Origin of the sequence: Streptomyces sp. NPDC058464 (assembly GCF_042721035.1) — a bacterium.
Classification (GTDB): Bacteria; Actinomycetota; Actinomycetes; order Streptomycetales; family Streptomycetaceae; genus Streptomyces.
Window position 1 is genome coordinate 131,933 of record NZ_JBHXMA010000016.1, and the last position, 90,105, is coordinate 222,037.

A 90,105-nucleotide genomic window follows, 5' to 3' on the forward strand; every position below is an offset into this window, starting at 1 on the left:
TGGGGGGGGGGCCCGCGGGGGGGGCGGGCCTCTTCCCTGGTGGGGGGGGGGGGGGGGGGGGGGGGGGGGGGGGGGGGGGGGGGGGGGGGGGGGCCCCCCCGCCCCCCCCCACCACCCCGAGTCCGTAGTCGGAGGCGATCACGGTGAAACGGCGATGGGACTGTTCCGGGTTGAAGTCGGTATGCGCCTTGAACAGCAGTTCCGCGGATTCGAGGGCTCCCGAGACAAGGGGAAGCAGTTTGGCGGCGAGTGGGGTCAGTTCGAACTGGTTACCCCTGCGGACGAGTAGATCGTCACCGAAGTGTTTGCGCAGCCGGGCGAGAGAGGCGGACAGGGTCGGCTGGGTCAGGTTCAGTCGCTCCGCCGCTCGCGTCACGTTCGCTTCGCGCAGCAATGCGTCGAGCGCCGTCATGAGATTCAGGTCCAGGTTTGCCAGGCTCATGTTCTGATTCTTGGCATCGGCGGCAGGCTTGGCCAGCCGCCGGAAATTGCGTGCTGACGAGGATCGTGCAGCTCAGCGATCCGCGCGGGTCGTATTCGGCTCCCGATCGGAGTGCAGCACCCGTGGCCGGAGCTGTACGGTTCCGGCCACCGGTACGAGCTGCCCGTGGAGTCAGCCGGTGGCGGTGGCGGGATACGGCGTCAACGCCGCGACGCCGTGGCCGTCAGGAGTGAAGGCGACGAGGGTGCGCCAGCCGTTGTGCACACGGTTGTCGCTCCACAGGGCCTCGCGGGGGTCGATACGGAAGAAGGCGTTGCGTCTCTCGATGCCCGCGTTCCGGAACATGCTGAAGATCCTTTCATCGGCGAGCCAGTGAAACTGTTCCCGGCTGAGAGCGATCGCGTGTTCGACCTCGTCCGTATCGGTGACGGCGGTGGCCACTCCGGTCACCTGCACCACGCGCTGATTCGCCAGCGCCTCCAGTCCGCCTTCGGGAATGTGATCGACCGTGTAACCGACTCGCGGATTTCGCTGAACCGCGAAATAGGTCCGCGTATATGTGAACACATGCATATAGAGCGTGAGTCCGTCCGCGGCGAAATGCATCGTCGGGGCCGCAGGGAAGCCGTCCGGGGAGATGACTGCCAGAGAGCCGGTTTCCCGCGCCTTGAGGAGTTCAGAAATGGCGGCCCCCACTTCCGCGGCGTCCGGTACGACAGTGCCCTGTGGGGTGGGTATGATCAACGCTTCTCCTTGCGAGTCCCGTTTTTTCACCGCCCCGGGGAGGAACCCGCCGGGATGGTCCCGTGCAGAAGGAGTCCCTGCTCCCGGTGGTGCCGGCCTTCTGCCTGTGGGGCTGCGACTTGGTCGGCTCGCGTCGCGGCCGTTCTCCTCCGGACGATTCACGAAGACGTCCGATACGGATGTCGGGTGCCGAAGGATTGGCTGTGGGCCTGCAGGCTGTCCTGGACTGCCGGCCCACGGCGGCACTGCTCTGAAAGTCTCACCCCCGTACACCGTGCCCGACAAATTGAGCCGATCGATACCCGGAATTGACGGCGTCTATCGGAATGGGGAGTGGGTGGTTACTGCTCGATTCCGCTTGCGATGGATATGGCTGCTGGTAGCCGAGGCGAGTAAGCGGTGGTCCACCGCTTTGCGGCTGCCAGGAAGCGGCCGAGTTTCTGGTGGAGCGGTGTCGGATGGTGGACCTGAGCTGGGACGGCCGACTACGTTCCGACAGCCACCCGCTGCGCGCTGTCTGACCCTTCGTCGCCTTCGTGGGCCTTGCGGGTAATTCCGGAGCCGCAGGTCGGGGGCTTGGCTCAGTCGGGCCGGGGAACGCTCCTCTTTCGTTCTGGGAACGGGCAGCGTGTCTTCGCAGTCAACGACCACCCTCACCGGCGGTCCCACCCTTGCGTCAACGGGGGTGACTGCTCACCCAGAGTATTCGCCCACGCTCCACGCAAACCCCGCCTTCGACGCCTAGCGGATCAGCGTATGGCGGTGGGCTGAGGTGGGGACCTCGCTGGGCCGTGGTTGTGGTTGTGAGGGCTTGCTTGCGGCCGAGGTGGGGCCTGTGCGTCCGTGCCGGTGGCGGCGGGGTGGAGCTGTCGGGAGGGTCACGGGAGCAGGAACGTGGGGGGCGGTGGCAGGGCGGGGGTGCTGTTCGGGGTGGTTGTGCGGTGTCGTGGGGCGGCGAGCTGTACGTCGATGGGTGAGTCTGGCGCGGCTGTCCCGCCTGCCGCGATGCTCTGGGCGACGACGGAACCCGCTGGGGAAGTGCTGGTGACCTTCGTCGTGCTGCCCAGTTTCAGGTTGTTCTCGGTCAGGAGCTTTCTGGCCTCGCTCAGTGTTCGGCCCCTGAGGTCCGGGACCGTGACACGCTCGGGGGCCTTCGCCACCGTGAGCGTGATCTCCGTAGACCTGGCCGCCTGTTGGCCGGCCTGCGGGTTCTGGTCCAGGACGGTTCCGGGAGTCCGTGACGAGGTGATGCGGCGGGTGCGTACTTCGAAGCCCTTGGCCTCCAGGATCCGGGACGCGTCGGCCTGGTCCTTGCCCGTGACGTCCGGTACCTCGGTCTTCGGTGCGCCGGTGGAGACGACGACCGTGATGGGTCGGCCCCTCGCGAGTTGTCCGCCCGTCGGGGTCTGGTGGCAGACGAGGCCTTCGGTCTGGTCGGCGCAGGGCTCCTGCTCGTCCACGGTGAGGGTCAGGCCGACTGCGCCGGCCTCCCGGCGGGCGGTTTCGACGGTCTGGCCGACCAGGTTCGGGACGTCTGGCCTGGTCGCTCCGGTCGCTCCGGTCGCTCTGGCCGTCCCGTGGCTGAAGGCGAACCATCCGAGGGTCGCTGCCGTGACGGTGATCGCGAGGGCGGCGGCTATGACCAGGACTTTGGGCAGTCGGGCTCCATCTCCGCCTTCAGTCACGTCTTCGCCCCGGACTCCGTCTTCCCCTCGGCGGTGCGTGGGCAGCGGGTGGGGGATGGTCGGTGCCGTGCGGAGGCCGAGGCAGGTCTCGACGTCGGCGAGCATGTCCTCGGCCGACTGGTGTCGTCGGCCGGGGTCCTTCTCCAGGGCGCGGAGGACCAGGGCGTCCAGTCGTGGGTCGATGGAAGGGTTGTGCAGGCTCGGGGGCTGTGGAGCGTCCTGGATGTGCTGGCAGATCACGCCTATCGGCGTCTCGTCGTCGAACGGCGGTCGGTGCGTGAGGAGTTCGTACAGCAGGCAGCCGACGGAGTAGAGGTCGGAGCGGTCGTCGGCCTCCCGTCCCAGGGCCTGTTCCGGTGACAGGTAGCGGGCCGTGCCGGTCACCACGGAGGTCTGTGTCAGGCGGACGTCCGCCACGCTGCGGGCGATGCCGAAGTCCATGACCTTGATCCGGCCGGTGCCGGTCAGCATCACGTTGGCCGGCTTGATGTCCCGGTGCACGATGCCGTGGCGGTGCGAGTGTGCGAGGGCCTTGAGGATGTCGGCCGTGAACTCCAGCGCCCTGCCTGGTGCCAGGAACGGCTCCGAGTCCAGTACCTCGCGCAGGGTCGCCCCGTCGACGTACTCCATCACCAGGTACGGACGGTCGGTGTCGTCGCCGGTGTCGTACACCGCGACGATGGCCGGGTGGTTCAGCGACGCCGTGGACCGGGCCTCGCGGTGGAACCTCGCCTGGAGGAGCGGGTCCTGGGCGAGCTCCGCCCGCAGGGTCTTCACGGCGACTGGGCGGTCCAGCCGGGTGTCGTGGGCGAGGTGCACCTCCGCCATGCCGCCGCGGCCCAGCAGCCGCCGCAACGCGTAACGATCGGTCGCACCGGCGGAATCGTCGGATGCCCCGTTATCGGTTTCGGTGGGCCGCAGGAGTGCGGCGGGGGAGGAGAAGAGGGTCGGAAGGTCGTCTGGTCCGCAGTGGTTCACGGTGTTTCTCCGCGGGGTCGGAGGGCCGGTCCGGTCCGGGCCGTATCGGAGCGGAGGGATGGGGTGGGTACGTTCGTCCGCCGTCCGCTTGCGTAGGTCCCCCTCCAGGAAATAGTTGCACGTTAGTGGGTAATAATCATCCCGTGCGGGCCATGTGTGAGTGAGACGCTTCTCGCGGTGCCGCTCGGGGTGTCGTGAACCTCTCCGCCGCGGCCGGGGCCGTCAGGTACGACGAACTGTCCTGCGCTGTCGAGCCCTGGGTGGCGCCGTCGGCGTGGAACGTGACCGACGTGCCCGAGAAGCGGGCGGCGAGGCCGCTCTCCGTGGCGGTGACCGAGCGCAGGTGCAGGCCGTCGGGGATGTTCCGGAGCTGGATGGGCTGCTCGAAGGCCTTGTCCAGGACGGATTCCGCCGGCCCGGACGGCAGGCCGCCCGTGACCTTGAAGTCCTTGAACGCGATGCGGTTGCCGGCGACTGCCGAGACGGTGGTCGTCGCGGTCACGCTGTTGCCGAGGGGGAGGGCGACGGTCGCCCTGAGCTGGTCGGGGCGGCTGCCCCGGGAGACCTCCAGGCCGAGGGTGTCGGACACGTCCGCGTAGGTGAGGAGGGCGGTCGCCTCGGCCGATCGGGCCCGCGCCTCCGCGTCGTCGTCCGACTTCGTCAACCCCGCCAGGTGCAGGGAGAGTTCGCTCACCGGCAGGGGGCCGGTCGAGTCGGCGGCGGGTATGTCGTGGGCGGTGATGTCCACGTCCCGCAGGCTGCCGGCGACGATCTGGGTCAGGACCGGGAAACCGTGCACCTGGACCTTGGGTGGCAGCGGGGTGTCCATCCCCTGCTGGAACGCCTTCGCCGTGCGCGCCTCCACCTGCACGGCCGTGAACCGGTCGACCGCCACCGGGACGAGGGCCATCAGGAGCAGGACGGAGACGGCGGCGACGGCCGGCCTTCGGCTCCTCCGCGGCGCGGGCGGCGCTGGCGGCGCTGGCGGCTCGTAGGCGCCGTAGGGGCCGTGCGTGTCGTACGGGTCGTACGGGTCGTGCGTGTCATGCGGGTCGTAGGGGTCGTACTGGTTGTACGGGGGCTGCGGCTGGGGCTGGGGCTGGGGCTGGTTCACGGGGCTCCTTCAGTGGGGGAGTGGGTCGGTCCGAGGTCGTCGTGCAGGCGGCGGACCGTGGTCGTGGCGAGGTTCCTGTCGACGCCGGCGACGATCAGGGCGGCGGTGGCGGCGGTGGCGGCGGCCGTGTCGTCGTCGGTCCAGGCGCCCGCGTTGGCGGTGTCCAGGAGGGACAGCAGGTAGGCCTCCAGGGCTCTGTTGAGCGGGCCGGGCGGGAGGGTGGTGTGGAAGAGGCCCTGCCGCTGGCCCTGGGTGAGGATCCCGGCGACCGCGGTGCGGGCCGGTGCGAGCACCTCGTCCACGCGGTGGGCGTCCAGGTCCTGGTGGGCGAGGTTCACGAGCACGCGGTAACGGTCGGCCGCCGGCCACAGCGTGAGGACGAAACGGGCCAGGGCGGTCGCCGCGTCCGGGGCCGTGACGTGGGCGACCTCGCTCGCGAGCCGGACCGCCTCGGCGGCCTCCGCGGCGAGCCCCTCGACGAGTGCCGCCCGGCCGGCGAAGTGGACGTAGACGGTCCGCCGTGCCACCCCGGCGGCCTCGGCGATGTCGGCGAGGGCGCAGTCGGGGTTGCGGCCGAGTTCGCGCCGGGCCGCTTCCAGGATGCGGGCGCGGGTGTCGGCGGCGCCGGTGCGGTCACGGGTGTGGGCGTGCGTGCGGGTGCGGGTGCGGGCGCCGGTGGGGTGCGGATCCTGGCCGCGGGGCGGGAGTCGGGCGGGTCGGCTGGTCACGTCGGTACCTCGGGGCGGGGGCGGGGGCGGGGGCCGGGGCTGGGGGGGCGGGCACCCGATAGTTGCACACCGGTGAGTAATAAACTAGTGTGCACATCGATGGGCAATTAAGAGGTCCCTCGTGCCACCCGTACCCCCCGCGTCCCCTGGGAGACTCCCGTGCCGTTTCTTGCCAACACCCCCGTCGAGAAGATGAGCGAGCCGTACCCGCGGCGCTGGTGGGCCCTGATCGTGCTGTGCCTGAGCCTGCTGATCGTCGTCATGGCGAACACGTCGCTGATCGTGGCGGCGCCGGACATGACCACGGATCTGGGACTGAGCAGCAGTGATCTGCAGTGGGTGATCGACGGCTACACCGTCCCCTACGCCGCGCTGATGCTCGTGCTCGGCTCGATCGGCGACAAGTACAGCCGCCGCGGCGCCCTCGTCCTGGGCCTGCTGATCTTCGCCGGCGGCTCGGTCATGGGCAGCCAGGTCCACCACACCGACCTGGTGATCACCGCCCGCGCGATCATGGGCGTCGGTGCGGCCGTGGTGATGCCGGCGACGCTGTCACTGCTCGTCGCGATCTTCCCGAGGAACGAGCGCGCCCGGGCCATCACCGCCTGGACCGCCACGTCCGGCCTGGCCATCGCGGTCGGCCCGCTGGTCGCCGGCTGGCTGCTGGAGGACCACGCCTGGGGCTCCACCTTCCTCATCAACGTCCCGATCGCCGTCGTCGCCGTCTTCGGCGCCCTCGCGCTCGTACCGCCGTCCAAGGCGGAGAAGCCCGGCCGGATCGACTACGTCGGCGGACTGCTGTCGATCGTCTCCGTGGGCAGCCTGGTCTACGCGACCATCGAGGGCCCGCACTTCGGCTGGGGCCGGGGCCCGGTCGCCGCGGCCGTCGTCGCCGGCGTGGGCCTGGTGGCGTTCGTGGTCTGGGAGCTGCGGCACCCGCACCCCATGCTGAACGTCCGCAAGTTCGCCCACCGCCCGTTCTCCGGGTCGATGCTCGCGGTGCTGTTCTTCTTCTTCGGCACGTTCGGCGCGATCTACTACGCCACCCAGTTCCTGCAGTTCGTCCTCGGCTACAGCGCGCTGGAGACCGGCGTACGGCTGCTGCCGCTGGCCGGGGCCGTCTTCGTGGGCGCCGCGATCACCGGGCGGCTGACCCCGAAGCTGGGCATGAAGCCGATGGTGGTGACCGGCATGGCGATCGGTACCGCGGCCGTCTTCCTGCTCACCCGGATCGACAAGGGCTCGGCCTACACCGACTTCCTGCCGACGATGATGATGCTCGGCTTCGCGATCGGCCTCAGCGTCTCCCCGGCGACCGACACGATCATGGGCTCCTTCCCCGAGTCGGAACTGGGCGTCGGCGGCGGCGCCAACGACACCGCCCTGGAACTCGGCGGCTCCCTGGGCATCGCGATCCTCGGCTCGCTGCTCGGCACCGCCTACCGCGACAAGCTGACCGACCTGGTGGGCAGCCACCTTCCGGCCGCCGCACTGGACACCGCCAAGGACTCGGTGGGCGGCGGGATCGCCGTCGCTGAACAGGTCGCGAAGAACCCGACCGCCGGAGGGCCGCAGCAGGCCCAGGCGCTGCTCGACGCCGTGCACGAGTCCTTCGCCCACGGAGTCGCCCAGACCAGCCTGGTCGGCGGGATCATCATGGCCGCCGGGACGATGATCGTCCTCGCGGTGCTGCCCGGACTCCGCGGCGAGAGCCGCTCGGAGGAGGCGGCCGAGGAGGCGGCCGAGGAGTCGCGGAAGGAGGAGTCGCGGAAGGAAGAGGAGGAGAAGGGCGAGCGGGCGAGCATCGCCTGAGCGGCGGCGGCACTCGCGACTGCGAGCACAACCGCGACCGCGACCGCGACAACAACCACAGCCACATCCACGGCTACAGCCAGAGACGCAACCACAGCCAGAGACGCAACCACAACTGACCTACAGGAAGCCGGGCTTGGCCCCAGCGCCGCGCCCGGCTTCCCATGCCCCAAGACGGACCGTGCCTGAGCGGCGCACGGTCCGGGACGGTGCCGGGAGGGACGCCCGGCGCCGTCCCTTTTTCGTTTCCCGTCCTCGGACGGACCCCCTGCTTTCCGCCCCGAGTGCTTGACCCCCTTTGACGTCCGTCTTACCGTAGCGTCTGCTCCAATTGGAGTAAGCGCTACAGCAAGAGCTGTGAGCGCAGCAAGAGCCGCAGAGCCGCAAGAGCCGCAAGAGCCGCAGGCAAACGAGGACGACAGTGAGGTGGCCTGGTGAGCGAAGTCAGTGCCAGGGGTGGAGTCGGTGGAATCGACGACGGCGCGTACGACGTGGCGGTGATCGGCTACGGGCCCACGGGGGTGACCGCGGCGAACCTGCTCGGCGGCATGGGCCTCAGGGTCGTCGTGGTGGAGCGGGACGCGGAGATCTACTCCCGTGCGCGGGCGATCTCCACGGACGAGGAGGTCATCCGGATCTGGCAGCGGATCGGCCTGGCCGAGCGGCTGAAGCTGGACATGCTCGCCGAGCGGCCGCTCGACTTCGTCGACGCACAGGGCCGTACCTTTCTCAGCGCCTCCCCCGCCCCGCGCGGCCACGGCCATCCGCCCCAGATGTTCCTCTACCAGCCGGCGCTGGAGCAGGTCCTGCGCGACGGCGTCGGCCGCTACCCGAACGTGGAGGTGCTGCTGCGCCACGAGTGCCTGCGGCTGCGCCAGGACGCGGAGGGCGTGGAGCTGACGGTCGTGGGCGTCGGCGGGCCGACCGACGACTCGGCCGGCGGGTCGGGCGACGGCTCGGGCGGCGACTCCGTACGACGGCTGCGCGCGCGGTACGTGATCGCGGCCGACGGCGGGTCCAGTCTCACCCGTGCCCAGCTCAACGTGGGGTACGAGGGGCGGACGTACGAGGACCGCTGGGTCGTCGTCGACACCGAGATGCTGAAGCCCTGGCCGGACCACGACCGGCTGCGGTTCCGCTGCGACCCGGCCCGCCCGGCCGTGGACTGCCCGACGCCGCTGGGGCATCACCGCTGGGAGTTCCCGATCCTGCCCGGCGACGACGAGAAGCAGCTGACCACCGACGACGCGATCCACGCGATGGTGTCCCGGTACGGCATCGGCCGGGACCGGATCAGGATCCTGCGGGCGACCGTGTACAGCCACCATGTGCGGTTCGCCGACCGGTTCCGGGTCGGCAGGGTCTTCCTCGCCGGGGACGCGGCGCACGCGATGCCGCCGTGGATCGGGCAGGGGATGGCGGCGGGGGTGCGCGACGCGGCCAACCTGTGCTGGAAGCTCGCCGCCGTGCTGCGCGGCGAACTGCCCGAGACACTTCTCGACTCCTACGAGGCCGAACGCAAACCGCACGTCAAGGAGGTGACCCGGCGGGCGGTGCTCGTCGGCCGGATCATCACCGAACGCAGACACCCCGTGGCCCGGGTCCGGAACACCGCGCTGCGCGCGATCCGCCCGGTGTCGGGCCTCACCTCCCGGCTGGTCGACGCCAACTGGATACCGGTCGCCTCCTACGCCGGCGGCTTCCAGGCCCGGCCGCGCACCAAGGCCTCCGGGCGCCAGATCCCGCAGCCCTGGGTCACCGGCCCCGACGGGGAGCGGGTCCGGCTGGACGACGTGCTCGCCGGCCGCTGGCTGCTGCTCCACCTCGGCCTCCCCCGACCGCAGCAGGCCCAGGCCTGGGAGCGGGCCGGTGTGCCCTCGCTGGCCGTGCTGCCGGCGGGTTCGCGTCCGGCCGCGAACGCGGTCGTGGACAGCGACGGCGTGCTGCTGCCCTGGCTCGCCGAGCGCGCCGTGACCACGCTCGCCCTGCGCCCCGACGCCTACGTCTACGCCGCCGCCCGTGCCGGCGCCCAACTCCCCCCGCCGCCTGCCGGGTTCGCGCCCACATCGCGACCGGCCCCCGTCTCCGCCCAGTGAGGACCACTCCCGTGACCACGTACATTCAGCCGCCGTCGATGCACGAGTCCCTCGTCGATGTCGCGGGCAAGAAGATCTTCGTCGCCGAGACGGGTGACGGCCCGGCCGTCCTGCTCCTGCACGGCGGCGGCCCCGGCGCCTCCGGCGTCTCCAACTACAGCCGCAACATCGCCGAACTGGCCAAGGAGTACCGGGTCATCGTGCCCGACCTGCCCGGCTACGGCCGCAGCACCAAGGGCGTCGACAGGAGCGACCCGTTCGGCTACCTCGCCGACCACATCCGCGGCCTGCTGGACCGGCTCGGCCTGGACAGGGCCCACCTGGTCGGCAACTCCTACGGCGGCGCCTGCGCGCTGCGGCTCGCCCTCGACACCCCCGACCGGGTCGACCGCATGGTCCTGATGGGCCCCGGCGGCATCGGCACCACCCGCGCCCTGCCCACCCCCGGCCTCAACAGCCTTCTCGACTACTACACGGGGGACGGCCCTTCGCGGCCGAAGCTGGAGAGGTTCATCCGCACCTACCTCGTCTTCAACGCGGCGGAGGTGCCCGCGTCGGTCATCGACTCCCGCTACCAGGACAGCATCGACCCCGAGGTCGTCGCGAACCCGCCGCTGACCCGCCCGACATCCGTACGCACCGTGTGGAGGACGGACTTCACCCGCGACCGGCGCCTGGCACGGCTGCCGGTGCCGACCCTGGTGCTGTGGGGCGCCGCCGACAAGGTCAACCGGCCCTCCGGCGGCCGGCTGCTGGCCGACCGGATGCCCAACTGCGACCTGTACCTGGCCGCCAACACCGGGCACTGGGTGCAGTGGGAGCGTGCCGGACTCTTCAACAGCCTGTGCGCGGACTTCCTGGCGGGCCGGCGATGAACGCACATCCCGACACGCATCCTGACGCGCATCCAGACGCGCATCCCAAGGCTCATCCCGACGTCTTCGGTTCCGTCCACCTCGGTTACATCGTCATCGAGACGAACCGGTTCGCCGACTGGCGCCGCTTCGGCACCGACGCCATCGGCATGCACCACGACGAGCTCTCCCACGATCTGATGCGGTTCCGGCTCGACGACCACGAGTGCCGCTTCCTGCTGCGCCGCGGCCCCGCTGAGGACGTCGTCGCCCTCGGCTGGCACCTCGACGACCACACCACCTTCGAGCACATCGAAGCCCGGGTCCGCACCCACGGCGTCCCCGCCGTCCCGGGCAGCGCCGAGGAGGCGAGGCTGCGCGGGGTCGAACGCCTGCTCCGCTTCCCCGGACCCAAGGGCATCACCCAGGAGATCTACACCACCCCCGTCCTCGCCACGGACCCCCTCACGATGCTCGCGTCCGGGTGGGTCACCGGCGACTCCGGGATGGGCCATGTCGCCCTCACCTCGGCCAGACCCGCCCTGATGCGCGGCTACTTCAGCACCGTCTTCGACGCCCGCCTCACCGACTTCATCGACGAGACGATCAGCGGCGTCAAGCTGAAGATCCGCTTCCTGCGGGTCAACGAACGACACCACTCCATCGCGGTCGCCGCCCTCCGCGGGCTGCCCGTCGACCCGGTCCGCACCCGCGTCCAGCACCTCAACATCCAGGCGGCCTCCCTGGACGACCTGGCCCGCAGCTACGCACGCGTCCACGAACTCGGCTTCGACATGGCCCTGTCCGTCGGGCAGCACACCAACGACAGGGAACTCTCCTACTACGCCCGCACCCCCTCGGGCTTCGAGTGGGAGGTCGGCTGGAACCCCCTCGTCGTCGACGAGACGACCTGGGAACCCAGCACCCACCAGGGCATCAGCGTCTGGGGCCACACCCCGGTCGGCCAGACCATCGTCGACAGGCTCGGCCAGTTCCGGCACGGCACCCGCTCCCTGCTTCACCCGGAGCAGACCGTCCCCGCGCTGAGCGGAGGCGGCATCCCCGACGACTGACCATCAGGCCCTCTGGGCCCACTCGCTTCAGGACCCGTCGCCCGCCGTGGGGGACGCGCTCGTCGTCGTGCCGCCCGTCGTGCCGCCCGTCGTACCGTCCGTCGTGCCGTCGCCCGACGAGTCGTCGGCGGACTCGGTGACCAGGACCACGGTGCTGCCGGTCACCACCTCGCTCCCCGCCTCCGGGGTGCTGGAGGTGACCACGGCGTCGGACGCCTGCGGGTACCCGGAGGCGACGGTGGCCCGGAGGCCGAGGCCGGTCAGTTCGTCGCGGGCCTCGCCGAGGGTCTCGCCGACGATGCCGGCGGGGATCAGGACGGTCTGCTCCGCCTTGGCGAGGCCGACGTCGACGGCGGTGCCGGGCGCGACCTCCGTGCCGCCCCGGACGCTCTGCTCCACGACGGTGCCCGCCTCGGCACTGCTCTCGACCTCGGTGGTGTCGCCCAGCTTCAGGTCCTGGGTGGCCAGCAGCTTCCGGGCCTGTGCGAGCGTGCTCCCGGTGAGGTCCGGGACCTGCGACTGCTCCGCCGCCTTGGCCACCGTGAGGGTGATCTCGGTGCCCTTCTCCGCCCTGCCGCCGCCCTCCGGGTCCTGCCTGAGCACGGTCCCGGGGTCCTCCGAGGACTCGACGTGCGTGGTCTTCACCTTGAAGCCCTTGTCCGTCAGGATCCGGGACGCGTCGTCCTCGTCCTTGTCGGTGACGTCCGGCACCTCGACCTTCGGCGCCCCGGTGGAGACGGTGACCGACACGGCCTCGCCCTTGTCGATCCTGCCGTCCGCCGGACTCTGGGTGCAGACGCGGCCCTTCGGCTGGTCGGCGCAGGGTTCGCGGGCCGTGACGGTGAGCGTGAGGCCGACGTTGTCCGCGCTGCCGCGCGCGTCGGCGAGGGTCTTGCCGACCAGGTCCGGCACGTCGGACTTCCCGTCGTCGGCAGGGCCGCGGCCGAAGAGCAGCCAGCCGCAGACCACCGCGGCGACGGCCACGGCGACCCCGGCCGCGATCAGGGCGGTCGTGCTCCTGCGTCCGCCGCTGCCGCCGTCGCGCTCCTCCTCGTCGGTAGGCGGCTCGGCCCCCGCCGGTGCTCCCGTGCCGAGGCATGCCTCGACGTCGGCGAGCATCTCCGTGGCGGACTGGTAGCGGCGGGCGCGGTCCTTCTCCAGCGCGCGCAGGACGACCGCGTCCACCCGGGCGTCCACCTCGGGGTTGTACAGGCTCGCCGGCTGCGGCGGCTCCTGCAGGTGCCGGTACATCACCGCCATCGGGGAGTCGCCGTGGAACGGCGGCCGGCGGGTGAGCAGTTCGTACAGCAGGCACCCCACCGAGTACAGGTCGGAGCGGGCGTCGATCTCCTCGCCCAGCGCCTGCTCCGGCGAGAGGTACTGCGCGGTGCCGAGCACGGCGTCCGTCCGGGTCAGGCCGACGTCGTCGGTGTCGCGCGCGATCCCGAAGTCCATGACCTTGACCTGGCCGGAGGAGGTCGTCATGACGTTCGCCGGCTTGATGTCGCGGTGGACGATGCCGTGCTGGTGGGAGTGGGCGAGGGCGCGCAGCACACCGGCGGTCGCCTGCAGGGCGTGTGCGACGGTCAGGTGCGTCCCGGCGGAGTACAGGGCGTCGCGCAGGGTCATCCCGTCGACGTACTCCATCACCAGGTAGGGCAGCGCGAGACCGGTGCCGTACGGGAGGTACCGGTCCTCGCCCGTGTCGTACACCGCCACGATGGCCGGGTGGTTGAGCGACGCCGTCGACTGGGCCTCCTTGCGGAACCGCGCCTGGAAGCCGGGGTCGTGGGCGAGTTCGGCGCGGAGGGTCTTCAGGGCGACGTCGCGGTACAGCCGGAGGTCGTGGGCGAGGTGCACCTCGGCCATGCCGCCGGAACCGAGCAGCAGGCGCAGTTCGTACCGGCCGCCGACCAGGGCCGCGGGACCCGGCTGGGCCACGGGCGCCGGTTCCCAGGCCTGGGCGTGGCCGCCGTGGCCGCCGTGACTGCCGTGGCCGCCGTAGTGGGAGAAGGACGGGTCGTCCGGTCCGCCGAGGTTCACTGTGCTCACTCCACAAACAGTCGGAAGTCGGAGGCGAGGCAACGTGCCACCTCACGGGCCAGGAGCTCCGGGAGGATAATTGCACATCGGCGGGTAAATTTCATGGGGCGCAGGCCGGACCGGCCCGTGAGAGCCCGCTCACGCCTCCGCGCCGAGAAGCCAGCGGTGAGAAGGCGGCGGTGAAGTCCCCGGGCGTGAGGTGCGAGGCGTGAGGTGCGAGGCGTGAGGCGTGAGGCGTCAGGACAGCGGGACGTGGGTGAAGCGGGACGCGATGTGGAGGTCGTCCTGGACCCGGGCCGCCGTGGCGTGCAGGGCGGGCAGCACCTCGCTCACGCATTCCGCCAGGGTGCGGCGGGCCGCGTGGGTGGCCACGTTCAGGGCGGCGACCGGGCGGCCCGCCCGGTCCCGGACCGGTACCGCGATCGAGCGCAGGCCCGACTCCAGCTCCTCGTCCGCCAGGGCGTACCCGCCCGGTTCGGCGAGCCCGAGCAGCGCCCGGCCGAGCGCGGTACGGCTCGCCGGCAGGCGGGTGCCCACCGTGATGTCCACCGTCAGGACCCGGCTCGCGGCCGCCACCGCGACGTACTGGATCTCCGCCGGACCGGTCTCCGGGACGCTCGGCACCAGAACCGCCAGCGCCGTCGGCTCGTCGAGCCGGTCCGCGAGGGCGCGCAGCCGGGGGGCCGCGAGGCGGGCGAGGGTGGTGCGGGACAGCGGGGGGTAGCCCAGGGACAGCACCCGGGGGGTGAGGGTGAACTCGCGGCCGTCCGCGGTCACCAGGCCCAGGTGCTCGTACGTGATCAGGGCCCGCCGGGCCGTCGCCCGGGCCAGGCCCGTCGCCTTCGCCACGTCCGTCAGGGTCAGCGCCGAGCGGCCCTCGCCGAAGGCCGTCAGCACCGTCAGGCCCCGGGCCAGCGACTCCACGAAGTCGCGGCCGAGTTCGTGCTTGGAGGCCGTGGTCCACACGGCGAGGCCGGCGGGGGGCGGCCCCGGCTCCGCGGGCCGGGCCCCGGCCGCGCGCAGCTCCGCCTCCATCGCCGACACCGCCGTACGCAGCCGGGGGAGCAGGGCCGCGCGCAGGTCCGCCGCCGTGTGCCGGCTGGTGTGGCTGACGACGCTCGCCACGCACGCGACCCGTCCGGTGCCCGGGTCGCGCACCGGGACGGACACCGCGACCAGGCCGGGTTCGACCAGCTGGTCGTCCAGGGCCCAGCCGCTGCGCCGGGCCTGCGCGGTCCGCGCCTCGAAGTCGTCGGCGGCGGCCGGACTCCGGGGCGGTACGGCCGGGAAGCCCGCGTCCGTCGGGTCCGCCGCGCGCCTCGCCCGCCAGGCCGCCCACTCCCGCTCCGTCCACTCGGCCGCGAACAGCGGGCCGGGGGCGGTGCGTTCGGCCGGCAGCAGGTCGCCGATGCGGAAGCTGACGGACATCGCGCGGCGCCGGGTCGCCTGGTGGATGAACCGGATGCCGTCCCGGTCGGCGACCGCGAGGGAGACCGACTCGTCCAGTTCGTCGGCGAGGGCGTCGGCGTGCGTGTCGAGGAGGGCGGGCAGGCGGAGCGCGGCCAGGTAGGCGTTGCCCAGCTCCATGACCCCGGGGGTGAGCACCGCGTCCCGGCCGTCCGGGCGGACGTAACCCATGCGGGAGAGCGTCGCGGTGATCCGGTCCACCGTGGAACGCGCGAGGCCGGTACGCCGTTCCAGCGCGCTCGCGCTCAGCGTCCCGCCCGCCTCGGTCAGCGCCTCCAGCACCGCCACGCCCCGGATCAGCGGCGTCACCGCCTCGGCCGGCGGCTGGTGCGCCGCGGGGGAGGAGGACAGGGGGGCGGTCATCGACTCTCCGGCTCGGGTACGACGGTGTGCGCGGTCTCGGCGGTCTCAGCGATCTCGGCGGTCTCAGCGATCTCGGCGGCGCACGCCCTACCGTAAACCGTGGCCCACCTGGCCGGCGCCGGGTCCGGCAGCCCGCCCGGAGCCGCTTACCCCCGCGTCACCCGCACCCGGTAGTTCCCCTCCCCGTCCACCCCCTCCACCAGCACCTCGATCCCGTGCCGGGGATCCTTGAAGCTCTCGCCCGGGCCGAACGGGGCGTCGGAGAGCTCCGCCTGGACGTTGGGGCTGCGGGTGCAGCCGCCGCTGTCGCCGTGGGCGTCGTACACCTTGATCGGTCCGCGGCCGGTGTCGACGTTCGCGTCGACCTTGTAGACGAGGACGCCGGGCCGGCAGATCTCCTCGTCGTTGCCGCCCTTGGCGCGCACCTCCAGGGCGTAGCCGGTGCGGGCGTCGACGGGGACGAAGACGAGCTTGGGCCCGCCGGCCCGGGAGAGCGGGGTCAGTGTGTACGCGGTGCTGCCGCGGCCCGCCGCGCAGCTGACCTGGTCGGGGTCCAGCCAGCCCAGCTTCCACTTGTGCCAGCCGAGGAGGTCGTTGTCGGCGCCCCAGTCCTCGCTCATGATGTCCCAGTGCCCGACCGCGCCCCCGCCCTCCTGGGTGTAGAGGTCGGGCAGGCCGAAGACATGGCCGTTCTCGTGGGGGAGGACGCGGTAGCCGGTGCGGGCGTAGGAGCCGGAGCCGTCGTCCTGGCGGGAGTAGACGAAGGAGGCGTTGGCGACCGGCGTGCCGTCGGCGACCGGGGCGTCCCCGTTGCCGGCGAAGGTCACCGACAGCACGGTGTCCAGGGCGGAGGGACCGGCGTTCGGGGTGACCAGCACGTTCAGGAGGTCGTACGACCGGAAGTCCACGTCCGGGTCGGCGGCGGCCACGATGTCCTGGACCAGCTGCCGGTAGCCGGGGTCGAAGGGCGCGCCGCGCTCTATGCCGTACGCGCTGAACGGCTTCGGCATCCGCAGCCAGTGGTCGATCGGGGCGGCCGGCCGGTAGTCGAGCTTGCCGTAGGAGGCGGCGCGGAACCAGTCCTGGGTCTGCGGGAAGAACTCGTGGTACCGGTCGAGGGCCTTGCCCTGGCCGGGCGCGTCGGGGAAGTCGACCATCAGGGTGAGGGCGTGCACGGTGCCGGTGGAACGGGAGTAGCCGCCGGGGGTGGGGACGCCCTCGGTCATCTGGATGTCGTGGCCGCCGCTGATCATGCAGGGGCCGTAGACGGAGGAGCGGGCCAGCGCGATCGGTCCGGCGCCGGCCGGTGCGGGGGCCGCCGTGAGGTGCCCGGTGCCCGCCGAGGTGCCGACCGCGAGGATCAGCGCGGCCACGGCGGCGAGGCAGACCGCACGGCGGTGGCGTATGCGGCGGCCCGGCCGTATCGCGCGGACCGGCGCCGTCCGGCGAACCGGTGCCGTCCGGCGGGCCGACGGGGTACGGCGGCGCGGTGCGGTACGGCGGCTCCTGAGGCGGGTGAGACGGGTGAGACGGGTGAGGCGCGCGGGTGTGCGGCGGCTGGGCTGCGGCTGCATGCATGGACCTTTCGCTCCACGGCAGCCGCCGGTCTCCGGCTGCACCCTTTCGATCACCCTGTGTCGAGGGGGCGTTGGGCGCGCGCTGGAGGGGCCGATCGTGGGACTCCCCGGTCCGGACGGACACGTTCCGGGGCGCCCGCAGCGGAGTGACTCAGGTCACATGAAATTCGGGGAGGGGGCGGAAATAACCGGGGAGCCCTTCCCCGTTTAGACCTGTGTCCGCGCGAAACGGGGAACGCCTCCCCGGATCGCGGAAACCCAAGACCAGGAGTGCGCCGTGCAGACCGCGACCGCCGTCCCCACCCTGCGCAAGGCACCCCGGCCCCGCGCCGACGCCCTGCGCAACCGGGAGCGGATCGTCACCGCCGCCCGGGAGATGTTCACCGAGTACGGCCCCGACGTGCCGCTCGACGACATCGCCCGCCGGGCCGGCGTCGGCAACGCCACGGTGTACCGCAACTTCCCCGACCGCGACGCGCTCGTCCGTGAGGTCGTCTGCTCCGTGATGGACCGGACGTCGGAGGCGGCCGAGCTGGCGCTCGCGGAGTCCGGGGACGCCTTCGAGGCGCTGGAGCGCTTCGTGCACATCTCCGCCGACGAGCGGGTCAGCGCGCTGTGCCCGATGGTCTCCAGCACCTTCGACCAGAACCACCCCGACCTGGAAGCGGCGCGCGAGCGCATCGAGCAGCTCATCGAGCAGCTCATGGACCGTGCCAAGGCGGCCGGACAGCTCCGTTCGGACGTGGGCGTCGGCGATGTGATGATCGCCGTGGCCCAGCTCAGCAGGCCCCCGTTCGGCACCGACTGCCTGGTCGGCGACCGCTTCGTCCACCGTCATCTGCAGCTGTTCCTGGACGGGCTGCGGGCCCCGGCCCGCTCCGTCCTGCCGGGCACGGCCGTGACCATGGAGGACCTGCGCCAGGCCTGACCCAACTGCCTCAGCCGACCCAGCCGCGACCCAGCCGCGCATCGCCGATCAGTTCGGGACCGTACGCCGGTCTCTCACCTCAAGCATCCCTTTCCGTATCGCACGCATCACTTCCGTACCGCACGCATCACTTTTTCCGTCACGAAGTCACGAAGTGGGTACCCCCATGTCAGAAACAGCCGCCAAGGCTCCCGGCGCACCGGCACAGTCCGGTGATGCCAACCGCTGGAAAGCGCTCGTCTTCATCGCGCTCGCCCAGCTGATGGTCGTCCTCGACGCCACCATCGTGAACATCGCGCTGCCCTCCGCCCAGACCGACCTGGGCATCTCCGACGGCAACCGGCAGTGGGTCGTCACGGCCTACGCCCTCGCCTTCGGCGGTCTCCTCCTCTTCGGCGGCCGGATCGCCGACCTGTGGGGCCGCAAGCGGGCCTTCGTCATAGGCCTGACCGGCTTCGCCGCCGCCTCCGCCCTCGGCGGTGCGGCGACCAGCGGCGCGATGATGTTCGGCGCCCGTGCCCTGCAGGGCGTCTTCGGCGCCATGCTCGCCCCGGCCGCGCTCTCCCTGCTCGCCGTGATGTTCACGGACGCCAAGGAGCGCGCCAAGGCGTTCGGCATCTACGGCGCGATCGCCGGTGGCGGCGGCGCCGTCGGCTTCATCCTCGGCGGCGTGCTCACCGAGTACCTGGACTGGCGCTGGACGTTCTTCGTGAACATCCCGTTCGCCGTCGTCGCCGCGCTCGGCGCGTACTTCGTCATCCGTGAGCCGGAGGGCGGCCGCAACCGCAACCCGCTCGACATCCCCGGCGTGCTCCTGTCCACCCTGGGCCTGGTCTCGCTGGTGTACGGCTTCACCCGCGCCGAGTCCGACGGCTGGGGCGACGCCACCACCGTGGGCCTGTTCGTCGCCTCCGCGGTGCTGCTGATCGCGTTCGTCGTCACCGAGATGCGCGTCAAGGCCCCGCTGCTGCCGCTGCGCGTGGTCCTCGACCGCAACCGCGGCGGTATCTACCTCTCCCTCGGCGTCGCGATCATCGCGATGTTCGGCACGTTCCTCTTCCTGACCTACTACCTCCAGGTCATCAAGGGCTTCTCCCCGATCAAGACCGGCTTCGCCTTCCTGCCGATGATCGCGGGCATGATGGTCGGCTCGACCCAGATCGGCACCCGGCTGATGACCCGGGTTCCGGCCCGGGCCCTGATGGGTCCCGGCTTCCTGGTGGCCGCGGCCGGCATGCTGGTCATGACCCAGATGGAGATCGGCTCGTCGTACGCCTCGACGATCCTGCCGGCGATGCTGCTGCTCGGTCTCGGCATGGGTACGGCGTTCATGCCGGCCATGTCCCTGGCCACGCTCGGCGTCGAGCCCCGGGACGCCGGTGTCGCCTCCGCGATGGTCAACACCTCGCAGCAGGTGGGCGGCGCCATCGGTACGGCCCTGCTGAACACGATCGCCGCGTCCGCGACGACCTCGTACATCAAGGACCACATCGCGACCGCGACCTCCAAGTCGCAGCAGCAGCTGGTCCAGATGGAGGGCGCGGTGCACGGCTACGCCAACGCGATCTGGGTCGCCGTCGGCATGCTGGTGCTGGCCGCGGTCATCGTGGTGACCCTGGTCAACGCCGGCAAGCCGGACACCACGACGGTGGCCTCCGGCGAGGGCGCGGAGGACGAGGTGGCGATCCCGGTGGTCGCCCACTGAGCCTCTGAGCGACCACCCGGGTACCCGCAACGCGGACCTGTTCCTGCGCTCCTCAGCGGAGCCAGGGCAGGTCCGCGCCCGCTTCGTTGGGCTGCAGGCCCTCGGCGACGATCTGCATGATCTCGCCGAGGGCCTGCTGCTGTTCCGGGCTGAGCCGTTCGAACAACGCCTGCCGTACGGCGGCCACATGGCCCGGTGCGGTCTGCCGCAGCACCTCGGCGCCCTGGTCGGTCAGGACGGCGAACTGGCCCCGCTTGTCGGAGGGGCAGTCCTCCCGCCGTACCCAGCCGTTCTTCTCCAGGCGGGCGACGGCGTGCGAGAGCCGGGACCGGGTGATCTTCGCGTTCATGGCCAGCTCGGTCATCCGCAGCCGCCGCCCGGGTGCTTCGGCGAGCCCGACGAGCAGGCCGTAGTAGATGTGCGGCATCCCCGCGTCGCGCTGGAGCTGACGGTCCAGATGGTCCTCCAGCAGGGTCGTGGCGTGCAGATACGCGCGCCAGACGCGCTGTTCGTCGTCGGTGAGCCAGCGGCTCTGCGCGGGTGCGGAAGCGGATGCCGTATTCATGTATCCCACTGTACGAGGCCTCTCCTTGAAGATTAAACAAGTGGGGCGTAGGGTGGTGGAACGAAAAGCTTGAGAGTTAAAACAGTCGTGCTGAAACAGTCGTGCTGAAACAGTCAGCTCCACGGAGAGCTGGAACATGGGGGCCGGGAGGGTCCGGTACCCGGAGGGAGCCACCGCGATGTCCGCCGCCGCACAGGAGCGCATGCCCGCCCTCTATCTGAGCCACGGCGCGCCGCCGCTCGCCGACGACCCGGTCTGGCCCGGCGAACTCGCCGCCTGGAGCGCGGACCTCCCCCGTCCCAAGGCGATCCTGATGGTCTCCGCCCACTGGGAGGAGGCCCCCCTCGCCCTCGGTGCCGTCCAGACCGTCCCCCTCGTCTACGACTTCTGGGGCTTCCCGGAGCACTACTACCAGGTGCGATACGCGGCCCCCGGCGCGCCCGAGCTGGCCGAGTCCGTGCGCAAGCTGCTGCGCGCCCCCGGCACCCCCGTGCAGGACATCCCGGACCGCGGCCTCGACCACGGCGCCTACGTGCCCCTGGTGGAGATGTTCCCGGCCGCGGACATCCCTGTCCTGCAGATCTCCATGCCCACCCTCGACCCGGTCCGCCTGATGGAGATCGGCCGCCGCCTCGCCCCGCTGCGCGACGAGGGCGTGCTGATCGTCGGCTCCGGCTTCTTCACCCACAACCTGGCCGCCCTGCGCCATGTGGGCAACGGTGTGCCGTCCTGGTCCTCCGAGTTCGACGACTGGGGGCACCGGGCGCTGGAGAACCGGGACTGGGACGCCCTGCTCGACTTCCTCGACAAGGCCCCGGCCGGCCGCTACGCCCACCCGCGCACCGAGCACTTCGCCCCGCTCTTCGTCACCATGGGCGCGGCCGAGGCGGGCGGCGAACTGGACGCGCAGCACTCGGTGATCGACGGGTTCTGGATGGGGATGGCGAAGCGGTCGGTGCAGTTCGGCTGACGGAGCCGACGGAGCCGACGGAGCCGACGGGGCCGACGGGGCCGACAGGGCGGGCGGGGTTGGTGGGCCGGTGGGTCGCCTACAGCGGGCGCTCGTACCAGGCCACGTCCCAGTAGCGGCCGAACTTGCGGCCCACCTCGTGGTACGTGCCGACGTGCCGGAAGCCGAAGCGCTCGTGCAGCCGGGTGGACGCCTCGTTCGGCTGCGCGATGCCCGCGTAGGCGCGGTGCAGGTCCTCGCCGGCGAGCGCCTCGAAGAGGGCCTTGTAGAGGAGCGTGCCGACCCCGCGCCGGCCGGCGTCGGGGGCGACGTAGACCGTGGTCTCCACGGAGGTCGCGTAGGCCGGTTTTGCTCGGTAGGGGCTGGATGTGGCGTACCCGAGAATCTGCTGTGAGTCCGCTGACGTGGCAACCATCAGGCGGTACGGGCCGTCTTCCGGGTGGGAGAGCAGCCACGGACGACGCTCTTCCGGTGTGAAGGCCACCGTGTCGAATGTGATGGACGTCTCACGAACGTAGTGATTGTAGATCTCCGTGAGAGCTTCGAGGTCCCCCTCGACTCCCGGCCTGACCTGCACCTCTGTACGTTCCGACGGCACCGCGCCTCCTCACGTGGTCGCACAGGGTACTGCATGATCAGAAAAATCGGGGGGCGGCATGGGAATTCTGTCCGGATTCCAGTCGTTGTTTCCTTCGGATGCCGGGCACTCGGCGAGAGTCCCAGGAGTTCCAGATGTGGAGTTCCGGAGCACTGCCAGCCGAGCGCCGAGCATTCGCTGAAGGACCGAGAAGAACCGACAGGACCACCCCGCCCGCCCACCATCGCAAGGGAGCACGCATGGCAACCCGTGCCGTCGCCCGTCGTCAGTCCGCCGCCTCCGGCGAGACGGCCGACGCGGCAACCAGTGTTCGCGCCCGTGGCGTTCGCAGCCATGGCGGCGAGATCGCCGACCGCGATCTGGTCGGCATGTACCTCGACGAGATCGCACGCACGCCGCTGCTCGACGCCGCCAAGGAAGTCGAGCTGTCCCAGGCCGTGGAGGCGGGTGTGTTCGCGCGACAGGTCCTCGACGGCGAGGAGGAGTCCGCGTCGGACGCCACCCGCGAGGAGCTGGAGGCGCTCGTCGCCGCCGGTGAGTGGGCGAAGGACGTCTTCATCCGCTCCAACCTCCGCCTGGTCGTGGCCGTCGCCCGACGCTACCCGCGCAGCGGTCTGCCCCTCCTCGACCTGATCCAGGAGGGCAACGCGGGTCTGGTGCGCGCCGTCGAGAAGTTCGACTACCGCAAGGGCTTCAAGTTCTCCACGTACGCCACCTGGTGGATCCGCCAGGCGATCACCCGCTCCATCGCCGACCAGTCCCGGACCATCCGGCTCCCCGTCCACCTGGTGGAGGAGCTCGGCCGGATCCGTCGCGTCCAGCGCGAGTTCAACCGGGAGAACGGCCGCGAACCGGAGCCCGCCGAGATCGCCGCCGAGCTCGGCTCCACGCCCGAGCGTGTCATCGACGTCCTGGACTGGGCCCGTGACCCGGTCTCGCTGAACATGGCGGTGGACGACGACGGCGACACCCAGTTCGGCGACCTGCTGGAGGACACCTCGGCGGTCAGCCCCGAGCAGTCCGTCCTGACCCTCCTGCGCAGCGAGGAACTCGACGACCTGATCGGCCGCCTGGACCAGCGCACGGCCTCCATCATCAAGATGCGGTACGGCATCGAGGACGGCCGCGAGCGCACACTGACCGAGGTCGGCAAGGAGCACGGACTGACCCGTGAGCGCATCCGCCAGATCGAGAAGCACGCGCTGCTCGAGCTGAAGAAGCTGGCCCGCTCCACCGGGTTCGAGCCGGCGGCGTAAGGGGGTTGCGGGGTGTGAGGGGGCACGGGGTTCGCACGAGTGGGGCTCGCGTGACAGACGCGCGCGAGACCCCGCTCGCGCCGGGTGCGTGCGCCGGGTGGCGAAAGACGGCGCAAACATGGCGCGGTACCGCCGCTTCAAGGCTCCACGTGTAGGGAACAACCATCCAGGGCCGGGGAGTCGAGGTCCACGGTCGCACCGCCGCCCTCAACCCTCTTACCGCACCTCACCCCTGACGCCCCGTCGACAAGCCACGTCCCGACGCACCATCCCCCCGGCGCCGGGACTCTCCCAGAGCCGGACTCCGGCGCCCATCCCCCCCCGGGCGCCGGAGTCCGGCTCCACTCTTTCCACGCCCTCGGCGCCGGCCACGCCGTCCGCGCCCTCGGCGCCGGCCACGCTCTTCCCGCTCTCCACGGGGAACGGCGGGGGCGGGCCGCGTTTGCCGGGCTCCCGCGCCCCCGGGCATGCTGAGACGGTGGTTCACCCCGTACCTGAACCACGGGGTGAACCACCGGATGGCAGATTCTGCCACAGAGGCATAACCTGCCGAGGTGAGCACCCCCAGCACCACCGGCAACACCCCCGCGCAGGACCCCGCCCCCCTCTCCCTCATGGAACGGCGCAAGGCGGAGACCCGCATGGAGATAGCCCGGGCCGCCGCGGGCCTCTTCGTACGGCATGGCCTGCGGGCCACACGCGCCGAGGACATCGCGCAGGCCGCGGGCATCGCCCCCCGCACGTTCTACCGCTACTTCGCCACGAAGGAAGAGGCGGTCGCCCCGCTCTACGCGGCGGGCGCCCGGCGCTGGGCGGAGGCGGTACGGGCGGCCCCCGCGGCGCTCTCCGTCCCCGAGGCCCTGGAACACGCCGTCCGCCACACACTGACGCCCGGCGAAGGGGTCTCCGCCGCCTCCTGGGAATGGGTCCGCACCCTGATCCACCTGGCCGACACGAGCCCGGCCCTGCGCAAGGTGTGGGCGGAGGTCTGCCAGTCCTCCGACCGCCTCCTGACCTCGATCCTCGCGGAGCGTACGGCCACCACCATCGACAACGTTGCCCCACCTGCCCATCTCCGCTTCACGGCGGCGGTGGCCGGCGCGGCGGTGCGCGTGGCCGTCGAGTCCTGGGCGGCGGGCACGGCCACCCCCACGGGTCCGGAAGGCCCGGCGGCCTTGGCCCTGCAGAACCTGGCGGCGCTGCGGGGGTTCGCGTGGGAGCTCCCGAGCCCGTAGCCACTCGGCGGTGGCCGGTCGCTCGGCTGCGGGCCGGTGGGGGCTGAGCGCGCAGTTCCCCGCGCCCCTGACGGGGCGCTGCAGTCGCGTCAGCTACATAGCTGCGGGCAGGCGTGCCGCAGGGCGGCACGGGTGGGCGCTGGGGGTCCCCCCGGCCGAAGGCTGGGGGAGGCACCCGGCCAGCGCCGGTAAGCGTCCCGCCCCCCCAGCCCCCACTCACCCGCACCCCTCACCCACCCCCGGCCCGGCTCAACCGGCCCCCCAACTCCCGCACGCACGCCACCAGTTCCGCAGGCTCCCGCACCACGAACTCACGCCCCACCATCACCAGCCGCACCGCCAGCCACTCCACCGGATCCCCGGTCTCCCCCCGGACGACACACCACCCGCCTCCACCCCCTCCCCCCTCCCCTTCCCCTTCCTCCTCCACCGGCGTCCCCAACCACCCCGGCAGCCGAGCCCCCACCTCCGCCGCCGTCCCGGCGAACGCGACAGCGAACGCGTATGTCTCCTGCTGCCGTTGGATGGACCGCCGCAGGTACTCCGCCGCACTCCCCGTCGGCATCTCCCGCGGAGCGAACCGCGCCCCGGTGGCGAACGGCTCGCTCACCCGGTCGACCCGGAACGTCCGCCAGTCGTCGCGATCGAGGTCGTACGCCACGAGGTACCACCGCCGCCCCGTCGACACCAGCCGGTACGGCTCCGCCTGACGCCGCGTCTCGCTCCCGTCCGCCGCCCGGTACGCGAATCGCAACCGCTCCCGCCCCGCGACCGCCGACGCCATCACGGTCAGCGTCTCGGGCGCGATACTCGCCCCGTCCCCACTGGCCAGCGGCGTGGTCGCGGCCTGCAAGGTGGTCACCCGGTGCCGCAGCCGGGCCGGCAGCACCTGCTCCAGCTTCGCCAGCGCCCGCACCGACGCCTCGTCCACCCCCGCCAGGGCATGCCCCGCCCCGGCCCGCAGCCCGACCGCGATGGCGACGGCCTCCTCGTCGTCGAGCAGCAGCGGCGGCATCGCCTTCCCGGCGACCAGCCGGTACCCCCCGTCGGAGCCCTTGCTGGCCTCCACGGGATACCCCAGCTCCCGCAGCCGGTCGATATCGCGCCGCACGGTACGCCGGGACACCTGGAGCCGGTCGGCGAGCTCACCACCGGGCCATTCGCGGGGCGTCTGAAGAAGAGACAGAAGCTGAAGCAGCCGAGCCGGAGTGTCTGTCGTCATGCGTCCGAGGATGCCGTACCTCTAGGACAGGATCTGGCCTAATGCTTCCTTAGGTTAGCCCTATGACCTCCAGCGAGATGAGCGCCCCTCAGGGGCGCGGGGAACTGCGCGACCAGCCACGGACCACCGCCACCCGGCACACCACCTCCACCCCCACGCCGCTCCCCGCCTCCCCGCCCGACCGAACCCGATGGCTGGCCCTGGCCATCGTCATGACCGCGGCCTTCATGGACCTGGTCGACGTAACGATCGTCAACATCGCCATCCCCTCCATCCAGCGGGACGCCGGCGCCTCCTTCAGTCAGATCCAGTGGATAACCGCCGGCTACGCCCTGGCATTCGCCGCCGGCCTGATCACCGGCGGCCGCCTCGGTGATATTCACGGTCGCAAGCGACTGTTCCTGATCGGTGTCGCGGGCTTCACCCTCGCCTCGGCCCTGTGCGGCTTCGCAGCCAACCCGGAGATGCTGGTCGCCTCCCGCATCCTGCAGGGCGGCATGGCCGCGATGATGGTCCCGCAGGTCCTTTCGATCGTGCACGCCACCTTCCCGGCGCACGAACGCGGCAAGGTCTTCGGCATGTTCGGCGCGATCGTCGGCCTGGGCGCGGTCTCCGGCCCGCTGCTCGGCGCCCTCCTCACCGAGTGGAACCTCCTCGGCCTCGAATGGCGCCCGATCTTCCTGATCAACCTCCCGGTCGGCATCGCCGCCCTCCTCCTCGGCCGCCGTTACATCAGCGAATCCAAGGCCCCGCACGCGCTGCGGCTCGACCTCGTCGGCGTCACCCTGGTCACCCTCGGCCTGCTGATGCTGCTCTACCCGCTGACCCGCGGCCGCGAGCTGGGCTGGCCGCTGTGGGGGTACGCGTCGATGGCCGGCTCCCTCGTCGTCCTCGCCGTACTCGTCGCCTACGAACGCCGCAAGGCCGCCCGCGACGGCTCACCCCTCATCGAGCCCTCCCTCTTCGCCGTGAAGAGCTTCGCCGCCGGTATCGCCGTGCAGACCGTCTTCGGCGTGGCGCTCGGCATCTTCTTCCTGGTCTGGACGCTGTACATGCAGGTCGGCCTCGGCTGGACCCCGCTGCACGCCGGCCTGACCGGGGTGCCGTTCTCGATCTCCGTCTCCGTCGCGGCCGGTATGTCCGTGCAGAAGCTGGTCCCGCGCTTCGGCCGCAAGGTGCTCCAGGCCGGTGCCCTGCTGATGGGCCTCGGCGTCCTGATCTACATCTGGGAGTCGGACCGCTACGGCCTCGCCATCGCCTCCTGGCAGATGGCCCTGCCGCTGGTCGTGATGGGTGCGGGCATGGGCCTGATCGTCGCCCCGCTGACGGACGCGGTGCTCTCGGAGGTGCCGCGCGAGCACGCCGGTTCCGCCTCCGGTCTGATCAACACCGTGCAGCAGATGGGCAACGCGCTCGGCCTCGGCCTGGTCTCGGTGGTCTTCTACGGTGTCGTCGACGACCGGACGACCGCGTCCCGGATCGGCCCGGCCTTCGTGAACGGCTTCCAGCACGCCCTGCTCTGGGTGGCCGCGGTGATGGCCGTGATCTTCCTCCTGATGTCGGCCCTGCCGAAGCGCCCGGCGCAGCACCTGGAGGCGGGCGGCGCGGAGGCGGGCGGCGCGGAGGCACCGCTGTCCGTGCCGGAGGAGGAGCCCGCACTCGTCCACTGACCGTCAGCGGTCGAAGGGCCCGGCGCCGGAAGGCGCCGGGCCCTTCCGCATGGGCCGCACGGGCACCGCGGAGGTGCCCCGAACAGGCCGAAAGCCCGATCATGTCCGTTTGTGGCCCGAACCTGTTTACTTTCCGGAAATCCCGGCGTAGCCTCCTCGCGAAACCACAAGTTCGGGCATCAGTCAGACGCAGTCGGACATGGGTCGGACAGGAACCGGACATCAGCCGGACGTATCTTGGAGCGGAGGCACAGGGGCATGTACGCACCGGAGCGGCAGCAGGAGATCCTCCGGCTCGCCCGTGACGGCGGCCGGGTGGACGTCGTGTCGCTCGCCGAGGAGTTCCAGGTCACGCAGGAGACGATCCGCCGCGACCTGAAGGCCCTCGACCGGGCCGGCCTCGTCCGTCGGGTGCACGGCGGCGCGATCCCGGCCGGGCGCCTCGACTTCGAACCGGACCTCGCCGAACGCGAGTCCACCTCGGCCGACGAGAAGGACCGCATCGCCAAGGCCGCCGTCCCGGAACTGCCGACCGAGGGCACCCTGATCCTCGACGCCGGTTCCACGGTCGCCCGCCTCGCCGCGGCCATCCCGCTGGAGGCGTCCCTCACCGTCGTCACCCACAGCCTGCCCATCGCGGCCCGCCTCGCCGACCACCCGGGCATCCAGCTCCACCTGGTCGGGGGGCGCGTACGGCACCGTACCCGCGCCGCCGTGGACGCCTGGGCGCTGCGCGCGTACAGCGAGATCCGGGCCGACGTCCTCTTCGTCGCCGCCAACGGCTTCTCCGCCGACCAGGGCCTGACCACCCCCGACCTCGCCGAGGCCGCGGTCAAACGGGCGGCCGTCGCCGCGGCCCGCCGGGTGGTCCTGCTCGCCGACTCCGCCAAGCACGGCCAGGAGCACTTCGCCCGCTTCGGCGACATGGGCGACGTGGACCTGCTGATCACCGACAGCGGGCTGAGCCCCGAGGACGCCGCCGCCATCGAGCGCGGCGGCACGGAAGTAGTACGAGCATGAGCAACACGAGCGCGACGAGCACGACGAGCGCGACGAGCACCGCGAGCGCCACGTTCGGTACGGGCATGATCCTCACCGTCACCCCCAACCCCTCCCTCGACCGGACCTACGAGGTCCCCGCCCTGGAGCGCGGCGAGGTCATCCGCGCCTCCGGCGAGCGCATGGACCCCGGCGGCAAGGGTGTCAACGTCTCGCGTGCCGTGGCGGCCGCCGGCCGTCGTACCGTCGCCGTCCTGCCCCTGGGCGGAGCGCCGGGCGCGCTCGTCGCCGACCTGCTCGACGCGCAGGGCATCGAGGTCGCGCCGGTCCCGGTCGCCGGAGCCACCCGTTCCAACATCGCGCTCGCGGAGTCCGACGGGGTGCTCACCAAGATCAACGCACCGGGCCCGGAACTCTCGGCGGAGGAGCAGGAACTCCTCCTGGAGACCGTGCGCGAGCAGTCGCGCGACGCCGACTGGATCGCCTGCTGCGGCAGCCTGCCGCGCGGGCTCGCACCCTCCTGGTACGCCGAGGTCGTCGCCCGGGCGCACGCCGGGGGCGCGCGCATCGCGCTGGACACCTCGGGGCGCGCGCTGCTCGAAGCGCTGCGCGAGCAGCCCGACGTGGTGAAGCCGAACGCCGAGGAGCTCGCGGAGGCCGTCGGGCGCCCCCTGACGACCGTGGGCGACGCGCTCAAGGCGGCCGAGGAGCTGCGCGGCATGGGCGCCCACGCCGTCCTCGCCAGCCTGGGCGCCGACGGCCAGCTGCTCGTGGACGACTCGGGCGCCTGGTTCGCGAGCGCCCGCGTGGACACCGTCCGCAGCAACGTCGGCGCCGGTGACTCCTCCCTCGCCGGTTTCCTCATCGCCGGCGGCAGCGGCCCGAAGGCCCTCGCCTCCGCCGTCGCCCACGGCGCCGCCGCCGTCCAGCTGCCCGGCAGCGTGATGCCCACCCCGGCCGACCTGGACCCGTCCGCGGTGACCGTCACCGACCGCGTCCCCGTCGACCGCGAACTGACGGAGCCGGTGTCATGAACGTTCGTACGACCGCTCACCGGGCCGCGCTCCTCCCCGGCGCCGCCCGCCGACAACCGGCCCAGGAGCGGCGAGGCGTCTCGTTACTCGCCGCGCCGACGGGCCGTCGGGGCACCCTGAGCCGCCCCGCCGTGCCCGGGAGGCGGGGCTTCCCCGGCCCCGCCTCCCACCCCGCCCCCCACGGCACCCCCGTCCCCGAAGAACCCGCCCACCCCACACCCCGGGCGATACGCGTGCATAGGAGCCCGCGATGAGCGACATGATCACCGCGGACCTGGTCGATCTCGACCTGTCCGCCGACTCCAAAGAAGCGGCGGCGCGCGCCCTCGCCGAGCGCATGGTGAGCCTGGGCCGGGTGACCGACCTGCAGGGCTTCCTCGCCGACGTGGCCGCCCGCGAGGCCCAGATGCCCACCGGCCTCGACGGCGGCATCGGCATCCCGCACTGCCGCAGCGCCCACGTCACCGAGCCGACGCTCGCCTTCGGGCGCAGCGCCGCCGGCATCGACTTCGGCGCCGCCGACGGACCCGCAGACCTGATCTTCCTGATCGCGGCCCCCGCGGGCGCCGACGACGCCCACCTCACGATCCTCTCCTCGCTGGCCCGCCAGCTGATGAACAGCGAGTTCACGGACGCGCTGCGGTCGGTGGGCGACGCGGCGACCGCGGCGGCCCTGATCCGCGGCGACGAGACGCCCGCGCCCGCGCCGGGCACGGAGGCGGCGGGCGCCGCCCAGAACACCGCTGCGGCGCCGGCGGCGGCCTCCGCCGGCACCGCAGCGGTCAGCACGAGCACGGGTACGAGCACGGGTAGCGGTACGGGCACGGCTTCGGACGCGGGTGAGCGTCCCTTCCGTATCGTCGCCGTCACCTCCTGCCCCACCGGCATCGCCCACACCTACATGGCGGCCGAGTCCCTGGAGAACGCGGGCCGTGAGGCGGGCGTCGAGCTCGTCGTCGAGACGCAGGGCTCGGCCGGCTTCACCCGGCTCGACCCGGACGTCATCGCGGCGGCGGACGGCGTGATCTTCGCCCACGACGTGCCCGTCCGTGAAAAGGACCGCTTCGCCGGCAAGCCCACCGTCGACGTCGGCGTGAAGGCGGGCATCAACCGCCCCGCCGAACTGATCGGCGAGGTCCGGGCGAAGGCGGCCCGCGGTGAGGTCACCTCCGGCTCCGCGCCCTCCACGCCGGTCGAACGCGCCGGGGAGGCGGGCGAGGGCTACGGCACCAAGCTGCGCAAGTGGCTGATGTCCGGCGTGAGCTACATGGTCCCGTTCGTCGCGGCCGGCGGTCTGCTGATCGCCCTCGGCTTCGCGATCGGCGGCTACACGATCAACAAGGCGCCGTCGGTCATGGACCACTTCGTGTGGACCCAGGGCGACAGCTGGGCCGCGCTGCTCTTCCAGATCGGTGTCGTCTCCTTCGGCTTCCTCGTCCCCGTCCTGGCCGGCTACATCGCCTACGGCATGGCCGACCGGCCGGGCCTGGTCCCCGGTTTCGTCGGCGGCATGATCGCCTCCACCATCAACGCCGGCTTCCTCGGCGGTCTGGCCGCCGGTCTGATCGCCGGTGGCGTGGTGATGGCGATCCAGAAGGTCAAGATCCCCGCGGCGGTGCGCGGCATCATGCCGGTCGTGGTGATCCCGCTGATCTCCTCGGCGATCGTCGGGTTCCTGATGTTCGTCGTGATCGGCAAGCCCATCGCCTCCGCCCAGAAGGGCATGACCGACTGGCTGAACGGCCTCTCCGGCTCCAACGCCGTCCTGCTCGGCGCCCTGCTCGGCCTGATGATGTGCTTCGACCTCGGCGGCCCCGTCAACAAGGTCGCGTACACCTTCGCCACCGCCGGTATCGCGGTCTCCAACCCCAGTGACTCCGCGATGAAGATCATGGCGGCGGTCATGGCGGCCGGCATGGTCCCGCCGCTGGCGATGGCCCTGGCCACCACCGTGCGCGGCAAGCTCTTCACCGAGACCGAGCGCGAGAACGGCAAGGCCGCCTGGGTGCTGGGCGCCTCCTTCATCTCCGAGGGCGCGATCCCGTTCGCGGCCGCCGACCCGCTGCGCGTCATCCCGTCCTCGATGGTCGGCGGTGCCATCACCGGCGCCCTGTCGATGGCCTTCGGCGCCACCCTGCGCGCCCCGCACGGCGGCATCTTCGTGGTCCCGCTGATCGGCAACCCGTTCCTCTACCTGATCGCCATCGCCGCCGGTGTCTGTGTCACCACGGCCCTGGTCGTCCTCCTGAAGGGCCTGCGCAAGCCGGCCCCGCAGACCCCCGCGAACGGCTCCGCCGCCGGCCCGGCCGCCACCGCGAAGGAGGCCAAGCAGCCGGTCGCGGCCTGAGCCCCGACGCCCCTCTTGTCCCTTTGATTCGCTGTGAGTTGTTCACGGCACCTGCGAGATACGTCACGGTCCGGGACCAAAGTCCCGGACCGTGGTGTGTACTGGGGCCTATGCCCGCGCACGTCTCGACCCTCCAGCTGATCGGCATGGCCGCGCTCACCCTGGCGACCGTCGCCTGGGCGGTCGTCGTGACGCGCCTGCTGCGCCGCAACCGCCGCGAGGCCCTCGCCTGGCACGCGGCACGCGCCGCCCTCCCCGCCTTCCCGCACCAGCTGAAACCCGCTCCGTCACGCGAGACCGTCGAACTGACCCCCGCCGAACAGGACGCCTTCGCCGGCCTGGTCCGCAGACTCGGCGGCCGCTCGGGCCGCCGCGGTCACTGAGGACGGCGCACCGCGGGCCCTGCAGCCGGCCCTAGCGCGCCGCCCGCCGCTCCATCGCGTCCCTGGCCGCGTGCTCCGACGGGTACACCTCGCACATGTGCCGGCCGTCCGGCGTCGCCGTGTGCTCGACCTCCCACAGGGACAGCTCCCGGCCGTCCCGCAGCAGGAACGCGTGCTCGTAGAGCGAGAAACCCAGTCCCGACCGCCCCACCCGTGCCGGCCGCCCGAACGCCTGGGTGATCTGGTGCGCGAACGCCGCCGTCAGCATCCGGGCCGTCTCCGCGCCCGGCCGGTCGGGGTTCTCCGCGCGGCGCAGCAGCCGGCGCGCGTGGTCCGCCGAGTCGTCCGGCACGTAGACGTGCCGGGGCTCCGGGACCGGCGCCAGCGTCACCAGCACCGGCAGCTCGAAGTCCGGGGTGTCCGGCGGCAGCGGCAGCCGCGCGGTCGCGGCCCGCAGCTCCTCCTCGTCGACGTACACCTCGTGCTGCGGGTCGCTGCCCGGCACCGTGTTGTGCACGAGCTCCCACAGCGTGACCGCCGAACCGTCGGCCAGCAGCCAGGTGTGCCGGTACGTCTCGCGGTGCAGCCCCGCGCTGTGGTGCGCGGAGTGCAGCGAACTGTCGTGCGCCAGCGCGCAGTCGAGCTGCCTTATGGCCTCGTCGGGCAGCTCGAAGGAGTTCAGGGCACGGCCGAGGAGCCGCGCGAGGTGCTCCTCCGGAGACTCGGGCGACTCGGCTGGTTCGTACGCTGCCGTCTCGTACGGAACGCTCAAGGTTTCTCCCGGCGTTGCTGCATGTCACCTTGTGGGTGCATACCGTAGCCCCTCGGTCGGACATCATGTCCGGGAACCGAGAAAACGTACGCCGGGAAAACTCGCGGGCCGCGCGAAAAGTTCCCGCGCGGCCCGACGATCCGTCAAAAGGTGCCGGTCAGACGGCGCTTCCGGCGGTCCAGTCGCTCCACGACAGGTTCCACCCGTTGAGCCCGTTGTCCGGCTGCACGGTCTTGTCGGGGGAGTTCTTCACGATCACGACGTCCCCGACGAGCGAGTTGTCGTAGAACCACTTGGCCGTCGTGTCGCCCTGCGCGCCCTGCACGTCCGCGAGCCCCACACAGCCGTGGCTGGTGCCCTGCTGCCCGAAGGGCGGGTTGGACTTGTTGTACCAGTAGTTGCCGTGGATGAACGTCCCCGACGTCGTCAGTCGCATGGCGTGCGGCACGTCCGGGATGTCGTACTCCCCGCCCAGGCCGACCGTCTGGCTGTTCATCCGGGTCTGGACGAACTTCTCGGAGATCACCATCTGCCCGTTGTACGTCGTGTGCTCAGGGCTGCCCGTCGACACCGGCACCGACTTGAGGACCTTGCCGTCCCGCACCACCGTCATGGTCTGCGTGTTCGCGTCCACCGTGGAGACCTGCGAACGTCCGACGGTGAAGGTCACCGTCTTCTTCTGCACCCCGTAGACGCCGTTCGCGCCCTCGACCCCGTCCAGGTCGATCTTCATCGTGACCTCGGAGCCGGCCTTCCAGTAGTCCTGCGGCCGGAAGTCCAGCCGCTGCGCCCCGAACCAGTGCCCCACCACCTGCTGGCCGCTGCTGGACGTGACCGTGATGTGGGACTGCACGGCCTTCTTGTCCGTGATGACCTTGTCGAAGTTGAACGACACCGGCATCCCCACGCCGACCGTCGTCCCGTTGTCCGGTGTGTACGTGCCGATGTAGCTGTTGGCCGAGTTGACGGTGGTGAAGATGGAGTTGGCCGCCGCCGTGAGCCCCTTGGAGTCCTTCGCGGTCGCCGATATCTCGTACTTCGTGCCCCGCTCCAGCTGTTCCTTCGGCTTCCACACGCTGGCGTCCGCCGAGAGGGTGCCGGCCACGGCCTGCCCCGACCCCGCCACGGTCATCTTGACGCCGGTCAGCTTCCCGCCGCTGACCTGCACGCCGGTCGTGTTGATGGACGCGCCGGTCGAACCGTCCTTCGCCGAGATCACTATCTTCGCGGTCGACGTCCTGGCGGCGCTGTCCTGCCCGCCCTTGGCGCCGCCGGTCTTGTCGTCGGCGTTGGCGTTGCCGCCGCAGGCGGTGAGGGTGAGGGCGCCGACCATCAGGGCGGCACAGGCCCCCAGTGCGCGCCGCGCTGCAATGTCCGGCGATGTCACGGGCTGCTCCAGGTTCGTGTGAGTTCTTGTGATGTGCGTGATCCGCTCCAGTGCGTGGAGAAAGAGGCCGGAGGCCCCCCTCGGGGTTCCCTCCGGCGCCCGCGAACGCCATCACGTGACAGAACCAGGACAATCGACAGGAACGCGCAAGGTTCCGGTCGGCCGCGAAGAACGCCCGGCCGCCCTCGCCGCCCCCGCTGCCCGCACCGCCGTCAGCGCGCCCCGTACAGCTCCTCGTACGAGGGCCACACCCCGCCAGGTCCGTCGACCGGCTCGGCGGCCCGCACGGCCCGCACGATCGCGCGGGTCACCAGATCCGCGCCGGCCGCGAGGATCTCGTTGAACGCGAACGGACTCGCGTCGAGCGGGCGGGCCCCCGTCGCCAGCGCGAACACGGTGTCCCCGTCGTGCAGCAGGTGCACCGGCCGCACGGCCCGCGCGATTCCGTCGTGAGCAGTCCCGGCGAGCTTCTGCGCCTGCGCCTTGGACAGTTCGGCATCGGTCGCGACCACCGCAAGCGTGGTGTTGAGCGGCGGCAGCCCGTTCCTGGCGGCGCTCTCGGCGAGCCGCCGGCGCGCGGCCTCGTGCACCCGCCCCTCGGGATACTCCACGCGCCCCTGGAACAACTCCCCGTACAGCACGCCCGTTTCGGGATCCAGCACCGCGCCGGCGGCGTTGGCCACGACCAGGGCGGCGACCGTGATCCCCGAGTCCAGCACGGTGCTCGCGCTGCCCACCCCGCCCTTCACCGCCCCGGCCACGGCGCCCGTACCGGCACCGACGCACCCCTCCGGCACCGGGGCGCCCGGCTCGCTCGCCGCGGCCGCCTCCACCGCCGCCCGCCCCGTCGCCGCGTCCGGCCGGGCCCGGAAGTCCCCGCCCCGCCCCAGGTCGAAGACGCAGGCGGCGGGCACCACCGGCACCACATGCGCCGGATCCGCCCCCACCCGCACCCCGCGCCCCTGCTCCTCCAGCCAGGCCATCACCCCGGACGCCGCGTCGAGCCCGTACGCGCTGCCACCGGTCAGCACGACCGCCTCCACCCGCTGCACCACGTTGCGCGGATCGAGCGCGTCGGTCTCCTTCGTCCCCGGACCGCCACCGCGCACATCCACGGCGGCGACCGCGCCGCCCTCGGGAGCGAGGACGACCGTGGTGCCGGTGAGCCGGCCGCCGCCGGTACAGGTGGCATGTCCCACCCGCAGCCCGGCCACGTCCGTCAATGCGTCAACTGTCATGACGGCCAGTCTGGCCCAGCCCAGCCCAGCGCGGCTCCGGACCCGTCAGGAAGTGGCCGCGGTGGCTTCCGCGGGGCGCTCGCGACCGGCCGTGCGCGCCGTCAGGGCCGTCCCGGCCGCCACCGCCAGCGCCGACACGATGCCCGCCGCCGGCACCGCCCAGTCGCCCAGGAACGTGCAGCAGACCACCAGCAGCGCCGTCACCGGCAGCACCAGCTGCTGGGCGAGGCCCACCTTGAAGTGCCGCGAGTGCAGCGCCCACACGGTCAGCAGGTACAGCGCGGTCGGCACGGTCACGGCCGCCGACGCGGCCGTCGTGGAGATGTGCGCCTTGCCGACCGCTTCCTCGACGGCCACCTCGATGCCCGCGCCGATCGAGGCCGCCGACGCGAAGATCAGATAGTGGCCGTAACCCCACAGGAACGACTCCCTGTTGGACCGCAGATGGCCGTGGATCGGCACCGGGAACCAACCGAAAAGGTAGTGCGCGCCTTATGGAGGTTCCGGGACCATGGGAGTTATGCACCAGGCAGAGGTAACCGAGTATGACGGGTGCGGTAAATGCCTGTTGGGTGTCCGACGTCTGTCACGCAAGTCCGACACCACGCACAGCCCGGAGAAGCAGGCCGAGCAGGTCATCAAGGCTTCCGCTGAAGTAGGGGCGCACATCATTGGTTGGGCCGACGACTGGGAAGTGTCCGGCGCAACGGATCCGTTTAAGCGGCCCAAGTTGGGCCCCTGGCTTCGAGGCGAGAACGGACCTTACGACGGCATTGCAGGAGCCGCAGTCGACCGGATCGGCCGTAACGTACGAGACGTCCTCAACACGGCGTACACGATCCACGAGAAGGGACAGACCCTTGTCACGGCGGACCATGCCGGCGTCTGGGACCTGAACGACCCGAACCAGGAGTCGGAGCTACTCATCAAAGCCCTTGGGGCCCAGCTTGAACACAGGTCTACGAAGAGGCGCGTTCAGGATGAGACGGCGCGCGCGAGGAACGCGGGAGAGCCAAGTAACAAGCTCACCTATGGCTACATGTACGCGCGTCTGCCGAATGGGAAGGTGGACAAGATCTGCCTTCACCCTGAGGCATCGAAGAACATACGTAACGTCGCTCGCCGAATCCTTGCCGACACAACAGGCAACGTCACGATCTCAACTGAGTGTTCCCGGCTCACAAGGGAAGGAGTTCTCACCCCGCATGATCTTCTAGCGGTTATGTCTGGTCGAGAGCCCAAGGGATCTCCCTGGACCTACATGACGCTCAGGGGGATTCTCTGGAGTGAGGCTGCTCTGGGTTATCTCATGCACAACGGAAAGCCGTTCCTGGGTAAGGACGGGGAGCCTGTTCGAGTTGCCCCGCCATTGTGGGATCGAGCTACTCGGGACGCCTTGATAAAGAAGGCGACGCCGAAGCAGGGAAAGAAGGCTGGTGCTCTCTATGGGCGCGCAGCGCAGGGAACCAAGATGCTTATCTCTGTCGCCTATTGCGGCAACTGTTCGGAGCGTCTCAAGATCGGCGGTGAGGGAAAATATATCTGTAAAGCCAGGGTGATGGGACTGCCAGGCTCTCAGAAGTGCAAGCCCGCCCCGAACATGAAGACGGAGACGCTGAATGGCATAGTGGCCGAATGGTTCCTGACCGAGTATGGATCAGGTCAGGTTCTGGAGAAGAAGTTCATTCCAGGAACCAACTATGCGGCGCAGATATCCGAGCTTGAGGCCAGTCGGGCAAGACTGCGAGAAGACCGAAAGGCGGGACTGTATGACGCACCGGACGATCAGGAGTGGTACCGCCAGGAGTACAAGCGCATGGGGGAGAAGCTTTCCGACCTGAAGAAGCGCAAGGAGACGCCGGGACGGATGACGTTCGTCCCTACAGGTGAAACCGTGGCCGACAAATGGAGGAAGGCCAAGGATGATGCAGAGCGGCGAGAGATCCTGCACGAATTTGAAGTGCATGTGAAATTGTTCCCGGGGAGATCCAGGGATCGGGTGAAGATAACCGGAAGGAATGTCTACGAGCTTGCGGGATAGGCAACGAAAAGAGCCCCTCCGGAGTTGATATCTCGGAGGGGCTCTTTTATTGGTTAAGTCTTTTGATGTGTGGCCTCATGAAGGTAATTGCTGATCCGTTGCTTGTCTCGACTTGAAGGGCGAGCAAATCGAGCGTATGGATGATCCCTGAGGGTAGGGTCCTGTATTCATTGCGGAGTGTTGATGTGAGAATTTGAGACTTGCAGACAAGTCTAAACACTCCGAGATTGCTATCGCTTGGAAGTCGAAATTCGATCTCGGCGTGATCTGTGGGCTCAATTATGATGGATACCCTTGAATCCGCAGTATCGAGTGACCATCGATTTTGATTGGATTCTTGTGATGCCGACCCTCCCAGGATTTTCGATACTCTATGGAGAGTGCCCCAATTGCTAGAGGTGACGTGCCAACCCGAAGAGAAAGGGGCGTGGGGTCCGTGCTCAAATCCAGGGGAGAAGTCTCCGATTATCTCGCTAATGGCCGCTCCTCCGTTCTTGCCTAATCTCTCTCCTTATCTCTCGGAGTGCAGCTAGATCTTCGGCGATACCTGCGGCGATTTCGAACTCCGCTTGAGAGTGACCGGAGCCGACATACCGCCAGGCTGAATCAGTGACCGCCGTTTCAATGTCGAGGGTGGAGTCACTGTCTTGGCGGTGTTCGACTCGCGCGGCGCGCAATTCTCCGTAAGTTGTTGAGTATTGGCGAGACTTGGTGAGTACGTGTCCGCGAAAGCCGAGGGTGTGAGTCCATGCCCGTAGGTTCAGGTCGCTCAGTTCGGGGAGGCCACCCAGGCGCCAGCAGACAGACATCAGTGCCCGGAAATGGGGCGTGACTGGTGCTAGTTCAATGCCGTCGTAGGTGGTTATCCGGTAGTCGAGGCCACCGGATTCGCCGACGCTCTTGGAAACGTATTTGGATACGTAGGCAGCAACGGCGTTGTCGGTGACGGCTGTTGAGCCCCCGAAAGCTTCGGACCGGATGGGGTGGACGTCGAGCTGTTCGCCCCAGCGGATGACGCGTTCCCCGGTTGCCGGGGAATAGGGAGTGTGCACTTCTACCGCAGTTGCGGCGGAGCGGACGGCGCCGGCCAGCATGTCAGACGTGGCCCAGATCGGCGGAGGCGAGGAGGGTCCGTCCGGTCCGTCGAGGCGAACGACGGCATGGAAGTGCACGGCCCCGCGCTTCTGATACTCAGCGACCTTGGCGAAGGACAGGGTCAGGTGTTCGCGGAGGCGTGTCTGTGTGATGCCTGCCGCCGTGGCCAGGTGTCGCCTGAGGGTGTGGCAGAACCGGTTCCACAGTGAGCCGGCACTTGCGTGCCACAGGGCATGCCCTACGTAGTCGTAGCAGTCCGGGCACAGGGGTTGGCCGATGGCAGGGTCGGTGTCCGCGTGCGTCAGGCCGCAACTGAGAGGCCGTCCGTGTTCGCAGGAGCCGCCGTCACGTCGAGGGCGGCACACGGCTCCCTCAGGGCCGCTTGCACGGTGTACTGCACCGAACGACGGAGCCGTGAGGGTGACGAACAGCCGGGGGTGGAGCTGGACGCGTTCAGAGACGCCTTTGCCGCCGAGGAGACCGGAGCGGACCAGGTGGAAGGTGTCGCCGGAGTGGAGTCGGGAGCACGGCTCACAGCGTGTCTCCCGGCGGTTGCGGCAGCGCAGGGGCATGCGTCCGCCGGGTTCCTCGCTGGTGTCGTAGTGCCTCAGCACCTCACCTGTGATGGCGTCGCGGGTTGTGGTGCGGCCGGCGAGGTAGATCGGGTGGGCGCAGCCGCCTATGGATTTGATTTGTTCGAGCCAGCGACGGAATCCGGGTTCGTTGGCGAGCCGGATTAGGTCCCGTTCGGTGGACGAGAGAAGGCGCAGACGCTCAGCCTGATGAAGGCCTGAGCGCTGCGCCTTTTCGGTGTCAGTGGACATCGGAGGCCCCCTTTCGCGAGGGATAGGCGCGGGATTCATCGGGTCAGCTCTCTTTCAGAAAATGGCGGGGAGTGGGCCCCGACTCACTTCGTCTTCGGAATGCGGGGGGTCGGCGCCGGGTTGGTCCCGTACGGGTTCGCACAGTTCCAGATGGCGTATCCGTAGATCTTGGCACCGTCGCTCTTGCGTGTGATCTTCCCGCGTGTGTACCACTGCTTTTCGCTCTTCTTGTAAGCCCACTGGTCGTAGAGCATCTTGTCGCCCTTGTAGGCGATGCCGACCACTGTGGACGTCTTCTTGGGCTGTTTGTGGACCTTGACCGCCTTGCAGGAAATCTTGGTCCAGTCCTTGTCGTAGGCGTTCGCGTGCGTGGCGTTGATCGTGGCGCCGGTGACCAGGGTCAGGCCGAGAGCGGCGACGGCAGCGGTACGGGCGAGGAGCTGAGACTTCATTTCTGTTTTCTCCTTTGTGGAATGTGGCGAGTGCGCCGGCTGGCAGGTCTCGCCGGGTTTTTGCGTTATCCGAAGAGGCCGTTTCCGATGACCAGGAACAGGGCCCACACCGGATAGCCGAGGGGGGTCATGGCCAGCAGGAATCCGGCCAGGCATATCAGGATCACCTGATGGATCGGGACTTCCCGGGACCGGGCGATCATGAATGCGTACAGGAACAGCATGCTGTCGATGACGTAGAGCGTTCCTCTGCTCACGCGGCAGTACCTCCTTTCGTGAATTCGACGGGATCCGACTGAATCAGGAAGGGATTAGCCGGAGGCTCAGTCCCGGAGATCTGCGCAGCGTCCGCCACCGTGATCAGGTGGGACCGGGCGCGGACCCATTGGCCGCTCATGGCGACCACGGCGACGCCCTGTTCGTCTTCGGTGATCGATTGCGCGGTGACCACGGCATCGGGGTTGATATCGCCGAGCGTCATTTCGGCCGAGGCTTCGTCGTGCGAGCGGTGGGCGACGCGTCCGCCGAGCTGCGCGCGCAGGGCAGTGACCCGTACGCCGATGTCAGAGCCGACGCGTTGGCCGGCGACGACCAGGTGAACGCCGAGCGCCGCACCGAGCTGGGCGACGCGCAGGAGCAGCGTTCCGCACTGCTCCGCCTCTTCCTTGGACTCCCGTGAACCGTCGGTCAGGTACAGCTCCGCCAGCTCATCCACGATCACGACCAGGGGGACCGGCCGGATGTCTTCCGGCAGGTGCCAGATGGACCGCTTGCCCGCCGCCCGGCAGACACCCATCCGGAACTGGATCTCTGCGACCACCCCGGCCAGCAGGCCGACCGCTTCTCTCCGGTCGACGGCCAGCGCCGACAGCCGGCCGCCGAACAGGCCCAGTTCCATCCCGCCCTTGCAGTCGATTCCGACCAGGGCCACCGGCTGAGGGGCGAGTTCCTTGACCAGCGCCGCCAGGAGGGACGACTTCCCGGATTGCGTGGCGCCCGTGATCAGCCAGTGCGGAATCTTTCGGAGGCTGATCACCCAGGGCTCACCCTCCTCAGTCCGGCCGACGAGGGCCGTGAGCAGCTCCGGGCGCAGTGGCTTGGGGACAGGCGCCCTACCCGTGAGCGGATCGGCCGCCGTGACCGTGATGAGGACCTGACCCCGGCGGGGGGAGCGGACCCGAACTCCGTGGACCCGCCAAGCGTGTTCCATCGCTTGCGCCGCCGCGAAGTACGGCGCCGGGGTCTGCCCGGGGTGAAGGATCACCCGCAGCGTCAGGCCTGTCCGGGTTGGCATGGGCCACGCCCGTCGAGGAGGTCTCGGTTTGAGCGCCGTTCCCTGCACCACCAGGTTGCGCCCGATGACCTGTCGGTCGGGGGTCATGCTCACCGACAGGCCGTTCAGGTAGGACAGGCGCCGCCAGGTCCACCAGACCCGCGCCACCGTCTGCGGGTAGCCGACCAGCCACCATCGCCACGGCCACGACCGAGGACGGACTCCCTGAGCGGCCAAACGCGGCTCCCACCAGTTCCGTGTCAGAGCCGCCACGACGATCAGCGCCGTCAGTACCCAGATGATCAAGGGACCGGGCATCAGCCGTCACCGTCCGCCGTGCGCTCCAGGAGCGACTTGGCCCGAGTCATGGCCGCTTCAGCGTGTCGGTAGGTCAGCCCCAGCAGGTAGCGGATGGACGGCATGTCGTCGGTGACCGCCAACAGCGCTTCCGCGCCGGACAGCGCCCGCAGGTCCCGCAGGAGATGACCGAAGTGACCGTCCGCCCCCAGATAGCCGTCATCGTCGTCCGAGTCGGCATCCCAACCCGACCCCACCTCTGCGGCAGCCTCCCGCATCTCACGGGCCATCTGATCGGCCGCCGCAGCGATCTTCTCCGCGCACGGGTCAGCGCAGGCGTAGACGGGTGCTTCCGTGTCGGGGACCTTGCCGACCTCAACCGAGGGAATCCGCATTTTCAGGTAGTTGGCGCCGCAGAGCACGCAGGCCAGGCCGTCAGCCTGTGGCCCGGACAGGTGCCAGAAGTAGCGTTCCATCCGATGGCGCTTCATCAGGCATCACCCGACTTGCCGCGCCCGCCGGCGCTCTGACCGCCACCCGCCGAAGGGGCGCCGGACGTCGAGGCCACAGGCATGATGCCGTCCGCGCGGTAGGACGTACCGGTACGGCCCTCCACCGCCCAGTCATTAGCCCACAGGTTCTCGATCCTGACTTCGGAGCCTTCCGTGATGCCCTGCGGCTGGTCGGAGGTGACCACCTCAATCACGTCGGCACGGCGCCCTTCCGCCTGCCGTACCGACAGACCCGTGATCCATTGCGCGTTGCCGTCACGGTCCTGACGCACCCGTCCGTCCGGACCGGTACGCAGCTCGGGCGGGACCACGCAGCGGATGGACCCCAGTCGGCCGACGTCTACAGGCTTGTTCTGCACAGGACTTCACCTCACCTCACAGTCAGCAACTCATCCACTCATTCGAATGAGTTGGGGGATCATCGTGACCCGCTATACGCGGAGGGGTCAACCACTTATTCTCATGAGTGGATGACTGCCTTTGACTGCCTACATTGCAACCCACTGACAACTATCACGGCCCACTGACAACCGACCCGGCACGACCGACCCGCCCCCCTGATACCCCCGATGACCTGCCCATCCCTCAGAGAGAGACGCCACCAGCTCATGTCAGCACGCGAGCACATCCAGCGCCGTCCGACCATGGCCACCCAGGTTGCTGAAAAGGTCGCCGCCGACATCAAACGGGGCCGGTACCAGGTTGGCGAGACTCTCCCGTCGGAAGCACAGATGGAACAGATGTACGGGGTCGGCAAGGCCACCATCCGCACGGCCATGGGCGAGCTGAAGCGCATGGGACTGATCGAGACCCGTCAGGGCAAAGGCTCCATGGTCATCAGCACCGGGGGCACCGTCCCGCCCGTCACCATCCCCCGCGCCATCCAGCAACGCGGCAAGGGCAGTTGGTTCCTGCCGGAGATGACGGAGGCCGAAGCGCCGGCCATCAGCCGCACGAGCCTTGACGGACCGCCCGCCGTCCATCTCGGCCAGCAGGACCAGGACGCCATCAGTGTAGACCGCATGGTGTACGACCCGAAGACGGGAACGCGGATGGCGCACCGCACCTTCATCCCCCTGTCCACCGCCGCCGAGGCGCCTAGCCTTGCCGAGGCCCCGGAAGTGCCCACGAGCGAGATCTACGAGCAGCTCACCCAGGCCGGGTTCTCTCTCTCGTTCACCGAGCACGTCACCGCGCGCGCTCCGTTCCCCGACGAGCGGATGTCACTCGGTCTGGACGAGGCCTCCCCGCTTCTGATCACCTACCGCATTACCGCCGACGCCGAGCAGGAGCGCCCGCTGTTGTGCGAGGAGCTTCGGGCGCCCGCCGCCACGTGCCAGCTCACGTTCTCTCTGACGCCGACCAAGGCACCCGCCAAGCGCACCCCGCGCCGACGTTCCGCATCGGAGTAACTTCTCTCTACTTGCTCAAGGGCGCGCCTCCGGCGCGCCGGGCGGCCCATGCCGCCCCGGCCGGGCATGCGGCCTGCGGCCGGTCCCGTCCGGTCGGCAACCGCCCGACACCCAGGAGCCGACCCCCGGGCACCAGAGAAGCCTCCGCGGATTTCATCGCGGGGGCTCTGTCATTGCAGTCCGGCACCGAGAACGCAGCCGCTGTTCCGGCCCGCCCGGCATACCGCACCCGAGACGCATGTCAGCGTCCGGGTGTGACTTCCACCGACAGCCGGCCAGCCCTCGCGGTATGAGCATGCGACGGCGCGCCGATCATCGGGAGCGGGCGTATCCAGCTGGAGCGGGCGTAGCCTAGAGACGCAGAGGTCACAGGAACAGTGATGTGGTCCGGGCCTCTGCCGGTGAGCCCGGCCAGCCGCGACCCGGCCGGGTTTACCTGCGTCGCGAGCGCCCCGGGATCGGTCAGGCGATCGTGGGCGGTTCGGTGAGTAGGTCGTCCGCCTGCTCACCGGTGACGAGGAAGACCACGCGTCGGGCTACCGCCACAGCGTGATCGCCGAAGCGTTCGTAGTAGCGGCCTATGAGCGTGGTATCCACGGCCGTCTCGACCCCGTGGTGCCATCGGTCGTCCATGAGGTGCTGGAAGAGCGCGCGGTGTAGTTCGTCCATGCGGTCGTCGTCCCGCTCCATCTGAAGTGCCGCGTCGACGTCGCGTGTGAGGAGTACCTCGGCGGTCTGGGCCATCAGACGCTGCGCGAGCTGGCCCATTTCCAGGATCGTGCGGCGCAAGTCCCGTGGAATCGCCCGTTCGGGATAGCGCAGCCGCGCCAGCTTGGCTACGTGCTGGGCGAGATCTCCCGACCGTTCGAGATCAGCACTCATACGCAGTGACGTGACCACGATCCGTAGGTCCGTGGCGACCGGCTGTTGCCGTGCCAACAGCGTGATCGCGCGGTCCTCCAAGTCGCGCTGTAGATCATCGACCTCCGCATCACCTGAGATCACGTTCTCGGCGACTTGTAGATCGGCATCGAGGAGTGCGGTGGTGGCACGGCCGATGGCCGAGCCGACGAGGTTCGCCATCTCTATGAGCCCGTCGGTGATCGAATCCAGTTCATCGTGGTACTGCTCACGCATCGCGCGCCTCCGGCGTAGTCACCTTTTCCCCAGCCTCTGCCGTCTGTCAGATTTGCACACCTTATGTACGGGCCGGTGGCCACTCACCCTCTGGCCGTCGCCAGCGCTCCGCACCGAGGACTACCAGGCCGTGACGATCGAACCCGAGGCCGGTGGTACCAGGGGCGCTATAGCGCACCCCTGGACCCCGCCCACGCGTGACAACCTCACGCGCGAATGCGGGTTTCGTCGTGGCCAAGATCCGTGCGCGCGTGAGGTCATCACGCACGCGACCAGCAACTTTCCCACCGTAGGGGTTGCCACACGCCCGAGCCGCCGTCAGCCGGCCATCCGAACAGACCCGCCCCGACCCGTCTACTTCCGGCAGGAGTTCGCGTGCCGACGAGCCGCAGCAGCAGAGGACCCGACGCCAGTAATCCTGATCGGCCGAGGGCAGCCGTCGCAGTGGATGAACTCACCGTCATGCTGACGCACGATCCGCACTTTCGAACCGGCTCGGGTCTGCCATCCCTTGCCTGCCAAAGTCCTTCCTCCTGTCTCCGTGTTTTGCGCTCCAGCGTCGCTCCGGGGCACCGACCGCATAAAGGCTGCGATCAGCCGAACCCCCTCAGGGCTGAACCACACCACGGGCGCCCCGTTCGCACCCGCGTGCGGCACAGCCCGCACAACCCGTACGTCAAGGCCTACAGCCTCAGCCGCAGTCAGCAGCTCTTGAACCGCAACGTTCGCTTCCCGCCAAGCGGACACGTAGTCAATTCCCCGAGTGAACACGGCTTCGTCGGCACTACCGTCACCCCCGACGCCCGAGGACGTACTCTCCGTCATCGCACAATTCACCCTCGCACTCGTTGGTTAGCGCGACCGGCCCCCGCCCCGTTCGAACGCATGTGCAGTTCCAGGAACAGACCATGCAGTTTACTTGTGCCCCCTGTGTTTACAAGGGGCTACAGAGTGTGCACGTGGGTGTGTCGCAGGCATGTGACAAAAGAAGCGGAAGGGTGACCTCCCCCGCCGGAGCGAAGAAGGCCACCCAAGTCAACTACTGAACAGTGAGTCAGTAGAGGTACATCTCCGTGACCCAGCCCACGTACCCCGCCGGCAGGCCCCCAGCCGAGCGCCGCGTGAGCTTCACGTGGTCCCATCGCTGCCCCTTGCCGTCGCGCGCGGAGCCGGTGACCTTGACCCGGTCTCCCTTGTAAATCAGGCCCAGAATGGTCCTGTTGATACCCGGCCCCCTGCGGACCCGGAGGCCGTTCACGGTCGGCGTCTTCGTCGTCGTTGACGCGTACGTACGGACCAGGGGCGACCCGCCGCCGGGGTCCGGCGGGATCATCGCCGAGGCCACCGACGAGCCCACCAGGCCGAAGCCCACCGTCAGAGCGCCCGCCATGGCCAGCGACCGCAGAGCCCTGCTCTTCATGATTAACTCCATCTTTGCCATACCGCACGGTTGGTTGGTTTCATTCAGTCACTCATTCGAATGAGTGACCAGGATTCGGTACCCGCGCCGAATGGTCAACCTCTTATTCGAATGAGTGCGAGCCTGCGCCGGCCGCTACGCAAAACGCTCGGCCGGGAAGTCCCAGCCGAGCGCGATAGCGGTAGACGGTTCGACCGGTTCAGACCCCGTCGAACCTCCCAGCCTTGACGCTCGTCACGAAGGAAGAGAACGCTGCGGCAGGGAACTCAAGCACTTGCCCTGTGGGGATCTTGGAGTCACGGACGGGAACCACGCCGCGAGAGGCGACGAGGTTTGCGGCGACCTCAACACATGCGCCGCCGTTGTCGCTGTACGAGGACGTAACCCAACGCGGGGATTCGGTCGTCACGGGGTGCCCCTTCGAAGATCGTCGATCATGGCCACGGAATCCGCCTGCGACGGTGCCTCAGCCTGTAATTGATGGTAGGCCGTCAGCATGGGCAGGACGAACGAGCTTTCGCGCTCCAGGTGACCGCGCTGCGCAGACTCGGCGTACGACATGAGAGAGCGGTCCGGCATCGTGAGGATATAGACAGGCAGATTGAACGGCCTACGCGCGCCCATGGCGAACGGGGCAACCTGTAGATGCGTGTGTGGCAGGTCGGCGAACTCCTGCAACCGCTCCAACTGCGCGCCCATGACGGCAGGTTCGCCGATCGGGCGACGAAGGCAGCTCTCATCAAGCACCGCGAAGATCAACGGCGGGGGTGTCCGGACCAACGCAGCTTGTCGCTCCGCAACGAGAGCCACGCGCTCTTCCGCCTGTTCGCCTGTGATGGCACCCCGCTTGACGGCACTCTGCGCAAGGGCCGCCGCATACTCCGGTGTCTGAAGAAGACCAGGCATGACGCCCACCTCGTACAGCCTGATCTCTGCTGCTTGCGCCTCCTGCTCGACGAACTGCGGGAAACCCTCCAGCAACCCCGCGTGCCGCATCGTGCGCCAGGCCCGCTCGAACGTGTCGCCCGTCCCTAACGCCTTGTCGGCACTTGTCGAGAAGGGAAGAGTTGAAAGTTTGCGGCCAGTTTCAACCGCCGAGATATGCGTACTGGAATATCCCATCTGCTCAGCCAAGGTCTCTTGCGTCCACCCGCGTGCCTCCCGTGAGCTGCGCAGACGTGCCCCGAACGCGGCTTGCGGTGAACTGTCTGGGTCTAACTCCCGGCGGTTCAACGGGTTCTGACCAACCTTTCGTCCCTGACTGACAAGTTGAATGGTTCCCGACTGTAAGCCACGCTGAGCCGCCCTGGTAGTGGAAGCACTACGGAGAGGAGCGGCCCCTTGTCTGACGAGAACAGCACTCCGAAGCAGCAGGAGCCCCCACGCCTCCCAGCTACCGGCACGCTCTTGGTAGACGCTCAGGATCGGGTCGGCGAGTTTCGCGGTGTGATGGGTTCCCGCTGGGCCCTGCGCCCCGTGCGCGGCGGAGTCGAGTGGGAGGTAGAGCCCGAAGAGGTACGGCCGGCCACCCCTGAACAGCGCTTGAGATACGCCACCGCCCGCAAGAACGCGCGAAGCCGGGGTGATGTGCTGTGACTGTCTCCGATTCTGGCTTACGGCTTGTTGACTTCACGCTGCGCCCCGATAGAGACCAAGACGCACCGCCGACCACGTACGCGCTCCGGTGTCTCACCCTCAACGACGACGACACCGAATGCGCCGCAACGTCAGAGGTGAACACAGACCCGGCCGAGCCTCAGAAGTGGGCGTTCGATCACCTTCGCCAGCACCCCGGACACACGAGCTTTGCCGAGATGATCGAGCGCCCTTGGGTGATGTGGCAGGGGATTGCAACGTAAAGACTCCTCTTCCCGCCCCGTTTCCCCCGTCGGGGCGGGAAGAGGGCACCACCGCTGCCGCGTCTCCGACGGTGGGCGATCCCCGGCCGCCGGGGACAACAGAGTGCGCGGCAGGGAGCCCGTGAAGACAGCCATGTCGTCACCCACTCCAACGGCCACGGTCAGGCTGCTTCGGTCCGATCCCGGTCACGGGCACAGCACCCCCTTGTGTCTCAGTGTCACGAAAGTAAACGGAGAAGGAAGGACCTGACGTTGACCTCACTCGCCGAACCGCCCGTAGCCACGGTCCCCGGAATCCAGTCCCTTGAACTGGAGATCACCGGGAAGTGCCAACTTCAGTGCACGCACTGTCTGTCGGAGTCCAGCCCGCAAGCCACGCACGGCACGATGAGCCCCGATGACTGGCGCGCAGTCATCACGGACGCAGCCGCACTCGGCATCCCAACCATTCAGCTGATCGGCGGGGAACCGACCGTTCACCCGAGCTGGCAGGAGTTCACGGATCTCGCGTTGTCGCTCGGTCAGCATGTGGAGGTGTACTCCAACCTGTTTCACGTCCGCGCCGAGTGGTGGGACGTGTTCGCCCGTGACGGCGTGACGCTCGGAACGAGCTACTACAGCGACGACCCCGACGAGCACGACAAGATCACGGGCCGCGCGGGCAGCTACACCCGCACCCGGTGCAACATCCGCGAGGCCGTCGTACGCGGGATTACCATCCGGGCCGGGATCGTGGACATCCTTCCGAACCAGCGCGTCGAGGAAGCCCGCGCGGAGCTGGAAACGATGGGCGTGACCAACATCAGCACGGACCGGGTACGCGCTGTAGGCCGTGCCATGCTGCCCGGCACGAAGCCGACTCTGCGTGAGATGTGCGGCCGGTGCACGCGAGGCCGGGCCGCCATCCTGCCGAACGGCGAGCTCGCCGGCTGTGTGCTCTCCCGCGACTTCCCGGCGGGCAACGTGCTCCATACTCCGCTCGCCGAGTTGCTCGCCGGGGAGGCATGGAGGGATCTTTCGGCACGGATCCCCGCTCCACGGGCCGCGTGCACTCCGGACGACTCGGGCGACTGCGACCCGGCCAACACCGAGGCGTGCAAGCCCGCGTATGACTGAACTGGAAGGCTCAGCATCATGAATTGGGAGAGCAAGGCAAGCACCCTTGCCAACCGGGTCACCGATCCGGACTCAAGATGGCTGGCCCCCGTAGCGCGAGTGCCACGTCATGAACTGATCCCCAAGTGGTGGGAGCTGGACGGTTCGGAGCAGTGGGTGTTGCGCGACGGCCCTAGCGACCCGGAAGCATGGGCAAAGGCCGCCTACGCAGACCGGTCACTGATCACCCGAGTGGGCACACTGCACGCCGACCACGCCGAAGCCGGGGACCACCCCGAAGGGGTGCCGACATCGTCAGCGACGCTGCCCAGCCTGATCGTGCGAATGCTCCGGCACGGGCGACTAGGGACCGGACTGCCCATTCTGGACCTAGGCACAGGAGCCGGCGGACTCACCGCGTACGCCTGTCACAGACTCGGGGACGCACACGTGACGAGCGTGGACGTAGACCCGTATCTGGTGAGCGCGGCGGGGGAACGGCTCGCGTCCATGGGCTACCACCCGAAGATGGTGACCGCGGATGCGACCGAACACGTACCGGGCAGCTATGACCGCATCGTGTCCACCGTCGCACTCGCCCCCGGACCAGGTCTCCGACCGATACTCGAAGCCCTTGCCACCGGCGGACGGATCGCAACCACTCTCGCGCGTACATCCCTGATCGTCACCGGCTGGAAGCACGCCAGCGGAGACGTAGTAGGCGTGATCGAACGGGATATGGCGGGTTTCATGCTCACCCGGTCCGGCGACAACTACCCACCCCCTCTCGTCGAGCTGTTCGCTCTCGCCAAGGAGGCAGAGGGGGAGTCCAGGACCACCGGCCGTTACCCAGTGCTGGACGTAGCCAACGCGTGGGAAATCCGTTCCATGCTGGAGGTCATGGCGCCGGGGGTAGAAGTCGGCTACGCGACCAGCGGACGCGAGCGCACAGCGGTCCTGGTCCACCCGGACGGTTCGTGGGCGAGGGCTTCCGCCGAGTGGATCAACCCGCCGGAAGTCCACCAGAGCGGCCCCCGAAAGCTCTGGGAAGTGCTGGAACGCATCCGCAACCGGCTCAATGCGGAAGGGGCGTTGCCGTTGCTCGGCGCCCAAGTACGGATCACGCCCGACGGGGCATGCCATCTGTCCCGAGGGCAGTGGGACGCATCCATGGGCGTGCAGTAACCCAAGTGCGCTGGACGTTCCTACCCCGCCCGTTCAGTGCGCTTACCGGTGATGCCCCACCATCGCAGCGCCCCGCCTGTGCGCTCCCCCCAGTGCACGGGCGGGGCGCCCCTAGTCACGCTGGTTCTCGTTCTGGCCCAGGTGACCGCCGGCTACGAACGAGCCTTTCCCCCAACGAGTCTCGATCAGCCCCCGCTCCCTCAGGATGCGCACCGCCCGCCGGGCAGTCTCCCGTGCCACGCCGTGACGTTCGCACAACTCTGCCTCAGACGGAATCGACTCACCCGGCGCCTTCCCTTTGATCTCTTGAAGGAGAGCATCCAGCACTTCCATGTAGGGAGCGCGTGGGGCGTGCGGACTCTCGGGATGCTCGGGCATGCGGCAGAGCGTAGACAACAGGTCATTCCCAAGCGACTTAGACGGGTAGACGAGTTAGACAGGTAGACGAGTTAGACGTGTTGGCTTAGCGTGATCCCCGAACAACAGAAGCGCCCCGAGAGACCGATTAGGCCCGGTCCGCTCGGGGCTAGCCGAGACAGCTAGTAGGAGCTGACCGACTTATGCGCGATCGTATCGCCCGTGCCCTTATCTGGGTGCTCGCAGTCTTAGCCCCCCAGCGCCCCGGACGTCACAGCGTGGAGTACCTCACTGCGCAGGCTGTCGAGGGAGAGACCACCCGCGTCTCCGCCTGGAAGACGCCATGGCGTGGTCTGTCCTCCCAGGAGGCCCAAGCGGTCTTCCGGGACGATCGGATGCAAGCGTTGCCGCCCCTTCAGCGTGAGCGCTCGTATGCTGCGGCATTCGCAAGCCTGGGAGTCGACTACGACTTTCCCACCATGGATCTCGGCAGCGTCATAGCCCGGGAGAAGGTCGCGTGACCGCCGAACGATACATAGAGGCACTGCGCGCCGCCCAGCCCGTCCCGGCGCCATCTGGCGCAGTGTGCTGCCGATGCAAGCGGTGGACCTACGCTCCCCTCCCCGTCCGGTACATCCCGCGCCCCACTGGCGCAGGAGTGACCCTCTACGCCTGCCCGGACCATGCCGTCGAGTTCGCGCCGTCCGCTCCCCCTGGTGAACTGGGCTAGGCCGCCAGGGGGAGCGGACGGCGTGCCCCTCATGGCCCGCGCACAACGGCCCCCGCACCCCCGCTGAGCAGCCAACTCACCAGCCCTGCCCCCTAGTTGGGGGTGGGGCTGTTGTAGTATCCTTTGAGTTGGTTCCCGACCACGAAGTAGATCCACCAGGCCGAGAAGACGATCAGCAGGCCGCCCGCCGCGATCGGCAGCAGCTCGCTCAGCGCGTCGTGCTCGGCCACGGCCGACTTCACGGCGGCCGTCGCCGCCGCGATCGTCTCGCCGAGCACGATGATCGTGAACAGCCCGTACCGCTCGGCGATGTGGTGCGGGTGCCAGGAGGTCGTGTAGGCCTTCTCCGCGTACAGCGGCACGCACATCTCGGCGATCGCCATCACCAGGAACACCCAGGCACGCGCGTGCACCGGCAGTACCACCAGCCCGAGCCAGCCGACCATGCACAGCAGCACCCCGCCCGCGTACCGGAGCGCCATGGTCTGCTCCGCGCCGTGGGCCCAGCGCGCGGCTCTCAGCCACTGCGCGGCCATCGCCAGCCGCATGATCACGTAGCCCAGCCAGACCACCAGGTAGTCGTGTTCGGTGAAGGCCTGCGAGATGCCGGCCGCCAGCACCAGGACACCGGCGATCTGGACCAGGGTGACGACCCGGTAGAGCACGTCGTCGTTGTCGTACGCCGAGGAGAACCAGGTGAAGTTCATCCACGCCCACCAGATGGCGAAGAACTGCATCGCGTAGTTCAGGACGCCCTCGCCCGCGTGCCCCGCCGCGACGGCGTGCACCAGCTCCACGCCCGCCTGCGCGATGGCCACCACGAAACACAGGTCGAAGAAGAGCTCGAGCGGTGTGGCCACCCGGTGGGCCTCGTCGCGCCCGCGCGCGGTGAGCCGGCGCAGGGGTCGCAGGGGCTTGGGTGGGTGCTGGGAGGCGGGAGCCGGGGGAGAACTCGACGTCATGCGTCCAGCAGAGCAGAAAAGGCCACGTCCAGCACAGTAGAAGAGGCCACCGAAAGTTCGCGAACGTACCTGCAGGGGGGCGGGCGGCAGGGCCGTACCCTTGGGCTATGAGTACCGCCCCCGAGCCCGCGCCGGCGCCGCGCGATCCGAAGCCCGCGCTGATCTTCGACGACCCGCTGGACCGGCAGTCGGCGGACGACACGGACCGCGGCTGGGGCGACCGCCCGGAGGGCGACTCGGCGGCCGACCTCAGGCGCTTCCTCGACGAGAAGCCGCCCCACCACCTCTGAGCCGCCCGCGCGGCCGCCCGGAGCGCCGCTAGCGCTGGTTGTGGCCGTTTCCGCGCTGCGCGACCAGGGCGTCGCGGATCTCCTTCAGCACCTCCAGCTCGGTCACCTCGATCACCTCGTGCGTGCCCTCCTTCGCCTTCCTGCGGGCCTCCACGCGGGACAGGTACTTCGCCATCGGCAGGACCATCAGGAAGTACACGACGACGGCGGTGATCACGAAGGAGAGCGTGGCACCCAGGACCGAGCCCCACATGATCTGGACGCCACTCGTGACCGTGCCGTCCGCGGCCGTCTTGCAGGGTTCCTTCAGACAGGTGCTGTAGCTGTCCAGGTTCTTCGTGCCGATCGCGCCGACCAGCGGGTTGATCAGCCCCTTCACCACCGAGTTGACGATGTTCGTGAAGGCGGCGCCGATGACCACCGCGACTGCCAGATCGACGACGTTTCCGCGCATCAGGAAGGCCTTGAAGCCCTGCCAGATGCCCGGTTCCTTCTTCGCGCTCACCTCGGGGACTCTCCTCACATGCGCAGGGTGTGGAACAAAGTGATCCGCAACCTACGTCACCGTGCGGCCATCGTGCCCAATCCGGTAGCTCGAATGAGCGACTTGACACAAAGCGTCCCGGAAATCGCCTCAGGTTGTTCAGCACAGGGTCACCGCCAGCCGTGCCGTGGCGCTCGCGCCGACCAGTCGGGCCGCGGTGTCGCGCGGTACCGCGAGCACGATCAGCGCCCCGCTCTCCGCGGCCGTGTCGGCCGGCTCCGGCAGCCTCGTCACGCGCACCCCGCGCGCGATCACCCGGGCCGCCCCGCCCGCCGCGGGATCCCCGGCGGCGATGACGTCCACCCGGTCACCGGGGCGCAGCAGCCGGACGGTGGCCGCGTCGGCGATCCGCACCGGCGCGGTCACCATGTCCACGGGCGGGGCGTGCCGTCGTACCGGCTGGGTGACGACCGGGTGTCCCCGGGGCCGCTCCGTGCGCAGGGGGTCCGTGGCGGCACCCGGTCCGGCCGCGACGAGCGCCGCCGCCGTGACCGCGAGGCCGGCCGCGAGGGCCCGCCCGCGGTGGCGCAGCAGCCGGTCCAGCTGATGGCGCCCGCCGCGTACCCGCACCGGTTCGAAGTGCGGGACCTCGCAGGTGGCGGGGGCGTCCGTGCCCAGCGGGCGCGGGAAGCGAAGGGGCGGAGGGACGGCAGGGTAGGGGGACGTGGGAACGGACACGGGGATCACCGCCTGCGACGAGGAATCGGCTTGCGAGACCACGATGAGGTCTCGCGCCGAAGCCCGTCGGAGCCGGTGGGCTACCCACAGGTTGTGGACAACCCGGCCACCCGAACGAGGAGTTCCGCCTCTGTCCGCCCCGGGGAAAGCCCCCGGGTCACGGCCGCGGCACGGCATGCGTCACGGCCGCGGCAGGGCATGCGTCACGGCCGCGGCACGGCGCGCGTCACGGCAGCTCGAACCCCGGGTCCATGCCGCCGAGCGCGTTCGTGCACAGGCAGTCCCGTGCCGTGTTCTCCGGCAGGGCCGCCACCGCGTCGAACAGCACGCCCCGCAGCCGGTCCACATTGGCCGCGAACACCTGCAGAACCTCGTCGTGCGAGACGCCCTCACCGGTCTCGGCGCCCGCGTCCAGGTCCGTGACCAGCGTCAACGACGTGTAGCAGAGCTCCAGTTCACGGGCGAGCGCCGCCTCGGGGTGGCCGGTCATGCCCACCACCGACCAGCCCTGCGCCTGGTGCCACAGCGATTCGGCGCGGGTCGAGAAGCGCGGCCCCTCGATCACCACCAGCGTGCCCCCGTCCACCGGCTCCCAGTCCCGGCCCCGGGCCGCCTTGAGCGCCGCCGCCCGTCCGGCGGGGCAGTAGGGGTCGGCCAGGGAGACGTGCACGACGTTCGGCACGGAGCCGTCGGGCAGCGGCAGCCCGTCGAAGTAGGACTGCGCCCGGGACTTCGTACGGTCCACCAGCTGGTCCGGTACGAGCAGCGTGCCCGGACCGTACTCGGGGCGCAGACCGCCCACCGCGCACGGGCCGAGCACCTGGCGCACGCCGACGGAGCGCAGCGCCCACAGGTTGGCCCGGTAGTTGATGCGGTGCGGCGGCAGATGGTGGCCGCGTCCGTGGCGGGGCAGGAAGGCGACCCGGCGGCCGGCGATCTCGCCGAGGAAGAGGGAGTCGCTGGGCGGCCCGTAGGGCGTCTCGACCTGGATCTCGGTCACGTCGTCGAGGAACGAGTAGAAGCCGGAACCGCCGATTACGCCGATCTCTGCGTTCACCATGCTCACCATGCGCAGCACACTAGCTGGCTGCCCGAGCGGGGCAGGAGCCGCGGTGCCCGGGAACGCCTCGGACCCCGCTGTCGTCCGACGGCGGGGTCCGAGGGGTGAGGTCTCAGGCGGCGGAGCTGCTGGCCGAGCCGGACGAGGAGGACGTCGAGGTCGAGGACGTCGAGGACGACGACTTCGACTCGGACGTCTTCGAGTCGGACGACGCGCTCGACGAGGCGGAGCCGGACGACTTCGACGCGGGGCTGCTGCTCGACGAGGAGCCGCGGCTGTCATTGCGGTAGAAGCCCGAGCCCTTGAAGACAATGCCGACCGCGGAGAACACCTTCTTCAGGCGGCCACCGCAGTTGGGGCACTCGGTCAGGGCGTCGTCGGTGAACTTCTGCACCGCCTCGAGGCCCTCGCCGCACTCGGTGCACTGGTACTGGTAGGTCGGCACTGTCTTCCTCCTGGCACTCTCACTCGATGAGTGCTAACGACGGTCCATAGTGACGTATTCCTGAGGATCAGTCCACCGTCACCGGCACGCGGTGACCGACGCCACGTGCGACGGTACGGTTCCGGGGCCGGGTGACCAGCCGTGAACGCAGTGCCAGAAGGGTCACCAGAGCCAGGACCGTGCCGGCCATCGGCACCAGGAACCCGGCGCCGCCCCACAGGCGGTCCTCCAGCTGTCCGGCGACCGTGACCGCGGCCGCCTGGCCGAGCGCCACCGCGCCGGTCAGCCAGGTGAACGCCTCGGTGCGGGCGCCGGCCGGGACCAGGGACTCGACCAGCGTGTAGCCGGTGATCAGGGCGGGTGCGATGCACATGCCGACCAGCAGGCCGAGCCCGGCCAGGACGAGCACCGAGTGGGACGTCCACAGGGCCGAGGCGGTCAGCGCGAGCGCCGCGTAGCCGACGAGCAGGCGCCGGTGCGGGGCGGCCTTCCAGGCGAGCGCGCCGCAGACGATGCCGGAGAGCATGTTCCCCGCGGCGAAGGTGCCGTACAGGACGCCGTTCAGGCCGGGCTCGCCGATCGACTCGGTGAAGGCCGCGAGGGAGACCTGCATGCCGCCGAAGACGGAGCCGATGCCCAGGAAGGCGACGACCAGCACGCGTACGCCCGGGACGCGGAGCGCGGAGGCGTGCCGCACGCGCGCGTGACCGGTGCCGGTCACCTGCGGCTGGGTGCTCTTCCGCGCGGCGAACAGCAGGCCGCCGGCCAGGGTGAGCGCGGCCTCCGTGACCAGGCCGGCGGCCGGGGCCACGGTGGTGCACAGGGCGGTCGCCAGCAGCGGGCCGAAGACGAAGGTGAGCTCGTCGGTGACGGACTCGAAGGCGGCCGCGGTGGACATCAGGGGGGAGTCCTGGAGCCTGGCGCCCCAGCGGGCGCGCACCATGGGGCCGATCTGCGGCACCGAGGCACCGGTCGGCACGGCTGCCGCGAACAGCGCCCACAGGGGCGCGTGCGCCAGCGCGAGCGCCGTCAGGGCGAGGCCCGACAGGGTGTGCACGAGGACGCCGGGGACCAGCACCGCCCGCTGCCCGTGGCGGTCGGCCAGGCGGCCGCTGTAGGGCGCGAACAGTGCCATGGAGACGCCGGTGACGGCCGCCGCGGCGCCTGCGGCGCCGTACGAGCCGGTGGTGTGCTGCACGAGCAGCACGATGGAGATGGTGAGCATGGCGAACGGCTGGCGCGCCGCGAAACCGGGGAGCAGGAACGTCCAGGCGCCGCGGGTGCGCAGCAGCTGTCCGTATCCCGGGCGGGGCGGCGCGGCCGGGTTCCGCGACGGCTCGGTGGTGACCGTGGATGCCACGGCCCGTGCCTTTCTGCCGCCTGGTAGCGCGCCCGTGCGGGGGCGCCGAGAGCTGTCCTCTTGCGCGGAACTGCGGTAGATACCGGCATCCACTGCGAGGAGCGTTCCGGCCGCCATACGGTCGCGCCAGCTCTGCGTCAGGCAGAGTTGGTTCGATCAGGTGCTTTCATCGTACAGGGGTGAAAGCCTGGTACGCCTGTGAAAACCAGCACCGTGAGGGTCGTTCACCTGCGATTACCTGAGGTGTGAACTATCTGAAACGTGTCTTTAACGCACGCCCGCCGTCCCGTTCGTGCCCAGCCAGCCCGCCAGCTTGCCCCCGTGGCCGACCGCGCGCAGCCGCCGTTCCGCGGCGTCCCGCACCGGGTCGGTGGCGACCACGAGGAGTTCGTCCCCGCGCCGCAGCACCGTCGCGGGCAACGGAACAAACGATTTTCCTTCGCGGACGACGAGGGTGACGGCGGCCCCGGCGGGCAGCCGCAGCTCGTTGATCTCCACGCCGTGCATCCGGGAGCCCTCGGGGATCGAGACGGACAGCAGGTGCCCGCGCAGCCGCTCCAGGGGTGCGGACTCGATGCCGAGGTCGGCGGCCTCCGGGCCCTCGCCGAGCCGCAGCTTGCGGGCCAGCCAGGGCAGCGTCGGCCCCTGGACGAGGGTGTAGACGACGACCAGGACGAAGACGATGTTGAAGATCCGGTGGCTGGTGTCCACGCCGTTCACCATGGGGATCGTGGCCAGGATGATGGGCACGGCGCCGCGCAGCCCGGCCCACGACATCAGGGTCTGCTCCGGCCAGGACACCCGGAACGGCGCCAGGCTGACGATCACGCTCACCGGCCGCGCCACCATGGTGAGCACCAGCCCGATGACCAGGGCGGGCACGATGTCGTCGCCGAGCTCGTGCGGGGTGACCAGCAGGCCGAGCAGGACGAACATGCCGATCTGGGCGATCCAGCCGAGCCCCTCGGCGAAACCTCGGGTGGCGGGCCAGTGCGGCAGCTTGGCGTTGCCGAGCACCATGGAGGCCAGGTAGACCGCGAGGAAGCCGCTGCCGTGCGCCAGTGCGCCGGCCGCGTACGCCGTGACCGCGATGGCCATCACGGCGATCGGGTAGAGGCCGGAGGCGGGCAGGGCGACGTGCCTGAGGCCCCAGGCGCCGAGCCAGCCGACCGCGAGGCCTATGCCCGCGCCGATGGCCAGCTCCATGGCTATCTCGCCCACCAGGACGTACCAGTGCTCCACCGGGCCGGCGGTGGACAGGGCGACGACCAGGATGACCACCGGGGCGTCGTTGAAGCCGGACTCCGCCTCCAGGGTCCCCGTCACCCGCGCGGGCAGCGGAATGCGCCGGAGCACCGAGAAGACCGCCGCCGCGTCCGTCGAGGACACCACCGCGCCGATGATGAGCGCCTGCCGCCACTCCAGCCCGACCAGGTAGTGCGCGCCCGCGGCGGTGACGCCGACGCTCACCCCGACCCCCACCAGGGCCAGCATGGAGGCGGAGGCCAGGACGGGTTCGACCTCCTTCCACTTCGTGCCGAGACCGCCCTCGGCCAGGATCACGACCAGGGCCGCGTATCCGATGACCTGGGTCAGTTCGGCGTTGTCGAAGTGGATGTCGCCGATGCCGTCCTGGCCCATGAGGACGCCGATCCCCAGGTACACGAGCAGGCTGGGGAGCCCGCTGCGCGAGGAGATCCGGACGGCCGCGACGGCGACCAGCAGGACCAGGGAGCAGACGAGCAGGAGCTGGTTGAGGTGGTGGACGGTCAGCGGCGGTTCCCTTCGTTGGCTCGCGCGCGGGCGGCGCGGAAGCTCACGTACACAGGACCGAGAGTGCGGTACTCCGCACCCAAGTACTTCGTTACCTTACCTAACTCTTGACGCTTTCTTGACGCTTCCCGAGGCAAGATCGAACGCCCGTGCCCGCCGGATCCCCACTCCGCGTCAAGTGGCGTGAGGCCCTGCGCCTATGGTTGCTCCAGCGCTCAGTCAAATGCACATGCCCGTCTGCCGCTCGCGTTAGGACAGCAAGGACAGCGATGCCCCCGAACACCACCGCCACAACGGGTGACAAGCCTGCCAAGTCCGGCAGGAAGAAGGGGCGCAGAGCCCGACTTTTCGTGCTCGTGCTCGTCCTGGCCGTCGTCGGTGGCGTCTTCTACGGGGCGTACTGGTCGGTCAGCACGGTCCGCGCGTCCTTCCCGCAGACCAAGGGTTCGATCACGCTCGAAGGCCTCTCCGGGCCCGTGACCGTGAAGCGCGACAGCTACGGGATCCCGCAGATCTACGCCTCGACCGACGAGGACCTGTTCATGGCGCAGGGCTACGTCCAGGCGCAGGACCGGTTCTACGAGATGGACGTGCGCCGGCACATGACCTCCGGGCGCCTGTCGGAGATGTTCGGCAAGAGCCAGGTGAAGAACGACGAGTTCCTGCGCACCATGGGCTGGGACCGGGTCGCGAAGGAGGAGTACGACACCAAGCTGTCGGACTCCACGAAGAAGTACCTCCAGGCCTACTCCAAGGGGGTCAACGCCTACCTCCAGGGCAAGGACGGCAAGGACATCTCCCTGGAGTACGCGGCCCTCGGGTTCGTCAACGACTACAAGCCCGAGCAGTGGACGCCCGTCGACTCGGTCTCCTGGCTGAAGGCGATGGCCTGGGACCTGCGCGGCAACATGGACGACGAGATCGATCGCGCCCTGATGACCAGCCGCCTCGGCCCGCAGCAGATCAAGGACCTCTACCCGGACTACCCGTACAGCCGCAACCAGACGATCGTCCAGGACGGCCAGTACGACGAGCTCACCAAGACGTTCGAACAGAGCGGCTCCACGAGCGGCTCCGGATCCTCGACGGGCACCAGCGGCTCCTCGACCTCGTCGTCCACCGGATCGGCGCTCACGAGCCAGCTGGCGAGCCTCTACAACGTCCTGGACGACGTCCCCACGGCCGTCGGCGTGAACGGCCAGGGCATCGGCTCCAACTCCTGGGTCGTCGGCGGCGAGCACACCATCACCGGCAAGCCGCTGCTCGCCAACGACCCGCACCTGTCGGCGTCCCTGCCGTCGGTCTGGTACCAGATGGGCCTGCACTGCACCACGGTCTCCAGCAAGTGCCAGTACGACGTCACCGGCTACACCTTCGCCGGCATGCCCGGCGTGATCATCGGCCACAACGCGGACATCGCCTGGGGCATGACCAACTCCGGGGTCGACGTCACCGACCTCTACCTGGAGAAGCTCTCCGGCGACGGCTACCTGTACAACGGGAAGACCAAGCCCTTCACGACCCGCACGGAGACCATCAAGGTCGCCGGCGGCGCGTCCAAGAAGATCGTCGTGCGCCAGACCGCCGACGGCATGCCCCTGCTGTCCGACCGTGACGACGAACTCGTCCAGGTCGGCAAGAAGGCCAGTGTCGACACCGCCGCACCCGACCGCGGCGACGGCTACGGCATCGCCCTGCGGTGGACCGCCCTCGACCCGGGCACCACCATGGACGCCGTCTTCGCCCTCGACAAGGCGTCCGACTGGAGCTCCTTCCGGGACGCGGCCGCACAGTTCGACGTGCCGTCGCAGAACCTGATCTACGCGGACACCAAGAACAACATCGGCTACACACTGCCCGGCAAGATCCCCACGCGCTCCTCGGGCGACGACGGGTCCATCCCGGCACCGGGCTGGGACTCCACGTACAAGTGGACCGGCTTCATCAAGCAGAACGAACTGCCCTACGAGTACAACCCGAAGCGCGGCTACATCGTCACCGCCAACCAGGCCGTGATCGACAAGGACAAGTACCCCTACACGCTCACCACGGACTGGGGCTACGGCACCCGCAGCCAGCGCATCACCGACCTGATCGAGTCCAAGATCAAGGACGGCGGGAAGATCTCCACCGACGACATGCGCCAGATGCAGACGGACAACAGCAGCGAGATCGCCAAGCTGCTGGTGCCCAAGCTGTTGAAGATCAACCTCGACGACAAGGACGTCCGCGAGGCGCAGAAGCTCCTGGAGGGCTGGGACTACACCCAGGACTCCGACTCCGCGGCCGCGGCCTACTTCAACGCGGTCTGGCGCAACATCCTCAAGCTCGCCTTCGGCAACAAGCTGCCCAAGGAACTGCGGGTCAAGGGCCAGTGCCTGTGGGTCGACAAGGTCGACAGCACCGGCCCGGTCGACGACGACACCAAGGTGCGCGAGTGCGGCGAGCGCGACGCCGACCAGGCCCAGCCGGACGGCGGCGACCGCTGGTTCGAGGTGGTCCGCAACCTCATGGACAAGCCGAACAGCGACTGGTGGAAGACGCCGGCCGGGGTGGGCGACCGCAACAAGGCCGACAACATGGACGAGCTGTTCAGGCGCGCCATGATCGACGCCCGCTGGGAGCTGACCGCCAAGCTCGGCAAGGACATCGACACCTGGAGCTGGGGCCGGCTGCACCGCCTGTTCCTGAAGAACCAGACCCTCGGCACCAGCGGCCCGGCCATCGTCCAGTACATCCTCAACCGCGGCCCCTGGAAGCTCAGCGGCGGCGAGGCCACGGTCAACGCGACCGGCTGGAACGCCGCGGGCGGCTACGGCGTCGTCTGGGTCCCCTCCATGCGGATGGTCGTCAACCTCGACGACCTCGACAAATCCAAGTGGATCAACCTCACCGGAGCCTCCGGTCACGCCTTCAGCGCCCACTACACCGACCAGACGAGCAAGTGGGCCGACGGCGAACTGCTCCCGTGGTCGTTCTCGGACAAGGCGGTCGACAAGAGCACCAGCGACACGCTCGTCCTCAAGCCCTGACACCGTCCCGCACCAGCCGCTGAGACGGCCCGCCACGCACGCGTGGCGGGCCGTTTCGCACGAGAGCGGCTCAGGGGCTCGCGAACCGGCGTACGCCCGACGGTGTCACCACCGCCTGCACCGGCCGGTCGTGCTCCTCCGCAGGCACCCGCTCGACGACCTCCGTGTCGTACAGCAGCACCACGAGCGCCGGGTGCACGCCCGCGCGCTCCAGGCGCGCCAGCACCCGGTCGTACGAGCCTCCGCCGCGCCCCAGGCGCATCCCGCGCGCGTCCACCGCGAGCCCCGGCAGCAGCACGACGTCCGCACCGAGCACCGCGTCCGGCCCGAGCCGTTCACCGGAGGGTTCGAACAGCGCCATCTTCCCGCCGTGTTGGACACGGGCGAGGGAACCCTCCCCGCCGTACGCGCCCCAGTCCAGGTCGTGGTCCGGCAGGAGCGCGGGAAGCAGGACGCGTACGCCCCGCGCGAGCAGCGCGTCCAGCAGCGTGAGCGTGCCGGGCTCGCTCTCGACCGAGACGTACGCCGCCACCGTGCGCGCATGCGCCAACTCGGGCAGTTCCAGCGCGTGCCCGGCCAGCGCGTCGGCCGCCTCCCTGACGACATCCGTCGTCAACCTGTTCCTCACCCCGAGGAATTCTCGGCGCAACGTTCGCTTGTCACCCTCGGCTCCAGGCCCACCGTGCTCCACAGGTCGTTCCCGCACCCTTCCCAATCCGCTCATATGAGTGCCAATTAACCGGAGCCTCAGATTCTCCGCAAAGGCACCGGATAAGGTTGCGGACATGACTCAGTCGCACCCCAGGATCAGCAAGGCTGTCATTCCCGCGGCCGGCCTCGGCACCCGGTTCCTGCCGGCCACCAAGGCCACTCCCAAGGAGATGCTGCCGGTCGTCGACAAGCCGGCGATCCAGTACGTGGTCGAGGAGGCCGTGTCGGCGGGGCTCGACGACGTCCTCATGATCACCGGACGCAACAAGCGTCCCCTGGAAGACCACTTCGACCGCAACTACGAGCTGGAATCGGCGCTCCAGAAAAAGGGCGACGCCGGCCGGCTCGCCAAGGTGCAGGAGTCCAGCGACCTGGCCACGATGCACTACGTGCGCCAGGGCGACCCCAGGGGCCTCGGCCATGCCGTGCTGTGCGCGGCCCCGCACGTGGGCCACGAGCCCTTCGCCGTCCTGCTCGGCGACGACCTGATCGACCCGCGCGACCCCCTGCTCCAGCGCATGATCGAGGTCCAGGAGCAGCACGGCGGCAGCGTGATCGCGCTCATGGAGGTCGACCCCGAGCAGATCCACCTCTACGGCTGCGCCGCCGTGGAGACCACCGCCGACGGCGACGTCGTCAAGGTGACCGGCCTGGTCGAGAAGCCGGACCCGGCGGATGCCCCGTCCAGCTACGCGGTCATCGGCCGCTACGTCCTCGACCCGCACGTCTTCGACATACTGCGGCGCACCGAGCCGGGCCGCGGCGGCGAGATCCAGCTCACCGACGCCCTCCAGCAGCTCGCCCAGGACGAAAAGGTCGGCGGCCCCGTGCACGGCGTCGTCTTCAAGGGCCGCCGCTATGACACCGGCGACCGCGGCGACTATCTGCGTGCCATTGTCCGGCTCGCGTGCGAACGTGAAGACCTGGGCCCGGACTTCCGGACCTGGCTTCGCAGTTACGTAGCCGAGGAGATGCAGCAGAGTTGAGCAGCGCCGCGACCCGCCCCGCCGGCCAGGACCGCCTGTGGTCGGTGGACGAGCACCTGGAGGACATCCTCACCACCGTCCGCCCCCTGGAGCCCATCGAGCTGCAACTCCTCGACGCCCAGGGCTGCGTGCTGGTCGACGACGTCATGGTGCCCGTCTCGCTGCCGCCGTTCGACAACAGCTCCATGGACGGGTACGCGGTACGGGTCGCGGATGTGGCGGGCGCGAGCGAGGAGTTCCCGGCCGTCCTCGAGGTCGTCGGGGACGTCGCGGCGGGCGCGGCCGAGCTGACCCCCGTGGGTCCCGGCCAGGCGGCCCGCATCATGACCGGCGCCCCGCTGCCGCCCGGCGCCGAGGCCGTCGTCCCCGTGGAGTGGACCGACGGCGGACTCGGCGAGGGGCCGGTCACCGGGATGCGGTCCCGCAGCCTCGCGCCCGAGGGCGCCGAGGGGCACGTGCGCGTGCACCGGCCCGCCGAGGCACGCGCGCACGTCCGCGCGCGGGGCAGCGACGTGAAGGCCGGCGACCTCGCCCTGGAGGCCGGTACCGTCCTCGGCCCGCCGCAGATCGCGCTGCTCGCCGCGATCGGCCGCGGCACGGCACGCGTACGCCCGCGCCCGCGCGTGGTCGTCGTGTCCACCGGCAGCGAACTCGTCCAGCCCGACGAGGCACTCGGCAGCGGCCAGATCTACGACTCCAACAGCTTCGCCCTCACCGCCGCCGCCCGGGACGCGGGCGCCATCGCCTACCGGGTGGGCGCCGTCGTCGACGACGCCGAGACGCTCCGCGCCACCATCGAGGACCAGCTCGTCCGTGCCGACCTGGTGGTCACCACCGGCGGGGTCAGCGTGGGGGCGTACGACGTCGTCAAGGAGGCGCTGGCGCACGTCGGTGACGAGGACGAGCCGGGCAGCGGCATCGACTTCCGCAAGCTCGCCATGCAGCCGGGCAAGCCCCAGGGCTTCGGCGCGATCGGCCCCGACCACACGCCCCTGCTGGCGCTTCCGGGCAACCCCGTGTCGTCGTACGTCTCCTTCGAGCTGTTCGTCCGCCCCGCCATCCGCACCCTGATGGGCCTCCAGGACGTGCACCGGCCCCGCACCACGGCGACCCTCAGGGCGGACAAGGCGCTCGGCTCGCCCAAGGGGCGCCGGCAGTTCCTGCGCGGGGCGTACGCTGACGGCGAGGTGACCGCCGTGGGCGGCGCCGGTTCGCACCTGGTCGCGGCCCTGGCACACGCCGACGCGCTGATCGTCGTACCCGAGGACGTCGAGTCCGTCGAGCCCGGCACGGACGTCGAGGTCGTCCTGCTCGGCTGACGGGCGTCTTGCTCGGCCGACGGTCTTGCTCGGCCGACGGTCGTCCTGTTCGGCCGACGGGGGTCCCGCCGCGCACACGTACCCGTCCGCCGGGCGGTCCTGCCCGCTGGTGCGTGCCGTCTTGGCGGTACCGTTGCGCGCACAGCAGGCCCGCGCGCCGCACCGCGACGGGCCAGGACCGGGAGCGCCACACAGCATGACTGAGCCCTTCCGGGGGGACACCCCCGGACCCTCCGTGCCAGACCGACTGACGCACCTCGACGACGCGGGCGCCGCCCGCATGGTCGACGTGTCGGGCAAGGACGTGACCGCGCGCACCGCCCGCGCGAGCGGACGCGTCCTCGTCTCGCCCCGCGTGGTCGAGCTGCTGCGCGGCGAAGGCGTTCCGAAGGGCGACGCCCTCGCCACCGCCCGCATCGCCGGGATCATGGGCGCCAAACGCACCCCGGACCTGATCCCGCTGTGTCACCCCTTGGCCCTGTCCGGTGTGAAACTGGATCTGTCGGTCGCGGACGACGCGGTGGAGATCCTCGCCACGGTGAGGACGACGGACCGCACGGGTGTCGAGATGGAGGCCCTCACAGCGGTCTCCGTCGCGGCGCTCACCGTGATCGACATGGTCAAGGCGGTCGACAAGGGAGCGGTCATCACGGACGTACGCGTGGAGGAGAAGACGGGCGGAAAGTCGGGCGACTGGAGCCGGGCATGAGCGCCGGGCCGGCCACGGAGGGCACCGCCGGCGATGCGCCGCGCGCGCCGTACCGCGCGCTGGTCGTGACCGCGTCCAACCGTGCCGCCGCCGGTGTCTACGAGGACAAGGGCGGCCCCCTGGTCGCGGCGGGCCTGGCGGGCCTCGGGTTCAGCGTGGACGGGCCGCGGGTCGTGCCCGACGGGGAACCCGTGGCGGCCGCGCTACGCGCGGGGGTCGAGGCCGGGTACGACGTGGTCGTCACCACCGGCGGCACCGGCGTCTCGCCCACCGACCGCACACCCGAGGCGACCCGCGCGGTGCTCGACTACGAGGTACCGGGCATCGCCGAGGCCGTCCGGGCGTTCGGACGGGAGAAGGTGCCCACCGCCGCGCTCTCCCGGGGCCTGGCCGGAGTGGCGGGCCGGACACTGATCGTCAACCTTCCGGGGTCCACCGGCGGGGTGCGGGACGGCCTCGCCGTCCTGGAACCGCTGCTTGCGCACGCCGTCGACCAGATCCGCGGCGGCGACCACCCCAGACCGAGCAGTGGGGGTGCGAGCTGAACAGCCTGTCCTGGCCTGTCGTGCTGGTGGACGGCGACGTCGTCCTCCGGCCCATAAAGGTGCGCGACCAGCGGGCCTGGCGCGAGGTCAACCGGCGCAACCGCGACTGGCTGCGCCCGTGGGAGGCGACCATCCCGCCGCCCACGCCGAGCGGTCCGATAGCGCACCGGCCGACCTACCGGCAGATGGTCCGGCATCTGCGCTCCGAGGCGAACGCGGGCCGGATGCTGCCGTTCGTCATCGAGTACCAGGGGCGCCTGGTGGGGCAGTTGACCGTCGCCGGGATCACCTGGGGGTCGATGTGCTCGGGCCACGTCGGGTACTGGGTGGACCAGTCGGTGGCCGGCCGCGGGGTGATGCCGACGGCCGTCGCGCTCGTGGTGGACCACTGTTTCCGCACCGTTGGTCTGCACCGCATCGAGGTCTGCATTCGCCCGGAGAACCGGCCCAGCCGCCGGGTCGTGGAGAAACTCGGATTCCGTGAGGAGGGGCTGCGGCCGCGTTATCTCCACATCGACGGCGCCTGGCGCGACCACCTCGTGTTCGCCCTCACCGCGGAAGAGGTGCCCGAGGGGTTGCTCGGCCGCTGGCAGCGGGCACGCTCCCAGAGCGCCCAGAACACACCAGGGAATCCCGGCTAGCCGAACAAATTGAATGCATGTTCGAAATTGATCGGTTGTTGACCATCTCGGGCCATTGAATTCGCGGCTCCGGTGGCCTGCTGATCGCATCGGTCACAAAAAAAGCTCGAAATATCAGCCAGATCGTGCGACACACCGGCGCAATTGGCAGATGGCCCCACGCAAACCCCTCTACCGTGTGAGGCGTGAGCAGCAGCGGCCTCATCTACGCAGTCATTGTCGGGGCCTGGGCCGCCTACTTGGTGCCGATGTGGCTCCGTAGGCAGGACGAGCTGAACGAGGCCCGTCCGACGGAACGCTTCAGCACCGCCATCCGGCTGCTGTCCGGACGGGCGGGGATGGAGCGTCGGTACGCCAGGGACCTGCGGGCGCGCTCCGCCTCGGAGGGGGAGCAGGACGCCGGCGATCCGGACGCCGCCACCGACTCGGTGGACGTCCGGGCCTTCGCCATGCCTCCGACCCGCCGTCAGGTCCGGGCGGACGTCCGGGCGGACGTCCGGACGGAGAGGGAACCGGAGGCGCCCGGGCGTCAGGAACCGGCGCGCGACCAGACGGCCGCGCCGGCGGCCAAGTCCCCGTCCGCGCCGCCCCGTCAGACAGGCGCCGCGCCGGCCCCGGCATCCGCCCCCGTGTCCACCTCCACTCCCGCGCCCAAGTCGGGCTCCGCGCCCGCCCGCAAACAGGTTCCGGCCGCACGGCGCGCGCCCTCCGCACAGGCGGCCGCGGAACGCGCCCGGCGCTCGAAGGCACTCGCGCGCCGCCGACGCACCACCGTCATGCTCTTCGCCGCCTTCACGCTGGGCGCGATCGTCGCCGCCGTCGGAGGGCTCGCGTTCCTGTGGGCACCCGGCGTGCCCGCCGTCATGCTCAGCGCCTACATCGCCTACCTGCGCGCACAGGAGCGCCGGCGCTTCGCCTACCAGATGGACCGGCGTCAGGCCGAGGCCGCCGCGCAGCGGTTGCGGGAGCGCCAGCCGCGCCGCCGCCCGCCCCTCGACCCCGGGGCAGGCGCGGACGAACCGGAGGAAGGACCAGAGCCCGCGACCGACCCCGGCCTGTCCGCCCTCGCCGCCGACCGGCGCGCCCTCGTCGAGCAGACCGACCACGCCGAGTGGGTCGACCAGCAGCGCGAGCGGCAGCGGCGGCCCGGGCACGGGGACAGCTGGGACCCGGTGCCGGTGCCCCTGCCGACGTACGTGACCGCGCCGGTCGCGCCGCGCGCCACCTCCGACGTGGACCTGGGGGCGCCGGACGCGTGGAGTTCCGCGCGGTCCAGCGCCGTCGCGCCGGAGCAGGAGACCAGGCCGGCGGCGCCGGAGGCCGAGGCCGAGGCGGAGGCGGAGGAGCAGGCGCCCGCCGCCGACGAGGACAGGACGGCCGACGGCCGGACCGACGCCCGCCGTGCGGCCTCCGCCCGCCGGGCCCGCGAGCGCGGCCGCACCCCCCTCTTCGACCAGTACGAGGACGGCGACCGCCCGCGCGCGGCCAACGAATGACCTGAGGGAGAGGGCGCGGGGCGCCTCCGCACCCCGCTCCTGACCAGTCAGGGAACGGATTTCCAAGCACCCCGACGGGGATGCTAGAGTTTCACTCGTTGCAAGGGCCTGTGGCGCAGTCCGGTAGCGCACCTCGTTCGCATCGAGGGGGCCAGGGGTTCAAATCCCCTCAGGTCCACTGCACGGCTGTTCTTGAGTTCGCTCAGGAGTAGTTGACGAGATCCCGTCCGATCTTCTTGATCGGGCGGGATTTCTGGTTTCCGGGGTTCGTTCGATGGCGTGTCCGAGCGTCGACGGAGCCGTGAGCGGCTTGTTCGCCTGGGCTTGCGGGTGGTCACGCTGCGGTAAGCGCGCTGGAGCCGTCGCTGGGCATGCGGACCTTCCCGGTGGCGTGCGGGGCGTCACGTGTAGATGCGGTCTGCGACAGCGCCGGGACTCTGCTCTGTCGTCCGGCCCCAGGTGAGCAGGGTGCCCAGGTTGATGGTGAGGATCATCAGGGCGAGGAGGGTTGCCTGGGCCGCGGTAATCGGCGGCCACTCGCCCATGCCCGGCCGCAGTCTCGTCGTACCTGACAGCACGTCATTCCACGCGTCGTACGAGGGGAGTCCCGATGTCGTCCTTGAAGACGACTTCTGTGAAGGCGTTGTCCGCCGAACTGGCCGCGCTGCGGCCCCGCATGGACGCCGTCAGCCTGTCCATCCACACGCACCCCGAGCTGAAGTTCGCCGAGTTCCATGCCCAGCAGGTGCTGACCCGCTGGCTGGCCGAGGCGGGCTTCACGGTGACCGCACCCGCGGGTGGCCTCGACACCGCCTTCGTGGCCGTGCACGAGGGCGGCCGCCCGGGGCCCCGCGTCGCCGTCCTCGCGGAATACGACGCACTGCCCGGCGTCGGGCACGGTTGCGGCCACAACCTCATCGCGGCCGGAGGGGTGGCCGCGGCCATCGCCGTCGTACGGGCGCTGCCCGCGCACCCGGGCACGGTGGCCGTGATCGGCACCCCCGGCGAGGAGATGGGCGGCGCGGGCAAGGTGCGGCTGGCCGACGCGCGGGTCTTCGACCGGGTCGACGCGGCGCTGATGTTCCACCCGGGGGACCGCTGGCTGAGCGGCCGGCCCGGACTCGCGGCGGCGCACCTGCGGGTCGCGTTCACCGGGGTCGGCGCGCACGCCTCGGTGTCGCCGTGGCAGGGGCGCAGCGCGCTGGCCGCCGCCCAGCTGTTTCTCAACGCCCTCGATTCGATGCGGCAGTTCGTCCCGCCGAGCGCCCGGCTGCACGGCATCGTCGTCGACGGCGGTCAAGCGCCCAACGTGGTCCCCGCGCAGGCCGCGGTCGACCTGTACGTACGGGACCGTACGGCCGCGTCGGCCGCGGCGCTGGTGGAGCGGGTACGGGCCGCCGCGGCGGGGGCTGCGCTCGCCACGCAGACGCAGGCGGAGGTCTCCGAGACCGGGCCGCTGTACGCGGAGCGACGCAACAACGCCGTTCTCGCGGAGCGGTTCGGGGAGACGGTGCGCGCGCTCGGCGCAGACATAGGGCCCTACGACCCCGACGGCCCCGCCGGGTCCTCCGACATCGGTAACCTCTCGCAGCTGATGCCGGTCATCCACCCCTACGTTCAGATCGCCGACGCCGGTACGCCCGCACACTCCGAGGCCATGCGGGAAGCCGCGGCGACGCCGCTGGCTCACGACCGCACGCAGGTCGCGGCGACCGGGCTCGCCGAGGTGGTCGCCGCACTGCTCACGGTGCCGGAGGTGCTGGCGGCTGCGCGGGCCGAGTTCGAGGGGGCGGCGGGGTGAGAGCGCCGTACACTCCCGCTCATGTCGGTCGTGATCGTCCTGGAAGGTGCCGCCTCCGACCGGTTCACGGTCACCGTGTACCCGCCCGCCGAGCTGGCCGCGAGCCTGCATGTGCTGACCGGACACGGCCATCACACCGAGCACGCAGCCTGGGCCGAGCGGACCGCCGCCGCCGGGCCGGCCGCCTTCCGGGCAGGCCTCGCACGGTTCGCCCCGCTGTGGACGGCGCTGCGCTGGCGGGGGTTCTACCCCGGGCTCCAGACGCCCCTGGCGGAACTCACGGTGGACCGGTTCGCCGAACTCACCGCGTACACCTGCGCCAGCGGCTACCGCGCCTTCGACTTCGGCCGGGTGCTCCACGACCCGGCGCAGGCGCGTGCGCTGCGCCAGACCGCGTCCGGACTGCCGGATCCGCACTCCGCCCTCGCCGAGGACCTGCTACGCGACCCGGAGTCCCTGCGCGCCGACGTGCTCGACTTCCTCGACCTGTGCCGCCGCGTCTACTTCGACGAGCTGTGGGCGCGCACCGAGCCCGTCCTGTCCCGGGTCGCCCACCGGGTGCGCCGACGACTCGCGGACGAGGGGCCCATGGCAGCGCTGCTCTCGCTCAGCCCGTCCAGCGCCCGTCTGGACGGCCCCGCGCGGGTCGTCTTCGACAAGGTGCACCACGCGGTGGTCAGCCCCGCCCGTACGCCCCTGCTGCTGATCCCCACCCGGTACGGCGCCCCGCACCTGCTGATGAAGGACGAGCCGGGACTTCCCCCCGTCGTGCACTTCCCCGTCGACGTCCCGGAGATCGGCGTCACCCTGGCGCGCAGCCGCATGCTGGCGCTCACCGATCCGCGTCGGGTACGCCTGTGCCGCCTCATCGCACGTCAGGCGATGACCACCGCCGACCTGGCGGACCGGCTGTCGATGACCCGCCCGCAGGTCGCGCGGCATCTGCGCACCCTGCGCGACCTGGGCCTGGTCCAGGTGGAGCGCCATGGCCGCCATGTGCACTACGGGCTCGACCTCACCGCCGTCGAACGCATCGGACGGGACGTGTCGACGGCCCTGCAGTACTGAGCAGGACAAGGAGGCGGGGCGCGTGCTCGGCAAGGTGTGTCCGGCCCACGTGGTACGTGGCCGATCCTTACGCCGATAGAGTCAGTCGGTGGACATGCTGGCGTTCGACGGGCCGATGGGGGTCGCGCCCACCGTGGCGGCAGGCAGCCCGCAGGAGCGCTTTGCGGCCGGGTTGTTTCTGCTGTCCTTCGCGGCGATCAGTGGGTATGGCCTGCTCCGGCTGATGGTCAGGCGTCGCGATGAGGCGCGGATCCGGGACTGGCTCGTGCAGTTGTGGGACACCCTCCAGCACAGTTCGCAGCCGGCCGAAGCGCACCTGCTGCAGGGCGTGCGCGGCGCGGTCGTCATCGCCGGTCGTACCACGGCCGGTACGGCCGGGACGTTGACCGCTCCGTTGTCGGGCTCCGCATGCGTCTGGTACCGGGTTCGCGTCACCCGCGACGATGAGGAGGGATCGAATGGCGGTACCCGTCACGTCGTCCTCTACGAGGACCGCTGCGACCCCGACCTGGTCGCGGTCGCGGTCGCGGACGCCACCTCGGTCGTGCTGGACCCGGGCCTGTGCACCCGCAGCCTGGTACCGGGCCGGAAGAACGACCTGGTCGAACGCATTGTTGAAGAGTGCACGCGGCCGCCGTCGGACCGGCAGTTCCTCACCCCCGGCCCGCACCTGGCGAGCCTGCGCGACACCGGCCGGGTCGACCGAACCGCACTCAAGCACATGTCCAACACCACAGGCTTCACGGTCACGGAGGATGTCGTCCGGCCCGACATCGACGTCTTGGTCGCCGGTTGCGTCGCCACCGTCGGCAAGACGCTCACGCTGACCGCCCGCGAAGGGCACCGCGACGGTGTGACCGCAATGACCTCCGCGCAGATCACCGGCCACATCGCCGCACGCCGCCGCTGGCAGAAGAGGCTGGCATTCGCACTCACCGCCGCAACGTTGTTGCTCAGCACGTCGGGGATGCTCCAGCTGTCCCGGTGACGTTCCGAGAGGGCGGTATGTGACACCCCTTGTCCGGTCCGCCGTTGTGTGTGGATGAGGCGCAGTGATCAGTTGCTCGGGGGTGGCCGATACCGGGTGCCGAGCGGCGGACTCAGTGGGCGGGAACCGGCTCGGACGACGGCTGGGCCGCCACCCGGCAGGTCTGTCGCGGTGGTTGCGGCGGTTGCGGCGGTTGCCGCCTACCGGGCCGCCGGTGCGTCCGCCCCCAGGGCCTTCGCGAAGCACCGGCTCGACTCGTAGTGCCGGTAGTAGCCGAACTTGGTGCACGGTTCGTAGCCGCTGGAGGTGTACAGGGCGATGGCCTCCGGCTGCTTGGTGCCGGTCTCCAGGACCATCCGGAGGCGGCCGGCCGTGCGGGCGTCGTCCTCCAGGGCCGCGAGCATGCGGCGGGCCAGACCGAGGCCGCGCATCCCCTCGACGACGAACATGCGCTTGAGCTCGGCGTCGCCGTCCTCGTTGCCCTCGCCGTTCGCGTCCTGGCTGCGCCAGCCGCCGGTGGCCACGGGGCGGTCGGACTCGTCGTACGCGATCAGGTAGACGCCGTTCGGCGGCTCGAAGTCGGCCGTGTCGAGGACGGTGGCGTCGCCGCCGTCGCCGTAGCGCAGCTGGTACTCGGCCTGGACCTCGTCGTTCAGCTTGACGGCGTCGGGGTGGTCGAAGGCGACTCGGCGTATATTCATGTAAGGCATCGTATATTCGTGCAGGCGGTGAACGCGGTGGACATCCGGACTCCGTCCAGTGTGCCGGTATCGTTCCCGCGTGCTGACTGTGACCACGGTGAATGTGAACGGGCTGCGGGCCGCCTCCAAGAAGGGCTTCGTGGAGTGGCTCGCGGAGACCTCCGCGGATGTGCTCTGCCTCCAGGAGGTGCGCGCGGAGCCGCAGCAGCTCCCGGAGGAGGTGCGCGCGCCCGGCGGCTGGCACGTGGTGCACGCCCCGGCGGCCGCCAAGGGGCGCGCGGGCGTCTCCCTGTACACCCGGCGTGAGCCGGATCGCGTGCGCATCGGCTTCGGTTCGGACGAGTTCGACGCGAGCGGGCGCTACGTCGAGGCCGACCTGCCCGGTGTGACCGTCGCCTCCCTCTATCTCCCCTCCGGGGAGGTGGGCACCGAGCGGCAGGACGAGAAGTACCGGTTCATGGGCGAGTTCCTGGCCCATCTCAAGGAGCTCCGCGAGCGGGCCGCCGCCGACGGGCGCGAGGTCGTCGTCTGCGGCGACTGGAACATCGCCCACCAGCAGGCCGACCTGAAGAACTGGCGCGGCAACACCAAGAACTCCGGCTTCCTCCCCGAGGAGCGGGAGTGGCTCGGCAACGTCCTGGACCCGGCCGACGGCGGGTACGTGGACGTGGTGCGCGCGCTGCACCCGGGCGCCGAGGGGCCGTACTCCTGGTGGTCGTACCGGGGGCGGGCTTTCGACAACGATTCAGGATGGCGCATCGACTACCAGCTGGCCACCGGCGGGCTCGCGGCCAAGGCGGTGAAGGGCTTCGTGGAGCGTGCGGCCACGCATGCCGAGCGGTGGTCCGACCATGCGCCGGTCACCGTCGTGTACGACCTCTGATCAGTTCTCGTCGGTCTCCGTCGGTCTCCGTCGGTCTCCGTCGGTCTTCATCGGTGTTCTGATCGTCACGGCCCCTTGCGCAGCCGTCGGTCCAGGGCCAGGGACACTTCCGCCTCCACCACGCTCCGGGCCAGCGGGCGCAGGCGTTCCATGTCCTCCTCGGGGCCGTGGCGCAGGACGAGTTCGGCGAAGAGTTCGGCGAGGGCGTCGGCGTGTTCGCGGACGGTGCGGCCGGCCGCCAGGACCTCGGCGAGCGGGAAGCCCTCGCGGACCAGGGCCGAGGAGGCGTCCAGCAGGCGGCGGCTGATGTGGACGATGTCGTCGCCGTCGGTGCCGAGGTAGCCGAGATCCATGGCGGCGGCGAGGTTCTCCGGGGTGACCTCGCCCTCGAAGCGGGCGGCGAGCTCCTCGGGGGTGAGGCGGACCGGCTCCTCCTCGGTGGGGGCGCCGACGCCGATCAGGTCGGCGACGTTGCGGCCCTGGTCGAGGGCTTCCGCGAGCTCGGCGATGCCGTTCAGGGTGTGGCCGCGTTCCAGCAGCGCCGAGATCGTGCGCAGCCGGGCCAGGTGGTGGTCGTCGTACCAGGCGATGCGGCCCTCGCGGCGGGGCGGCGGGATCAGCTTGCGTTCGCGGTAGAAGCGCAGGGTGCGCACGGTGATGCCGGCCAGTCCGGCCAGTTCCTCCATGCGGTACTCGCGCCCGCCGCCCAGGTCGGGCCGCTGGTCGGGGGCCGTGGAGGTCTTTCGCGCGCCGTGGTCTGCCACGTGCGCAGCCTATGTTGTACCGCCGGTACCCGCGGCGGAGCCGCTGATGTAAACGTCCTCCGTCCGGACCCTACCCATCGGTACGGAGCTGCTCTACAGTCCAACCGTGCCAGTGTTCACTGGCGTAATCACGGGCGAGGTGTGGAGGCTCCGGGATGGCCCAGCACGAGCATGTACGGGTGGCGGTGATCGGGTCCGGGTTCGGCGGGCTGGGTGCGGCCGTGCGGTTGCGCAGGGAGGGGATCACCGACTTCGTCGTCCTGGAACGGGCCGGCAGTGTCGGCGGTACCTGGCGGGACAACAGCTATCCGGGGTGCGCCTGCGACGTGCCCTCCCACCTGTACTCCTTCTCCTTCGCGCCGAACCCCGACTGGCCGCGCACCTTCTCCGGGCAGGAGCACATCCGCGCCTATCTGGAGCACGTCGCCGACGTGTTCGGGCTCCGGCCCCATCTCCGCTTCGACGCCGAGGTGAAGCGGATGACCTGGGACGCGGAGGCGCTGCGCTGGGAGATCGAGACCGCCGCCGGCGCCTTCTCCGCCGACGTCGTCGTCTCCGCCACCGGGCCGCTGTCCGACCCGAAGATCCCGGAGATCCCGGGGCTGGACTCGTTCCCGGGCAAGGTCTTCCACTCGGCCCGCTGGGACCACGACTACGACCTGCGCGGCAAGCGGGTCGCCATGGTCGGCACCGGCGCCTCCGCGATCCAGATCGTGCCCGCCGTCCAGCCCGAGGTCGCGCAGCTCACCCTGTTCCAGCGCACCCCGCCGTGGGTGATGCCCCGCGTCGACCGGGCCATCAGCGCCGCCGAACGCCGGCTGCACCGGGCGCTGCCCTTCACCACCCAGGCCAGGCGCGGGCTCCTGTGGGGCATCCGCGAACTCCAGGTCCAGGCGTTCACCAAGCGGCCCGACGAACTCGGCCTGGTGGAGAGCCTCGCCAAGCGCAACATGGCCCGTGCCGTCAAGGACCCGGCACTGCGCGCCAAGCTCACCCCGGACTACCGCATCGGCTGCAAGCGGATCCTGCTCTCCAGCGCCTACTATCCGGCGATCGCGCAGCCCAACGTGGACGTGGTGGCGAGCGGGCTCGCCGAAGTGCGTGGGTCGACGGTCGTCGCCGCCGACGGCAGCAGCGCCGAGGTCGACGCGATCATCTTCGGCACCGGCTTCCACGTCACCGACATGCCCATCGCGGAGCGGGTCGTCGGCGCCGACGGACGGACCCTCGCGGAGGCCTGGAAGGGCGGCATGGAGGCGCTGCGCGGTGCCTCGGCCGCCGGGTTCCCCAACTGGATGACGATCATCGGGCCCAACACCGGCCTCGGTAACTCCTCCATGATCCTCATGATCGAGTCCCAGCTGAACTACATGGCCGACTATCTGCGCCAGCTGCGCGTCCTCGGGGGGCGGGCGGCCCTGGACGCGCGCCCCGGTGCCGTGGCCGCCTGGAACGACAAGGTCCAGGAGCGCATGAAGCGCACCGTCTGGAACACCGGCGGCTGCACCAGCTGGTACCTGGACGCGAACGGCCGCAACACCACCATCTGGCCCGGTACGACCACGGAGTTCCGGCGGGCGACCCAGCGGGTGGATCTCGCGGAGTACGACGTGGTCCGCGCACCCCTGCCGATCGGCACCGGTGGCGAGAAGGCCGCGGACGCGGAGGTGGGCGCATGAGCCGGCTCACCCACGTGACCTCCGGGCCGTACGCCCCGCCCGCACCCGCCCGCGAACTCACCGTCGTCTCCGCCGACGGCGCCCGCCTGCACGTCGAGGTGCACGGTCCCGAGGACGCGCCCCCCGTCGTCCTCGCCCACGGCTGGACCTGCTCGACCGCCTTCTGGGCCGCGCAGATCCGGGAACTGGCCGTCGACCACCGGGTCGTCGCGTACGACCAGCGGGGGCACGGGCGCAGTCCCGCGAGCCCCGCGTGCAGCACCCAGGCGCTGGCGGACGACCTCGAAGCGGTGCTCGCGCAGACACTCGCGCGCGGGGAGCGTGCCCTGATCGTCGGCCACTCCATGGGCGGCATGACCGTCATGGCGGCCGCCGCGCGCCCCCGCTTCCGCGAGCACGCCGCCGCCGTCCTGCTGTGCAGCACCGGCAGTTCGCGGCTGGTCGCGGAGTCGCGCGTGCTGCCGTTGCGCGCCGGCGGTCTGCGTACCTGGCTCACGGCGCGGGTCCTTGCCACGCGCGCCCCGCTCGGACCGGTCACGCCCGTCGCCCGGCGCATCCTCAAGTACGCGACCATGGGCCCGGGTTCGGCCCCGCACATGGTGGAGGCGTGCGCACGGATCGTGCACGCCTGCCCGCGCGCCGTGCGCCACGCCTGGGCGCTCGTCCTCGCCCAGCTCGACCTGGACCACGGCGTACGGGAGTTGCGCGCCCCCACCGCGATCGTCACCGGCACGGCCGACCGGCTCACGCCCCCGGTGCACGCCCGCGCGCTGGTCGCCGCGCTGCCGCACCCCGTCGGCCTCACCGAACTGCCGGGCATGGGCCACATGACCCCGGTCGAGGCACCGGAGCTGGTCAACGGAAAGATCCGGGAACTGGTCACCGAGTACGTGACCGGCGCCCCTGAAGAAGCCGGCGCCGACGGGCCCGAGCGGATCAAGGAGGGCTCATGAGCAGGGTCGGTCTCGAAGGACAGGTCGCCGTCGTCACCGGAGCGGCGCGCGGTGTCGGCGAGTTGCTCGCCCGCAAGCTCTCCGCGCGCGGGGCGAAGGTCGCGCTGGTCGGGCTGGAGGAGGAGACCCTCAAGGAGGTCTCCGGGCGGCTGCACACCGACAGCGCCCACTGGTACGCCGACGTCACCGACCACGAGGCGATGAGCCGGGTCGCGCGGGAGGTCAAGGAGCGGTTCGGGAAGGTCGACATCGTGGTGGCCAACGCCGGGGTGGCGAACGGCGGTCCGTTCGCCGACTCCGACCCCGAGGCCTGGCGGCGGGTGATCGAGGTCAACCTGATCGGCTCGGCGGTGACGGGGCGGGCGTTCCTGCCCCTCCTCGCGGAGAGCCGCGGCTACCTGCTGCAGATCGCGTCGCTGGCCGCGATCACGCCGGCGCCGATGATGACGGCGTACTGCGCGTCCAAGGCGGGCGTGGAGGCGTACGCGCACAGTCTGCGCGCCGAGGTCGGCCACCAGGGGGTTCGGGTCGGGGTCGGGTACCTGTCCTGGACGGACACCGACATGGTGCGCGGCGCCGACCAGGACGACGTGATGCGGGAGTTGCGGCAGCGGCTGCCGTGGCCGGCGAACAAGACGTACCCGCTGGGGCCGGCCGTGGACCGGATCGTGGCCGGGATCGAGCGACGCTCCGCGCACGTGTACGGACAGTGGTGGCTGCGGGGGATGCAGGGCGTGCGCGGGTACCTGCCGGCGCTGATCGGCACGGTCGGGCAGCGGGAGATGGAGCGGTTCGCCCCCCGCTTGCAGGGCATCCGTACAGGGCTCGTCGGTGCAGGTGGGGCGGCCGACGAGGAGGCGCGCGCTACGCACCGTCATTGATCGAAATGCGAGCGTAGTCGGCCCGTGTGAGTCTGGTCGAGGCCCCACTGAGGGCCGATCCCCTCACCCTCCACGGGAGTGAACCCATATGGGTATGAAGGACAAGGCCGGCAAGATGCAGGGACAGGCCAAGCAGAAGATGCCCGAGGGCCAGCAGCAGGCGCAGCAGTCGCAGCAGCGCGGCCAGCAGGGCCAAGAGCGCGGCCAGCAGGGCCAGGAGCGTGGCCAGCAGGCCCAGCAGCGTGGCCAGCAGGCGCAGGAGCGCGGTCGGCAGGCGCAGGAGCGCGGCCGGCAGATTCCTGAGCGCGGTCGCCAGAACCTGGACGACGCCGAGCAGGAGATGCAGGACCGGTTCGACCAGGACTACGACGCGTAGTCGTTGCACTTGGCTTGGCCGACAGGCGTGGGGCGCCCTTCTTCTTGGAGGGCGCCCTGCGTTTTGTTTTGGGTGGTGGCGGTTGGGGACGGGTGCAGGCTGGTGGGGGCTTGTCGCGCAGTTCCCCGCGCCCCTTTGGTGGGGACGCTCCCCGGCGTCTCAGGGGGCCGTCGGCCTCGGTGGGAGCTTCGGACGGGAGCGGTCGGGGACCTCGGTGTAGTCCGGGGGGACCGCCGCCGGGTGGTCGGTGAGGAGGTCCAGGGCCAGCTGGATCGCGTCGTCCATCTCGACGTGGCGGCCCTCCGCCCAGTCCAGGGGGGTGCGCAGGACCTCCACGTCGGGGGCGACGCCATGGTTCTCCACGGACCAGCCGTAGTCCTCGAACCAGGCCGCGTTCATCGGCACCGTGATCACCGTGCCGTCGCCGAGGCGGTGCCGGCCGGTCATGCCGACCACTCCGCCCCAGGTGCGCTGGCCGACGACCGGGCCGAGCCGCAGCAGCCTGATCGCCGCCGTGATCATGTCGCCGTCGGAGGAGGTGGCCTCGTCGGCGAGTGCGACGATCGGGCCGCGCGGGGCGTTGGAGGCGTACGACACCGGCTGGGCGTTCCTCGTCAGGTCCCAGCCGAGGATGGTCCGGGTGAGCTTCTCCACGACGAGTTCGCTGATGTGGCCGCCCGCGTTGCCCCGCACGTCGACGATGAGCGCCGGCCGGGAGACCTCCATCCGCAGGTCGCGGTTGAACTGGGCCCAGCCCGAGCCGCCCATGTCCGGGATGTGCAGGTAGCCGCACTTGCCGCCGCTCATCTCCCGTACCACCTCACGGCGTTTGGCCACCCAGTCCTGGTAGCGCAGCGGCCGCTCGTCGATCAGCGGGAGGACGGCGACCCGGCGCGGCGGCCCCGACTCGCCCTCGCCCGGGGTGAACGTCAGCTCCACCGTCGTCGCCCCCGCCCCCGCGAGCAGCGGGAACGGTCCGGTCACCGGGTCCACCGGACGGCCGTCCACGTGGGTGAGCACCGCGCCCTCCCGGATGCCGGTGCCCGCGAGCGGGGACCGCGCCTTGGAGTCGGACGAGTCGCCGGGCAGGATCCGCTTGACCGTCCAGCCGCCGTCCCGGCGCACGAGGTTGGCGCCGAGCAGGCCCTGGAAGCGCTGGTAGTGCGGCGGGCCCTCGTTGCGGCGGGCCGGGGTGACATAGGCGTGCGAGGTGCCGAGCTCGCCGAGGACCTCGCGGAGCAGGTCGGCGAAGTCGTCGGGGGAGGCGACCCGTTCGACCAGCGGACGGTACTGGTCGAGCACGCCGTCCCAGTCGATGCCGCACATCCCGGGGTCCCAGAAGTAGTCCCGGATGAGGCGGCCTGCCTCGGCGTACGACTGGCGCCACTCGGCGGGCGGGTCGACCTCGTGCAGGATGCGGCGCAGGTCGATCCAGACGGTGGTGTCGCCGTCGCCGGACTCGGTCGACGGAACGGCCCGCAGCTCGCCCTCGTCTATCACGACCAGCCGGCTGCCGTCGCCGCTGACCGTGAACCAGTCGAGGTGGTCCACGAGTTCGGACTTCTTCGCCTTGCTGATGTTGAAGTACTCGAGGGTCGGCCGGCCGCTGGTGTCGGCCGGGTTGACGAAGGTCTCGCCCAGCGCGCCCGAGATCGGCCAGCGCAGCCAGACCAGGCCGCCGCCCGCGACCGGGTACAGCGCCGAGTACTTGGAGGCGGTGACCGGGAACGGGGTCACCCGGCTCTCCAGGCCCTCGACCTCGACCGTCACCGCGCTGCCGTCACCGGGCTCCTCCTCGTCCTCGACGGGGTCCAGGCCGCCGGCTGCCGGGCGTCCGTCCGGGTTGAGGGCGAAGGGGGAGGGGGTCGCGGAGGAGAGCGGGACCAGGTAGGGGCGGCAGCCGAGCGGGAACGACAGGTCGCCGGTGTGGACGTCGTACACCGGGTCGAAGCCGCGCCAGGAGAGGAACGCGAGGTAGCGGCCGTCGCGGGTGAAGACCGGGTTCTCGTCCTCGAAGCGGCCGTTGGTGACGTCGATGACGAGCCGGTCGCTGATGCGGGCCATCTTGATCTGCCGCAGGGACCGGCCGATGCCCGGATGCGACCAGGTCAACCATGACCCGTCCGGCGAGAAGGCCAGATCACGGACCGGTCCATTGATCGACTGGATCAACTCGGTGACCACGTCGTCGGAGCCCGCGCCGTCAACGGAGTCAATGTCGGAAGGCTCGGAGGAATCAACCTCGTCAATCTTGTCAACCTCGTCAATGTTGTCAGCGGAATCAACGGAATCAATGGAATCCGCGGAATCAACAGAACCCTCGACGACCTCGGCGCCCTCGACGACCTCGACCTCCTCGGTCACGTCGATGAGCAGCAGTCGGCCGTCGTGTGCCGCCACGGCCAGCCGTTCACCCAGGGGGTCCGAGACCAGTTCGAGCACCCGGCCCAGCTTCCCGGAGGCCAGCCGGCGCGGTGGGCGGGCGCCGGTCGCCCGGGGCAGGTGGGCGATCTCGACGGCGTCCTCGCCCCCGGCGTCCGTGACGTACGCGATCTGCCCGGTCGAGCCGAGCATCTCCGGGAGCCGCACCCGTACCCCCGGCGTGTCGGCGATGGTGCGGGCCGGGCCGTCGCGGTGGGTGAGCCAGTGCAGGCTGCCGCGGACGACGACGGCGCTGGCCCGTCCCGTCTCGTCGACGGAGACGCCGTCGACGTGCTGGGCGGCCGGCACCTGGTAGGGGCGGCGCCCGGCCCGGGGCCCGGAGAGGCGTACGTCGAGCCTCCGGGGTGTCGCGTCCGGGCCGAGGTCGTCGACCAGCCACAGGTCGCCCGCGCACTGGTAGACGACCCTGGTGCCGTCGCTGGCGGCGTGCCGGGCGTAGAAGGCGTCGTGGTCGGTGTGCCGGCGCAGGTCGGAGCCGTCGTGGGCGCAGGAGTAGAGGTTGCCGACGCCCTCGTGGTCGGAGAGGAAGGCGATCCGGCCGCCGACGAACATCGGGGAGCACAGGTGGCCGCCGATGCCTTCGAGCAGCCGTTGCCCGTGCAGCCACAGCCGGCCCATGGCGCCGCCCCGGTAGCGCTTCCAGCCGGCCGGTTCGTGCGGCGGGGTGCCGGTGAGCAGCAGGGTCCTGCGTTCGTCCGCGATGTCGGCGACCTGGATGTCGGCGACCGGGCCCCAGGGCAGTTTGCGGCCCGGGTCGCCGTCGGGGGAGACCTTGTAGGCCCAGGTGAAATAGGAGAAGGGCTGCCCGTGCGAGGCGACCGCCAGGATGTCGGCCCTGCCGTCCGCGTCGGGCGGGGTCCAGCCGCAGACCTGGGTGTCGGCGCTGCCCCAGTAGGTCAGCTGCCGGCCGGGTCCGCCGTCGACGTCGACCAGGTGGATCTCGGGGACCAGGCTGCGCCAGCTGGTGTACGCGATCCGGCGGCCGTCAGGCGAGAAGCGGGGGTGGCCGACCTTGGTGCGGTCGACGGTGAGCCGCCAGGCGCGGCCCGGGGTGTCGAGCGAGGTCAGCCAGAGGTCGTCCTCGGCCACGAAGCACAACAGGTCTCCGCTGAGATGCGGCAGGCGCAGATAGCTCACCTCCCCATGCTTTTCCGGTGGCGGGGGGCCAGCAACTCGTGGGAACTCACGGATTTCTCAGCCACGTGAGACAGCACACGTACGAAACGGTTTCGTTTCTGTAGATCGCAGGGTATCTTCGAGGTGTAAGCACGAAGGTGCCCATGGAGCAGTGAAGGGTGAGTGGCATGACTGAGGTCGCAACGGCGCGTCGCAGTCGCATCACGCCCGAGCGTGAGGCCGAGTTGTACGAGGCCGTGCTCGACCTGCTCCGTGAGGTCGGTTACGACGCCCTCACCATGGACTCCGTCGCCGCCCGCACCAAGTCCAGCAAGGCCACCCTCTACCGCCAGTGGGGCGGCAAGGCCGAGCTGGTGGCCAGGGCGGTGCGGTACCAGAAGCCGGGCGCCGCGATCGACGAGACCGACACCGGGTCGCTCCGCGGCGACCTGCACGCTCTCACGATGCGCTCGGACGACTGCGAGATGGAGCAGAGCTCCGCGTTGATGCGGGGGCTCGCCATGGCGATCCACGGCAACCCGGATCTCCTGCAGGCGTTCAAGGAGCACCTGATCGAGCCCGAGATGGCCGGGTTCCGCCAGGTGCTGCAACGGGCGATCGACCGGGGTGAGATCCGTGCCGACAACCCGGCGATCGACTTCGTGATGCACATGATGATCGGTGGATTCGCCGCTCGCTCCCTGATCGACGAGCAGCCGCCCACCCAGACCTTCCTGCTGTCGTACATCGACGCCGTCGTGCTCCCCGCCCTCGGCGCACCCGTCACCTGCTGACGACTCCCCGCAGCAAGCCCACCTGACGTCTCCGCTCACGTCGTCGGGCCGATCAGCCCTGCCCCCACCGGGTTGATCACCCCTGCCCTGAAAACCCCACGACCTGACCGGGAGTACGCCCTCGTGGCCACGTTCCTCTACAAACTCGGCCGGCTCGCCTTTCGGCGACGGCACTACGTCGCCCTCATATGGGTGGCGCTGCTGACCCTCGCCGGCGTCGCCGCCGCCTCGGCCCCCGCCGCCGGCTCCAGCTCGTTCTCGATCCCCGGCACCGAGGCCCAGAAGGCCTTCGACCTGCTGGACCAGCGCTTCCCCGGCTCCAGCTCCGACGGTGCCACCGCGCGGGTCGTCTTCAAGGCGCCGGCCGGCGAGAAGATGACGGACAAGCTCAACAAGGCGACCGTCAAGAAGACCGTGAAGGAACTGGCCGGCGGCTCGGAGGTCACCTCCGTCGCCGACCCCTACAAGCAGCACGCCGTCAGCAAGGACGGCATGGTCGCCTACGCCTCGGTGCGCTACGACGTCTCCGGCACGGAGCTCAAGGACTCCTCCCGCGACGCGCTGGAGGCGGCCGCGCACGACGCCCAGAAGGCCGGGCTGACCGTCGAGGTCGGCGGTGACGCGCTCCAGGCCGGGGCCGAGGCGGGAGGCGCCGGTGAGGCCATCGGTCTCGCCATCGCCGCCGTCGTCCTCGTCATCACCCTCGGCTCACTGGTCGCGGCCGGACTGCCACTGCTCACGGCGATCATCGGCGTCGGCATCGGCGTCTCCACCATCACCGCCCTCGCCAAGACACTCGACCTCGGCGACACCACGTCCACACTGGCGCTGATGATCGGTCTCGCGGTCGGCATCGACTACGCGCTGTTCATCGTCTCCCGCTACCGCGGCGAACTGGCCGAGGGCCGCGACCGCGAGGAGGCGGTCGGCCGCGCGGCCGGTACGGCGGGCTCGGCGGTGGTCTTCGCGGGCCTCACCGTCGTGATCGCGCTCGCGGGCCTCTCGGTCGTCGGCGTGCCGATGCTGACGAAGATGGGCCTCGCGGCGGCGGGCACGGTCGTGGTCTCCGTCCTCATCGCGCTGACCATGATCCCGGCGATGCTCGGCTACGCGGGCCGGCGGGTCAGGGCCGCGGGCGAGAAGCGCCGGACGCACGCCCATGCCACCCGCCAGGACAAGCCCGGCCTGGGCGCCCGCTGGGCGAGCTTTGTGGTCCGCCGCCCGGCGGTCGTGCTGCTGCTCGGCGTGGTCGGACTGGGCGCGATCGCCCTCCCGGCCACCCAGCTCGAACTGGGCCTGCCCGACGACGGCTCGCAGCCCACGTCCACGACCCAGCGCCGCGCGTACGACCTACTGTCGGAGGGCTTCGGCCCCGGCTTCAACGGGCCCCTGATGATCGTGGTCGACGCCAAGGGCAGTGACACCCCCAAGGTCGCGGCCACCAGGGTGGCCGACGACATCAAGGGCCTCAAGGACGTCGTGACGGTGACCCCGGCGGCGTTCAACAAGGCCGGCGACACCGCGACGATCACGGTGATCCCGGACTCCAAGCCGTCCTCGGTGCAGACCGAGGACCTGGTGCACGCCATCCGCGACCAGGGTGCCGACGTCAAGGCCGACACCGGCGCCCGGGTCCTGGTCACCGGCACCACCGCGATGAACATCGACTTCTCGCAGAAGCTCAACGACGCGCTGGTCCCGTACCTGGCGCTGGTGGTCGGCCTCGCCTTCCTCCTCCTCATCGCGGTCTTCCGTTCGATCCTGGTCCCGCTGAAGGCGGCCCTCGGCTTCCTGCTCAGCGTGCTCGCCGCGCTCGGCGCCGTCGTCGCGGTCTTCCAGTGGGGCTGGCTCGGCGGCCTGCTCGGCGTCGAGCAGACCGGCCCGATCATGTCGATGATGCCGATCTTCATGGTGGGCGTGGTCTTCGGTCTCGCCATGGACTACGAGGTGTTCCTCGTGACCCGGATGCGGGAGGCGTACGTCCACGGCGAGACGCCGGGCCAGGCCGTGGTGACCGGCTTCCGGCACAGCGCGCGGGTCGTGGCCGCCGCCGCGATCATCATGATGTCCGTCTTCAGCGGCTTCATCACGTCCAGCGAGTCCATGATCAAGATGATCGGCTTCGGCCTCGCCATCGCCGTCTTCTTCGACGCGTTCGTCGTCCGCATGGCGATCGTCCCGGCGGTGCTCGCCCTGCTCGGCAAGCGCGCGTGGTGGCTGCCGAAGTGGCTGGACCGGGCGCTGCCCAACGTCGACGTCGAGGGCGAGGGCCTGCGCGCCCTGTCCGACGAGAACGCCGGCAAGGACTCCGGCGAGGACTCCGGCGAGGACTCCGGCAGGGACGACGAGGACCGGGAGCTGGTACGCGCCTGACGAAGGGCGCACGACAGACCGCCGGTGAGGGTCCGTGGGGACGGGGCACCCTCACCGGCTTCCTCGTGCCGTGACCGCCCCGGCACCCCGCCCCGCGTTAACCACTCGCCGTCACTTCCCCCGCTTGGCTAGCGTGCCCCCATGACGACGACAGCCGCCACTGACGCCGACGCCGGGGACTCCGGTGCCCATCCCCGTTTCGCCGCCGCCCTGGAGGACCTCGGCCTCGGGGAGCTGACCTCGCGAATCCGGCGGTTCCCGGACGCGACCCGTACCGCGGCCGAGGCCGCCGCGGCGGTCGGGTGCGAGCTCAGCGAGATCTGCAAGTCGCTGATCTTCGCGGCCGACGGGGTGCCGGTGCTGGTGCTGATGGACGGGGCCTCCCGGGTCGACGTGGAACTGGTCCGCAAGGAACTCGGCGCCGAGAAGGTGACCCGGGCCAGGGCGGACGTCGTACGCGAGACGACCGGGTACGCCATCGGCGGCGTGCCGCCCTTCGGACACCGGACACGCACGCGCGTGCTCGCCGACCGGGCGCTGCTGCGGCACGACGTCGTGTGGGCCGCGGCCGGCAACCCGCACGCCGTCTTCCCGATCGCGCCCGCAGCCCTGGTGGAGCACGCCGGGGCCACCGTCGTGGACGTGCGCGAGCCCACCGCGTGACCCCACTGGTCACCGCGGCCGTCCTGCTCGCCGCGGTCACGCACGCGAGCTGGAACGCCATCGCCCACCGGATCACCGACAAACTCGTCGGCTCCTCGCTGATCGCCGGCGGAGGCGTGCTGATCGGCCTGCTGCTGATGCCGTTCTCCGCCGCACCGGCGGCCGGCGCCTGGCCGTACCTGATCGCCTCCGCGGTCGTCCATGTCGCCTACTTCGCGCTGCTGATGCTCTCCTTCCGGCTCGGGGACTTCGGGCAGGCGTACCCGATCGCGCGCGGGACCGCGCCGCTCCTGGTCACGCTGTTCGCCGCCGTGTTCGCGCACGAGGTGCCGGACGCCCCGGCGGCCGCGGGCATCGCCGTGTCCTGCGCCGGGCTCACCGGGGTCGCCCTGTGGGGGCTGCGCGGCCGCCGCCCCGACTGGACGGCGATCGGGGCCGCCCTCGCCACCGGCCTGACGATCGCCGCGTACACCGTCCTCGACGGCCTCGGGGTCCGGGCCTCGGGATCCTCCGTGGGCTACATCGCCTGGCTGATGGCCCTGCAGGGGCTCGCCATCCCGGCGTACGCCCTGTACCGCAGACGCGGCGAACTGCTCACCGCGGCCCGCCCGTTCGCGGCCCTCGGGCTCTTCGGCGCCCTGCTCTCCGTCCTCGCCTACGGACTGGTCCTGTGGGCACAGACCCGCGCCGAGCTGGCACCGGTGGCCGCGCTGCGCGAGTCGTCGATCATCGTCGGCGCGGCCATCGGGGCGGTCTTCTTCAAGGAGCGCTTCGGGGCGCCCAGGATCGCGGCGGCGGGCCTGCTGGTCGTCGGGATCGGGCTGCTGCTGCACGCCGGTTGAGCGGCGGGGGAACCGTCGTCGGCCGGGTGCGGGCGGGATGTGCCCGGAGTTCCTTGCCCGTTGCGGGCACGTGGTTCCGCCGGCGTCCCGTCGGCCGATGTCCGCGTACGACCAACGACGTCATGTTCTGATCAAGGCGGCCGCCGGTTAGCCTGCGGTACGACACATCGGGGAGCGCGATGCGATGACAGCCGACGTGCGTCCGTTCACCGAGGCAGCCGAGGGCACGGGACCATCGGTACTCGACTACCGGGGACCGCAGGGCTGGGCCACCGTGGTCCACCGTGCCCACGCGGGCAGGTTCACGCTGGTCGGCGCCAGCGGCACCCCACTGGTCCGGAACTCGGAGCCCGAGCACAGCCGTACGGAGGAGCCGCGGACCTGGGAGTACAAGGTGGGCCTCGCGGGGCCGCAGCGGTTGCGCATCGACGGGACCGGGCGGTGGTCGATCTCCGTCACCCCGCTGGAGCAGGACGAGGCCGAGGACGGTGGAGTCTTCTGCCGCCGGGGGATCGGGAACCAGACGGTCGAGATCGTCAAGCCGGACCCGCAGGGACCGGCGATCCTCGAGTTCACCAAACTCGTCTGCGTTCGCCCCGCTCGCCCGTACCTCAGGCTGCGCACGGACTTCGACGACCAGATCCCCTGGTCTGTGGGCGGCGTCGACCGTGCCAGGTTCCTGTTCGACCACGACACGCCGCCCATCTGGTCGGCGGCCGGCCGGGTCGAGGTCAGCAATGCCGACGACTGCGAGTGGCTGCTGCGTGTACTGCCGCTGTCCGCGGCCTGCCCGGTGGAGACCACCACGACCCGGGGGATCGGTGCGGAAGCCCTCGTCTACACGGGGGTGCCGGCCGCGCTGTGGGTGTGGTGCCTGACAGACGTGGGGAGCGGCTCCGAGCTGGATGTCCGCGTCGAGTCACGCGACTACGAGGCGACCCTGTCCGCCGATTTCGACCACCCCGAGGGCGGTGCGATCGTCGGACTCGGCCCCGGGCCGACGCTGCTCCAGACCGAGGGTGACGGAGGCTGGGACCTGCGCGTCACCCCGCTCGACGTACTGCCCACCTTCGACCAGGCGATCTGCGGCAGTGGCGGGGAGGTACTCCGCTACACGGGTCCGCCCGCCGTCGCGCGGATCGTCACCCGGTCGTGGCACAAGTGGTCCGGCATGGTCTCGGTCCGCACTCTGACCCCCGAACTCCGCTGGCAGGACTGTGTCTACACCAACGGCGGCCTGGCGGGCCGACTCCGACGCAAGAGGCTGAAACTGCTCCCCGGAATGCTGGTGGTGATCAACGGGCCCCGTGACGGGTCCGCCTGGCGGATCCGTATCGGAACCGGCCGCGGGCTCGGAACCCGCAGAGGCGACCATCGCATCGGACCTTGAACACCGACGACTTCGGGTGACCGCTGCCGGAGGCCTTGGATGCCTTGGAGGCCCTGGGGACCCTGGACGCGCGGGCGGTGTCATTCGCGGTAGCGCGGCGCGGGTGGGTAGAAATCCCCGTAGGCGCCCAACCACCGTTCGTGCAGGGCGCGGAGTCTGCCGGAGGCGCGCAGGCGGGCGAGCACGCCGTTGACGAAACGGACGAGCTCCGGCGACTTCTTCGAGACGGCGATGCCGTGCGGCTCGTAGGTGAACCGTGGGCCGGTGATGCGGGTGGTGGGGTCCTGGGCGCTGAGTCCGGCGAGGACGTTGTCGGTGGTCGACACGGCGGCCACGTTGCCCAGCTGCAGCTGTACGAGGCAGTCGGTCCAGTCGGCGACGGTCACGGGCCGCACTTTCGGGCGGGCGCGGCGTAACTCGTCCAGTGAGGTGGTGCCCCGGGCCGTGCACACCTTCTGCCCGGCGAGATCGGCCAGGTTCTTCACCGGGGAGGTGTCGGGGACCAGGACGCGCTGGCCGGAATCGAGGTAGTCGCTGCTGAACAGCACCCGCTTCATGCGCTCGCAGGTGATCGTCATGGAGTGGGCGACCAGGTCGACCTCGCCGCGCTCCAGTATCTCGATGCGACGCGAGGACGGCACGGTCTTGAACTGCACCCGGTCCGGCCGCCCGAACAAGGCCCGGGAGATCTCCCGAACCAGGTCGATGTCGAGCCCGCTCAGCTGTCCGGTGTCGGTGTCGCGATAGCCGAACAGGTAGGTGTTCTGGTCCACCCCCACGATCAGCCGGCCGCGTGCGACGATCCGCTCCATCGCCGATCCGCTCGGCATCCGGCCGCCCGGCTCCGGCATGCGGTCGAGCGGCTTCAGCGACCGCAGCCGATCGCAGTCCTCGCCGGTCTCGGCCCCGGTGCCCGCGGACGTGCTCTCGGCAGGCGTCTGCTGCGTGGTGGGCGAACGACGGTGCGGGGCGGACGAGTCCGTGCAGGACACCGCCAGCGTCATGGCGGCCAGCGACGCCACGACCGCGGGAAGGAACCGGTGACGGAACGCGGCCGGGCCCGACACTCCGGTGTCCTGCTCGGGGCGCGCCGCCGTCGCCCCGCCGGGCAGCCGTCCCTCTTCGCCGCTTTCCCGAAGTTCCTTCACATCGCCCCGCAGTCCTCGGAACCGATCCGAAAGCCGCCCTCCGGCGTCCGTCCGTCGGGCACTCGTCGGGCACTCGTCGGCGGTGACGCGTTCATGTCGCCTTGCGGTTCCCTCCGTCGCGCGGAGCTCCTCAAGGAGCGGTTCAGAGCATCCCCGGAGCGTGGCGGCGGGCCTTCCGGCCGTCGGGAGCGGCCTGATGCCGCATGCCGGGTGGCCGACGCTCCTCCGGCAGCGCCGCCCCCGCGCAGTACGTCATACGACCCGGGTACGTCCGGACGTTGACCGGATTCGGCCGGAATCCGCCTCCCCCTCGGCCGACTTGCCGTTGCCTTGACGAACCGTTCGACGGGCGTTCAGCCATTCGTCTGTGCCCAAGTTGTGTGTTCTCCATAAAGTCCCTGCGGATTGCGGAAGAAGGGACGCATGGGACTCATGGACACACCGCACGCAGTCCGGGCCCGTGGGATCACCAAGTGCTTCGGTGACGTCGTGGCGCTGGACGCCGTGGACCTGGACGTGACGCAAGGACAGATCCACGGCCTGGTCGGCCCGAACGGCGCCGGCAAGACGACCCTGCTCGGCCTGCTGCTCGGGCTGGCCGTCGCCGACGGCGGCCGGCTGGAGATCCTGGGCACCCCGGTCGAGCGGGCGCTCGCCGCTCCCGACGGCGTCGCCGGCTTCGTGGACGCGCCCGGGCTCTACCCCTCGCTCACCGCCCGGCAGAACCTCGCCGCGCTGGCAGCGCTCCGCGGCCTCGACACCGGGACCGCGGGGAGCACGGGAACCGCGGGGGGCGCGGGGGCCACAGGGGCCACGGGGATCGACGACGTGCTCGCCGAGGTCGGGCTCACCGACGTCGCCGACGACAAGACCCGCGGCTTCTCCCTCGGCATGCGCCAGCGGCTCGGGCTCGCCGCCGCCCTGCTCACCCGGCCCCGGCTGCTCGTCCTCGACGAGCCCTCCAACGGCCTCGACCCGGCCGGCAAGAGGCACGTGCACGGCGTCCTCACCCGGCTCGCCGCCGACGGCACCGCCGTGGTCCTCTCCAGCCACCGGATGGACGACCTGGAGGCGCTCTGCTCCGAGGTCACCATCCTCGCCACCGGACGCGTCGTCTTCTCCGGTCCGCTGACCAAGCTGGCCGCCGAGAACCGCGAACTCGACTACCGGCTGCGCACCTCGGACGCCGAGACCGCGCGTCGGCTCGCCGCCGCCACGGCCGGCATCCGGCTCGTCGACGACACCGGCCTCGGCGGTCTCGGCCTGCGGAAGGACCCCGACGTACTCGTCGTGCGCGGCTTGGTGCCCGCCCTCGACGAACTCGTCGCGGAGGTCGTGCGGTCGGGCGTCGCGGTGCGCGAACTCGCCCCCGTCGTCTCCCCCCTCGAAGCCGCGTTCCTCGCCCTCACCGAGCACCAGGAGGCCGGACGATGACCGCGACCACCGCCACCGACCCCACCGCCCCCGTCGTCACCGAACCCACCGGCGCCCGTCGTGTCCCGGTCTCGCGCGGTTACCGCTTCGAGCTGGTGAAGCTGGTCTCGCAGTGGCGGATCCGGCTGCTGGTGCTCGCCTGCTGGATCGCACCGGGGCTGTTCGTCGCAGGGGTCAGCCAGCAGAGCACGCTGCCCGCCGACACGCTCTTCGGGCGCTGGATGCACGCGACCGGCTGGGCCGGACCGCTGGTGATGCTCGGTTTCGCGGGCACCTGGGCGCCC

Annotated in this window: 78 protein-coding genes, 1 tRNA gene and 3 pseudogenes; 43 read left to right on the forward strand and 39 right to left on the reverse strand. The window is 70.4% G+C overall.

Translation table 11 applies throughout. The features are described 5' to 3' along the window. The 5 genes from ACFWPQ_RS22120 to ACFWPQ_RS22140 all read right to left on the reverse strand — a co-directional run. A partial coding sequence (locus ACFWPQ_RS22120) for a LysR family transcriptional regulator (RefSeq protein WP_384037427.1) occupies window positions 1–442 on the reverse strand: 442 nt, incomplete at its 3' end. A 171-nt stretch (window positions 443–613) separates the two neighbouring features. Beyond that, the gene (locus ACFWPQ_RS22125) at window positions 614–1,186 is read right to left on the reverse strand and encodes a pyridoxamine 5'-phosphate oxidase family protein (protein WP_384037218.1); all 573 of its coding nucleotides are present in this window, start codon (window positions 1,184–1,186) and stop codon (window positions 614–616) included. 878 nt (window positions 1,187–2,064) lie between these two features. Then, entirely contained in the window at window positions 2,065–3,726 is a 1,662-nt protein-coding gene (locus ACFWPQ_RS22130; protein WP_384037220.1) for a PASTA domain-containing protein, read from the reverse strand. Window positions 3,727–3,985: 259 nt separating this feature from the next. Further along, complete coding sequence (locus tag ACFWPQ_RS22135; protein WP_384037223.1) at window positions 3,986–4,963, reverse strand: DUF2993 domain-containing protein; 978 nt, start codon at window positions 4,961–4,963, stop codon at window positions 3,986–3,988. Continuing rightward, window positions 4,960–5,691 carry a TetR/AcrR family transcriptional regulator gene (locus ACFWPQ_RS22140; RefSeq protein ID WP_384037226.1) on the reverse strand — a complete coding sequence of 244 codons (732 nt, stop codon included), beginning with the start codon at window positions 5,689–5,691 and terminating at the stop codon, window positions 4,960–4,962. Before ACFWPQ_RS22140 ends, ACFWPQ_RS22135 begins: the two co-directional genes overlap by 4 nt. Before the next feature lie 159 nt (window positions 5,692–5,850). On the opposite strand from ACFWPQ_RS22140, the gene ACFWPQ_RS22145 reads away from it, so the two are divergent. The 4 genes from ACFWPQ_RS22145 (at window position 5,851) to ACFWPQ_RS22160 (ending at window position 11,526) form a co-directional block, all read left to right on the forward strand. Continuing rightward, window positions 5,851–7,503, forward strand: coding sequence for an MFS transporter (locus tag ACFWPQ_RS22145; protein WP_384037229.1), 1,653 nt, complete (start codon window positions 5,851–5,853; stop codon window positions 7,501–7,503). Window positions 7,504–7,937: 434 nt separating this feature from the next. Beyond that, entirely contained in the window at window positions 7,938–9,599 is a 1,662-nt protein-coding gene (locus tag ACFWPQ_RS22150) for a bifunctional 3-(3-hydroxy-phenyl)propionate/3-hydroxycinnamic acid hydroxylase (protein WP_384037232.1), read from the forward strand. Window positions 9,600–9,637: 38 nt separating this feature from the next. After that, a complete protein-coding gene (locus tag ACFWPQ_RS22155) occupies window positions 9,638–10,474 on the forward strand; it encodes an alpha/beta fold hydrolase (RefSeq protein ID WP_384037430.1) in 837 nt (278 codons plus the stop codon). After that, a complete protein-coding gene (locus tag ACFWPQ_RS22160; protein ID WP_384037235.1) occupies window positions 10,471–11,526 on the forward strand; it encodes a VOC family protein in 1,056 nt (351 codons plus the stop codon). The genes ACFWPQ_RS22155 and ACFWPQ_RS22160 overlap by 4 nt, the downstream gene beginning before the upstream one ends. 27 nt (window positions 11,527–11,553) lie before the next feature. Here ACFWPQ_RS22160 and ACFWPQ_RS22165 read toward each other — a convergent pair whose 3' ends face one another. From ACFWPQ_RS22165 to ACFWPQ_RS22175, 3 genes are all read right to left on the reverse strand, one after another. After that, window positions 11,554–13,467: a PASTA domain-containing protein gene (locus ACFWPQ_RS22165; RefSeq protein WP_384037433.1), complete on the reverse strand. Its 1,914-nt coding sequence runs from the start codon at window positions 13,465–13,467 to the stop codon at window positions 11,554–11,556. A 339-nt stretch (window positions 13,468–13,806) separates the two neighbouring features. Continuing rightward, complete coding sequence (locus ACFWPQ_RS22170) at window positions 13,807–15,399, reverse strand: IclR family transcriptional regulator C-terminal domain-containing protein (protein ID WP_384037238.1); 1,593 nt, start codon at window positions 15,397–15,399, stop codon at window positions 13,807–13,809. Between the two features lie 146 nt (window positions 15,400–15,545). Continuing rightward, window positions 15,546–16,973: a M6 family metalloprotease domain-containing protein gene (locus tag ACFWPQ_RS22175; protein WP_384037241.1), complete on the reverse strand. Its 1,428-nt coding sequence runs from the start codon at window positions 16,971–16,973 to the stop codon at window positions 15,546–15,548. A 280-nt stretch (window positions 16,974–17,253) separates the two neighbouring features. On the opposite strand from ACFWPQ_RS22175, the gene ACFWPQ_RS22180 reads away from it, so the two are divergent. Both ACFWPQ_RS22180 and ACFWPQ_RS22185 read left to right on the forward strand, forming a co-directional pair. Then, complete coding sequence (locus tag ACFWPQ_RS22180; RefSeq protein WP_384037243.1) at window positions 17,254–17,904, forward strand: TetR/AcrR family transcriptional regulator; 651 nt, start codon at window positions 17,254–17,256, stop codon at window positions 17,902–17,904. Between the two features lie 166 nt (window positions 17,905–18,070). Continuing rightward, window positions 18,071–19,609, forward strand: coding sequence for an MFS transporter (locus ACFWPQ_RS22185; RefSeq protein WP_384037246.1), 1,539 nt, complete (start codon window positions 18,071–18,073; stop codon window positions 19,607–19,609). 52 nt (window positions 19,610–19,661) lie between these two features. Here the strand turns inward: ACFWPQ_RS22185 and ACFWPQ_RS22190 are convergent, their stop codons facing one another. Further along, window positions 19,662–20,174 (reverse strand): MarR family winged helix-turn-helix transcriptional regulator, encoded by a 513-nt coding sequence (locus ACFWPQ_RS22190; protein ID WP_384037249.1) that lies wholly within the window; start codon window positions 20,172–20,174, stop codon window positions 19,662–19,664. A gap of 178 nt (window positions 20,175–20,352) precedes the next feature. Here ACFWPQ_RS22190 and ACFWPQ_RS22195 point away from each other — a divergent pair, with 178 nt between their 5' ends. Then, on the forward strand, window positions 20,353–21,144 hold the full coding sequence (locus ACFWPQ_RS22195; protein WP_361287308.1) for a class III extradiol ring-cleavage dioxygenase: 792 nt from the start codon (window positions 20,353–20,355) through the stop codon (window positions 21,142–21,144). A gap of 79 nt (window positions 21,145–21,223) precedes the next feature. Here ACFWPQ_RS22195 and ACFWPQ_RS22200 read toward each other — a convergent pair whose 3' ends face one another. After that, entirely contained in the window at window positions 21,224–21,742 is a 519-nt protein-coding gene (locus tag ACFWPQ_RS22200) for a GNAT family N-acetyltransferase (RefSeq protein WP_384037253.1), read from the reverse strand. A gap of 239 nt (window positions 21,743–21,981) precedes the next feature. Here ACFWPQ_RS22200 and ACFWPQ_RS22205 point away from each other — a divergent pair, with 239 nt between their 5' ends. Together ACFWPQ_RS22205 and ACFWPQ_RS22210 are read left to right on the forward strand one after the other, a co-directional pair. Further along, on the forward strand, window positions 21,982–22,998 hold the full coding sequence (locus ACFWPQ_RS22205; protein ID WP_384037256.1) for an RNA polymerase sigma factor RpoD/SigA: 1,017 nt from the start codon (window positions 21,982–21,984) through the stop codon (window positions 22,996–22,998). Between the two features lie 641 nt (window positions 22,999–23,639). Further along, entirely contained in the window at window positions 23,640–24,233 is a 594-nt protein-coding gene (locus tag ACFWPQ_RS22210; RefSeq protein WP_384037436.1) for a TetR/AcrR family transcriptional regulator, read from the forward strand. A gap of 229 nt (window positions 24,234–24,462) precedes the next feature. Here the strand turns inward: ACFWPQ_RS22210 and ACFWPQ_RS22215 are convergent, their stop codons facing one another. After that, entirely contained in the window at window positions 24,463–25,455 is a 993-nt protein-coding gene (locus ACFWPQ_RS22215; protein WP_384037259.1) for a helix-turn-helix transcriptional regulator, read from the reverse strand. 62 nt (window positions 25,456–25,517) lie between these two features. Here ACFWPQ_RS22215 and ACFWPQ_RS22220 point away from each other — a divergent pair, with 62 nt between their 5' ends. From ACFWPQ_RS22220 to ACFWPQ_RS22240, 5 genes are all read left to right on the forward strand, one after another. Further along, window positions 25,518–27,125, forward strand: a complete 1,608-nt coding sequence (locus ACFWPQ_RS22220) for an MFS transporter (RefSeq protein ID WP_384037262.1) — start codon at window positions 25,518–25,520, stop codon at window positions 27,123–27,125. A gap of 258 nt (window positions 27,126–27,383) precedes the next feature. After that, on the forward strand, window positions 27,384–28,145 hold the full coding sequence (locus tag ACFWPQ_RS22225; protein ID WP_361287296.1) for a DeoR/GlpR family DNA-binding transcription regulator: 762 nt from the start codon (window positions 27,384–27,386) through the stop codon (window positions 28,143–28,145). A 65-nt stretch (window positions 28,146–28,210) separates the two neighbouring features. Then, window positions 28,211–29,158, forward strand: a complete 948-nt coding sequence (gene pfkB, locus ACFWPQ_RS22230) for a 1-phosphofructokinase (RefSeq protein ID WP_361287380.1) — start codon at window positions 28,211–28,213, stop codon at window positions 29,156–29,158. Between the two features lie 250 nt (window positions 29,159–29,408). Next, entirely contained in the window at window positions 29,409–31,505 is a 2,097-nt protein-coding gene (locus ACFWPQ_RS22235) for a fructose-specific PTS transporter subunit EIIC (RefSeq protein ID WP_384037265.1), read from the forward strand. 110 nt (window positions 31,506–31,615) lie between these two features. Continuing rightward, window positions 31,616–31,888: a hypothetical protein gene (locus ACFWPQ_RS22240; RefSeq protein WP_384037268.1), complete on the forward strand. Its 273-nt coding sequence runs from the start codon at window positions 31,616–31,618 to the stop codon at window positions 31,886–31,888. A 31-nt stretch (window positions 31,889–31,919) separates the two neighbouring features. Here ACFWPQ_RS22240 and ACFWPQ_RS22245 read toward each other — a convergent pair whose 3' ends face one another. From ACFWPQ_RS22245 to ACFWPQ_RS22260, 4 genes and pseudogenes are all read right to left on the reverse strand, one after another. After that, complete coding sequence (locus ACFWPQ_RS22245; RefSeq protein WP_384037271.1) at window positions 31,920–32,660, reverse strand: DUF6227 family protein; 741 nt, start codon at window positions 32,658–32,660, stop codon at window positions 31,920–31,922. Between the two features lie 157 nt (window positions 32,661–32,817). Further along, window positions 32,818–34,047 carry an Ig-like domain-containing protein gene (locus ACFWPQ_RS22250; protein ID WP_384037274.1) on the reverse strand — a complete coding sequence of 410 codons (1,230 nt, stop codon included), beginning with the start codon at window positions 34,045–34,047 and terminating at the stop codon, window positions 32,818–32,820. A 212-nt stretch (window positions 34,048–34,259) separates the two neighbouring features. Continuing rightward, a complete protein-coding gene (locus ACFWPQ_RS22255; protein WP_384037277.1) occupies window positions 34,260–35,285 on the reverse strand; it encodes a P1 family peptidase in 1,026 nt (341 codons plus the stop codon). Window positions 35,286–35,330: 45 nt separating this feature from the next. Further along, window positions 35,331–35,756, reverse strand: a pseudogene (locus ACFWPQ_RS22260) (low temperature requirement protein A); the annotation flags it as partial. A 49-nt stretch (window positions 35,757–35,805) separates the two neighbouring features. Between ACFWPQ_RS22260 and ACFWPQ_RS22265 the strand changes: the two are divergent. After that, entirely contained in the window at window positions 35,806–37,326 is a 1,521-nt protein-coding gene (locus tag ACFWPQ_RS22265) for a recombinase family protein (protein ID WP_384037280.1), read from the forward strand. 473 nt (window positions 37,327–37,799) lie between these two features. Here ACFWPQ_RS22265 and ACFWPQ_RS22270 read toward each other — a convergent pair whose 3' ends face one another. From ACFWPQ_RS22270 to ACFWPQ_RS22295, 6 genes are all read right to left on the reverse strand, one after another. Beyond that, window positions 37,800–39,245, reverse strand: coding sequence for a replication initiator (locus ACFWPQ_RS22270; RefSeq protein WP_384037283.1), 1,446 nt, complete (start codon window positions 39,243–39,245; stop codon window positions 37,800–37,802). 83 nt (window positions 39,246–39,328) lie between these two features. Then, window positions 39,329–39,697, reverse strand: coding sequence for a hypothetical protein (locus tag ACFWPQ_RS22275; protein WP_384037286.1), 369 nt, complete (start codon window positions 39,695–39,697; stop codon window positions 39,329–39,331). Between the two features lie 65 nt (window positions 39,698–39,762). After that, window positions 39,763–39,954: a hypothetical protein gene (locus ACFWPQ_RS22280; RefSeq protein WP_384037289.1), complete on the reverse strand. Its 192-nt coding sequence runs from the start codon at window positions 39,952–39,954 to the stop codon at window positions 39,763–39,765. Next, complete coding sequence (locus ACFWPQ_RS22285; RefSeq protein WP_384037292.1) at window positions 39,951–41,288, reverse strand: FtsK/SpoIIIE domain-containing protein; 1,338 nt, start codon at window positions 41,286–41,288, stop codon at window positions 39,951–39,953. The genes ACFWPQ_RS22280 and ACFWPQ_RS22285 overlap by 4 nt, the downstream gene beginning before the upstream one ends. Next, on the reverse strand, window positions 41,288–41,743 hold the full coding sequence (locus ACFWPQ_RS22290) for a hypothetical protein (protein ID WP_384037295.1): 456 nt from the start codon (window positions 41,741–41,743) through the stop codon (window positions 41,288–41,290). Before ACFWPQ_RS22290 ends, ACFWPQ_RS22285 begins: the two co-directional genes overlap by 1 nt. Before the next feature lie 14 nt (window positions 41,744–41,757). Beyond that, window positions 41,758–42,090 carry a hypothetical protein gene (locus ACFWPQ_RS22295; protein ID WP_384037297.1) on the reverse strand — a complete coding sequence of 111 codons (333 nt, stop codon included), beginning with the start codon at window positions 42,088–42,090 and terminating at the stop codon, window positions 41,758–41,760. A 333-nt stretch (window positions 42,091–42,423) separates the two neighbouring features. Between ACFWPQ_RS22295 and ACFWPQ_RS22300 the strand changes: the two genes are divergently transcribed. Continuing rightward, window positions 42,424–43,191: a GntR family transcriptional regulator gene (locus tag ACFWPQ_RS22300; RefSeq protein WP_384037300.1), complete on the forward strand. Its 768-nt coding sequence runs from the start codon at window positions 42,424–42,426 to the stop codon at window positions 43,189–43,191. A gap of 462 nt (window positions 43,192–43,653) precedes the next feature. On the opposite strand, the gene phoU is transcribed toward ACFWPQ_RS22300, so the two are convergent. The 4 genes from phoU to ACFWPQ_RS22320 form a co-directional block, all read right to left on the reverse strand. Beyond that, entirely contained in the window at window positions 43,654–44,328 is a 675-nt protein-coding gene (gene phoU / locus ACFWPQ_RS22305) for a phosphate signaling complex protein PhoU (protein ID WP_384037303.1), read from the reverse strand. A gap of 1,054 nt (window positions 44,329–45,382) precedes the next feature. Then, window positions 45,383–45,748, reverse strand: a complete 366-nt coding sequence (locus ACFWPQ_RS22310) for an SH3 domain-containing protein (protein ID WP_384037305.1) — start codon at window positions 45,746–45,748, stop codon at window positions 45,383–45,385. A gap of 199 nt (window positions 45,749–45,947) precedes the next feature. After that, a complete protein-coding gene (locus tag ACFWPQ_RS22315; protein ID WP_384037308.1) occupies window positions 45,948–46,157 on the reverse strand; it encodes a DUF397 domain-containing protein in 210 nt (69 codons plus the stop codon). Next, the gene (locus ACFWPQ_RS22320) at window positions 46,154–46,981 is read right to left on the reverse strand and encodes a Scr1 family TA system antitoxin-like transcriptional regulator (protein ID WP_384037310.1); all 828 of its coding nucleotides are present in this window, start codon (window positions 46,979–46,981) and stop codon (window positions 46,154–46,156) included. Before ACFWPQ_RS22320 ends, ACFWPQ_RS22315 begins: the two co-directional genes overlap by 4 nt. Before the next feature lie 108 nt (window positions 46,982–47,089). Here ACFWPQ_RS22320 and ACFWPQ_RS22325 point away from each other — a divergent pair, with 108 nt between their 5' ends. From ACFWPQ_RS22325 to ACFWPQ_RS22335, 3 genes are all read left to right on the forward strand, one after another. After that, window positions 47,090–47,344 (forward strand): hypothetical protein, encoded by a 255-nt coding sequence (locus tag ACFWPQ_RS22325; protein ID WP_384037313.1) that lies wholly within the window; start codon window positions 47,090–47,092, stop codon window positions 47,342–47,344. A gap of 515 nt (window positions 47,345–47,859) precedes the next feature. Beyond that, a complete protein-coding gene (locus tag ACFWPQ_RS22330) occupies window positions 47,860–48,723 on the forward strand; it encodes a radical SAM protein (protein ID WP_384037316.1) in 864 nt (287 codons plus the stop codon). Between the two features lie 18 nt (window positions 48,724–48,741). Continuing rightward, a complete protein-coding gene (locus ACFWPQ_RS22335) occupies window positions 48,742–49,887 on the forward strand; it encodes a methyltransferase domain-containing protein (protein WP_384037318.1) in 1,146 nt (381 codons plus the stop codon). 111 nt (window positions 49,888–49,998) lie between these two features. On the opposite strand, the gene ACFWPQ_RS22340 is transcribed toward ACFWPQ_RS22335, so the two are convergent. Both ACFWPQ_RS22340 and ACFWPQ_RS22345 read right to left on the reverse strand, forming a co-directional pair. Next, window positions 49,999–50,265, reverse strand: coding sequence for a GntR family transcriptional regulator (locus ACFWPQ_RS22340; RefSeq protein WP_384037321.1), 267 nt, complete (start codon window positions 50,263–50,265; stop codon window positions 49,999–50,001). An 846-nt stretch (window positions 50,266–51,111) separates the two neighbouring features. Beyond that, window positions 51,112–51,936, reverse strand: a pseudogene (locus tag ACFWPQ_RS22345) (low temperature requirement protein A); the annotation flags it as partial. Between the two features lie 107 nt (window positions 51,937–52,043). Between ACFWPQ_RS22345 and ACFWPQ_RS22350 the strand changes: the two are divergent. After that, entirely contained in the window at window positions 52,044–52,226 is a 183-nt protein-coding gene (locus ACFWPQ_RS22350) for a hypothetical protein (protein WP_384037324.1), read from the forward strand. A gap of 28 nt (window positions 52,227–52,254) precedes the next feature. On the opposite strand, the gene mscL is transcribed toward ACFWPQ_RS22350, so the two are convergent. From mscL to ACFWPQ_RS22380, 6 genes are all read right to left on the reverse strand, one after another. Further along, on the reverse strand, window positions 52,255–52,731 hold the full coding sequence (gene mscL / locus ACFWPQ_RS22355; protein WP_384037327.1) for a large conductance mechanosensitive channel protein MscL: 477 nt from the start codon (window positions 52,729–52,731) through the stop codon (window positions 52,255–52,257). 138 nt (window positions 52,732–52,869) lie between these two features. After that, window positions 52,870–53,448, reverse strand: coding sequence for a hypothetical protein (locus ACFWPQ_RS22360; protein ID WP_384037330.1), 579 nt, complete (start codon window positions 53,446–53,448; stop codon window positions 52,870–52,872). Window positions 53,449–53,674: 226 nt separating this feature from the next. Beyond that, window positions 53,675–54,508, reverse strand: a complete 834-nt coding sequence (locus ACFWPQ_RS22365) for an S-methyl-5'-thioadenosine phosphorylase (protein WP_384037440.1) — start codon at window positions 54,506–54,508, stop codon at window positions 53,675–53,677. A 112-nt stretch (window positions 54,509–54,620) separates the two neighbouring features. Then, window positions 54,621–54,953 carry an FmdB family zinc ribbon protein gene (locus ACFWPQ_RS22370; protein WP_384037333.1) on the reverse strand — a complete coding sequence of 111 codons (333 nt, stop codon included), beginning with the start codon at window positions 54,951–54,953 and terminating at the stop codon, window positions 54,621–54,623. 67 nt (window positions 54,954–55,020) lie between these two features. Next, window positions 55,021–56,313, reverse strand: coding sequence for an MFS transporter (locus ACFWPQ_RS22375; protein WP_384037337.1), 1,293 nt, complete (start codon window positions 56,311–56,313; stop codon window positions 55,021–55,023). Window positions 56,314–56,580: 267 nt separating this feature from the next. Then, window positions 56,581–58,086, reverse strand: coding sequence for a potassium/proton antiporter (locus ACFWPQ_RS22380; protein ID WP_384037444.1), 1,506 nt, complete (start codon window positions 58,084–58,086; stop codon window positions 56,581–56,583). A 269-nt stretch (window positions 58,087–58,355) separates the two neighbouring features. Between ACFWPQ_RS22380 and ACFWPQ_RS22385 the strand changes: the two genes are divergently transcribed. Then, entirely contained in the window at window positions 58,356–61,118 is a 2,763-nt protein-coding gene (locus ACFWPQ_RS22385; RefSeq protein ID WP_384037340.1) for a penicillin acylase family protein, read from the forward strand. Window positions 61,119–61,188: 70 nt separating this feature from the next. On the opposite strand, the gene ACFWPQ_RS22390 is transcribed toward ACFWPQ_RS22385, so the two are convergent. Beyond that, window positions 61,189–61,842 carry a 5-formyltetrahydrofolate cyclo-ligase gene (locus tag ACFWPQ_RS22390; RefSeq protein ID WP_384037343.1) on the reverse strand — a complete coding sequence of 218 codons (654 nt, stop codon included), beginning with the start codon at window positions 61,840–61,842 and terminating at the stop codon, window positions 61,189–61,191. Window positions 61,843–61,903: 61 nt separating this feature from the next. Here ACFWPQ_RS22390 and galU point away from each other — a divergent pair, with 61 nt between their 5' ends. From galU to ACFWPQ_RS22425, 7 genes are all read left to right on the forward strand, one after another. Continuing rightward, window positions 61,904–62,815, forward strand: coding sequence for a UTP--glucose-1-phosphate uridylyltransferase GalU (gene galU / locus ACFWPQ_RS22395; RefSeq protein ID WP_361287254.1), 912 nt, complete (start codon window positions 61,904–61,906; stop codon window positions 62,813–62,815). Continuing rightward, entirely contained in the window at window positions 62,812–64,134 is a 1,323-nt protein-coding gene (gene glp, locus ACFWPQ_RS22400) for a gephyrin-like molybdotransferase Glp (protein ID WP_384037346.1), read from the forward strand. Before galU ends, glp begins: the two co-directional genes overlap by 4 nt. A 196-nt stretch (window positions 64,135–64,330) precedes the next feature. Next, entirely contained in the window at window positions 64,331–64,843 is a 513-nt protein-coding gene (gene moaC / locus ACFWPQ_RS22405) for a cyclic pyranopterin monophosphate synthase MoaC (protein ID WP_361287248.1), read from the forward strand. Continuing rightward, window positions 64,840–65,388, forward strand: a complete 549-nt coding sequence (locus ACFWPQ_RS22410; RefSeq protein WP_384037350.1) for a molybdenum cofactor biosynthesis protein B — start codon at window positions 64,840–64,842, stop codon at window positions 65,386–65,388. Before moaC ends, ACFWPQ_RS22410 begins: the two co-directional genes overlap by 4 nt. A 20-nt stretch (window positions 65,389–65,408) precedes the next feature. Beyond that, the gene (locus ACFWPQ_RS22415) at window positions 65,409–66,029 is read left to right on the forward strand and encodes a GNAT family N-acetyltransferase (RefSeq protein WP_384037353.1); all 621 of its coding nucleotides are present in this window, start codon (window positions 65,409–65,411) and stop codon (window positions 66,027–66,029) included. A 185-nt stretch (window positions 66,030–66,214) separates the two neighbouring features. Beyond that, the gene (gene glpR / locus ACFWPQ_RS22420; protein ID WP_384037356.1) at window positions 66,215–67,525 is read left to right on the forward strand and encodes a gephyrin-like molybdotransferase receptor GlpR; all 1,311 of its coding nucleotides are present in this window, start codon (window positions 66,215–66,217) and stop codon (window positions 67,523–67,525) included. Window positions 67,526–67,629: 104 nt separating this feature from the next. Beyond that, window positions 67,630–67,703, forward strand: a tRNA-Ala gene (locus tag ACFWPQ_RS22425). Between the two features lie 223 nt (window positions 67,704–67,926). On the opposite strand, the gene ACFWPQ_RS22430 is transcribed toward ACFWPQ_RS22425, so the two are convergent. Continuing rightward, on the reverse strand, window positions 67,927–68,103 hold the full coding sequence (locus ACFWPQ_RS22430) for a hypothetical protein (protein WP_384037359.1): 177 nt from the start codon (window positions 68,101–68,103) through the stop codon (window positions 67,927–67,929). Window positions 68,104–68,135: 32 nt separating this feature from the next. Here ACFWPQ_RS22430 and ACFWPQ_RS22435 point away from each other — a divergent pair, with 32 nt between their 5' ends. The 3 genes from ACFWPQ_RS22435 to ACFWPQ_RS22445 all read left to right on the forward strand — a co-directional run bounded on the left by ACFWPQ_RS22435 (window position 68,136) and on the right by ACFWPQ_RS22445 (window position 71,382). Next, a complete protein-coding gene (locus ACFWPQ_RS22435; protein ID WP_384037362.1) occupies window positions 68,136–69,326 on the forward strand; it encodes a M20 family metallopeptidase in 1,191 nt (396 codons plus the stop codon). Between the two features lie 21 nt (window positions 69,327–69,347). Then, the gene (locus ACFWPQ_RS22440; RefSeq protein ID WP_384037365.1) at window positions 69,348–70,394 is read left to right on the forward strand and encodes a DUF5937 family protein; all 1,047 of its coding nucleotides are present in this window, start codon (window positions 69,348–69,350) and stop codon (window positions 70,392–70,394) included. An 88-nt stretch (window positions 70,395–70,482) separates the two neighbouring features. Further along, entirely contained in the window at window positions 70,483–71,382 is a 900-nt protein-coding gene (locus ACFWPQ_RS22445) for a hypothetical protein (RefSeq protein WP_384037368.1), read from the forward strand. 200 nt (window positions 71,383–71,582) lie between these two features. Here ACFWPQ_RS22445 and ACFWPQ_RS22450 read toward each other — a convergent pair whose 3' ends face one another. Further along, entirely contained in the window at window positions 71,583–72,083 is a 501-nt protein-coding gene (locus ACFWPQ_RS22450) for a GNAT family N-acetyltransferase (RefSeq protein WP_384037371.1), read from the reverse strand. Between the two features lie 79 nt (window positions 72,084–72,162). On the opposite strand from ACFWPQ_RS22450, the gene ACFWPQ_RS22455 reads away from it, so the two are divergent. After that, complete coding sequence (locus tag ACFWPQ_RS22455) at window positions 72,163–72,966, forward strand: exodeoxyribonuclease III (RefSeq protein WP_384037374.1); 804 nt, start codon at window positions 72,163–72,165, stop codon at window positions 72,964–72,966. A gap of 65 nt (window positions 72,967–73,031) precedes the next feature. On the opposite strand, the gene ACFWPQ_RS22460 is transcribed toward ACFWPQ_RS22455, so the two are convergent. Further along, window positions 73,032–73,652 (reverse strand): MerR family transcriptional regulator, encoded by a 621-nt coding sequence (locus ACFWPQ_RS22460; protein ID WP_384037447.1) that lies wholly within the window; start codon window positions 73,650–73,652, stop codon window positions 73,032–73,034. Between the two features lie 233 nt (window positions 73,653–73,885). Between ACFWPQ_RS22460 and ACFWPQ_RS22465 the strand changes: the two genes are divergently transcribed. From ACFWPQ_RS22465 to ACFWPQ_RS22480, 4 genes are all read left to right on the forward strand, one after another. After that, window positions 73,886–75,409: a flavin-containing monooxygenase gene (locus tag ACFWPQ_RS22465; RefSeq protein WP_384037377.1), complete on the forward strand. Its 1,524-nt coding sequence runs from the start codon at window positions 73,886–73,888 to the stop codon at window positions 75,407–75,409. Beyond that, the gene (locus ACFWPQ_RS22470) at window positions 75,406–76,362 is read left to right on the forward strand and encodes an alpha/beta fold hydrolase (protein WP_384037380.1); all 957 of its coding nucleotides are present in this window, start codon (window positions 75,406–75,408) and stop codon (window positions 76,360–76,362) included. The genes ACFWPQ_RS22465 and ACFWPQ_RS22470 overlap by 4 nt, the downstream gene beginning before the upstream one ends. Next, entirely contained in the window at window positions 76,359–77,243 is an 885-nt protein-coding gene (locus ACFWPQ_RS22475; RefSeq protein ID WP_384037382.1) for an SDR family oxidoreductase, read from the forward strand. The genes ACFWPQ_RS22470 and ACFWPQ_RS22475 overlap by 4 nt, the downstream gene beginning before the upstream one ends. A gap of 94 nt (window positions 77,244–77,337) precedes the next feature. Continuing rightward, a complete protein-coding gene (locus tag ACFWPQ_RS22480; protein WP_384037385.1) occupies window positions 77,338–77,619 on the forward strand; it encodes a hypothetical protein in 282 nt (93 codons plus the stop codon). A 159-nt stretch (window positions 77,620–77,778) separates the two neighbouring features. On the opposite strand, the gene ACFWPQ_RS22485 is transcribed toward ACFWPQ_RS22480, so the two are convergent. Continuing rightward, a complete protein-coding gene (locus ACFWPQ_RS22485) occupies window positions 77,779–81,198 on the reverse strand; it encodes a S41 family peptidase (RefSeq protein ID WP_384037388.1) in 3,420 nt (1,139 codons plus the stop codon). 167 nt (window positions 81,199–81,365) lie between these two features. On the opposite strand from ACFWPQ_RS22485, the gene ACFWPQ_RS22490 reads away from it, so the two are divergent. The 5 genes from ACFWPQ_RS22490 to ACFWPQ_RS22510 all read left to right on the forward strand — a co-directional run bounded on the left by ACFWPQ_RS22490 (window position 81,366) and on the right by ACFWPQ_RS22510 (window position 87,239). After that, window positions 81,366–81,971 (forward strand): TetR/AcrR family transcriptional regulator, encoded by a 606-nt coding sequence (locus ACFWPQ_RS22490; RefSeq protein ID WP_384037391.1) that lies wholly within the window; start codon window positions 81,366–81,368, stop codon window positions 81,969–81,971. A gap of 123 nt (window positions 81,972–82,094) precedes the next feature. After that, the gene (locus tag ACFWPQ_RS22495; RefSeq protein WP_384037394.1) at window positions 82,095–84,344 is read left to right on the forward strand and encodes an MMPL family transporter; all 2,250 of its coding nucleotides are present in this window, start codon (window positions 82,095–82,097) and stop codon (window positions 84,342–84,344) included. Window positions 84,345–84,485: 141 nt separating this feature from the next. Next, the gene (locus ACFWPQ_RS22500; RefSeq protein ID WP_384037397.1) at window positions 84,486–85,007 is read left to right on the forward strand and encodes a YbaK/EbsC family protein; all 522 of its coding nucleotides are present in this window, start codon (window positions 84,486–84,488) and stop codon (window positions 85,005–85,007) included. Then, the gene (locus ACFWPQ_RS22505; protein ID WP_384037399.1) at window positions 85,004–85,849 is read left to right on the forward strand and encodes an EamA family transporter; all 846 of its coding nucleotides are present in this window, start codon (window positions 85,004–85,006) and stop codon (window positions 85,847–85,849) included. Before ACFWPQ_RS22500 ends, ACFWPQ_RS22505 begins: the two co-directional genes overlap by 4 nt. A 184-nt stretch (window positions 85,850–86,033) precedes the next feature. Beyond that, on the forward strand, window positions 86,034–87,239 hold the full coding sequence (locus tag ACFWPQ_RS22510; RefSeq protein ID WP_384037402.1) for a hypothetical protein: 1,206 nt from the start codon (window positions 86,034–86,036) through the stop codon (window positions 87,237–87,239). 80 nt (window positions 87,240–87,319) lie between these two features. Here ACFWPQ_RS22510 and ACFWPQ_RS22515 read toward each other — a convergent pair whose 3' ends face one another. Further along, a complete protein-coding gene (locus ACFWPQ_RS22515; protein WP_384037405.1) occupies window positions 87,320–88,387 on the reverse strand; it encodes a glutamate ABC transporter substrate-binding protein in 1,068 nt (355 codons plus the stop codon). Between the two features lie 432 nt (window positions 88,388–88,819). On the opposite strand from ACFWPQ_RS22515, the gene ACFWPQ_RS22520 reads away from it, so the two are divergent. Together ACFWPQ_RS22520 and ACFWPQ_RS22525 are read left to right on the forward strand one after the other, a co-directional pair. Next, window positions 88,820–89,821: an ABC transporter ATP-binding protein gene (locus ACFWPQ_RS22520; protein ID WP_384037450.1), complete on the forward strand. Its 1,002-nt coding sequence runs from the start codon at window positions 88,820–88,822 to the stop codon at window positions 89,819–89,821. After that, window positions 89,818–90,105: pseudogene (locus tag ACFWPQ_RS22525) on the forward strand (ABC transporter permease); the annotation flags it as partial. The gene ACFWPQ_RS22520 and the pseudogene ACFWPQ_RS22525, both read left to right, overlap by 4 nt.

Bases quoted from the DNA above. Each gene is read 5' to 3' on its own strand.
- ACFWPQ_RS22155 (WP_384037430.1), top strand. From the start codon at position 9,638: ATGCACGAGTCCCTCGTCGATGTCGCGGGCAAGAAGATCTTCGTCGCC.
- ACFWPQ_RS22160 (WP_384037235.1), top strand. From the start codon at position 10,471: ATGAACGCACATCCCGACACGCATCCTGACGCGCATCCAGACGCGCAT.
- ACFWPQ_RS22170 (WP_384037238.1), bottom strand. From the start codon at position 15,399: ATGACCGCCCCCCTGTCCTCCTCCCCCGCGGCGCACCAGCCGCCGGCC.
- ACFWPQ_RS22175 (WP_384037241.1), bottom strand. From the start codon at position 16,973: ATGCAGCCGCAGCCCAGCCGCCGCACACCCGCGCGCCTCACCCGTCTC.
- ACFWPQ_RS22185 (WP_384037246.1), top strand. From the start codon at position 18,071: ATGTCAGAAACAGCCGCCAAGGCTCCCGGCGCACCGGCACAGTCCGGT.
- ACFWPQ_RS22190 (WP_384037249.1), bottom strand. From the start codon at position 20,174: ATGAATACGGCATCCGCTTCCGCACCCGCGCAGAGCCGCTGGCTCACC.
- ACFWPQ_RS22195 (WP_361287308.1), top strand. From the start codon at position 20,353: ATGTCCGCCGCCGCACAGGAGCGCATGCCCGCCCTCTATCTGAGCCAC.
- ACFWPQ_RS22205 (WP_384037256.1), top strand. From the start codon at position 21,982: ATGGCAACCCGTGCCGTCGCCCGTCGTCAGTCCGCCGCCTCCGGCGAG.
- ACFWPQ_RS22210 (WP_384037436.1), top strand. From the start codon at position 23,640: ATGGAGATAGCCCGGGCCGCCGCGGGCCTCTTCGTACGGCATGGCCTG.
- ACFWPQ_RS22215 (WP_384037259.1), bottom strand. From the start codon at position 25,455: ATGACGACAGACACTCCGGCTCGGCTGCTTCAGCTTCTGTCTCTTCTT.
- ACFWPQ_RS22220 (WP_384037262.1), top strand. From the start codon at position 25,518: ATGACCTCCAGCGAGATGAGCGCCCCTCAGGGGCGCGGGGAACTGCGC.
- ACFWPQ_RS22225 (WP_361287296.1), top strand. From the start codon at position 27,384: ATGTACGCACCGGAGCGGCAGCAGGAGATCCTCCGGCTCGCCCGTGAC.
- pfkB (WP_361287380.1), top strand. From the start codon at position 28,211: ATGATCCTCACCGTCACCCCCAACCCCTCCCTCGACCGGACCTACGAG.
- ACFWPQ_RS22235 (WP_384037265.1), top strand. From the start codon at position 29,409: ATGAGCGACATGATCACCGCGGACCTGGTCGATCTCGACCTGTCCGCC.
- ACFWPQ_RS22240 (WP_384037268.1), top strand. From the start codon at position 31,616: ATGCCCGCGCACGTCTCGACCCTCCAGCTGATCGGCATGGCCGCGCTC.
- ACFWPQ_RS22255 (WP_384037277.1), bottom strand. From the start codon at position 35,285: ATGACAGTTGACGCATTGACGGACGTGGCCGGGCTGCGGGTGGGACAT.
- ACFWPQ_RS22265 (WP_384037280.1), top strand. From the start codon at position 35,806: ATGCACCAGGCAGAGGTAACCGAGTATGACGGGTGCGGTAAATGCCTG.
- ACFWPQ_RS22270 (WP_384037283.1), bottom strand. From the start codon at position 39,245: ATGTCCACTGACACCGAAAAGGCGCAGCGCTCAGGCCTTCATCAGGCT.
- ACFWPQ_RS22275 (WP_384037286.1), bottom strand. From the start codon at position 39,697: ATGAAGTCTCAGCTCCTCGCCCGTACCGCTGCCGTCGCCGCTCTCGGC.
- ACFWPQ_RS22285 (WP_384037292.1), bottom strand. From the start codon at position 41,288: ATGCCCGGTCCCTTGATCATCTGGGTACTGACGGCGCTGATCGTCGTG.
- ACFWPQ_RS22290 (WP_384037295.1), bottom strand. From the start codon at position 41,743: ATGGAACGCTACTTCTGGCACCTGTCCGGGCCACAGGCTGACGGCCTG.
- ACFWPQ_RS22300 (WP_384037300.1), top strand. From the start codon at position 42,424: ATGGCCACCCAGGTTGCTGAAAAGGTCGCCGCCGACATCAAACGGGGC.
- phoU (WP_384037303.1), bottom strand. From the start codon at position 44,328: ATGCGTGAGCAGTACCACGATGAACTGGATTCGATCACCGACGGGCTC.
- ACFWPQ_RS22310 (WP_384037305.1), bottom strand. From the start codon at position 45,748: ATGAAGAGCAGGGCTCTGCGGTCGCTGGCCATGGCGGGCGCTCTGACG.
- ACFWPQ_RS22335 (WP_384037318.1), top strand. From the start codon at position 48,742: ATGAATTGGGAGAGCAAGGCAAGCACCCTTGCCAACCGGGTCACCGAT.
- ACFWPQ_RS22340 (WP_384037321.1), bottom strand. From the start codon at position 50,265: ATGCCCGAGCATCCCGAGAGTCCGCACGCCCCACGCGCTCCCTACATG.
- ACFWPQ_RS22350 (WP_384037324.1), top strand. From the start codon at position 52,044: ATGAGTACCGCCCCCGAGCCCGCGCCGGCGCCGCGCGATCCGAAGCCC.
- ACFWPQ_RS22365 (WP_384037440.1), bottom strand. From the start codon at position 54,508: ATGGTGAACGCAGAGATCGGCGTAATCGGCGGTTCCGGCTTCTACTCG.
- ACFWPQ_RS22385 (WP_384037340.1), top strand. From the start codon at position 58,356: ATGCCCCCGAACACCACCGCCACAACGGGTGACAAGCCTGCCAAGTCC.
- ACFWPQ_RS22390 (WP_384037343.1), bottom strand. From the start codon at position 61,842: ATGAGCGGATTGGGAAGGGTGCGGGAACGACCTGTGGAGCACGGTGGG.
- galU (WP_361287254.1), top strand. From the start codon at position 61,904: ATGACTCAGTCGCACCCCAGGATCAGCAAGGCTGTCATTCCCGCGGCC.
- moaC (WP_361287248.1), top strand. From the start codon at position 64,331: ATGACTGAGCCCTTCCGGGGGGACACCCCCGGACCCTCCGTGCCAGAC.
- ACFWPQ_RS22410 (WP_384037350.1), top strand. From the start codon at position 64,840: ATGAGCGCCGGGCCGGCCACGGAGGGCACCGCCGGCGATGCGCCGCGC.
- ACFWPQ_RS22435 (WP_384037362.1), top strand. From the start codon at position 68,136: ATGTCGTCCTTGAAGACGACTTCTGTGAAGGCGTTGTCCGCCGAACTG.
- ACFWPQ_RS22440 (WP_384037365.1), top strand. From the start codon at position 69,348: ATGTCGGTCGTGATCGTCCTGGAAGGTGCCGCCTCCGACCGGTTCACG.
- ACFWPQ_RS22450 (WP_384037371.1), bottom strand. From the start codon at position 72,083: ATGAATATACGCCGAGTCGCCTTCGACCACCCCGACGCCGTCAAGCTG.
- ACFWPQ_RS22460 (WP_384037447.1), bottom strand. From the start codon at position 73,652: ATGGAGGAACTGGCCGGACTGGCCGGCATCACCGTGCGCACCCTGCGC.
- ACFWPQ_RS22465 (WP_384037377.1), top strand. From the start codon at position 73,886: ATGGCCCAGCACGAGCATGTACGGGTGGCGGTGATCGGGTCCGGGTTC.
- ACFWPQ_RS22470 (WP_384037380.1), top strand. From the start codon at position 75,406: ATGAGCCGGCTCACCCACGTGACCTCCGGGCCGTACGCCCCGCCCGCA.
- ACFWPQ_RS22475 (WP_384037382.1), top strand. From the start codon at position 76,359: ATGAGCAGGGTCGGTCTCGAAGGACAGGTCGCCGTCGTCACCGGAGCG.
- ACFWPQ_RS22480 (WP_384037385.1), top strand. From the start codon at position 77,338: ATGAAGGACAAGGCCGGCAAGATGCAGGGACAGGCCAAGCAGAAGATG.
- ACFWPQ_RS22490 (WP_384037391.1), top strand. From the start codon at position 81,366: ATGACTGAGGTCGCAACGGCGCGTCGCAGTCGCATCACGCCCGAGCGT.
- ACFWPQ_RS22500 (WP_384037397.1), top strand. From the start codon at position 84,486: ATGACGACGACAGCCGCCACTGACGCCGACGCCGGGGACTCCGGTGCC.
- ACFWPQ_RS22510 (WP_384037402.1), top strand. From the start codon at position 86,034: ATGACAGCCGACGTGCGTCCGTTCACCGAGGCAGCCGAGGGCACGGGA.
- ACFWPQ_RS22520 (WP_384037450.1), top strand. From the start codon at position 88,820: ATGGACACACCGCACGCAGTCCGGGCCCGTGGGATCACCAAGTGCTTC.